Annotated in this window: 118 protein-coding genes and 1 pseudogene (2 of these 119 only partly in view); 80 read left to right on the plus strand and 39 right to left on the minus strand. The window is 72.0% G+C overall.

What is annotated here, in order from left to right:
• Positions 1-552, plus strand: partial view of an ABATE domain-containing protein gene (locus AB5J73_RS14440; protein ID WP_370970222.1) — the 3' portion only. Its footprint begins 3 nt before the window's first position; 552 of the gene's 555 nt are visible here — the last part of the coding sequence; its start codon lies beyond the left edge, outside the window; its stop codon occupies positions 550-552.
• A gap of 99 nt (positions 553-651) precedes the next feature.
• Here the strand turns inward: AB5J73_RS14440 and AB5J73_RS14445 are convergent, their stop codons facing one another.
• The 3 genes from AB5J73_RS14445 to AB5J73_RS14455 are packed head-to-tail and all read right to left on the minus strand — an operon-like array spanning position 652 to position 3,445.
• The gene (locus AB5J73_RS14445; RefSeq protein ID WP_370970223.1) at positions 652-1,527 is read right to left on the minus strand and encodes an oxygenase MpaB family protein; all 876 of its coding nucleotides are present in this window, start codon (positions 1,525-1,527) and stop codon (positions 652-654) included.
• Positions 1,527-2,102 carry a TetR/AcrR family transcriptional regulator gene (locus tag AB5J73_RS14450; RefSeq protein ID WP_370970224.1) on the minus strand — a complete coding sequence of 192 codons (576 nt, stop codon included), beginning with the start codon at positions 2,100-2,102 and terminating at the stop codon, positions 1,527-1,529. Before AB5J73_RS14450 ends, AB5J73_RS14445 begins: the two co-directional genes overlap by 1 nt.
• Positions 2,069-3,445, minus strand: a complete 1,377-nt coding sequence (locus AB5J73_RS14455) for an amidase (protein WP_370970225.1) — start codon at positions 3,443-3,445, stop codon at positions 2,069-2,071. Before AB5J73_RS14455 ends, AB5J73_RS14450 begins: the two co-directional genes overlap by 34 nt.
• A gap of 170 nt (positions 3,446-3,615) precedes the next feature.
• Here AB5J73_RS14455 and AB5J73_RS14460 point away from each other — a divergent pair, with 170 nt between their 5' ends.
• The gene (locus AB5J73_RS14460) at positions 3,616-4,644 is read left to right on the plus strand and encodes a D-cysteine desulfhydrase family protein (RefSeq protein ID WP_370970226.1); all 1,029 of its coding nucleotides are present in this window, start codon (positions 3,616-3,618) and stop codon (positions 4,642-4,644) included.
• A gap of 81 nt (positions 4,645-4,725) precedes the next feature.
• Here AB5J73_RS14460 and AB5J73_RS14465 read toward each other — a convergent pair.
• Both AB5J73_RS14465 and AB5J73_RS14470 read right to left on the minus strand, forming a co-directional pair.
• Positions 4,726-5,289 (minus strand): annotated as a pseudogene (locus tag AB5J73_RS14465) (DUF998 domain-containing protein); the annotation flags it as partial.
• A gap of 35 nt (positions 5,290-5,324) precedes the next feature.
• Positions 5,325-6,110 (minus strand): protein phosphatase 2C domain-containing protein, encoded by a 786-nt coding sequence (locus AB5J73_RS14470; RefSeq protein ID WP_370970227.1) that lies wholly within the window; start codon positions 6,108-6,110, stop codon positions 5,325-5,327.
• Positions 6,111-6,200: 90 nt separating this feature from the next.
• On the opposite strand from AB5J73_RS14470, the gene AB5J73_RS14475 reads away from it, so the two are divergent.
• Positions 6,201-6,410, plus strand: a complete 210-nt coding sequence (locus AB5J73_RS14475) for a sigma factor-like helix-turn-helix DNA-binding protein (RefSeq protein WP_014154112.1) — start codon at positions 6,201-6,203, stop codon at positions 6,408-6,410.
• On the plus strand, positions 6,410-6,937 hold the full coding sequence (locus tag AB5J73_RS14480) for a Clp protease N-terminal domain-containing protein (RefSeq protein WP_370970228.1): 528 nt from the start codon (positions 6,410-6,412) through the stop codon (positions 6,935-6,937). Before AB5J73_RS14475 ends, AB5J73_RS14480 begins: the two co-directional genes overlap by 1 nt.
• Here AB5J73_RS14480 and AB5J73_RS14485 read toward each other — a convergent pair.
• A complete protein-coding gene (locus tag AB5J73_RS14485; protein WP_370970229.1) occupies positions 6,934-7,560 on the minus strand; it encodes a YitT family protein in 627 nt (208 codons plus the stop codon). The two genes, AB5J73_RS14480 and AB5J73_RS14485, sit on opposite strands and share 4 nt — an antisense overlap.
• Before the next feature lie 61 nt (positions 7,561-7,621).
• Here AB5J73_RS14485 and AB5J73_RS14490 point away from each other — a divergent pair, with 61 nt between their 5' ends.
• The gene (locus AB5J73_RS14490) at positions 7,622-9,067 is read left to right on the plus strand and encodes a PLP-dependent aminotransferase family protein (protein WP_370970230.1); all 1,446 of its coding nucleotides are present in this window, start codon (positions 7,622-7,624) and stop codon (positions 9,065-9,067) included.
• A 501-nt stretch (positions 9,068-9,568) separates the two neighbouring features.
• Here the strand turns inward: AB5J73_RS14490 and AB5J73_RS14495 are convergent.
• Together AB5J73_RS14495 and AB5J73_RS14500 are read right to left on the minus strand one after the other, a co-directional pair.
• Positions 9,569-10,921 (minus strand): hypothetical protein, encoded by a 1,353-nt coding sequence (locus tag AB5J73_RS14495; protein ID WP_370970231.1) that lies wholly within the window; start codon positions 10,919-10,921, stop codon positions 9,569-9,571.
• A 359-nt stretch (positions 10,922-11,280) separates the two neighbouring features.
• Positions 11,281-12,447 carry a pyridoxal phosphate-dependent aminotransferase gene (locus AB5J73_RS14500; protein ID WP_370970232.1) on the minus strand — a complete coding sequence of 389 codons (1,167 nt, stop codon included), beginning with the start codon at positions 12,445-12,447 and terminating at the stop codon, positions 11,281-11,283.
• Between the two features lie 29 nt (positions 12,448-12,476).
• Here AB5J73_RS14500 and AB5J73_RS14505 point away from each other — a divergent pair, with 29 nt between their 5' ends.
• Positions 12,477-13,775: a DUF445 domain-containing protein gene (locus AB5J73_RS14505; protein WP_370970233.1), complete on the plus strand. Its 1,299-nt coding sequence runs from the start codon at positions 12,477-12,479 to the stop codon at positions 13,773-13,775.
• 321 nt (positions 13,776-14,096) lie between these two features.
• On the opposite strand, the gene AB5J73_RS14510 is transcribed toward AB5J73_RS14505, so the two are convergent.
• Positions 14,097-14,561: a CGNR zinc finger domain-containing protein gene (locus AB5J73_RS14510; RefSeq protein WP_370970234.1), complete on the minus strand. Its 465-nt coding sequence runs from the start codon at positions 14,559-14,561 to the stop codon at positions 14,097-14,099.
• A gap of 85 nt (positions 14,562-14,646) precedes the next feature.
• Between AB5J73_RS14510 and AB5J73_RS14515 the strand changes: the two genes are divergently transcribed.
• The 3 genes from AB5J73_RS14515 to AB5J73_RS14525 all read left to right on the plus strand — a co-directional run bounded on the left by AB5J73_RS14515 (position 14,647) and on the right by AB5J73_RS14525 (position 16,057).
• On the plus strand, positions 14,647-15,015 hold the full coding sequence (locus AB5J73_RS14515; RefSeq protein ID WP_370970235.1) for a VOC family protein: 369 nt from the start codon (positions 14,647-14,649) through the stop codon (positions 15,013-15,015).
• Between the two features lie 63 nt (positions 15,016-15,078).
• Positions 15,079-15,444, plus strand: coding sequence for a zf-TFIIB domain-containing protein (locus tag AB5J73_RS14520; RefSeq protein WP_370970236.1), 366 nt, complete (start codon positions 15,079-15,081; stop codon positions 15,442-15,444).
• A gap of 1 nt (position 15,445) precedes the next feature.
• Positions 15,446-16,057, plus strand: coding sequence for an AAA family ATPase (locus AB5J73_RS14525; RefSeq protein WP_370970237.1), 612 nt, complete (start codon positions 15,446-15,448; stop codon positions 16,055-16,057).
• 37 nt (positions 16,058-16,094) lie between these two features.
• On the opposite strand, the gene AB5J73_RS14530 is transcribed toward AB5J73_RS14525, so the two are convergent.
• Positions 16,095-17,243 carry a methyltransferase domain-containing protein gene (locus AB5J73_RS14530; RefSeq protein WP_370970238.1) on the minus strand — a complete coding sequence of 383 codons (1,149 nt, stop codon included), beginning with the start codon at positions 17,241-17,243 and terminating at the stop codon, positions 16,095-16,097.
• A 147-nt stretch (positions 17,244-17,390) separates the two neighbouring features.
• On the opposite strand from AB5J73_RS14530, the gene AB5J73_RS14535 reads away from it, so the two are divergent.
• The 6 genes from AB5J73_RS14535 (at position 17,391) to AB5J73_RS14560 (ending at position 21,923) form a co-directional block, all read left to right on the plus strand.
• Positions 17,391-17,816: a helix-turn-helix domain-containing protein gene (locus AB5J73_RS14535; RefSeq protein ID WP_370970240.1), complete on the plus strand. Its 426-nt coding sequence runs from the start codon at positions 17,391-17,393 to the stop codon at positions 17,814-17,816.
• A complete protein-coding gene (locus AB5J73_RS14540; protein WP_370970241.1) occupies positions 17,813-18,502 on the plus strand; it encodes a hypothetical protein in 690 nt (229 codons plus the stop codon). The genes AB5J73_RS14535 and AB5J73_RS14540 overlap by 4 nt, the downstream gene beginning before the upstream one ends.
• Positions 18,503-18,651: 149 nt before the next feature.
• On the plus strand, positions 18,652-18,945 hold the full coding sequence (locus AB5J73_RS14545; RefSeq protein WP_086859002.1) for a DUF2516 family protein: 294 nt from the start codon (positions 18,652-18,654) through the stop codon (positions 18,943-18,945).
• 13 nt (positions 18,946-18,958) lie between these two features.
• The gene (locus AB5J73_RS14550; RefSeq protein WP_370970242.1) at positions 18,959-19,501 is read left to right on the plus strand and encodes a YbaK/EbsC family protein; all 543 of its coding nucleotides are present in this window, start codon (positions 18,959-18,961) and stop codon (positions 19,499-19,501) included.
• Entirely contained in the window at positions 19,498-20,505 is a 1,008-nt protein-coding gene (locus tag AB5J73_RS14555) for an ornithine cyclodeaminase family protein (protein ID WP_370970243.1), read from the plus strand. The genes AB5J73_RS14550 and AB5J73_RS14555 overlap by 4 nt, the downstream gene beginning before the upstream one ends.
• Positions 20,502-21,923, plus strand: a complete 1,422-nt coding sequence (locus tag AB5J73_RS14560; RefSeq protein WP_370970244.1) for an aromatic amino acid lyase — start codon at positions 20,502-20,504, stop codon at positions 21,921-21,923. The genes AB5J73_RS14555 and AB5J73_RS14560 overlap by 4 nt, the downstream gene beginning before the upstream one ends.
• A gap of 19 nt (positions 21,924-21,942) precedes the next feature.
• On the opposite strand, the gene AB5J73_RS14565 is transcribed toward AB5J73_RS14560, so the two are convergent.
• On the minus strand, positions 21,943-22,797 hold the full coding sequence (locus AB5J73_RS14565) for a hypothetical protein (RefSeq protein WP_370970245.1): 855 nt from the start codon (positions 22,795-22,797) through the stop codon (positions 21,943-21,945).
• 42 nt (positions 22,798-22,839) lie between these two features.
• On the minus strand, positions 22,840-23,970 hold the full coding sequence (locus AB5J73_RS14570; protein WP_370970246.1) for a helix-turn-helix domain-containing protein: 1,131 nt from the start codon (positions 23,968-23,970) through the stop codon (positions 22,840-22,842).
• A gap of 190 nt (positions 23,971-24,160) precedes the next feature.
• Here AB5J73_RS14570 and AB5J73_RS14575 point away from each other — a divergent pair, with 190 nt between their 5' ends.
• Positions 24,161-24,718, plus strand: a complete 558-nt coding sequence (locus AB5J73_RS14575; protein ID WP_370970247.1) for a cadmium resistance transporter — start codon at positions 24,161-24,163, stop codon at positions 24,716-24,718.
• Here AB5J73_RS14575 and AB5J73_RS14580 read toward each other — a convergent pair.
• Positions 24,715-25,422 carry an ABC transporter permease gene (locus tag AB5J73_RS14580; RefSeq protein ID WP_370970248.1) on the minus strand — a complete coding sequence of 236 codons (708 nt, stop codon included), beginning with the start codon at positions 25,420-25,422 and terminating at the stop codon, positions 24,715-24,717. The two genes, AB5J73_RS14575 and AB5J73_RS14580, sit on opposite strands and share 4 nt — an antisense overlap.
• A complete protein-coding gene (locus AB5J73_RS14585) occupies positions 25,419-26,111 on the minus strand; it encodes an ABC transporter permease (RefSeq protein ID WP_370970249.1) in 693 nt (230 codons plus the stop codon). The genes AB5J73_RS14580 and AB5J73_RS14585 overlap by 4 nt, the downstream gene beginning before the upstream one ends.
• 138 nt (positions 26,112-26,249) lie before the next feature.
• Between AB5J73_RS14585 and AB5J73_RS14590 the strand changes: the two genes are divergently transcribed.
• Positions 26,250-27,173, plus strand: coding sequence for an ABC transporter substrate-binding protein (locus tag AB5J73_RS14590; protein WP_370970250.1), 924 nt, complete (start codon positions 26,250-26,252; stop codon positions 27,171-27,173).
• Here the strand turns inward: AB5J73_RS14590 and AB5J73_RS14595 are convergent.
• Positions 27,170-27,943, minus strand: a complete 774-nt coding sequence (locus AB5J73_RS14595; RefSeq protein ID WP_370970251.1) for a class I SAM-dependent methyltransferase — start codon at positions 27,941-27,943, stop codon at positions 27,170-27,172. The two genes, AB5J73_RS14590 and AB5J73_RS14595, sit on opposite strands and share 4 nt — an antisense overlap.
• Positions 27,944-27,971: 28 nt before the next feature.
• Positions 27,972-28,442 (minus strand): MarR family transcriptional regulator, encoded by a 471-nt coding sequence (locus tag AB5J73_RS14600; protein ID WP_370970252.1) that lies wholly within the window; start codon positions 28,440-28,442, stop codon positions 27,972-27,974.
• 148 nt (positions 28,443-28,590) lie between these two features.
• On the opposite strand from AB5J73_RS14600, the gene AB5J73_RS14605 reads away from it, so the two are divergent.
• Positions 28,591-29,025 (plus strand): SRPBCC family protein, encoded by a 435-nt coding sequence (locus tag AB5J73_RS14605; RefSeq protein ID WP_370970253.1) that lies wholly within the window; start codon positions 28,591-28,593, stop codon positions 29,023-29,025.
• Between the two features lie 50 nt (positions 29,026-29,075).
• Positions 29,076-30,137, plus strand: a complete 1,062-nt coding sequence (locus tag AB5J73_RS14610; RefSeq protein WP_370970254.1) for an NADP-dependent oxidoreductase — start codon at positions 29,076-29,078, stop codon at positions 30,135-30,137.
• Here AB5J73_RS14610 and AB5J73_RS14615 read toward each other — a convergent pair.
• From AB5J73_RS14615 to AB5J73_RS14625, 3 genes are read right to left on the minus strand one after another with little or no spacing between them, the layout of a single operon-like run.
• Positions 30,134-30,757, minus strand: a complete 624-nt coding sequence (locus tag AB5J73_RS14615) for an HAD family hydrolase (RefSeq protein WP_370970255.1) — start codon at positions 30,755-30,757, stop codon at positions 30,134-30,136. The two genes, AB5J73_RS14610 and AB5J73_RS14615, sit on opposite strands and share 4 nt — an antisense overlap.
• Positions 30,758-30,761: 4 nt before the next feature.
• The gene (locus AB5J73_RS14620; RefSeq protein ID WP_370970256.1) at positions 30,762-31,376 is read right to left on the minus strand and encodes a pyridoxamine 5'-phosphate oxidase family protein; all 615 of its coding nucleotides are present in this window, start codon (positions 31,374-31,376) and stop codon (positions 30,762-30,764) included.
• A 9-nt stretch (positions 31,377-31,385) separates the two neighbouring features.
• On the minus strand, positions 31,386-31,985 hold the full coding sequence (locus tag AB5J73_RS14625) for a TetR/AcrR family transcriptional regulator (RefSeq protein ID WP_370970257.1): 600 nt from the start codon (positions 31,983-31,985) through the stop codon (positions 31,386-31,388).
• 104 nt (positions 31,986-32,089) lie between these two features.
• Here AB5J73_RS14625 and AB5J73_RS14630 point away from each other — a divergent pair, with 104 nt between their 5' ends.
• Positions 32,090-33,139, plus strand: coding sequence for an NAD(P)-dependent alcohol dehydrogenase (locus AB5J73_RS14630; protein ID WP_370970258.1), 1,050 nt, complete (start codon positions 32,090-32,092; stop codon positions 33,137-33,139).
• 20 nt (positions 33,140-33,159) lie between these two features.
• Here AB5J73_RS14630 and purU read toward each other — a convergent pair whose 3' ends face one another.
• From purU to AB5J73_RS14655, 5 genes are all read right to left on the minus strand, one after another.
• The gene (gene purU / locus AB5J73_RS14635; protein WP_370970259.1) at positions 33,160-34,026 is read right to left on the minus strand and encodes a formyltetrahydrofolate deformylase; all 867 of its coding nucleotides are present in this window, start codon (positions 34,024-34,026) and stop codon (positions 33,160-33,162) included.
• 23 nt (positions 34,027-34,049) lie between these two features.
• Positions 34,050-34,667, minus strand: coding sequence for a maleylpyruvate isomerase family mycothiol-dependent enzyme (locus AB5J73_RS14640; RefSeq protein ID WP_370970260.1), 618 nt, complete (start codon positions 34,665-34,667; stop codon positions 34,050-34,052).
• On the minus strand, positions 34,564-35,265 hold the full coding sequence (locus AB5J73_RS14645; RefSeq protein WP_370970261.1) for a DedA family protein: 702 nt from the start codon (positions 35,263-35,265) through the stop codon (positions 34,564-34,566). Before AB5J73_RS14645 ends, AB5J73_RS14640 begins: the two co-directional genes overlap by 104 nt.
• A 149-nt stretch (positions 35,266-35,414) precedes the next feature.
• Positions 35,415-36,215 (minus strand): class I SAM-dependent methyltransferase, encoded by an 801-nt coding sequence (locus tag AB5J73_RS14650; RefSeq protein WP_370970262.1) that lies wholly within the window; start codon positions 36,213-36,215, stop codon positions 35,415-35,417.
• Positions 36,194-36,700, minus strand: a complete 507-nt coding sequence (locus tag AB5J73_RS14655) for a DUF2505 domain-containing protein (protein WP_370970263.1) — start codon at positions 36,698-36,700, stop codon at positions 36,194-36,196. Before AB5J73_RS14655 ends, AB5J73_RS14650 begins: the two co-directional genes overlap by 22 nt.
• 24 nt (positions 36,701-36,724) lie before the next feature.
• On the opposite strand from AB5J73_RS14655, the gene AB5J73_RS14660 reads away from it, so the two are divergent.
• The 7 genes from AB5J73_RS14660 (at position 36,725) to AB5J73_RS14690 (ending at position 43,866) form a co-directional block, all read left to right on the plus strand.
• Positions 36,725-37,780: a UDP-N-acetylmuramate dehydrogenase gene (locus AB5J73_RS14660; protein ID WP_370970265.1), complete on the plus strand. Its 1,056-nt coding sequence runs from the start codon at positions 36,725-36,727 to the stop codon at positions 37,778-37,780.
• Between the two features lie 158 nt (positions 37,781-37,938).
• Complete coding sequence (locus tag AB5J73_RS14665; protein WP_370973154.1) at positions 37,939-39,114, plus strand: Ig-like domain-containing protein; 1,176 nt, start codon at positions 37,939-37,941, stop codon at positions 39,112-39,114.
• Between the two features lie 3 nt (positions 39,115-39,117).
• Positions 39,118-39,933, plus strand: coding sequence for an alpha/beta fold hydrolase (locus AB5J73_RS14670; RefSeq protein WP_370970266.1), 816 nt, complete (start codon positions 39,118-39,120; stop codon positions 39,931-39,933).
• Between the two features lie 22 nt (positions 39,934-39,955).
• A complete protein-coding gene (mshA, locus tag AB5J73_RS14675) occupies positions 39,956-41,260 on the plus strand; it encodes a D-inositol-3-phosphate glycosyltransferase (protein ID WP_370970267.1) in 1,305 nt (434 codons plus the stop codon).
• Positions 41,257-41,769, plus strand: a complete 513-nt coding sequence (locus AB5J73_RS14680) for a YbjN domain-containing protein (protein ID WP_086858975.1) — start codon at positions 41,257-41,259, stop codon at positions 41,767-41,769. The genes mshA and AB5J73_RS14680 overlap by 4 nt, the downstream gene beginning before the upstream one ends.
• A gap of 70 nt (positions 41,770-41,839) precedes the next feature.
• Positions 41,840-42,697 (plus strand): DUF4349 domain-containing protein, encoded by an 858-nt coding sequence (locus tag AB5J73_RS14685; protein ID WP_370970268.1) that lies wholly within the window; start codon positions 41,840-41,842, stop codon positions 42,695-42,697.
• 419 nt (positions 42,698-43,116) lie between these two features.
• Positions 43,117-43,866 carry a phosphoglyceromutase gene (locus tag AB5J73_RS14690; RefSeq protein ID WP_370970269.1) on the plus strand — a complete coding sequence of 250 codons (750 nt, stop codon included), beginning with the start codon at positions 43,117-43,119 and terminating at the stop codon, positions 43,864-43,866.
• A gap of 51 nt (positions 43,867-43,917) precedes the next feature.
• Here the strand turns inward: AB5J73_RS14690 and AB5J73_RS14695 are convergent, their stop codons facing one another.
• Entirely contained in the window at positions 43,918-44,793 is an 876-nt protein-coding gene (locus AB5J73_RS14695; protein ID WP_370970270.1) for a hypothetical protein, read from the minus strand.
• A complete protein-coding gene (locus tag AB5J73_RS14700; protein ID WP_370970271.1) occupies positions 44,790-45,428 on the minus strand; it encodes a DNA-binding response regulator in 639 nt (212 codons plus the stop codon). Before AB5J73_RS14700 ends, AB5J73_RS14695 begins: the two co-directional genes overlap by 4 nt.
• A 67-nt stretch (positions 45,429-45,495) precedes the next feature.
• Here AB5J73_RS14700 and AB5J73_RS14705 point away from each other — a divergent pair, with 67 nt between their 5' ends.
• From AB5J73_RS14705 to proC, 8 genes are all read left to right on the plus strand, one after another.
• Positions 45,496-46,368, plus strand: coding sequence for an oxidoreductase (locus AB5J73_RS14705; protein ID WP_370970272.1), 873 nt, complete (start codon positions 45,496-45,498; stop codon positions 46,366-46,368).
• Between the two features lie 146 nt (positions 46,369-46,514).
• Positions 46,515-47,756, plus strand: a complete 1,242-nt coding sequence (locus tag AB5J73_RS14710) for a sensor histidine kinase (protein ID WP_370970273.1) — start codon at positions 46,515-46,517, stop codon at positions 47,754-47,756.
• Positions 47,753-48,442 (plus strand): response regulator transcription factor, encoded by a 690-nt coding sequence (locus tag AB5J73_RS14715; RefSeq protein WP_091303839.1) that lies wholly within the window; start codon positions 47,753-47,755, stop codon positions 48,440-48,442. The genes AB5J73_RS14710 and AB5J73_RS14715 overlap by 4 nt, the downstream gene beginning before the upstream one ends.
• A 112-nt stretch (positions 48,443-48,554) precedes the next feature.
• Positions 48,555-49,538, plus strand: a complete 984-nt coding sequence (locus tag AB5J73_RS14720) for a Ppx/GppA phosphatase family protein (RefSeq protein ID WP_370970274.1) — start codon at positions 48,555-48,557, stop codon at positions 49,536-49,538.
• A gap of 157 nt (positions 49,539-49,695) precedes the next feature.
• Entirely contained in the window at positions 49,696-51,330 is a 1,635-nt protein-coding gene (locus tag AB5J73_RS14725) for a hypothetical protein (RefSeq protein WP_370970275.1), read from the plus strand.
• A gap of 121 nt (positions 51,331-51,451) precedes the next feature.
• Positions 51,452-52,264 (plus strand): sugar phosphate isomerase/epimerase family protein, encoded by an 813-nt coding sequence (locus AB5J73_RS14730; RefSeq protein WP_370970276.1) that lies wholly within the window; start codon positions 51,452-51,454, stop codon positions 52,262-52,264.
• A 134-nt stretch (positions 52,265-52,398) separates the two neighbouring features.
• Entirely contained in the window at positions 52,399-53,226 is an 828-nt protein-coding gene (locus tag AB5J73_RS14735) for a thioesterase family protein (protein ID WP_086863650.1), read from the plus strand.
• 163 nt (positions 53,227-53,389) lie between these two features.
• Positions 53,390-54,199, plus strand: coding sequence for a pyrroline-5-carboxylate reductase (gene proC, locus AB5J73_RS14740; RefSeq protein ID WP_370970277.1), 810 nt, complete (start codon positions 53,390-53,392; stop codon positions 54,197-54,199).
• On the opposite strand, the gene AB5J73_RS14745 is transcribed toward proC, so the two are convergent.
• Positions 54,187-54,516 carry a winged helix-turn-helix transcriptional regulator gene (locus AB5J73_RS14745; protein WP_370970278.1) on the minus strand — a complete coding sequence of 110 codons (330 nt, stop codon included), beginning with the start codon at positions 54,514-54,516 and terminating at the stop codon, positions 54,187-54,189. The genes proC and AB5J73_RS14745 overlap by 13 nt on opposite strands.
• A gap of 40 nt (positions 54,517-54,556) precedes the next feature.
• On the opposite strand from AB5J73_RS14745, the gene AB5J73_RS14750 reads away from it, so the two are divergent.
• The 5 genes from AB5J73_RS14750 to AB5J73_RS14770 all read left to right on the plus strand — a co-directional run bounded on the left by AB5J73_RS14750 (position 54,557) and on the right by AB5J73_RS14770 (position 58,107).
• A complete protein-coding gene (locus AB5J73_RS14750; protein ID WP_370970279.1) occupies positions 54,557-55,117 on the plus strand; it encodes a carboxymuconolactone decarboxylase family protein in 561 nt (186 codons plus the stop codon).
• A gap of 182 nt (positions 55,118-55,299) precedes the next feature.
• The gene (locus AB5J73_RS14755; protein ID WP_013222402.1) at positions 55,300-55,515 is read left to right on the plus strand and encodes a helix-turn-helix domain-containing protein; all 216 of its coding nucleotides are present in this window, start codon (positions 55,300-55,302) and stop codon (positions 55,513-55,515) included.
• A 154-nt stretch (positions 55,516-55,669) separates the two neighbouring features.
• Complete coding sequence (locus AB5J73_RS14760) at positions 55,670-55,771, plus strand: 30S ribosomal protein bS22 (protein WP_007030867.1); 102 nt, start codon at positions 55,670-55,672, stop codon at positions 55,769-55,771.
• Between the two features lie 258 nt (positions 55,772-56,029).
• Positions 56,030-57,076, plus strand: a complete 1,047-nt coding sequence (locus tag AB5J73_RS14765; protein ID WP_370970280.1) for an NAD-dependent epimerase/dehydratase family protein — start codon at positions 56,030-56,032, stop codon at positions 57,074-57,076.
• Positions 57,077-57,090: 14 nt separating this feature from the next.
• Positions 57,091-58,107: a lysophospholipid acyltransferase family protein gene (locus AB5J73_RS14770; RefSeq protein ID WP_370970281.1), complete on the plus strand. Its 1,017-nt coding sequence runs from the start codon at positions 57,091-57,093 to the stop codon at positions 58,105-58,107.
• A 76-nt stretch (positions 58,108-58,183) separates the two neighbouring features.
• On the opposite strand, the gene AB5J73_RS14775 is transcribed toward AB5J73_RS14770, so the two are convergent.
• From AB5J73_RS14775 to AB5J73_RS14785, 3 genes are all read right to left on the minus strand, one after another.
• Positions 58,184-59,092 (minus strand): HAD family hydrolase, encoded by a 909-nt coding sequence (locus AB5J73_RS14775; protein ID WP_370970282.1) that lies wholly within the window; start codon positions 59,090-59,092, stop codon positions 58,184-58,186.
• A 95-nt stretch (positions 59,093-59,187) separates the two neighbouring features.
• Positions 59,188-60,255, minus strand: a complete 1,068-nt coding sequence (locus AB5J73_RS14780; protein WP_370970283.1) for a DUF5667 domain-containing protein — start codon at positions 60,253-60,255, stop codon at positions 59,188-59,190.
• 111 nt (positions 60,256-60,366) lie between these two features.
• Positions 60,367-61,059 carry a sigma-70 family RNA polymerase sigma factor gene (locus AB5J73_RS14785; protein ID WP_125310261.1) on the minus strand — a complete coding sequence of 231 codons (693 nt, stop codon included), beginning with the start codon at positions 61,057-61,059 and terminating at the stop codon, positions 60,367-60,369.
• 314 nt (positions 61,060-61,373) lie between these two features.
• On the opposite strand from AB5J73_RS14785, the gene AB5J73_RS14790 reads away from it, so the two are divergent.
• The 22 genes from AB5J73_RS14790 (at position 61,374) to AB5J73_RS14895 (ending at position 83,927) form a co-directional block, all read left to right on the plus strand.
• Complete coding sequence (locus AB5J73_RS14790) at positions 61,374-62,885, plus strand: AMP-binding protein (RefSeq protein WP_370970284.1); 1,512 nt, start codon at positions 61,374-61,376, stop codon at positions 62,883-62,885.
• Between the two features lie 24 nt (positions 62,886-62,909).
• Positions 62,910-63,146, plus strand: a complete 237-nt coding sequence (locus AB5J73_RS14795) for a glutaredoxin family protein (protein ID WP_370970285.1) — start codon at positions 62,910-62,912, stop codon at positions 63,144-63,146.
• A 64-nt stretch (positions 63,147-63,210) separates the two neighbouring features.
• Entirely contained in the window at positions 63,211-64,794 is a 1,584-nt protein-coding gene (locus AB5J73_RS14800) for a molybdopterin-dependent oxidoreductase (RefSeq protein WP_370970286.1), read from the plus strand.
• A gap of 330 nt (positions 64,795-65,124) precedes the next feature.
• Positions 65,125-66,039, plus strand: coding sequence for a redox-sensing transcriptional repressor Rex (locus AB5J73_RS14805; RefSeq protein WP_370970287.1), 915 nt, complete (start codon positions 65,125-65,127; stop codon positions 66,037-66,039).
• 73 nt (positions 66,040-66,112) lie between these two features.
• Positions 66,113-67,420: a glutamyl-tRNA reductase gene (locus AB5J73_RS14810; RefSeq protein WP_370970288.1), complete on the plus strand. Its 1,308-nt coding sequence runs from the start codon at positions 66,113-66,115 to the stop codon at positions 67,418-67,420.
• A gap of 2 nt (positions 67,421-67,422) precedes the next feature.
• Positions 67,423-68,370 carry a hydroxymethylbilane synthase gene (gene hemC / locus AB5J73_RS14815; protein ID WP_370970289.1) on the plus strand — a complete coding sequence of 316 codons (948 nt, stop codon included), beginning with the start codon at positions 67,423-67,425 and terminating at the stop codon, positions 68,368-68,370.
• A gap of 83 nt (positions 68,371-68,453) precedes the next feature.
• Entirely contained in the window at positions 68,454-69,986 is a 1,533-nt protein-coding gene (locus tag AB5J73_RS14820) for a uroporphyrinogen-III synthase (RefSeq protein WP_370970290.1), read from the plus strand.
• Positions 69,987-70,280: 294 nt separating this feature from the next.
• Complete coding sequence (hemB, locus tag AB5J73_RS14825) at positions 70,281-71,252, plus strand: porphobilinogen synthase (RefSeq protein ID WP_370970291.1); 972 nt, start codon at positions 70,281-70,283, stop codon at positions 71,250-71,252.
• Positions 71,253-71,270: 18 nt separating this feature from the next.
• A complete protein-coding gene (locus AB5J73_RS14830; protein ID WP_370970292.1) occupies positions 71,271-71,807 on the plus strand; it encodes a hypothetical protein in 537 nt (178 codons plus the stop codon).
• Entirely contained in the window at positions 71,804-72,250 is a 447-nt protein-coding gene (locus AB5J73_RS14835; RefSeq protein ID WP_370970293.1) for a hypothetical protein, read from the plus strand. Before AB5J73_RS14830 ends, AB5J73_RS14835 begins: the two co-directional genes overlap by 4 nt.
• A gap of 13 nt (positions 72,251-72,263) precedes the next feature.
• Positions 72,264-72,602 (plus strand): hypothetical protein, encoded by a 339-nt coding sequence (locus tag AB5J73_RS14840; protein ID WP_370970294.1) that lies wholly within the window; start codon positions 72,264-72,266, stop codon positions 72,600-72,602.
• Positions 72,603-72,664: 62 nt separating this feature from the next.
• On the plus strand, positions 72,665-73,984 hold the full coding sequence (locus AB5J73_RS14845; protein WP_370970295.1) for an efflux RND transporter periplasmic adaptor subunit: 1,320 nt from the start codon (positions 72,665-72,667) through the stop codon (positions 73,982-73,984).
• Complete coding sequence (locus AB5J73_RS14850) at positions 73,981-74,685, plus strand: ABC transporter ATP-binding protein (RefSeq protein ID WP_086859429.1); 705 nt, start codon at positions 73,981-73,983, stop codon at positions 74,683-74,685. The genes AB5J73_RS14845 and AB5J73_RS14850 overlap by 4 nt, the downstream gene beginning before the upstream one ends.
• Positions 74,682-75,887, plus strand: coding sequence for an ABC transporter permease (locus AB5J73_RS14855; protein WP_370970296.1), 1,206 nt, complete (start codon positions 74,682-74,684; stop codon positions 75,885-75,887). Before AB5J73_RS14850 ends, AB5J73_RS14855 begins: the two co-directional genes overlap by 4 nt.
• Before the next feature lie 12 nt (positions 75,888-75,899).
• Complete coding sequence (locus AB5J73_RS14860) at positions 75,900-76,418, plus strand: hypothetical protein (RefSeq protein ID WP_370970297.1); 519 nt, start codon at positions 75,900-75,902, stop codon at positions 76,416-76,418.
• Between the two features lie 19 nt (positions 76,419-76,437).
• Entirely contained in the window at positions 76,438-77,739 is a 1,302-nt protein-coding gene (gene hemL / locus AB5J73_RS14865; RefSeq protein ID WP_370970298.1) for a glutamate-1-semialdehyde 2,1-aminomutase, read from the plus strand.
• Positions 77,736-78,362: a histidine phosphatase family protein gene (locus AB5J73_RS14870; RefSeq protein WP_370970299.1), complete on the plus strand. Its 627-nt coding sequence runs from the start codon at positions 77,736-77,738 to the stop codon at positions 78,360-78,362. Before hemL ends, AB5J73_RS14870 begins: the two co-directional genes overlap by 4 nt.
• A complete protein-coding gene (locus AB5J73_RS14875; protein WP_370970300.1) occupies positions 78,359-78,931 on the plus strand; it encodes a TlpA family protein disulfide reductase in 573 nt (190 codons plus the stop codon). Before AB5J73_RS14870 ends, AB5J73_RS14875 begins: the two co-directional genes overlap by 4 nt.
• Positions 78,932-79,140: 209 nt before the next feature.
• Positions 79,141-79,914: a cytochrome c biogenesis CcdA family protein gene (locus tag AB5J73_RS14880; RefSeq protein WP_370970301.1), complete on the plus strand. Its 774-nt coding sequence runs from the start codon at positions 79,141-79,143 to the stop codon at positions 79,912-79,914.
• On the plus strand, positions 79,911-81,506 hold the full coding sequence (locus AB5J73_RS14885) for a cytochrome c biogenesis protein ResB (protein ID WP_370970302.1): 1,596 nt from the start codon (positions 79,911-79,913) through the stop codon (positions 81,504-81,506). The genes AB5J73_RS14880 and AB5J73_RS14885 overlap by 4 nt, the downstream gene beginning before the upstream one ends.
• Before the next feature lie 4 nt (positions 81,507-81,510).
• Positions 81,511-82,479, plus strand: coding sequence for a c-type cytochrome biogenesis protein CcsB (gene ccsB, locus AB5J73_RS14890; RefSeq protein WP_370970303.1), 969 nt, complete (start codon positions 81,511-81,513; stop codon positions 82,477-82,479).
• 77 nt (positions 82,480-82,556) lie between these two features.
• Complete coding sequence (locus AB5J73_RS14895) at positions 82,557-83,927, plus strand: AAA family ATPase (RefSeq protein ID WP_370970304.1); 1,371 nt, start codon at positions 82,557-82,559, stop codon at positions 83,925-83,927.
• Between the two features lie 163 nt (positions 83,928-84,090).
• Here the strand turns inward: AB5J73_RS14895 and AB5J73_RS14900 are convergent, their stop codons facing one another.
• On the minus strand, positions 84,091-84,273 hold the full coding sequence (locus AB5J73_RS14900; protein ID WP_086865237.1) for a hypothetical protein: 183 nt from the start codon (positions 84,271-84,273) through the stop codon (positions 84,091-84,093).
• 151 nt (positions 84,274-84,424) lie between these two features.
• Positions 84,425-84,637: a BldC family transcriptional regulator gene (locus tag AB5J73_RS14905; RefSeq protein ID WP_003081896.1), complete on the minus strand. Its 213-nt coding sequence runs from the start codon at positions 84,635-84,637 to the stop codon at positions 84,425-84,427.
• Between the two features lie 279 nt (positions 84,638-84,916).
• On the opposite strand from AB5J73_RS14905, the gene AB5J73_RS14910 reads away from it, so the two are divergent.
• From AB5J73_RS14910 to AB5J73_RS14920, 3 genes are read left to right on the plus strand one after another with little or no spacing between them, the layout of a single operon-like run.
• Complete coding sequence (locus AB5J73_RS14910) at positions 84,917-85,390, plus strand: Lrp/AsnC family transcriptional regulator (RefSeq protein ID WP_370970305.1); 474 nt, start codon at positions 84,917-84,919, stop codon at positions 85,388-85,390.
• An 11-nt stretch (positions 85,391-85,401) separates the two neighbouring features.
• Positions 85,402-85,689 (plus strand): DUF4229 domain-containing protein, encoded by a 288-nt coding sequence (locus AB5J73_RS14915; protein ID WP_160696465.1) that lies wholly within the window; start codon positions 85,402-85,404, stop codon positions 85,687-85,689.
• Positions 85,686-86,771: a PLP-dependent cysteine synthase family protein gene (locus AB5J73_RS14920; protein WP_370970306.1), complete on the plus strand. Its 1,086-nt coding sequence runs from the start codon at positions 85,686-85,688 to the stop codon at positions 86,769-86,771. Before AB5J73_RS14915 ends, AB5J73_RS14920 begins: the two co-directional genes overlap by 4 nt.
• Here the strand turns inward: AB5J73_RS14920 and AB5J73_RS14925 are convergent.
• The 5 genes from AB5J73_RS14925 to AB5J73_RS14945 form a co-directional block, all read right to left on the minus strand.
• The gene (locus tag AB5J73_RS14925) at positions 86,768-87,640 is read right to left on the minus strand and encodes a 1,4-dihydroxy-2-naphthoate polyprenyltransferase (protein ID WP_370970307.1); all 873 of its coding nucleotides are present in this window, start codon (positions 87,638-87,640) and stop codon (positions 86,768-86,770) included. The two genes, AB5J73_RS14920 and AB5J73_RS14925, sit on opposite strands and share 4 nt — an antisense overlap.
• Before the next feature lie 23 nt (positions 87,641-87,663).
• Positions 87,664-90,450, minus strand: coding sequence for a BTAD domain-containing putative transcriptional regulator (locus tag AB5J73_RS14930; protein WP_370970308.1), 2,787 nt, complete (start codon positions 90,448-90,450; stop codon positions 87,664-87,666).
• 155 nt (positions 90,451-90,605) lie between these two features.
• Positions 90,606-90,749 carry a hypothetical protein gene (locus tag AB5J73_RS14935; RefSeq protein WP_370970309.1) on the minus strand — a complete coding sequence of 48 codons (144 nt, stop codon included), beginning with the start codon at positions 90,747-90,749 and terminating at the stop codon, positions 90,606-90,608.
• Positions 90,750-90,800: 51 nt separating this feature from the next.
• Positions 90,801-91,925 carry an o-succinylbenzoate--CoA ligase gene (menE, locus tag AB5J73_RS14940; RefSeq protein ID WP_370973156.1) on the minus strand — a complete coding sequence of 375 codons (1,125 nt, stop codon included), beginning with the start codon at positions 91,923-91,925 and terminating at the stop codon, positions 90,801-90,803.
• A 1-nt stretch (position 91,926) separates the two neighbouring features.
• Positions 91,927-92,850, minus strand: coding sequence for a 1,4-dihydroxy-2-naphthoyl-CoA synthase (locus AB5J73_RS14945; protein ID WP_370970310.1), 924 nt, complete (start codon positions 92,848-92,850; stop codon positions 91,927-91,929).
• A gap of 51 nt (positions 92,851-92,901) precedes the next feature.
• Here AB5J73_RS14945 and menD point away from each other — a divergent pair, with 51 nt between their 5' ends.
• From menD to AB5J73_RS14960, 3 genes are all read left to right on the plus strand, one after another.
• Positions 92,902-94,578, plus strand: a complete 1,677-nt coding sequence (gene menD, locus AB5J73_RS14950; RefSeq protein WP_370970311.1) for a 2-succinyl-5-enolpyruvyl-6-hydroxy-3-cyclohexene-1-carboxylic-acid synthase — start codon at positions 92,902-92,904, stop codon at positions 94,576-94,578.
• A gap of 125 nt (positions 94,579-94,703) precedes the next feature.
• Positions 94,704-96,215: a M1 family metallopeptidase gene (locus AB5J73_RS14955; protein ID WP_370970312.1), complete on the plus strand. Its 1,512-nt coding sequence runs from the start codon at positions 94,704-94,706 to the stop codon at positions 96,213-96,215.
• 22 nt (positions 96,216-96,237) lie between these two features.
• A complete protein-coding gene (locus tag AB5J73_RS14960) occupies positions 96,238-96,684 on the plus strand; it encodes a DUF3592 domain-containing protein (RefSeq protein ID WP_370970313.1) in 447 nt (148 codons plus the stop codon).
• 227 nt (positions 96,685-96,911) lie between these two features.
• On the opposite strand, the gene AB5J73_RS14965 is transcribed toward AB5J73_RS14960, so the two are convergent.
• Complete coding sequence (locus AB5J73_RS14965) at positions 96,912-97,748, minus strand: inositol monophosphatase (RefSeq protein WP_370970314.1); 837 nt, start codon at positions 97,746-97,748, stop codon at positions 96,912-96,914.
• Between the two features lie 177 nt (positions 97,749-97,925).
• Between AB5J73_RS14965 and AB5J73_RS14970 the strand changes: the two genes are divergently transcribed.
• Complete coding sequence (locus tag AB5J73_RS14970) at positions 97,926-98,996, plus strand: glycosyltransferase family 4 protein (RefSeq protein ID WP_370970315.1); 1,071 nt, start codon at positions 97,926-97,928, stop codon at positions 98,994-98,996.
• Between the two features lies 1 nt (position 98,997).
• The gene (locus AB5J73_RS14975) at positions 98,998-100,101 is read left to right on the plus strand and encodes a glycosyltransferase (protein WP_086863780.1); all 1,104 of its coding nucleotides are present in this window, start codon (positions 98,998-99,000) and stop codon (positions 100,099-100,101) included.
• Positions 100,102-100,105: 4 nt separating this feature from the next.
• Here AB5J73_RS14975 and AB5J73_RS14980 read toward each other — a convergent pair whose 3' ends face one another.
• On the minus strand, positions 100,106-100,558 hold the full coding sequence (locus AB5J73_RS14980; RefSeq protein WP_370970316.1) for a MarR family winged helix-turn-helix transcriptional regulator: 453 nt from the start codon (positions 100,556-100,558) through the stop codon (positions 100,106-100,108).
• A 53-nt stretch (positions 100,559-100,611) separates the two neighbouring features.
• On the opposite strand from AB5J73_RS14980, the gene AB5J73_RS14985 reads away from it, so the two are divergent.
• The 10 genes from AB5J73_RS14985 to AB5J73_RS15030 all read left to right on the plus strand — a co-directional run.
• Positions 100,612-101,157, plus strand: a complete 546-nt coding sequence (locus AB5J73_RS14985) for a DUF4386 domain-containing protein (RefSeq protein ID WP_370970317.1) — start codon at positions 100,612-100,614, stop codon at positions 101,155-101,157.
• 9 nt (positions 101,158-101,166) lie between these two features.
• Positions 101,167-101,856: a demethylmenaquinone methyltransferase gene (locus AB5J73_RS14990; RefSeq protein WP_370970318.1), complete on the plus strand. Its 690-nt coding sequence runs from the start codon at positions 101,167-101,169 to the stop codon at positions 101,854-101,856.
• A gap of 9 nt (positions 101,857-101,865) precedes the next feature.
• Positions 101,866-103,152 carry a geranylgeranyl reductase family protein gene (locus AB5J73_RS14995; RefSeq protein WP_370970319.1) on the plus strand — a complete coding sequence of 429 codons (1,287 nt, stop codon included), beginning with the start codon at positions 101,866-101,868 and terminating at the stop codon, positions 103,150-103,152.
• 499 nt (positions 103,153-103,651) lie between these two features.
• On the plus strand, positions 103,652-104,071 hold the full coding sequence (locus AB5J73_RS15000; protein WP_086863695.1) for an NADH-quinone oxidoreductase subunit A: 420 nt from the start codon (positions 103,652-103,654) through the stop codon (positions 104,069-104,071).
• 4 nt (positions 104,072-104,075) lie between these two features.
• Positions 104,076-104,624, plus strand: coding sequence for an NADH-quinone oxidoreductase subunit B family protein (locus AB5J73_RS15005; protein ID WP_020643101.1), 549 nt, complete (start codon positions 104,076-104,078; stop codon positions 104,622-104,624).
• Between the two features lie 3 nt (positions 104,625-104,627).
• Positions 104,628-105,377, plus strand: a complete 750-nt coding sequence (locus AB5J73_RS15010; RefSeq protein WP_370970320.1) for an NADH-quinone oxidoreductase subunit C — start codon at positions 104,628-104,630, stop codon at positions 105,375-105,377.
• Positions 105,374-106,705, plus strand: a complete 1,332-nt coding sequence (locus tag AB5J73_RS15015) for an NADH-quinone oxidoreductase subunit D (protein WP_370970321.1) — start codon at positions 105,374-105,376, stop codon at positions 106,703-106,705. Before AB5J73_RS15010 ends, AB5J73_RS15015 begins: the two co-directional genes overlap by 4 nt.
• Complete coding sequence (nuoE, locus tag AB5J73_RS15020; RefSeq protein ID WP_370970322.1) at positions 106,702-107,559, plus strand: NADH-quinone oxidoreductase subunit NuoE; 858 nt, start codon at positions 106,702-106,704, stop codon at positions 107,557-107,559. Before AB5J73_RS15015 ends, nuoE begins: the two co-directional genes overlap by 4 nt.
• Entirely contained in the window at positions 107,559-108,839 is a 1,281-nt protein-coding gene (gene nuoF, locus AB5J73_RS15025) for an NADH-quinone oxidoreductase subunit NuoF (RefSeq protein ID WP_370970323.1), read from the plus strand. The genes nuoE and nuoF overlap by 1 nt, the downstream gene beginning before the upstream one ends.
• Positions 108,836-110,636: the 5' portion of an NADH-quinone oxidoreductase subunit G gene (locus AB5J73_RS15030; RefSeq protein ID WP_370970324.1), read on the plus strand. Its footprint extends 671 nt past the window's final position; the window shows 1,801 of its 2,472 coding nt (coding positions 1-1,801); it begins with the start codon at positions 108,836-108,838; the stop codon falls past the right edge of the window. The genes nuoF and AB5J73_RS15030 overlap by 4 nt, the downstream gene beginning before the upstream one ends.

A 110,636-nucleotide genomic window follows, 5' to 3' on the forward strand; every position in this document is an offset into this window, starting at 1 on the left:
GAATGGGTCTTCGACGGCGGGCGGCCGTGCCTCGACCTCGTCAACACGCTGCGCAGCCGGCACGAGGGCGGTGTGGAGCTGCTGACCGGGCCCGGCGCGCTGGCGGAATGGCTGTCACTGGCGGGTTTCACGGCGGGGCCGGTCCCGGTGACGGCCGGGAACGTGCTGGCCGCGAAGGCGCTGCGGGAGGCGGTCGACCGGGTGCTGCTCCCGGCCGAGGCGCCTTCGGAGATGGACGTCGAGCTGGTGAACAACGCGGCGGCCTCGGCACCGGCCCCGCCACCGCGCCTGGCGTTGGCGGACGGGGTGCTGCGGCGCGAGGTGCCGGCCCCGAAGGACCCGGTGGCAGCGGCCTTCGCGGCCCTGGCGGCGGATGCGATCGACCTGGCGACGAGCGATGCGGAGGTGCGCGTCTGCGCGGCGGACGATTGCGGGCTGCGGTTTTGCGACGCTTCGCCGCGGCGGAACCGGCAGTGGTGCTCGATGTCGCGGTGCGGGAACCGGGCGAAGGCCCGGGCGCACTACGCGCGGGTCAGCGGCCGCGAGGACTGACCGGCACTTTCCCTATGAAAGTGCCGCCGCGCCCGGTCCGCGTGCGCCGGCGGCCGGCGGGGATGAGTGGAACTTTCCCTATGAAAGTGCCGCCGCGCGTCAGGGGGTTGCGCCGGGGCCGTTGCCGCCCACCAGGCGGCGGTACACGCTCGGGTGGGCGCGGAACCAGACGTTCAGCTTGCCGATCCAGCGCATGTGCACCGTCCGCAGGCCGGGCGGGAGCGGGGCCGAGACCGCCCGCACGGCCCGCGCGAAGCGGTCGAAACGGCGCTGGTCACGGGCAGTCCACTCAAGACCGAGCCGGTCCCGGAGCGCGGGCGGCAGCGTGGCCCGGATCAGGAACAGCTGCCCCCGCGCCTGCGCCCGCCGCAGCGGGAGCCAGCACCGGTCCGGGAGCCACCCGACCGGCTTCCGGACCGTCTCGATCGTCTCGAAGAGCTGGTCGATCGCCTCGTTCCCGGCGAACCCCGCCACCATCTCGTCGTAGTAGCGGGAAAACGCCGCCCAGTCCGGCGGCAGATCGCGCTCCCGCACCCCGAGCAGCCGGCCGATGCCGCACATCTGCGCGTAGTACTCGTCAAGCTCCGAAGTGGACAGTGGGCGGCCGAAAAAGCGTTGCGCGTCAACCGGAACCATCACCAGAGTCGCGTGCACCCAGGCGTACGCGAGCGGATCCAGCGCGCTGTACCGGCGACCGTCCGAAAGGGACCCCGTGAACGCGCGGTGCAGCGCACGCAGCCGCGCCGCCTCCACGCGCGCGCCGGAAACCCCGCCGTAGACGTAGATCGACAGCGACGCGCCCGTCCGCATCAGCCGCGTCCACGGGTCCGACGTGTAGTCCGAGTGGTCGCGCACCCCCGCCGCGACGACCGGGTGCGCCACCTGCAGCACCAGCACCTGACCCGCCAGGAGCGCGTCGCGGAAGTCGCCGAAGTACTTCCACGCCGCCGTTCCGCGGACGATCGGCGGGACCATCAAGCCCCGCGGAGCAGCATCATCAGGGGTTCGGCCACCGGGGTGTCCGTCGCGCCCGTCGCCAGGCGGCGCAGCTGGAGCCCGGCGATCAGCGCCACCACCGGGCCGGCCAGCCGAGCCGGGTCGGGCACCCCCAGCGCGGTCAGGATCGTCACGGCCAGTTCGTCGTACGCCGCGAAGCAGCGCGAAGAGGCTTCGTGCAGGCCGGGATCGCGGGCGGACTGGAGGTACAGCTCGTGCGCGCCCAGCTCGTCGGCGCCGAACGGCAGCTGCGCGATCACGTGCTCGACCACCGACGCCGCCTGCTCCACGCTCAGCCCGGCCGCGCGGTAGCCGTCGACGATCGCGCCGAGCTTCGCCGTCTCCTCCTCGACGAACAGCAGCATCGCCTCGCGCAGCAACGCCGTCTGGCTCGGGAAGTGGTAGGTGAGCGTGCCGAGCGAGACGCCGGCGGCGGCCACGATCCGGCGGTTCGTCAGCCCGCCGACCCCGTGCTCGCCGACGACCGTCAGCGCGCCGCGCAGGATGGCTTCCCGGGTGCTTACCAGCTTGTCTCGGGATGCCGCTCCGGCCACCGTTCGACCTCTTCCAGTTGCGCGGCGAGGGAGATCAGCCGCTCCTCGGCGTGCGAGGGGCCGAGCAGCTGCGCGCCCAGTGGCAGCCCGCCCGCCGTCAGCCCGGCCGGGACGTTGACCCCCGGCCAGCCCAGCACGTTCCACGGCCAAGCGTACGGGCAGGCGGCGATCATGGCCTGGTCGGTCTCCCAGCCGGACAGCCCGTCGAACGTCCCGATCGGCGGCGGCGGGGTCGCGGTGGTCGGGGTCAGCAGCACGTCGACGCGGCCGAAGACCGAGCCGATCCGGCGGTGCAGTCCCGGCTCGAGCGCGCGGGCCAGCCGCAGCGCGGGACCGGCCAGCAGGCGGCCGTGGCCGGCGTTGCTGCGCGTGCGCGGGTCGAGCCCGGCGCGGTCGGGCACCCGCAGCGTCCAGTCGCGGACGCCGGTGAGCGAGCGGGGGAGGAACGTCAGGCCGATGAGCCCGTAGTCCGGTTCGACTTCGACGATCTCGTGCCCCAGCCCGGCCAGCGACTCGGCCAGCCGCCGGACCGCGGCGTCGACGACCGGGTCGAGCCGGGTCTTGGTGGCGGTGAACGGGATCCGCGTCGACAGCCCGATCCGCAGCCGGCCGGGCTCGCGGGCCGCGGCGCTCCGGAACGTGGTGCCGGTGCCGGCCGCGGCGTCCAGCAGCAGCGCGGCGTCGCCGACCGTGCGGGCGAGCGGGCCGAGCACGGTCAGGCCGTGGAACAGCTCGCCGTCGGTCGGGATCCGGCCGCGCTGGGTCTTGATGCCGACGAGCCCGGTCCACGCGGCCGGGATGCGCACCGACCCGGCGCCGTCGGAACCGAGCGCGGCCGCGATGGCCCCCGACGCCACCGCGGCCGCGCTCCCGCCTGAAGAACCCCCTGGGGTGTGGCCGGGGTGCCACGGGTTGCGCGTCGCGCCGAAGGCCGGGCCCTCGGTGAACGGCCACTGGCCCAGCTCGGGGGTGTTGGTCTTGCCGATGATGACGGCGCCGGCTTCGCGCAGCAGCGCGACCGCGGGCGCGTCGGTGGTCGCGCACGGGAATTCGCCGGCGCAGCCGAACGACGTGGGCAGTCCGGTGAGGTCGACGTCGTCCTTGATCGCGATCGGCACCCCGAGCAGTGGCGCGCGCTCGCCGGCCCGCAGGCGTCGGTCCGCTTCGGCGGCCTCGGCGTGGGCTTCGCTGTCGCGCAGGTGCCGGAAGGCGTTGAGGGTCGGCTGGCTGGCGTGCGCGCGCCCGAGCGCGGTCGCGGTCAGCTCGGCCGAGGTGACCTCCCCGGCGGCGAGCTGTGCGGCCTGCTCCGCGAGACCGGTGAAGTCCAGGCTGGTCGCGGTCATGGCACCTCCCGGGCACTCTCGTTCGTTCGAACGAACGTTACCGGATACCGACGGTTTCCGGCTACTCCCGAGCGCCCCAATGTGGCGTTGGTTGCGTCTGACGCACCGAACGCCACATTGGGTGCGTTGGACGCACCGAACGCCACATTGGGGCGCTTTAGAGTGGGCGGATGACGTTCGACTTCGCCGGATTCCCCGCCGCCGCACTCGACGCGATCCCTCGGGCCGACCTCGGCGGCTGGCCGACGCCGCTGCACGAAGCGCCCCGGCTCGGCGAAGCACTCGGCCTGCGGAACCTTTGGCTCAAGCGGGACGACGTCCACCCGCTCGGCGCCGGCGGCAACAAGCTCCGCAAGCTCGAATACCACCTCGGCGCCGCGCTCGAAGCGGGCGCCGACACCGTGATCACCTTCGGCGCGCTCCAGACCAACCACGGCCGCCAGACCGCCGCCGCGTGCGCGAAGCTCGGCCTGCGCTGCGAACTCGTGCTCACCGCGAAGGTCCCGCGCGACGGCGACGCCTACGAACGCGGCGGCAACGTCCCGCTCGACAAGCTCTTCGGCGCGACCGTCCACGTTTGCGCCGACGGCGAAGAAACCGGCCGCGTCTACGACCGGCTGGTCGCCGAAGCCGCCGCCGAGGGCCGGAAGGTCGCGACGATCCCGGTCGGCGGCTCGAACGACCTCGGCGCGCTCGGCTACGTCCGCGCCACCCTCGAGCTGGCCCACCAGCTCGAGGACCGCGGGGTCGAGCGGGCCCACCTCGTCGTCCCGCACGCCAGCGGCGGGACCGCGGCCGGGGTGGTGCTGGCCACCGCGTTCCTCGGGAACCTGGGCGTCGGCGTCGCCTGCGTCAGCCACCCGCTCGACGAAGCCACCGAAAACCTGCGCGAGCTCACCGCCGGCGCGGCCAAGCTGCTCGGCGTCGAACCGCCGTCGTTCGGCCACGTCCGGCTGGGCGACTCCACGCTCGGCCCCGGCTACGGCATCCCGACCGACGCGGTCTGGCACGCGCTACGGCTTTTCGGCCGCACCGAGGGGGTCGTGCTCGATCCGGTCTACACCGGCAAGGTGGCCGCCGCGCTGGTCGAATGGGCGGGCCACTTCGCCCCGGACGACCACGTGGTGTTCCTGCACACCGGCGGCATGCCCGGCCTGTACGGCTACGCGCCCGAATTCGCCGCGGCCGTCGAAGGCTGATTCGAGCCGGGTCGCCAGCCGCAGCAGCGTCAGCAGCAGGGCGACGTCGGCGAGCAGCAGCAGCCGCTGCGTGACGCCGATCGGGACGACGTCGGAGACCACGCCGAACGGCTCGACGCCGGCCTCGCTCAGCCGCACGAAGACGAAGCTCAGCGCGAAGAGCGCGAAAGCCGCGGCGGTGACCCGGATCGCCCGGACCAGCGCGACGCGTTCCGGGTGCCCCTTCAGCGGTTCCAGCAGCGAAATCGCGGCGCCGGGCAGGCTGCAGAACGCGACCAGGCACGCGTACAGGTGGATTTCACCGCTCACCGGGTCCGGCGCCGCGGGGTAGCTGGCCGGGAAGATCGCGGCCGCGGCCATGCCGAGCGCCCACAACGCGAGCAGCAGCCGGGTCGTCCGCGACAGCGGGACCCCGGCGACCTGCAGCGCGCCGAGCACCGCGAGCGACCCGATGGCCAGCGACAGCACGCTCGCCGCGAGCATGCCTTCGCCCCGGTCGGTCACCGTGTAGCTGGACAGCGTGTCGTACACCGGGTCGTGCGAGCTGATGATGTGCAGCACCACCGCGGTGAAGAGCCCCCACCCGATCGCGCCCAGCGCGACGAGCCGCCACGGTCTCGTGCGCTTCCCCTGTTCCGTCCCCATGCCGTCCAGGTTCTCGGAGAACGGCACGCGCGTGATCAGGGAAGACCCTGAATTCCCCCGGATGCGAAGTCGACGAGGACGAGCGCCTGGTCGTCGTGGCGTTTTGGCCGCGGCCAGCGCTCGCCGTCCGGGTCCTGCTTCTCCGCGGTCCGGACGGCGTCCAGCACGGCGTCGGGACCGTCCGCGCGGGCGATCGCGAGGACTTCGCGCCAGTCGAACAGCTCGTACTGGTCGATGCCGATGGACACGCCGTCGCTGGCGAGCAGCACGGCTTCGACGTCGGCCCGCGGCCAGCTGCGGCGGACAGCGTGCGCGGCGGCGCCCGGCTCGGCTTCGGCGACCCAGAACCCGTCGTGGGCGTTGCGGCGGCGGCGGACGTCGGCGCCGGTCTGGAGCAGGCCGCGCCGCCGCAGCCGGGCGAGCCGGTCGTCGGAGACGACGTCGACGCCGAAGCCGCCGAACCCGGCCACCGGGCTGTCGGCCAGCACCAGCGCGTCGACGCGGTCTTCGAGCCACCGCACGGCCGCGACCGTGCTGGACGGCGAGTGCCGCGGTTCCAGCCGGTTTTCGGCGGTGACCTCGGCGATCGCGCGGGTCAGCGCCTCGGCCAGATCGGCTTCGGGGGCAGCGCGGAGGGCGTCGCCGAGGTGCCGGGCGAGGCGCTCGGCGTACCAGCCGCCGGGTGGCTGGGCGGGGTCCGATGAAGTGGCGCCGTCGAGGACCAGCACCGCGTTGTCCAGCACGACGACGTGGTCCTCGGTGGGGCGTGGGTGGCCGTCGGCGCCCACCCCGGCCCGCTCGGCGATCGCGATCTCGGGCATCACCCGACTGTACGTCGCCCCTCCCGTGCGTTCGCGCTGAGCGTGTCAACTTCGGTTGACACGCGGCTGATGTCAACGTAGGTTGACAGCATGACGGAAGCGACGGATTTGGCCGCCCGGGCCGGTGATCGCGACCCCCGGGTGGGGCTGCGCGCGGTCGCCGCGCTCCGGCGGCTGCTGGAACAACTGGAGGCCGTGCAGGTCCGCAGTGCGCGGGTGCAGGGCTGGTCGTGGCAGGAAATCGCCGCCGAGCTGGGGGTCAGCCGGCAGGCCGTGCACAAGAAGTACGGGAGGCACTGATGTTCGAACGGTTCACGGCGGACGCGCGGCTCGCGGTCGTCGAAGCGCAGATGACGGCCCGGCAGTCCGGTTCGGTGCAGGTCGAGCCGTCGGACCTGCTGGCGGGGCTGCTCAAGATCGGCGCGCCGCTGCTCGCCGAGCTGGGCATCGCCACCGACGACCTGGCCGCGGAGCTCGCCCGGACCCGGCGCCGCGGCGGGGTCAGCGACGCCGACGCCGAGGCGCTCACCGAGTTCGGCATCGACATCGAGCAGATCGTCGAGCGCATCGAGCAGACCCACGGCGAAGGAGCGCTGGCCGGCCGGCTGGGCCCGGCCAAGCGCGGGCACATCCCCTTCACCGCGCAGTCGAAGAAGACCCTGGAGCTGAGCCTCAAGGAAGCCGTCCGGCTGGGCGACAAGCATCTGGGGCAGGAGCACATCCTGCTCGCGCTGGCCCAGCAGCGCGGCACCGACGACGTCCTCGCCCGGCGCGGCGCCGACTACGTGACGCTGCGCCGGGTCGTCCAGCAGCGCAAAGCCGGTTAAGCGGTGCGCTCGCGCCACACCACGAACGGCAGCAGCGCCTGGGTGAGCGGGCCGATGGCCAGTGCGTAGAGCACGGTGCCCACGCCGACCGTCCCGCCGAGGAAGAAGCCGACGACGACCACGGTGACCTCGATGCCGGTGCGCACCAGCCGGACCGACCGGCCGGTGCGGGCCGCGAGGCCGGTCATCAGGCCGTCGCGGGGGCCGGGGCCGAGCCGGGCGCCGACGTAGGTGGCGGTCGCGACGCCGTTCAGCGCGATGCCGCCGACCAGGAGCGCGATCTGCCAGGTCAGGTCGTGCTGGTCGGGGACCACCGCGCGGACGGCGTCGACCATCACCGAGATGACGACGACGTTCGCGATGGTGCCGATGCCGGGCCGCTGGCGCAGCGGGATCCACAGCAGGAGCACGACCACGGAGATCAGGCCGGTCACCGTGCCGAACGACAGGCCGGTGTGCTTCAAGACGCCTTCGGCGAGTACGCCCCACGGTTCGAGGCCGAGGCCGGCCCGGGTGACGAGGGCGACGCTGGTGCCGTAGAGGGCGAGGCCCGCGAGCAGCTGCACGCTGCGGCGGGCGGGGTCACGGGTGATCCGGACGGGCCGGAGGTCGATCTGAGCCACACATGCACTATCCGCCGCAAGTGGTCTTGTAAACCATAGCCAATTCCAGGATATTGGCCTTATGGAAGCCGCAGTCCCACTGGGTGGACGCATCTCCGGGCCTCGATTGGCTGTCATGCTGGGCTCCTGGCGGCAGGGCTCCCGCCAGGGCGCGGCCGACCTGGCCGCGGCCATCGAGCTGCAGGTGCTCGACGGCCAGCTCCCGCTCGGCACCCGGCTGCCCGCCGAACGGGAGCTGGCCGACGCGCTCGGCGCCAGCCGGACGCTGATCGGCGCGGCACTGGACCGGCTGCGGGAGAACGGGTTCGTCGCGAGCCGGCGCGGCGCGGGCTCGTGGGTCGCCGCGCCCGGACGGCGCCGCCGCGGCCCGCTCGCACCGGCCGGCGGCGGCTCGATCGACTTCACCCACGCGTCCTCGCCGGCGATCGCGGGCACGGCCGCGGCGGTCGACGTGGCCCGCGGCCGGCTCGCCGACCACCTCGGCGACCACGGCTACCAGGAACGCGGGCTGCTCGGCCTGCGGGAGCGGATCGCCCGCCGCTACACCGAACGCGGGCTGCCGACGACACCCGCGCAGGTCATGGTCACCAACGGCGCGCACCACGCGTTCGTGCTGGTCCTGCGCATGCTCGCCGGCCCGGGCGACCGGGTGCTGGTGGAGCAGCCGACGTACCCGAACGCCCTGGAGGCGATCCGCGCCGCGCACGCGATCCCGGTGCCGGTCGCGCTCGACCCGAGCGGCGAGCGCGGCTGGGACATCGCCGGCGTCGACGCGGCGCTGCGGCAGGCGTCGCCGCGGTTCGCCTACCTCGTCGTCGACTTCCAGAACCCGACCGGTCTGCGCCTGGACACCGGCGGCCGCGAACGGCTCGGCGCGGTGCTGAACCGGGCCCGGACCCCGGTCGTCGTGGACGAGACGCTCGTCGAACTGGACCTCGAAGGCGATCCGCTGGACGGGCCACCGCCGCTGGCCGCGTTCGCCGGCGACCTCGCGATCTGCGTGGGGTCGGCGTCGAAGACGCACTGGGGCGGCCTGCGGCTCGGCTGGATCCGCGCGTCGGAGGACCTGCTCGGCCGGCTGGTTTCCGCCCGCTACGCGGTCGACCTGGGCTCACCGGTGTTCGAGCAGCTCGTGCTGACCGAGCTGCTCGACGACGAGAGCGCGCTCACCCGCCGCCGCGCGGAACTGCGCGGCTACCGCGACGCGCTGGCCGGCGCGGTGCACCAGCACCTCCCCGACTGGACGTTCACGCTCCCGAAGGGCGGCCTGTCGCTGTGGTCCCGGATGCCGGAGCCGGTGAGCTCGCGCCTCGCGGTCGCGGCGGCGAGCCACGGCGTCCAGGTGGCGCCGGGCTCGCGCTTCGGCGTCCACGGCGGCTTGGAGCGGTGGATCCGGCTGCCGTTTTCGCTGCCGCCGGAAACGATGGAGCAGGCGGTCCGCCGCCTGAGCACGGCGGAGGCGTCGGTCCGCGGTACGCCCGAGTCGCTGGCCGCGCCGATCGCCTGAAAACGAAGAACCGGTGCGCTGGATGCGAGCCTGCTCCCAGGGATGGGCGGCGTTCATGTGCATCCAGCGCACCGGTTCTCGGTTCACACCCCCGCTCGCGGACGTGACCCCGCTCGCGGGTAACCGCTGGCTTCCCGGCACAGCCCCTCGACGTGCCGGGAAGCCCGCGGCTCAGACGTGCTCTCGGTACTGCGAGTCCTCGCTCGGCGCGGTGAGCAAGGGCTCCCGGAGCGCGTCCGGTGTGGGTCCCGGCGCCGCGGGGGCAGCGCGGCGCCGGGACCGGGATCCGACCCGGCCGGGCGCGGTCGGCCGGTCGGAAAGACTGTGGTTTCGCATGGTTTTGCACCCCTGGGGTACGTCGGGCGCGGTGGCGCGCCACGAGACGTGAAAGAGTCACGTGTTGCGTACTGGAGCAGGGGATTCGTCACGCATCAACGGCGTGGACGTGCGTCGAGTTGATCTTGATCTGGACGCAGGTGTCCCCGGCTGCCCGGTTCGGGGTCAGTCGGGGGAGGTGGTGGGCAGGGCGGCTTCCCTGCCCGCGCCGTCGACGTCGTGGTCGAGGCTGGCGCCGATGAGCTTCAGCTGGGTGGTGGTGACGTCGTCGGTGTGGACGGCGAACGCGTGGCGCGCCCCACCGGGACCGTCGTGGCCGGGCGCCGCGGTGGGAGCCGGCGCGCTCGGGGCGGTGGTGCCGCCGGGCAGGCCGGGGGTGGAGTCGCCGCCACCGTCACGGGCCTGCACGCCGGAGCCGCGCGGCTGGTCCTGCTTTGCCTGCTGCGGCAGTTCGCGCTTCACGACGACGAAGTGCACGACGGCCGTACCCCGGCCGGTTTCCTGCGGCACGGCTTCGGCGGGAGCGGCCGGGACGGTGGTGGCCGGTGCCTCGGTCGTCGCGACGACGGTGGTCGTCACCGGGACGGTGACGGTCACGCCGCCCGAGTTCGAGCCGGCGTTGAGGATCGGGCCGAGGACGTCGTCGAGCGGCAGCAGGACGGGCGCGTCGGGGTTGTCCGCGGGCGGCTGGGTGAGTGGGGCGAGAACGGTGTGGGAGAGCGTGTCCGTGACGACGCCGACCGTGTTCGTGACCGTGGTGAGGGTGCCGCCGACGACGTTGAGGACGCCACCGACCAAGCCGCCGAGGAGGCCGGCTTGGGGTTCTTGCGCGGTCTGGGTCTCGGTGGCCGGAGCCCCGGTGGTCTGGGTGCTCAGGGTGCTCAGGGTGTGCTGGGTTTCCGCCGCGGGCTGCTCGGCGGCGGTGGTCTCTCCGGCAGGCTGGGTCTTCGCGGCCGGCTCGCTCTCGGCCGGCTTTGTCTCGGCCGGCGTTTCGGCTGCGGAGGTCTCGACCGGTGCGGTCTCGGTCGGCTCGCTGCCGGGCTGCGCATCGGCGGCCTGGGTTTCGTCGGTCTCGGTTTCGTCGGCCTGCTGCGCGCAGGTGGCGGCGCCCGTTTCGCGGTGGCTCTTGCGGTGGTGCCTGCCGTGCGAGAAGGGCTTGCCGGCGTGGTCCACAGTGGAGGCGACGGGAGCCTGCGGGCAGGTCGCCTGCTCGGCGGCGCCGGCGGTGCTCCCGGAGAGGGCGGCGGTGAGCAGCCACCCGGCCAGCGTCAGGCCCCCGGCGACGAGGATCTTGGCGGCGGGCCGCTGCAGCGAGGCCGCCCAGGGTCGCGGCGCACGCCCGCGCGCGCGAGGGGATTCCGCGCTGGTCGCGAGGAGTGCGCCCTGGTCGCGGCGCGCTTCGGCGCCTGCGAGGTGCGTGTGGCCGGCGCGGCGGGAAGCCGTCGCGCGGTGCGCTTCACCCGCTGTGAACGCGGACCGGGCGGCGGCACCGTGGCGCGCGTTCGCCGTGCTGCTCACCGCCACCACCACCGTCCGCGCCTGAAGTCTGTTCTCGCTGGGGTCTTTCTCCGGCCAGGTCGCAGTTCCCCCGGGGCTGCACTCTTTCTAGCACCGCTCGGGAGTCTTTCATCTCTCCCGCGTTCGATCCAGCCCGTAAGGCGGAACGGCCCTACCGGGCAAGGTATCTGCGGCCGACAAGTTGATCACTCTCAGTGCCGTTCGGGTGTTCTCGTGCGGCCATTCGGAGGAGTGCCGCAATTTGCCCGTCCGGGCGTTGACCTGATGTTTCCGCGAATGCGCTCGCCTTCGGTATCACTTCGGAAACGGTGCGTGCCCGAGCCCGGCGGCTTCCGCGATGTGGGACACACCGCAAGTCGTCAGACCAGTTTGCGCAATCGGGTGATGGCTTCGTCGATGACTTCGTTGCGCTTGCAGAACGCGAAACGCAGGAGGTGTTTCCACTCTTCCGGGTGATCGGTGAACACCTTCACGGGGACGGCGGCGACTCCGACGCGGCCCGGCAGTTCCCACGCGAGGTCGGCGGCGTCGGTGAAGCCCAGCGGCCGGACGTCGACGCAGACGAAGTACGTGCCCGCCGTCGGGCGGACCGCGAAACCGGCGTCCGCGAGGCCCGCCGAGAGCCGGTCGCGCTTCTCGGCCAGGGAATCGCGCAGGCCGTCGACCCAGGGGAGCTCGTGGTCGAGCGCGTGCGCCACCGCCGGCTGCAGCGGGCCGCCGGAGACGAACGTGATGAACTGCTTCGCCGCCTTCACCGCCGCGACCAGCTCCGGGGTCGAGCAGACCCAGCCGATCTTCCAGCCGGTGCAGTTGAACGTCTTGCCCGCGCTCGAGATGCTCACCGTCCGCGGCCGCATGCCGGGCAGCGTGACCAGCGGGATGTGCTCCGCGTCGTCGAAGACCAGGTGCTCGTAGACCTCGTCGCAGATCGCGATCAGGTCGTGCTCCACGCACAGCGCGGCCAGCGCCTCCAGCTCGGCGCGCGTGAACACCGTGCCGGTCGGGTTGTGCGGCGAGTTCACCAGGATCGCCCTGGTCCGGGGCGTGACGGCGGCGCGCAGGCCGTCGACGTCGAGGCCGAAGCGCCCGTCCTCGCCCTCGACCAGCCCGACGACCCGGCGTTCGGCGCCCGCCATCGCGACCGCGGCGGCGTAGGAGTCGTAGTAGGGCTCGATGACGATGACCTCGTCGCCGGCCTCGGTCAGCGCCAGCAGCGTCGCGGTGATGGCCTCGGTCGCGCCCGCGGTGACCAGGATCTCGGTGTCCGGGTCGTACTCGGTGCCGTAGCGCTGCCGGTGCCGCGCGATCGCGGCCCGCAGCTCCGGGCGCCCGGGCCCCGGCGGGTACTGGTTCGCGCCGCCGAACAGCGCGTTCTTGGCGGCGTCGAGCATGCCGGCCGGGCCGTCGGTGTCCGGAAAGCCCTGGCCGAGGTTGACGGCGTCGTGCTTGACGGCCAGCGCGGTCATCTCGGCGAAGATGGTCGAGGTGAACGGCCGGAGGCGGGGGACGAGAGCAGGTTCGCGCACGATCAGCCATCCTCACGGACAATGGCGATGTGGAGCAACTGACCCCCGCCAAGGTGACACCCGCCGACCCGCCGGGCGGCGCAGCCGGTGAAGCGGAAAAGCGGCGCGCGCTGCGCAAGATGAAGCTGGTCGCGCTGTCGTTCCTGCTCGGCGCCACCCTCGTGTTCCTGCTGACCAGCTGGGCGCAGTCCGCGGGCTGGCCGGGCTGGGTCGGCTACGTGCGCGCCGCCGCCGAAGCCGGCATGGTCGGCGCGCTGGCCGACTGGTTCGCCGTCACGGCGCTGTTCCGGCACCCGCTCGGGCTGAAGATCCCGCACACGGCGATCATCCCGAACAAGAAGGACGCCCTCGGCACCAGCCTCGGCGACTTCGTCGGGTCGAACTTCCTGTCCGAGGAGGTCGTGCGCGACAAGCTCAAGCGCGTCGAGCTCGCGCGGCGGCTCGGCGGGTGGCTGGCCCAGGAGGAGAACGCCGAGCGCGTGACGTCCGAGCTGGCCACGGTGGTCCGGGCGGCCGTCCGCGTGCTCCGCGACGAAGACGTCCAGGCGATCATGGAGCAGGCGGTCGCGCGGCGGATCATCGACAAGCCGTGGGGCCCGCCGCTGGGCAAGATCCTGCAGGGCGTCTTCGCCGACGGCGCGCACCACAAGCTCGTGGACCTGATGTGCGACCGCGCGTACGAGTGGGTCCGCGACAACCACACGACGATGCTGCGCGTGGTGTCGGACCGGGCGCCGAGCTGGTCGCCGAAGTTCGTCGACGAGATGCTCGCCGACAAGGTCTACGGCGAGGTGCTGTCGTTCGCGTGGGCGGTGAAGACCGACGTCAACCACCCGATGCGGCTGGCGCTGGACAAGTTCCTCGGCGAGTTCGCCCAGGACCTGCAGACCGACCCGGACGTGATGGCCCGCGCCGAGCAGGTCAAGGGCCAGATCGTGCACCACGAGGAGGTCCAGCGCCTGATCGGCTCGGCGTGGAGCACGGCGAAGGAGATGCTCCTGACGGCGGCCGAGGACCCGTCGAGCGAGCTGCGCCGCCGCGTCCGCCTCGGCCTGATGTCCCTGGGCTCCCGGCTGGTGTCGGACGACCAGCTGCGCGCGAAGGCCGACGGCTGGGTCGAGGGCGCCGCGGCGTACCTGGTGAAGAACTACTCGCGGGAGATCACGACGATCATCACCGACACGGTCGAGCGGTGGGACGCCGAGGAGACGTCGCAGAAGATCGAGCTCCAGGTGGGCCGCGACCTGCAGTTCATCCGGATCAACGGCACGGTGGTGGGCGCGCTGGCCGGGCTGGTCATCTACGCGGTCGCGGAGCTGCTGTTCTGACGGGTGGGGGCTATACCACACCTGGGGGAGCTTCAGACCAGTTGTCCACAGGAAGCTGAGTTATCCCCCGGGTTATCCACAGGTTTTCACGGTGATGGCCTAATGGCTGTCCACAACGTGTGGGGGGTGGGGCGGCGGGGGCGTGGATATGTGGTGCCGTGGGGTGCAGTTGTCCACAGCCGTTCGAGGGTCCGCCGCTCGGATGAGACCTCGGCGCGGGGGTGCCGATGGCATGAACGACTCGTTCATGCCGGCTGGCGAGGTGAACGACCCTCTCACGACGTGCGGGCCTGACGTCCCGGGTGACAGCGGCGCGCGGGGTCAGCCGGCCGCGGCGGTGCGGGCTCGCCAGCCCCGGGCCTTCTCGCGGTTGCCGCACACCCGCATCGAGCACCACGTGCGGGAGCGGTTGCGGGACTCGTCGTAGAACGCCCACAGGCACGTGTCCGCCGGGCAGATCTTCAGCCGGATCCAGTCGCCTCGGACGACCAGGCGGGCGCAGGCCGCGAACACCGCGCCGACCGCGTCCTCCGCGACCAGGGCCGGGCCGTCGTCGGTCAGGGAAATCCTGGTGCCGACGTCGAGGCTGCCGCCCGGGAGGCGGGGGTCGCCGATCGCCGCGCGCAGGGCGTCGCGTGCCGCGCGGGCTTCGGGGGCCGGGTTCGCCCGCAGCGCGCGCCCGGCTGCCCACTCGCGCCACTGCCCGGGATCTTCGAGCAGGTCAGTGCCCTCTTCGACGTTGACCGTGTTGAGGAACTCCACCACGAGGGAGGCGTCGGTGTGCACGTACCGAGTGTACGGCGGCCGGTGGTTGCCCCCGCGTCGGATAACCCCCATAATTCCGACAACGGTTACTCGAAGGGAGCGGCGCATGAGTGCGGTACCGACGCTGGGTGTGGTGGCCCTCGACTGCCCGGACCCGGTCGCGCTGGCCGGGTTCTACCGGGCGGTGCTGGAGTGGGACGCGCCCGAAGTCGCCGAAGACGGACACTGGGTGACGCTCAAGAACCCGCTCGGCGGCGCGGGGATCGCGTTCCAGCGGGTGCCCGACCACCGCCCGCCGTCGTGGCCGTCGGCGGAGCGCCCGCAGCAGCTGCACCTCGACCTGAACGTCACCGACCTGGAAGCCGCGCACGAGCGCGTGCTCGGGCTCGGCGCGAAACTGCTGGACGACGAGCCGAAGACGTTCCGCGTCTACGCCGACCCGGCCGGGCACCCGTTCTGCCTCTGCGCGTGCTGAGGGACAGCGGGGCCGAACATGCGTAGGCTCTGATGTGTGATTTGTCCGAAGTGCCAGAACCAGATGCGGACCGTCGACAAGAACGGCATCCACATCGACCAGTGCGACGGCTGCCGCGGGATCTTCCTGGACCGCGGTGAGCTCGAGGCGATCGTCGGTGCGGAAAGCTCGTTCTACGGCCAGCAGCCGCAGCAGTACCAGCCCGGGCCGACGGCGCACTACGGCCGTCCCGACTCGCCGCGCCCCTACCGCGGCGGCCACCCGGATTCGCCCAAGGCCTACCGGGGTGGTTACTCGGATTCGCCGCGGCCGCACCGCGGGGGCTACTCGGACTCCCCACGGCCGCACCGCGGGGGTTACTCGGATTCGCCGCGCCCGTACGGGCACGGTCACCGCAAGCGCAGCTTCCTCGAGAACCTCTTCGACTGAGGTGGGGCTCGACCTGCGGATCTGCCCGGCGTGCGGCGACCGGGCCGACCGCCCGGTCGTCTCCGGCACGACGCTGGCGTGCGCGCGCTGCGGGCACACGTGGCCGTTCCGGAAGCTGCCGCTGTTCGCGCTGACCGGCCCGAGCGGCGCGGGCAAGTCGACGCTCGGGCCGCTGCTGGCGTCCCGGTTCGCCGGCGACGTCGTCGTGCTGGAGCAGGACGTCCTCTGGACGGGCGCGCTCCGCGACGACGTCCCGGCGTTCCGCGCGGCCTGGCTCCGGATGGCGGCGATGCTGCACCAGAACGGCCGCCCGGTCGTGCTCTGCGGCACCGTCGCGCCCCCGGAGTTCGAGCCGCTGCCGGAGCGCGCGTTCTTCAGCGACATCCACTACCTGGCGCTGGTGGGCTCGCCTTCGTCGCTGCGGGCCCGGTTGCGGGCGCGCCCGGCCTGGCGGGAGTGGGACGAGCCGCGGATCGAGGAGATGCTGGAGTTCACCGCCTGGCTCCAGGAGTCGGCCGAGGAGCTGGGGGTGGAGCTGCTCGACACGACGGAGGTCTCCGCGGAGTCCGCCGCCGACCACGTCGAGAAGTGGATCCGGGCCCGGCTGCCCTGACCGACGCCGCACTTTCACGTGAAAGTGCGGCGTCGGGTCAGCCGAGGGGCCAGGTGCGGCCGCCCGGTTCGTCGAGCCAGAACTCCTGGCGCGCGCCGGTGACCGTCACGCCGAAGCGGTCGCGGTCCGGCTTGTCGAGCTCGCACCAGTCGACGTAGGCCGCCTCGGCGAGTTCCCACAGGGCGCGCGGGCCGCCCTGGGCCACTTCGTCCGCGCCGGCGCGCTTGCGGTGGCGGACCCACGAGCCGTCCGGGTGGACCAGCGCCACGCCCGGTGTTTCCTCGTCGCCGCCGTCGCGCACCGCGCGGACGCCCGGCAGGGCCAGGCCGGCGAAGAACTCGAACTGCCTGCGGGGCTGCAGGACCGCCGACATCGGCAGCCGCGTCTGCTCCCAGTCCTCGCGCGCGGGCATCGGGAGCGGGTCGGCGTGGGGCAGCCGGTGCGCGCGCAGCGGCATGAACCGGCCGTCGCGCGCCAGGACGCGGCCCTGGCCCGAGCCGTCCTCGCCCGCGACGAGCCGGATCAGCCCGGCGCCGAGCGGCCGGTTCAACGTCGTCACGACCAGACCGCCCGGTTTCGTCTGCGCCAGCCACGGGAGCGGGATCGAGGACACCGACGCCGTGCACAGCACGCGGTCGAAGAGCGTGCCGGCCGGGAAGCCGAGCGCGCCGTCGCCGACCGCGCACGCCGGGTGGTAGCCCGCCGCGGCCAGGTGCTCGCGCGCCGCCGCGACGATCACCGGGTCGATGTCCACTGTGGACACCTGGCCGGCGCCGCAGCGGTGGCTCAGCAGGGCCGCGTTGTAGCCGGTCCCGGTGCCGATCTCGAGCACGCGGTCGCCGTCCCGCACCCGCAGCTCCTCCAGCATGATCGCCATGATCGACGGCATGCTCGACGAGCTCGTCGGGGTGCCCGCCACCGGGCCGTCGCGGCGGGCGCGGGCCCAGCGATCGGGGTCGTCGTCCAGCTGCGTCACCAGTACGTCGCGCGAGTAGGCGGCCTCCAGCCAGCCCGGGTCGGTGTGGTCGACCGCCGCCCACAGGCCGCCCGCCGGCGCGAAGAAGCGGGGCAGGAAGACGTGGCGGGGGACGGCCCGGAAGGCGGCGATCCACTCCGGGGCGTGCAGGACGTCCTCGTCGAGCAGGTGCTCGACGAGGCGTCGCCGCAGCCGGGCCGAGCGCGTCATGCGACCACGTTAGCGGTGCGCGTCACACCCGATGGTTGCAAGCAGAGTGCTTGCAATAGCTAGCACCGGCGCGTACCGTCGAAGGTGTCGCGAGGAGGTGACCGGATGGCAGAAACCGGTGGGACCCAGCCAGGATCCGGCGGTCCCATGGAGAAGGTCGCGGACATCGCTTCCGACATAGGCGAGTACATCCGCCAGCAGCGCAACACCGCGAAGATTTCGTTGCGCCAGCTGTCGAAGCTCGCCGGCGTGTCCAACCCGTACCTGAGTCAGATCGAGCGCGGGGTCCGCAAACCCAGCGCGGAGATCCTGCAGCAGATCGCCAAGGGCCTGCGCATTTCGGCGGAAGCGCTGTACGTGCAGGCCGGGATCCTCGATCTGCCGACGGGTGGTCCGGTGGGCGACGCGATTCGCGCCGACGCCGAGCTGACCGAACGGCAGAAGCAGGTCCTGCTCGACGTCTACGAGTCCTTCCGCCGGGAGAACGCCGCGGCACGGCCGGCCGCCGAGCCGTCTCCCACCGCAGACACCCCAGACACCGCACCAGCCGCAGACACCAAGGAGTCAGCATGACCACCCCCAAGACCGAAGACGTCAAGAAGGCCGTCAACACCGCCCTCGACCAGGTCCGCACCCCGCTGCTCGCCGCGCTCGGCGCCGGCAACCTGGCCACGCACGCCGTCACCGACGCCGTCGCGAAGGCCAAGGAGAACGTGACCAAGGGCAGCGAGACCGCCCGCAAGAACCTGCAGGAGCTGCCGACCGACGTCGAGAGCCTCCGCGAGAAGCTGGACCCGGCCGAGCTGCGCAAGGTCATCGACGAGTACACCGAGGCCGCGCTCAAGCTGTACAACAAGCTGGCCGAGTCGGGCGAGCAGGCGTGGGACAAGTTCGCCGCGCAGCCGCAGGTCAAGAAGGCCATCGAGCAGCTCGAGGAGGCCGTGGCCACCGCGCAGGGCCAGGTCGAGGGCGTCACCAGCGAGGTCCGCGAGCGCGTCGACGGCGTGCTGGGCACCTTCACCAAGCGCACCCGCTCGGTGGGCGAGAAGACCGCCCGCAAGGTGACCGAGGTCGCCGGCGAGGCCGCCGACGCCATCGAGGAGCTGGGTGACGACGTCGCCCACGAGACCCGTTCGGCCAGCCGCAAGGTGGCGAACAAGACCGCTCCGAAGACGGCCGCCCCGGCCCGCCGCACCACCACCGGCACCACCACGAGCGCCGCCGCGAAGAAGCCGGCCGCGCCGAAGACCGACAAGTAACCGATCCGCGCGAGGCGACCGGTTCCGCTGTGACTGCCGCCGGATCGGTTGCCGACGGCCCGGCAACGCGGTCGTGAACACCCGGCCCCGCCCCCGTACCCCGGTGGCGGGGCCGGGGTCGTTCGGGCGGTTTGCCGTAAGCTGTGGCTGTGCTAGTCGCCATCTGGATCCTCCAAGTCGTCCACTGGGGCAGCGCGCTGGTCGGCCTCTTCGCCTTCGTGCACGCGCTGCTGCAACGTGCCGACGCGTACTCCGCGGCCGACCGCAAGACCAAGCCGATCTGGATGCTGATCACGGGCGCCGCGACGCTCGCCATGGCGCTGTTCGACGTGATGGGCCCGGGCATGATCTTCTGGGTGCCCGCGATGGCCGCCGTCCTGGTCTACATCGTGGACGTCCGCCCCAAGCTGATCGAGGTCCAGCGCGGCGGCTCGAGCTGGTAGCTACGCTGGCGGGGTGACCTGGACGATCGCCGGGAGCCTCACCGTCGTTCCCGCACCCACCCGCACCGACCTGCTCGCCGAGCCCGTGGCCAAAGCGCTGGCCGCGCTGGCCGACCCGGACGCCGTCGGCGTCGCGGAGATCGACCCGTCGCTGGCCGACACCGCCGCGTTCTGCGAGGCCTACGGCTCGCCGCTCGAGGCGTCCGCGAACTGCGTCGTCGTCGCCGGCAAGCGGGCGGGCGAAGTCCGCTTCGCGGCCGCGCTCGTGCTCGCGACGACCCGCGCCGACGTCAACGGCGTGATCAAGCGCCGCCTCGACGTCCGCAAGGCGTCGTTCGCGCCGATGGACGAAGCCGTCGACCTGACCGGGATGGAGTACGGCGGCATCACGCCCGTCGGCCTGCCCGCCGAGTGGCCCGTCCTGCTCGACAAGCGCGTCGCGGACGCGCCCGAGCTGGTCATCGGCAGCGGGATCCGCGGCAGCAAGCTGCTGATCTCCGGCGCCGCGCTGGCCGCGCTGCCCGGGGCCGAGGTCATCGAGGACCTCGCCCGGTGACGTCCGTCTGGCTCCGGTACCTGACCGGTGCCGACATCGACTCGCTCGGCATCACCGACGCGGACATCGTCGGCGCGGTCGAGGCCGTGCTCGCCGACCACGGCCGCGGCCAGGTCGTCTTCGAGCCGCGCACGCACCTCGTGCCGGACAACGGCGGCAAGGGCCACTTCAACATCCTCCGCGGCCACCTGTCGTCGAAGCAGGTCAGCGGCGTGAAGGTCGTCGGTGACTTCGTGGGGAACTTCGAACGGGGCCTCCCTTCCGAAATGGCGTTGATCCTGCTGCTGGACCCGGACACGGGCATGCCGCGGGCCATCGTCGACGGCACGATGATCACCGAAGCCCGCACCGGCGCGATGACCGCCGTCGGTGCGAAGTACCTGGCGCGCCCGGGTTCCCGGGTGCTCGGGCACATCGGCGCCCGCGGTACCGCCTGGTGGAACGTCGTGCTCCTCGACTCGCTGTTCGACTTCGCCGAGATCCGCGTGACCAGCAAGCGCCCGGAGTCCCGTGAGGACTTCGGCCGCCGGCTGTCCGAACGGCTCGGCAAGGACGTCCGCGTCTGCGCCACGGCCGAGGAGACCCTGGACGGCGCGGACATCCAGGTCGAGGCCTCCCGGCTGGTCGAACCCGAAGCGCTGGTGCGCCGCGAGTTCCTCCGGCCGGGCACCTTCCTGGTGCCCTACGGCACGATCAGCGCGCTGGAGCTCACGCTGCTCGACGACATCGACAAGGTCGTGGTCGACGACTGGCGCGAATCGCGGTCCGGCAACCCGCGGTTCGGCGCCCTGCGCCCGCAGCTCAACGCCGGCCTGCTCACCGCGGACGGGGTCCACGCCGAGATCGGCGACGTCGTGGCCGGGAAGAAGCCGGGCCGCGAGCACGACGCCGAACGGATCCTGTTCTGGCACCGCGGACTGTCCACAACGGACGTCGCGGTGGCGGACATGATCCTCACCCGTGCCGAGGCTTCCGGCGTCGGCACCATGCTGCCGTACCGATGATCGTCACCGACAGCGGTTTCGCCGACGGTGAACGGTTGGTTCTGGACAAACCGCTGGTGGAAGAGCTGCGACGGCGCCGGGACGAGGTCTTGACGGCGCTCGACGGCGACGTCCCGGTCTACGGCGTCAACACCGGGATGGGCCGCTTGGCGGGGGTCGCGCTCGACGCGCGGCAGCAGGCCGAGCACCAGCGGAACCTGCTGATCGGCCGGGCGGTCGGCGGGCCGCCGTGGCTGCCGCCCGCGGACGTGCGCGCGCTGCTCGTGGTGCGGCTGCGGGACTTCCTGCAGCCGTGGTCGGGGGTGAGCGCGGAGCTGGTGCAGTTCCTCGTGGACCGGCTCAACGACGGGTTCACGCCCGCCGTCCCGCGGTCCGGGCTCGGCAGTTCGGGCGAGATCATCCCGCTGGCGCACGCCTTCCAGACGTTCCTCGGCATCGGCACGGTCCTGGAGGACGGCGCCGAGGTCCCGGCCGCGGCCGCGCTCGCTTCGCGGGGCGCGGCGCCGTACGTGCTCGGGCCGAAGGAAGGTGCTTCGCTGCTTCAGGGTTCTCCGCTGGCGGTGGTGCACGCGCAGCGCGGCTGGACCGACGCGCGGCAGCTCATCCGCCTGCAGACGCTCACCGAAGCGATGGCGATCGACGTCCTCGGCGCCCCGCGCGAGGTGTTCTCCCCGGTCATGGCGGGCGGCGACGACCACCTGCGGTCCGTGCTGGTTTCCCTGGGCGGCCTGGCCGGCCCGGGCCCGGTGCGGGCGGGGGTGGTGCAGGCGCCGCTGTCGGTGCGGGTCGCGCCGCGGGCGCTGGCCCACGCTTCGCGCGTCAACGCGGACCTGGAGTCGGCTTTGCTGCGCTGGCGGACGATGCCCGGCGATTCCCCGTCGTTCGTCGACGGCGCGTTCCTCCCCGGCACCGGCTACCACGCGGTGGACCTGGGCCTCCGCATGGACGCGGTGACGGCGGCACTCGTTCACCTCGGCGAGGTTTCGGTGCAGCGCCAGCACCGGTTGCTGGACGAGCGGTTCAGCGGGTTGCCGGCGCAGCTGACCCGGGACCCGGGACCGCAGGCGGGGTTGGTGCCGCTGCACAAGCGAGCGGCCGGCGAGCTGCACGGCCTGAGGCGGCTGGCTTCGCCGGCGACGCTCGGTTCTGTGGACACGTCGGCCGGGCAGGAGGACGTCCAGGCGTTCGCGTGGGCGGCGGGCGAGCAACTGCGGTCGGCGGCCGCGCACCTCTACGCGATCACGGCTTGTGAGCTGGTCACGGCGTCTCAGGCGCGGTGGCTGGCGACCGACGGGGTGCCGGGGCTCGCCGAGGCCTACGAGTGGGTGCGGTCGGTGGTGCCGGTGGTCGAGGAGGATCGGGCGCTGGGCCCGGAAGTGCGGCGGTTGATCGAGGAACTGCCGGACGCGCTGGGGTGACCCTCGGGCCCGGCCGGGTTCACGCCTCGGGGAGAGCCGCGACGTAGGCGGTGGCGAAGCCGCGGACCGTGCTTTCCGGCACGGCGCCCGCGAGCGCCGCGACGGCCAGCCTGACGCCGGGCGCGTCCCGGCCGCCGAACTGTTCGCGCAGGTAAGCCAATCCGGCAGCCGTGACCGCGCCGACCCGGTCGTCGGCCAGCAGTTGTTCGAAGCGGAGTGCCACATCGGACGGGCGGGTGCCTGCCATGAGCCGGTAGACGTCGCCCGCGTCCTTGGCGTGCAGGCGACCGGGGTTCGTCGCGCTGTCGGCGAGCCGGTCGTGGAGCTTGTGGCTCTTCGCCACGAACAGCGCCGCGGGTCCCGCGACGTGCACGGCGACTTCGCGGTCGTCCGTCTCCTCCAGCGCGGTGATGACCATGAGCCGCCGATCGACGACGGCGGTTTCCAGCCCGGGTACCGCCCGGGCGGCCATCTTGTCGTGCGGATCGATGTGGACACTGCGCCGACCGGTCTCGGCGAGCGTCGTACCGATGAGCAGGTCCAGCTCCACCGGCACGCTCTTCCCGGCTATCTCCCGGTAGGTGGACCAAAGACCGGCGTGGTGGCAGTTCAGCCGTTCGAAACCGGCTTCGAGCAGCGCTTTTTGGCTCAGTGGCTCGTCGGCGAGCAGCGCCGGGTCCAACCCGAGGTCGCCGTCGGAGGTGTAGGCGCCCACGCTGATCGGCACGTCCGCGGTGAGGAGGTGAACAGCCTGCGCCCCGACCACCGTGACGGCGTCGCGGTGTGCCTCGAGGGCGATCAGCCCGTCGAGCAGTACCCGCCGGGCGACGGGCGCCACCTCGTCGATGCTGACGCCGTCGGGAACCTCCGACAACTGAAGTCTCACATTCGTTTCGGAGTGGGGAGATCCGCGTGGCTACGCGAGAGAACCCTTGTGCCACGGCAGCCGCCAGGAGCCGGTGTCGGCGGCCAGGGACTTCAGGACGGCTTCGGCCTCGGCGGGCATCCGCCCGGGGCCTCCCAACCCGTCGATCACCAGCTGGGTCGGGGCGACGTGGGGAACGCCGTCGACCAGCCGGGCCCGGCTGAACACGATGTCGTCGTGAGCGCGCAGGAACAGCACGTCCGCGTCGCCTTCCGCCCGCAGCAGCCCGAGCTTCCCGGCCCAGGCGTCCGGCGCGTGCGGTCCGGCGTCGACGTAGAACATCAGTTGCCCGCCGGTGGTCGAGGGGGCGATCGCACGGGCGGCGAACGGACCGGTGACGGCGATGCCGGAAGTCCGGGGTCCCAGCTCGCGCAGGGCTCGCAGCACGGCCTCCGGCCCGGTGGGGGAAACCATGCCGACGAACGGGTTGTGCCGGAGCAGGCTGTACGTTTCGGCGCGAGCGCGGAGGAGTCCTTCCCAATCGGTCCGCACGATCGTGCGCCCGTCGCGGCCGATCAGCAGCTGATCCTCCAGCTGTCCCAGCAGCCGCGACACCCAAGGCAGGCTGGCTCCGGTCTCCTCCGCGATTTCCGTTGCCCGGTAGGGCGGCTCGAAATCGGTGAGGAACCGGACGATCCGGCCGGCGCGAGGCCCAGCGAGGGTCACAGTCTTCACACCCGCGGCGCTCTGCCGGGGCGCCTTGGCCGCGCCTCGGGTGAAGATCCTGATGGACGGCACGCTCACCGACCAGTCGACGTTGCCGGTCAGATCGAGGTAGCCGGCTCCTCGCGCGCGCAGCTCGTCCTGCGTGCGCGGGGAAAGCCAAGGCGCCACGACGAGAAGGTTGGGCGGGCTGCTCGTCTGGCCGAGGATCTCCTGGATGAGGCCGACATCCCGCTGCGCCGATCTCGGTGTCATGCTTCGGTGCGCGGACACCAGGACCTCGGTGAGGCGGTCGCGGTCGGGTGGGGTGATCGTCAGGCGGGCGTCGAAGAAGGAGCGTTGTGACCCGGCCCCGGGCGCTGTGGTTTCGGCGACCTGCCAGTCGTCGCCCAAGAGCGATCGCAGAGCCCGCACGGCCTGTTCGACCAGGTCGTTCTCGCTGCCGTCCCACTCGTTCACCAGGTGAGTGTGGCACGCGGGCGAGTGGGTGACCAATAAAACTTGCCCGATATGGAAAACTTTACCCGTTCGGTAAAGTGGACACCACGGGTAAAGTTGCTCGAAAGAGTTACTTGCCTGGTTCGGGCAAGTAGCTGCTTCGCGCAACTTCGTGGGCGGAATCCGCCTTCTGTTCGCTGGGAGGGCGAGGGTGGACGTCGGGCTGATCGGGCGTGCGGCCGGGATGTTCGCCGTCACCAACCTCGACGACCTCGTGCTCCTCGCCGTCTTCTTCGGGCAAGCTGCCGGGCGCCGGGGCCAGGTGAAGGTCGTCGCCGGGCAGTTCCTCGGCTTCGCCGCGATCCTCGCCGTCTCCGTCGCCGGGGCGCTCGGGGCCGGGCTGCTGCCCGATGGTGCCGTCCGGTGGCTCGGCGTGCTCCCGATCCTGCTCGGCCTTCGCGCCGCTTGGCAGGCGTTCCACACCGGCGACGACGAACCCGTGCCGGCCGCCGGGGTGCTCGGGATCGCTCTCGTCTGCTTCGCCAACGGCGGTGACAACGTCGGGGTCTACGTTCCCGCCTTCGCCGCGAGCGGGAGCCTGGCCTCCTACGTCGTCGTCTTCCTCGTGGGGGTCGCCGTCTGGTGTGTGGCCGGGCGGTTCCTCGCGACCCGGCCCGCCGTCGCGCGGGTTCTCGCCCGCCGGGGGCACCTCGTGCTGCCCGTGGTGCTGGTCGGGCTCGGGGTGCTGATCCTCGCCGGGGCGTTCTAGCGGCGGGCGTTCTGCAGGGCCAGGCCGCGCGGGGTCGCCAGGCGCGTGATCAGCGCGAACGCGCCGTCGCACAGCAGGGCCAGCAGCACCGCCGCCAGGCCGCCCGCGAAGATCTGGCCGTAGCCCTGGGCGCCCAGTGCGAAGCCGTCCACGATGTAGCGGCCCAGGCCGCCGCCGTCGTTGACGATCGCGCCGATCGCCACCGTCGCGATCAGCTGGAGGAACGACACCCGTGCGCCCGCCAGGATCACCGGGGAGGCCAGGGGGAGCTCCAGCTTGAGCATGATCTGCCACTCGCGGTGGCCCGTGCCGCGGGCGGCGTCGACCGTCTCCTGCTCCAGGGACACCACGCCCGCGTACGTGTTGGTGAACAGCGGCGGCATCGCCAGCGCCACCAGCGCCAGCAGGAGCGGCCAGAACGTCGTGTCCAGCTCCCAGCGGCTCGCCAGGAACCAGAACAGGATGATCAGCCCGAAGCTCGGGATCGCGCGGCCGATGTTGACCGCGCTGCTCGCCAGGAACGCGCCGCGGCGGTAGTGGGCCAGCCACAGCGCCAGCGGGATCGTCAGCAGCGCCGCGATCGCCAGTGCCAGCAGGGAAAACCTGAGGTGCTCCAGGGTCCGGTACGGGACGCCGGCCTTGTCCGTCCAGCTCCAGCGGTTCGGGTCCGCGAGCCACGCGTTCAGCTGGTCGAAGAAGCTCATCGCGCCTTCCGGGTCCAGGGCGCCAGCACCCGCTCGCTAAGCCACAGCAGGAGGTCCACGACCACCGCCAGCACCACCGACAGCCCCACGCCGACGATGATCTCCGTCGGGTTCGGCGTCGCCGTCTGGATGCCGTGGCGGATGAAGTAGCCCAGGCCGCCGAGGCCCAGCATCGACGTCACCGTGACCAGGCCGATGGTCGTCACGGCCGCGACCCGCAGTCCGGCGATCACCACCGGCAGCGCGAGCGGCAGCTCGATCTGCCACAGCAGCCTGCCGCGCGTGTAGCCCATGCCGATCGCGGCTTCGCGGACTTCGTTCGGCACCTGGTCGACGCCGGTGACGATGTTGCGGACGAGGATCAGCAGCGTGTACGTCGCGAGCGGGATCACCGCCGACACGAACGACAGCCCGAAGAACGGCACCAGCACGGCGAACGCGCCCAGGCTCGGGATGACGTACAACGCGCCCGCCGCGCTCAGGATGAACCCGTACGACCAGCGGAAGCGCAGGGACAGCAGTGCCAGCCCGATCGAGACGACCAGTCCGGCGCCGAGCGCGACACCGGTCAGCGAGATGTGTTCGACCAGGCGCTGGACGATGTCGTCGGCGTTGCGGTCCACCCACTTCCACTGGAAGATCGGCGGTCCGCTGTCGGCGGCCAGCGGCGTCACCGCGCTCACGTGCACCCGGCGACCTTACCCCGATCGGGCCGCTCGAATTCCGAACGCTGGGAATTCGGGCGGTTTTCTCCCAACATGTGGATAGTTGTCGGTGGGCGAGGCTAGGGTCCTTTCGTCTGTTCGAGTGACGAGGGAGTGGGATTCGTGCGCTGGTTCCGGAACGCGTCCGTGGTGGCGGTGGCCGTCGCGGCGACGCTCGGTTTGGCCGCCTGTGGTGGTGGCAGCGACAGCGGTGACAAGCCCGCCGCGCAGAGCAAGGGCGGGGCGCCGATCGTCGTCGCGTCGTTCAACTTCACCGACAGCCAGATCCTCGCCGAGATCTACGCGCAGGCGCTGGAGGCCAAGGGCTACCCGGTGACGAAGAAGCTGAACCTGGGCTCGCGGGAGCTGATCTACCCGTCCCTGAAGTCCGGCGAACTCCAGTTCATCCCCGAGTACCAGGGTGCGGCGATCACCACCGGCTTCGGCAAGGAGGCGGGCAAGACCGCGCAGGAGGAGCACGACCAGCTGGCCAAGCTGTTTGAGCCCAGCGGCGTCGGGCTGCTGAACTTCGCCGCCGCCGAGGACAAGAACACCTACATCGTCAAGTCGGACCTGGCCAAGGACAAGGGCATCGCGTCCATCAGCGACCTGAAGAAGCTCGACAAGGTCGTCATGGCGGGCCCGCCGGAGTGCGAGAAGCGCCTCCCGTGCTTCCTCGGCTTCAAGGAGACCTACCAGCTGGCGAACGCGACCTTCCAGACCATCCAGGAAGCCGGGCCGCGGGTCGAGCAGCTCAAGTCCGGCGCGGTGACGGTCATCCCGGTCGACTCGGTCAGCCCGCTGACCGGCGACCCGAACTACACGGTGCTCAAGGACGACCTGAACATCGTCCCGACCGAGAACGTCGTGCCGGCGGTGAACAAGAAGGTGCTCGACGAGCGCGGCGCCGACTTCGCGACCGCCGTCAACGCGGTGAGCGCGAAGCTGACCACCGACGTCATGCGTGACCTGAACAAGCGCGTCGACTCCGACGGCGAGAAGGCCGAGGACGTCGCGAAGGACTGGCTGGCGCAGGCCGGTCTCTAAGCGGTCCCGCGCACGACCCAGGCGCTCGCCCAGAGGGGGAGCGAGCCGTCCGGGTTCGTGGGCAGGCGGCTGCGCAGGAGTTCGCGGATCTGGTCCCGGCGGGCCTCGGGGAGCGTCGCGAGGTACGCCGGGGCCGGGCCCTGTGCGCCGAGGAACGGCTGCCAGTAGTCGTCGAAGTCGCGGAACACCGTCGGGATCTTGATCTCGCCGACGGACACCCCGGTGAAGCCCGCTTCGAGCCACAGCCTGCCGAGGGGTTCCGGGCGGCACAGCGGGAAGCGGCGACCTTCGTCCAGGTCGGCGACCGGGTCGAGCTCGGCGGCCGCCTCCCAGAAGCGGCGGATCAGCTCCATGCCCTCCGCGAGGTCCCACAGGTACGCCGCGGCCAGCCCGCCCGGCGCGGTCACCCGGGCGATCTCGGCCGCCGCGCGGGCCGGGTCCGGGACGAAGTTCAGGACCAGCCCCGAAACCACCACGTCGAAGCGGGCGTCCGGGAACGGGAGCGACTGCGCGTCGGCGACCGAGAACGACGCCCGCGGGTCGGTCACGCTCGCGCGGGCCGTCTTCAAGAAGCCTTCGGACGGGTCGGCCCCGACGACCTCCGCCGGATCGGCCGCCGTCAGCACCGCCGACGTCAGCGCGCCGGTGCCGCAGCCGACGTCGAGCCAGCGGCGGCTCGCCGGGACGTCGAGCTGCCGGACGAACGTCTCCGCGATCCGGCGGCTCCAGCGTCCGATGTAGGCCTCGTAAGCGTCGCCTGACTGCCACATGCCCCGAGTACAGCACAAAAGGTGCTGGTCAGCCCTTCGCGAGGTCGCCCGTCGCGGCGTGGCCCGCCGACGTCGCGCGCTGCAGGAAGCCGGCGATCAGCGCCAGTTCCGCTTCGCTGTAGCCGGCGCAGAGCTCGTCCATCGCCGTGTTCATCCCCGCGTACAGCCGGAACAGCTCCGCGTTGCGGCCGCGCACCGCGCGCACCGCCACCGAGCGGCGGTCGGCCGCCTCCGGGTCGCGTTCGCGGACGATCCAGCCGCCCTTCTGCAGCCGGTCGAGGATGCCGGTCACGGTCGCCGGGTGCAGGCCGGCCCGCCGGGCCACGGCACTCGGGCTCAGCGGACCGTGCCGGGCGATCAGCTCCAGGCAGTCCAGGTCGACGTCCTTGAGCGCGAGGTGGGCGCTGACCTGGTGGTTCAGCAGCGAAAGCTGGTTGCGCAGCTCCCGCAGCGACTCCTTCACCGCCACGGTCGACCGGCGGTGCGCTCCCGAACTCATATGATCCTCGTATCAGTTGGCTCACCGCAGCCTAACCGGAGCGCGGACTTCGCCGCTCACTCCCTGAGACGTCCCGGGCCGCGCGCAGGAGGTGCGCGTCACGGTGGAATCGTGGAGCCTGTTCGCGAAGCTCGCCAGAAGGAGTGAGATGGGAAAGGTCACGGCCACCGCGGAGCGCACGATCGACGCTCCGGCCGACAAGGTGCGCGCCCTCGTCGCCGACTACGCCGAAACGCGCCCGAAGCTGCTCACCGAGCACTACCGCGACTACGAGGTCACCGAAGGCGGTGTCGGCGCCGGGACCAAGGCGGGCTGGAAGCTGCAGGCGACGTCCAAGCGCGTGCGCGACGTCGAGGCCACGGTCAGCGAGCCGAAGCCCGGCACCCTGGTCGAGACCGACGCGAACTCCAGCATGGTCACCACCTGGACGGTTTCCGAGGCCGGGGAAAAGAGCCTGGTTCGGATCGAGACCTCCTGGGACGGCGCCGGCGGCATCGGCGGCTTCTTCGAGAAGACCTTCGCGCCCGGTGGGCTCAAGAAGATCTACGACGGCGTGCTGGGCAAGCTCGCCGAGATCGTGTAGCGCGTCACAATCGGAATGTGCGCCCCGGTTAGCTCGTTGACCCGGGTGGAATGCGGGGCGTCGGCCCCGTTTCAACGACTTCGAGGAGTTCGACGGTGAACGCACCCACCCAGGCGACCGAGATCCGGCTCGCTTCCCGCCCGCACGGCGTCCCCACGCACGACAACTTCGACATCGTGGACACCGGGATCCCCGCCGCGGGCGAGGGCCAGATCCTGGTGCGCAACCTGATCATGAGCGTCGACCCGGCCATGCGCGGCCGCATGCGGGACGTGAAGTCCTACGCGCCGCCGTTCGAGGTCGGCGAGGTCATGTACGGCGGGGCGGTCGGCGAGGTCGTCGAGTCGAACGTCGACGACGTGAAGCCGGGTGACCACGTGCTCCACCAGTCCGGCTGGCGCACGCACGCCGTGCTCGACGCCAAGCGCTTCGTCAAGGTGGACGGCGACGCCGCGCCGCTGTCGACCTACCTCGGCGTGCTCGGCATGCCGGGTCTCACCGCGTACGCGGGCCTGCTGGAGTCGGCCGAGTTCAAGCCGGGCGACACGGTGTTCGTCTCCGGCGCGGCCGGCGCGGTCGGCTCGCTCGTCGGGCAGCTCGCGAAGCTCAAGGGCGCCAAGCGTGTCATCGGCTCGGCGGGTTCGGCCGAGAAGGTCCGCCACCTGATCGACGACCTCGGCTTCGACGCGGCCTTCAACTACAAGGACGGCCCGGTCGCCGAGCAGCTGCACGCCGCCGCGCCCGAGGGCATCGACGTCTACTTCGACAACGTCGGCGGCGAGCACCTCGAAGCCGCGATCGACGCGATCACCCTGCACGGCCGGATCGCCGTCTGCGGGATGATCTCCCAGTACAACGCCACCGAGGCGACCCCCGCGCCGCGCAACCTCGCGCAGATCATCGCCAAGCGGATCACCATCCGCGGCCTGCTGGTGCTGGACCACTGGGGCCTGCAGCAGCAGTTCGTCTCCGAGATCGCGCCGCTGGTCCAGTCCGGCCAGATCAAGTACTCCGAGACCTTCGTGGACGGCATCCGCAACGCGCCGGACGCGTTCCTCGGCCTGCTGTCCGGGGCCAACACCGGCAAGATGCTGGTCCGCATCGCCGACTAGAGCAGTTCGGCCAGCTCCGGGAGGGTCGGCGCGGTGTAGGTGGGCGCGGGCGAGCCGGGCAGCGGGTGGACGCCGGGACGGGTGAGCAACGCCGTCTCGAGACCCGCCGCCTGGGCGCCCGCGATGTCCCAGTCGTGCGCCGCGATCAGCACCGCCCGTTCCCCGGGGTAGGCGGCCACGACCTGGCGGTACGGCTCGGGCGCGGGCTTGAGCCTGCCGACCTGCTCGGCCGAGAAGATCCGGTCGAGCAGCGGGGCCAGCCCGGCGTTCTGCAGCTGCGCCTCGGCCGTCGCGAGCGGTGAGTTCGTCAGCGCGACGACGGTGTGGCCCTTTTCCCGCAGCTTCGCCAGGCCCGGTTCGACGTCCGGGTGGGCGGGCAGCGCGCGGATGCCCGCGGCGACCTCGGCGAGGTCCACCTCCCGCCCGTGCCGGGCGGCGACCTCGATCGCGGCGTCGCCGGCGATGCCCGCGAAGTCGCGGTAGCCGCCGGTCGCCGTCACGGTCAGGACGGTGTGGATGGCCAGCCCGAACCACTCGCGCCGCAGCTCGGGGCCGCCGATGGTGGCGTCCATCGCCGCCAGGTCGAGCAGGGTCTCGTTGACGTCGAAGACGCACAGCATGGGTTCAGTATTGCTGGTTGAGCGCCCGTTCGTTGAGGTCCGCGTCCAGCTCTTCCGCCGAGATCGGGAGCGCCATCTGGTCGCGCAGGATCGTGCCGAGCGAAGGCAGCGCCGAACGGTCCGGCCAGGTCGCCGGATCCCACAGCGACGACCGCAGGAACGCCTTCGCGCAGTGCATGTACAGCTGCTCGACCTCGACGACCACCGCGAGCTTCGGCCGCTTGCCCTGCACCACCAGGTCGTCGAAGAACGGCGCGTCCGACACCAGCTTCGCGCGGCCGTTGACCCGGAGCGTCTCGTTCATCCCCGGCACCAGGAACAGCAGGCCGGCGTGCGGGTTGTCGACGATGTTCCGGAAGCTGTCGATCAGCTTGTTGCCCGGGCGGTCGGCGAGCACGAGCGTCCGCTCGTCGAGCACCAGGACCGAGCCCGCCGGGTCACCTCGCGGCGAGACGTCGCAGCTGCCGTCCGGCGCCGACGTCGCCAGCAGCACGAACGGCGAGTGCTCGATCAGCGTGCGCGCGTGCTCGTCGATCCGGTCGATGATCTTCTTCTGCGTCCGCTCGGCGACCTCGCCGACGACTTCCCGCAAGGCCTCGTGTGAGTCGATGATCCCCATGCGCCCAAGCTAGCGCCTACCACCGACAGTCCGGCCCGCGATCGCGATCCGTGCGGCCTCCGTGGACTTCTTCACGACCAGGTCCACCGAATACCCGTGCTTCACGAAGACGCCGTCGAGCTGGAACGTGCCGTAGCCGTGTGCCTGGGTGAACAGCTGCTCCATCAGCTCGAGCGCCGTCGCCGGGTCCGGCGCGACGGTCAGGCAGCGCATCAGGAACTCGTCGGTCAGGCGCCGGGTCTGCTCGTGCAGCTCGAGGTGCTCCGGACCGTGCAGGCCGTCGGCGTAGATGACGTTCATGCCGGCCCGGCGCTCGATCAGGTAGCGCGTGTACGCGCCCGCCGCCGCGGCCAGGGCGTCGACCGGATCCGAGTGCTCCGCGGCCGCCGAAGCGACGCGTTCGGCGAGCTGGCACGCGATGTTCGCCGCGACCTCGGCGAGCAGGCTCTCCCGGGTGGGGAAGTGGCGGTAGGGCGCGCCGGGGCTGACCTTCGCCCGCCGTGCGACCTCCGCGACGGAGAAGCCGGCGAGGCCCTGCTCCGCGATGAGGTCCAGTGACACGCGCACGAGCTCGCCGCGGAGGTCGCCGTGGTGGTACTTGCCGCCCATGACCTGGATCACATCTCTCGTCCGAAATATGTAAGACCCCTCTTACGTAGAACATGTAAGAGACCTCTTACAGGGTCCAACGGTACTTGAACACGGAGGGTTCCATGAGCACGACCACGAACGCCATCGCCGCTCCGGCGCCCGGCGCGCCGCTGGCGCCGACCACGATCGAGCGCCGTGACCTGCGTCCCGACGACGTCCTGATCGACATCGCCTACGCCGGTATCTGCCACAGCGACATCCACCAGGCCAAGGAGGACTGGGGCCAGGCGATCTTCCCGATGGTCCCGGGCCACGAGATCGCCGGCGTGGTCGCCGCGGTCGGCTCGGCCGTCACGAAGTACCAGGTCGGCGACCGGGTGGGCGTCGGCTGCATGGTCGACTCCTGCGGTGAGTGCGAATACTGCCGGGCCGGCACCGAGCAGTTCTGCGTCAAGGGCAACGTCCAGACCTACAACGGCGTCGGCTTCGACGGCGAGAACACCTACGGCGGCTACAGCAACCAGATCGTCGTGAAGGACGCCTTCGTCTGCCGCATCCCGGAGGGCATCGACCTCGACGTCGCCGCGCCGCTGCTGTGCGCGGGCATCACCACCTACTCGCCGCTGCACCACTGGGGCGCCGGCCCCGGCAAGAAGGTCGCCGTGATCGGCCTCGGCGGGCTCGGCCACATGGCCGTCAAGATCGCCGCCGCCATGGGCGCCGAGGTGACCGTGCTGAGCCAGAGCCTGAAGAAGCAGGAAGACGGCCTGAAGCTCGGTGCGACCGACTACTACGCGACCAGCGACGAAGCGACGTTCGACGTCCTCAGGGGCAAGTTCGACGTCATCCTCAACACCGTGTCGGCCAAGCTGCCGGTCGACGCCTACCTCGGCCTGCTGCGGGTCGGCGGGGCGATGGTGAACGTCGGCGCGCCCGGCGAGCCGCTGAACTACAACGCGTTCTCGCTGCTGGGCGGCAACAAGGTGCTGGCCGGCTCGATGATCGGCGGCATCGCCGAGACCCAGGAGATGCTGGACTTCTGCGCGAAGCACGGCATCGGCGCGGAGATCGAGACGATCTCGGCCGACCGGGTCAACGAGGCCTACGAGCGCGTCGAGAACTCCGACGTGCGCTACCGGTTCGTCATCGACGCCAAGACGATCGGCGCCTGACGCGTCGCACGGCAACCGCGTCAGAACACCACGGTGCGGTTGCCGTGCACCAGCACCCGGTTCTCCAGGTGCCAGCGCAGACCACGGGCCAGCGTCACCTTCTCGATGTCCCGGCCCTTGCGGACCATGTCCTCGACCGAGTCGCCGTGGTCGACCCGGATGACGTCCTGGTCGATGATCGGGCCCGCGTCGAGGTCCGCCGTCACGTAGTGGCAGGTCGCGCCGACCAGCTTCACCCCGCGGGTGTGGGCCTGGTGGTACGGCTTCGCGCCGATGAACGACGGCAGGAAGCTGTGGTGGATGTTGATCGCGCGGCCGGCCCAGTCGCGGCAGAGGTCCGCGGGCAGGATCTGCATGAACCGGGCGAGCACCACCGCGTGCGGGTTGTGCTCGTCGACCAGCTTCCGCACCTGCTCGAACGCGGCTTCCTTGCCACCGGCCGGGAACGGCACGTGGTGGAACGGGATGCCGTGCGCGCGGGTGATGTCCGCGAGCGACTCGTGGTTGCCGATCACCGCGGCGATGTCGACGTCCAGCTCGCCGGACGCGACCCGGCCGAGCAGGTCGTAGAGGCAGTGCCCGGCCTTCGAGACGAGCACCACCGCGCGGCGCCGCTCGCCGGTGTCGCTGACCTGCCAGCTCGACTCGGCGGACAGGTCCGCGGCCACCGCGCCGAAGCGGGTGCGCAGCTCGTCGGCGTCGAAGGGCAGCGAGTCGGCTCGGACGACCTGGCGGGTGAAGAACCAGCCGGTGTCCGGGTCGGTGTGGTAGGCCGCTTCGACGATCCAGCCGCCGTGTTCGGCGAGGAACCCGGAGATCCGGGCGATGATGCCGGTGCGGTCGGGGCAGCCGAAGGTGATGACGTAGCGGCGTTCGGGAGCGGTCACGACGGCATTCTCCCCCGCGCAGGTCAGGGCGCCGCGAGCGGTGCGAGGTCACCCGTGACGGCGGCCCGGTGCGGACGGCCCCACAGGGCGCGGTAGACGTCGTCGGCGGCGCCGTCGACCTCGGCGACCGGCTCGCCGAGGGTCCACGTGCGCTCCGGCGTCGTGACGCGGACATCGGCTTTCTTGCCGAGGCGCGGGGTCAGGTAGGTGAGGAACTCGTCGATGCCGTCGTTCGCGAACGCGGGGGAGAAGCGCGTCTCCGGGGCTTCGCCGAGGGCGGATTCGGCGTCGAGGCGGTGGATCGCCGTCTCGTGGGCCATCCGGCGCGTCCAGTCGCCGACTGTCACCTCGAAGCCCGGGTACGGCGAGAACGCCGGGGTTTCCGGGGCGCGGCCGAGCGCTTCGCGCAGGGCCAGGCGCTGGCCGTCCCACCAGCCGAGCACGTCCTCCCAGTCCGCCGGTGGCGCGGGTTTCCGCGGCTGGTTCACGGCCAGGCCGATGGCGAAGCAGTGCACGAACGCGACGTGCGTCACCAGGTCATGGACAGTCCACTTCGGACAGTTCGGCACCGGCGCCGCCGGACCGGCTTTCAGCGCCGCCCGCTTCAGCGCGTCGGCGTGGACGTCGATCGCTTCGAGCATGGGCCGACCGTAGCCGTCGCCCGGCCTCGATGGCGAAAACCAGGCCCAGGCCGAGGCTGAACGACAGCAGCAGGCCCTTGCCCGGCTCGTCGGCGAAGGCGGCGCCGCCGGCGAGGCCGATCAGCACGCTGTACACCGCCCAGATCGCGGCGCCGGCGAAGTCGAGCGCGACGAACCTCGGCAGCGGGTAGCCGAGGCTGCCGTTCGCGAGCGAGCTGGCCACGCGCCCGCCGGGCAGGTAGCGGGCGGCGATGATGAGCAACCCGCCGTGGCGCCGCACCTGGTCGCGCGCCCACGCGTAGCGGCGTTGCCCCTCGGGGCCGCGTTGCAGCCGCGCGATCGCCCGCGGCCCGGCGGACCGCCCGACGGCGTAGCCGAGGCAGTCACCCGCCCACGCCCCGCCGGCCGCGACGGCGGCGAGCAGGGTCAGCTGCGCGGGATCCGGCCCGAGCAGCACCGCGACCGTGACGACGGTCGTCTCGCTGGGCATGAACGGCAGCAGCGCGTCCAACCCGGACACGGCGAAGACGACCACCCACAGCCACGGCGAGCCGAGCGCGCCGCGCAGCAGCTCGGTGACCTGCCCCAGGAGTTCCACGGCTCAATGGTGATCACCGCAGGTCACTTCGGGGTGACGCAGCGGGGGTGCCCCGGTGAACAAGCGCCCCAATGTGGCGTTCGGTGCGTCCAGCGCACCGAACGCCACATTGGGTGCGTCTGACGCAACCAACGCCACATTGGGGCGCTTCAGGCGGGGGCGACCGAAGCCCAGGGGACCGTCAGTTCGCCGAGCCGGACTCGGGACGGTGGGCCCAGCACCGGCCAGCCGCGGGCGGTCAGCAGCCGGACCGTCTCCAGCCAGCGCGAGCGGGCGCCGAACGCCTGGTGCGGCGCCGCCGTGGCCCAGCAGGTGTCCAGCGCCGACAGCAGCGCGTGGACCCGCTCGCCCGGCACGTTCCGGTGGATCAGCGCCTTCGGCAGCCGCTCGGCCACCGTCGACGGGCGGTCCAGCCCCGCCAGCCGCATCGAGAGCGTCAGGGACACCGGGCCGGCCGCCGCCACCAGCACCCACGTCGACAGCCGCCCGATCTCGTCGCACGTGCCTTCGACCAGCAGGCCGCCCGGCGCCATCGAGTCCAGCACCAGGCCCCACGCGCCCGCGACCTCGTCCTCCGCGTACTGCCGCAGCACGTTGAACGCCCGGACCAGCACCGGCCGCGTCCCGGCCAGCTCGAACCCGCCGCGGCGGAAGTCCAGCAGGGGCGGTGCGGCGGCGGGCAACGCCGCGGCGACCCGCACCGGATCCAGTTCCAGGCCCAGCACCCGGACGTCCGGCCGGACCCGGCGCAGCCAGCGGGCCAGCTCGACCGTCGTCACCGGGGAAGCGCCGTAGCCGAGGTCGACGACCAGCGGCGACCCGGCCGCGCGCAGCAACCGGGTCGTGGCCGGCGCCGACGCGATCCACCGGTCGACCCGGCGCAGGCGGTTCGGGTTGGTCGTGCCGCGGGTCGGCGCGCCGACCGGGCTCAGGCGGCCCCGGCCAGCCACTTCGCGGTGAATTCGGCCTCGCGCTCCAGCAGTTTCGTGACCTGCTCGGCGATCACGCTCTCCAGCTTCCCGCCGAACAGCGGGATCCGGACCGTCACCTCGCCGCTGGTCCGCAGCACCGTCTTGCCGTCGCCGGCCAGCACCGCCGTCCGCGCGACGATCTCGCCCGGGACCCCGCCGACCTCGACCGAGGCCTGGCCCTGGTGGCCGGTGCCGTCGTTGCTGACGCGCCAGGTCTGCGTGCGGGTCACCAGCAGGTCGCCCTTGTGCAGCGTCCGCACCGCCTGCGGGAGCTTGTCCGCGCTGATCCCCTGCCGCAGTTCGTACCGCAGGTTCGTGCCGGAAACCTCGTACGCCAGCAGTGCCGCGTCGTGCCCGCCGAGCTCCGCCAGCCGGGCCCGCAGCGCGTCCTCGCCGGCCACCGCGGCGTAGACGGCGGCGACGTCGGCGGCGAACTCAGCGCGGTGCTCGATCCGGGAACCCATGAGCCGGACAGTACCGTCAGGCGGGTGAACACCGCCCCGACTCCCGCGCTCCCGCAGCTCTCGGCGTACACCACCCTGCGCCTCGGCGGCCCCGCCCGCCGGTTCGTCAGCGCCGTGACCAGCGAAGACCTCGTCGAGGCCGTCCGCGAAGCCGACGCGGCGGGCGAGCCGGTGCTGCTGCTCGGCGGCGGCTCCAACCTCGTCGTCGCCGACGCGGGGTTCGACGGCACGCTGGTGGCGGTGGCGAACACGGGCTGGCGGCCGGACGGCGACGTCGTCGAGGTCCAGGCCGGCCAGAACTGGGACGCCTTCGTCGCCGCGCTGGTCGAGGCCGGGCTGGGCGGGCTCGAGTGCCTCTCGGGCATCCCGGGCAGCGTCGGCGCGACACCGATCCAGAACGTCGGCGCGTACGGCTGCGAGGTCGCGGAGTCCCTGGTCAGCCTCGACCTCTACGACCGCGTGACGCGCGAAGTGCGCACGCTCAAGGCCGACGAACTCGGCTTCGCCTACCGCACCAGCGTCCTCAAGGGCACCGACACCGGCGTCGTCCTCTCGGTCCGCTTCGAGGTCCGCGAAGACGGCCTCTCCGCGCCCATCCGCTACGCCGAGCTGGCGCGCACCCTCGGCGTCGGGATCGGCGCCCGCGTCCCGGCCGCCGAAGCGCGTGAAGCCGTGCTCGGCCTGCGTCGCGGCAAGGGCATGGTGCTCGACCCGGCCGACCACGACACGTGGAGCGCGGGCTCGTTCTTCACCAACCCGATCGTCCCGTCCGCCGAAGCGACGGCGGTCCTCGAGCGGATCACGGCGGTCGTCGGCTCGGAAGTGCCGCAGTACCCGGCCGACGGCGGCACCAAGCTGTCGGCGGCCTGGCTGATCGAGCGCGCCGGCTTCGCCAAGGGGTACCCCGGACCGGGGAACCGCGTCTCGCTCTCGACGAAGCACACCCTCGCGTTGACCAACCGCGGCGGCGCGACGACCGAAGACCTGTTGGCGCTGGCCAGGGAGGTCCGCGACGGCGTGCACCGGCGGTTCGGCGTCACGCTGCACCCGGAACCGCTCTTGATCAACTGCGGCATTTGAGCCGAACCGGGCAACCTGTACGTGTGTAGGACGTCTTTGTCGACAAGGCGGTAGCCACCTGATCGGATGGTCTTTACCTTTCGACAGGTAACGTCGGGCGGGTGACCAGCGCTAAGGGCTTGGACCCGCTGGTCGGCGGGGGAACTCGGGAGGTTTCGGTGATCGAACGGCGCACGGTCTTCAAGGCCGCACTCGCGGCTGGGGCCGCACTGGTCGCCGCGGCGTGTTCGAGCACGAACGACGGCACCGCGCTGCCCACGGGGGCGGCGGGCGCGGACGGGGAGAGCGCCCAGCCCGTGGCGAAGATCACGGCCGAGCCCGCGGCCGACGCGAAGGACGTCTCGGTCCTCAAGCCCGTCGTGATCAAGGTCGCCGACGGCAAGCTCACCGAGTGCAAGGTGACCGCGGACGGCGGCAAGGCCGTCAAGGGCGACACCGCACCCGACGGGCTCACCTGGACCAGCTCCGAGCCGCTCGGCTACGGCAAGACCTACACCTACGCGGCCAAGGCCACCGGCAACGACGGCAAGCCTGCCGAGTTCACCGGCACGTTCACCACGGTCAGCCCGGCCAAGCAGGTCCGCGCCACGCTCAACCCCTCGGACAACCAGACGGTCGGCGTGGCCATGCCGATCAGCGTCAAGTTCGCGTCGCCGGTCAAGGACCGCAAGGCCGTCGAGAAGGCCCTGTCCGTGAAGACGGACAAGGACGTCGAAGGCGCCTGGGGCTGGCTGTCCGACAGTCAGGTCGACTACCGGCCGAAGGAGTACTGGCCGCAGAACATCACCGTGAGCGTCGAGGCGAAGCTCTACGGCGTCGAGCTCGGTGGCGGCGCGTACGGCAAGGCCGACGTCACCACGAAGTTCAAGATCGGCCGCAACCAGGTCGTCAAGATCAACACCCCCGAGCACCAGATGCACGTCTACCGCGGCGGCTCGCAGGTCAAGAGCTACCCGTGCGCGAACGGCCTGGACGCCGAGGTCGACCGCAACACCCCGAACGGCACCTACATGGTGATGAGCAAGGAGCCGTCGGCGATCTTCGACAACGCGCGCTACGGCTACACGAACGTCAACAAGAAGTGGGCCTGCCGGTTCTCCAACCACGGCGAGTTCATCCACGAGAACCAGGACAACGCGGCCAACATCGGGAAGACCAACAACTCCCACGGCTGCGTCAACCTGCTGGAAGCCGACGCCAAGGACTACTTCGACTCGGCGCTGGTCGGCGACCCGGTCGAGATCACCGGTTCGAAGCTGGGCGCGCCGATGAACTCCGACGTCAAGGACTGGAACTACAGCTGGGCGGCCTGGCAAGGGCTGGGTGCGAAGTAACCCGTGCGCACCGAAGTCGTCGGGCACGGCGGGGTCCGGCTCGGCCTGCGGGTCGAGGGAGCCGAAAGCAGCAAGCCGATCGTGTTCGTGCACGGCTGGGCCCAGTCGGCGGGCTGCTGGGCGGCCCAGCTCGCCGATCCCGCGCTGACCGAGCGGTTCCGGCTGGTCGCGGTGGACCTGCGCGGCCACGGCGCCTCCGACGTCCCCGTGTCTGGGTACGACGACCCGCGCGTCTGGGCCGACGACCTCGCCGCGGTGCTCGACTTCGCCGGCCCGGACGCGATCGTCGTCGCCTGGTCCTACGGCGGCCTGGTGCTGGTGGACCACATCCGGGTGCACGGCACCGCACGACTGGGCGGCATCGTGCTCGTCGGGGCCATCACCGAGATCGGCCGCGACCGGCCGGGCGGGCGCGTCGGCCCGCTGATGCGCGACCACATGCGGGCGATGCTTTCGGACGATCCGGACACCGCGGTCCCGGCGCTCACGGAGTTCTGCCGCGGGATGGCCGCCGGGCCGGTGCCCGGCGCGCAGGCGCAGGCCATGCTCGGCGCGTCTCTGAGCGTGCCGCCCGCAATTCGTTCGGCGCTCTTCCGCCGGGACATCGGCAGCGAAGAAGTGCTGGTCACGGTGGACAAACCGGCTCTGGTCGCGCACGGAACGGCCGACCGCGTGATCGAACCCTCGGTAGCCGAGCACGCACTCGGGAAGATTCCGGGTGCCGTCGGGCGTTGGTTCGCTGACGGGGGGCATGCGCCCTTCGCCGAGTCCGCGGCCGAGTTCGACGCGGTGCTGCGGCAATTCGCCGAGGAATGCTGAAGTACGCAGGAGACGTGACCAGGTGACCAGCTCCATCCGGGGGTTCCGGGCTGCGCCGCGCCGGATCGCGGTGCTGTCCGTCCACACTTCGCCGCTCGAGCAGCCGGGTACCGGCGACGCCGGCGGGATGAACGTCTACGTCAGCCAGACCGCGATCGAGATGGCCCGCCGCGGCGTCGAGGTCGAGGTCTTCACCCGCGCGACGTCGTCCGACCAGCCGCCGGTGGCCGAGCTGGCGCCCGGGGTGACCGTGCGGCACGTGCAGGCCGGGCCGTTCGAGCCGCTGGGCCGCGACGAGCTGCCGGCGCAGCTCTGCGCGTTCACCTCCGGCGTGCTGCGGACCGAGGCCTTCCACGAGCCCGGCCACTACGACCTCATCCACTCGCACTACTGGCTCTCCGGCCAGGTCGGCTGGCTCGCCCGCGACCGCTGGTCCGTGCCGCTGGTGCACACCGCGCACACGCTGGCGAAGGTGAAGAACGCCGCGCTCGCCGATGGCGACAAGCCCGAGCCGCGCACCCGCGTGATCGGCGAGGAGCAGGTGGTCGCCGAGGCCGACCGGCTGGTGGCCAACACCGCCGTCGAGGCGCGCCAGCTCATCGACCTCTACGACGCCGAGCCGCACGCGGTGCACGCCGTGCCGCCGGGCGTCGACCTCGAACGCTTCACGCCGGGGTCCCGGCACGCGGCCCGCGTCGTCCTCGGCCTGGCCGACGACGACGTCGTGCTCGCTTTCGCCGGCCGCATCCAGCCGCTGAAGGCGCCGGACGTGCTGCTGCACGCCGCGGCCGCGATGCTGCGGCGCCGTCCGGAGCTGGCTTCGCGGCTGGTCGTGCTCGTCGTCGGCGGGCCGTCCGGGAGTGGGCTGGAGCAGCCGCAGGCGCTGCGCGAACTGGCGGCTTCGCTGGGCATCGAGGCGCAGGTGCGGTTCCTGCCGCCGCAGCCGGGCGAGGCGCTGGCCCGGGTCTTCCGCGCCGCCGACGTCGTCGCGGTGCCCAGCTACAACGAGTCGTTCGGCCTGGTCGCGCTGGAGGCGCAGGCCTGCGGGACGCCGGTGGTCGCGGCCGAGGTCGGCGGGCTTCCGGTGGCGGTGCCGCACGGCGTGTCCGGTCTGCTGGTGCCGGGGCACGGCGCGGACGAGTGGGCGGACGCGCTGGCCGCGGTCGCGCTGCGCCCGGACCGGCGCGCCGAACTCGGTGCCAACGCCGTCGTGCACGCGCGGCGGTTCTCCTGGCGCCGCACCACGGACGCGCTGCTCGACATCTATGCTCAGGCCACCAGCGCGTTCCGGCAGGCGCTGGAACTGCGCGCGGAGGTGGCGGTGTGAGCCTGGACCAGCTGATCCAGTCTACTTTGGACTCGGCCGAGCTCAAGTACGACAAACGCGGTCCCGGCAAGTACTTCGTCACCCTGCCGGGGACGAAGAAGCTGCAGACGAACGCGTGGCTGGTCGACGGCGACCACGCGTTTTCGGTGGAGGCCTTCGTCTGCCGCCGTCCCGACGAGTCCCATGAGGACGTTTACCGGTTCCTGTTGCAGCGCAACGCGAAGCTGTACGGCGTCCACTACACAGTGGACAGTCTCGGGGACATCTACCTGGTCGGCCGGTTCGGCAAGGAAACGATGTCGGCCGACGAGCTCGACAAGGTGCTCGGCCAGGTCCTCGAAGCCGCCGACGGCGACTTCAACACGCTGCTGGAGATCGGCTTCGCGACGTCGATCAAGCGCGAGTGGGACTGGCGCGTCTCCCGCGGCGAGTCGCTGGCCAACCTCCAGGCGTTCAAGCACCTCGTCGCCCCCGAGCGGCCGCACGAACCGGGCTTGACCGAGTCGTGACCCAAGCCGTGCAACGGCCCTGAACCGGACATCCGTCTCACCGCCAGTCGAAACTGGAGGGAGAAGCAGGATGCGGACTCGATGGAGAGCGGCGCTCGCGATCACGGCGGCGGCGCTGGCGCTGGCCGGCTGCTCGGCGGGGGAGAACGGCGCATCGTCCACGGCGGACAGTGCCGGGGTTGCGCCCGCCGTGCCGAAGCAGGGGACGGCCGGCAAGCCGGAGTCGAAGGTGACCCCGCCGCAGGCCGGCGCCACCGACCGGAAGCTGTCCCGCAGCGCGCGGCTGGAGCTGACCGCGACCAAGGTCGTCGACGTCGTCGCGCAGGCCCGCGGGATCGCGCAGGGTGCGGGCGGCTACACCGGGCAGGAGAGCACGGGCGAGGACTACGCGACGCTCAGCCTCGCGGTGCCGGCGGACAAGCTCGACGGCGCGCTCGACCAGCTCTCGCACCTGGGCACGAGCCTGGTGAAGCGCGAGCTGAACACCCAGGACGTGACCGAGCAGGTCGTCGACGTCGACGCGCGGCTGCAGACGCAGCGAGCCTCGGTGGAGCGGATCCGCGCGCTGCTCGCGAGGGCGACTTCGGTGTCGGAGATCGCTTCGGTCGAAAGCGAGCTGACCAGCCGCGAGTCGGCGCTCGAATCGCTGGAGCAGCAGCGGAATTCGCTCGCGGGCAGCGTCGCGATGGCGACGGTGGCGATGAGCATCCGCAGCGTGGCGGCGCCCCCGCCGCCCGCGGAGGACCACAGCGGCTTCCTCGGCGGACTGGCCGGCGGCTGGGACGCGTTCTTGGCGTTCGGCGGGGGCGTGCTGACGGTGCTGGGCGCGATCGCGCCGTTCCTGCTGGTCGTGGGCCCGCTGGCATGGGCGGGCTGGTGGCTGAACCGGCGCCGCCGAGCGGCCCGGCCGGAGCCGACCGAGGTGTGAAGCGGGCAGGCGGGACGGCTCGAGGGAGGGGGGAGTCGCGATCTCGAGCCGCCCCGCTGAAGTTCCCGCCGATCAGGACCCGGTGACGAGGGGGGTGCCAACGGGGCCGGCGGGCCGCGGCTCGGCAGGGGGGAGACGAGCCGCGGTCAAAGCCCGATACCGGCCGGGGAGTGCGTGGAATCCGGCCGCTCGGGACGTAGTCAACCTGTCAGATCTCGACGTGTAATCACAAGACTACTCACTAGTCCGTTCGAGTGAATTTACCGGTGAGCGATAACGGTGTGCAGTTTGTTGCCCGGATTTTGCGCGCTGTTGGCACTTGGACTTGTCGAAGAGTGAGGTGTTACTCCGAAGTAACACACTCTGTGTAGGTCGAGGTCACTGGTGGAATCACGGACCGGTTCTGGCAGGCTGACAGCATGGCTGAACTCGGGACGTTGGTGCTGCTCCGCCACGGGCAGAGCACGTGGAACGCGGAAAACCTGTTCACCGGCTGGGTGGACGTGCCGCTTTCGGAGCAGGGTGAAGGCGAAGCCCGCCAGGGCGGGCAGCTGCTGGCCGACGCCGGCCTGCTGCCGGACGTGGTGCACACCTCGCTGCTGCGCCGCGCGATCGCCACCGCGAACATCGCGCTGGACGCCGCCGACCGGCACTGGATCCCGGTCAAGCGCGACTGGCGGCTCAACGAGCGCCACTACGGCGCGCTGCAGGGCAAGGACAAGAAGCAGACCCTCGCGGAGTTCGGCGAGGAGCAGTTCATGCTCTGGCGCCGCTCCTACGACACCCCGCCGCCCGCGATCGACCCGAAGGACGAGTGGAGCCAGGCCGGCGACGCCCGGTACGCGAACCTCGGCGACGACGCGCCGCTGACCGAGTGCCTCAAGGACGTCGTCGAGCGGCTGCTGCCGTACTGGGAGTCCGCGATCGTGCCGGACCTGCGCGCGGGCAAGACCGTGCTGGTCGCCGCGCACGGCAACTCGCTGCGCGCGCTCGTCAAGCACCTCGACGGGATCTCCGACGCCGACATCGCCGGCCTGAACATCCCCACCGGCATCCCGCTGCGCTACGACCTCGGCGACGACCTCAAGCCGCTGAAGCCGGGCGGCGAGTACCTCGACCCCGAGGCTGCCAAGGAAGCCGCTGCCGCGGTCGCCAACCAGGGCCGCTGACCCGAGTTCGTGAAGGCCGCCTTGAGGCACTCAAGGCGGCCTTCACGGCTTTCAGGCGGCGGTGATCGGGCGGACGGCGGTCGCCTTCCAGGTGGGGCCTTCGCGAACCAGGTCCAGCTCGGTGGTGAACGGGCGGTCGGTGGTGCCGGTGGCCGCGGTCACCTTGAGCGTGGTGAAGAACAACACGGTCGCGCGGCCGCCGGTCAGCACCGTGACCCCGGCCACCGGGTCCGGGCCGAGCGCCACCTTCGTGCCGCTTCGCCGGATCGCGTCGACGTAGGTGGCCTTCTTCGCGCGGTAGTCGCTCAGCAACGGCTCGGCCGCGACTGCTTCGGCTCGCGTGTAGCTGCCTTCCGGGTCGCCGCTGTCGGTCGTGAACAGCGCGCCCGCGGCCCCACGCGCCCCGGCCAGCGCCGAGTCGCGCAGGCCCGGCAGGCTGCCGTCGACCGGGTGCGGTGCGGGGGACGGCTGCGCCGGGTTCACCGCGATGTCCGAGAGCCGCCAGCGCCCGCTCTCCTCGAGCGCGGTGAACGCCACCGTCGCCAGGCCCTTCGTAGTGCCGCTGACCTGCTCCAGCACCGCCAGTTCGCGGACCTTCCCGCCGGACAGCTCCAGCGCCGCGGCCCGCGCCACGGTCGTGGTCAGGCGCACCGGCTGCGGGCTCTTCTTGACCTGCTCGAACAACGCCGTGAGCTGGGCCTTCGCCGCCCCGGTCACGTTCGCGGCGACGGCCTGGTCGAACGCCGCCGGGTTCGCCGAGTCGTAGCTGAACACCGCTTCGGCCGCGGTCTTCACGGCGGCGAGCGCGGTGGCCGTGCCGGGCGCGTTGACCACCGCGAGGTTGCCCGTCAGCGGCGTCGCGGTGCCGGAGATCGCCGACGAGCACGCCGAAGTCGTCAGGACGAGCGCGAGGAGCAACCGCTTCACAGGAGTCCGGCTTCGCGAGCCCGTGCCCCGGCCTGGAACCGCGAGGACGCGCCGAGGAGCTCCATCAGCTCCGCCACCCGCCGCCGGTAGGTCCGCAGGCCGACGCCCAGCGCGCGGGCCGCCGTCTCGTCCTTGCAGCCGGACGCGAGCTGCTCGAGGATTTCGCGCGCGCCCAGCTCGGTGAACCGGGCCTGGTAGGACGCGAGGTCGGTGGCGCCGGCCCAGGCTGCTTCGAACAGCGACTGGATGCCCTGGACCAGCTCCGGGCTGCTGACGACGGTGTAGCTGCGGACACCGCCGACGTCGTCGCCCGCCACGATCGCGATCCGGCGGTCCAGCAGGATCGTCTCGTTGACCTCGCGCTCGGTGATCCGGATGCGCGCGCCGTGCGTGGCCATGAACCGCAGGTGCTCCGCCAGCGCCGGGTCGAACAGCACGCCGGGCAGGTACATCTTGCGCACGTTCATCGCCCGCACCGACTGCTCGCGCTCGGCCGCCGTCGGGTGCGCCACCGACCACGTGTGCAGGTCGCGGGCCGCGCACGAGATCTCGGTCGCGGTCGCGAAGAGGTGCGCCGTCCGCTCGAACAGTTCGGCCTCGCCCCGCACCACGACGACATCCGTCACTTTCTCCACGCATTCCAGTGTGGCAGCAAACTGCCAAACCCGGTGGTCACGCGCACCGCGCCGGAAGGCTGGAGCCATGACCACGAACACCACCACCCCGGCCGCCGCGGCGGGCACCTGGCAGCTCGGCTCCTTCGAAGTCAACCGGCTCGGCTTCGGCGCGATGCGCCTGATGTCCACTTCGGACGGTGGCATCCGCGCCCGCGAGACGTCGATCGCCGTGCTGCGGCGCGCCGTCGAGCTCGGCGTCAACCACATTGACACCGCTGTCTTCTACTTCGCCGGCCCGCGCTCGGCGAACGAGCTGATCAACCGCGCCCTCGCGCCCTACGACGGCCTCACGATCACCACCAAGGTCGGCCCGGGCCGCGACTTCACCGGCGCGTTCTACACCGCGCGGCCGGACCAGCTGCGCGCCCAGGTCGAAGAGAACCTCCGCGAGCTGGGCCTCGACCACCTCGACGTCGCCAACTACCGGATCGGCGAGGGCCTCGACCGCGGGGAGGGCTCCCTCGCCGACGGGTTCGGCGCGCTCGCCGAGCTGCGGCAGGAGGGTCTGATCCGCGAACTGGGCATCTCCAACGTCGGGGCGGCGCACCTCACCGAGGCCCTCGAGATCGCGCCGGTCGTCTGCGTCCAGAACCAGTACGGCCTCACCGCCCGCCGGGAGGACGACGAGATCGTCCGGATGTGCGCCGAGCGCGGGATCGCCTTCGTGCCGTTCTTCGCCGTCGCCAGCGGGCAGGGGGAGGACCGGCGGGTCGCCGAGGTCGCGCGCCGGCACGACGCCACCCCGGCGCAGGTGCGGCTCGCGTGGACCCTGCACCAGGGCCCGCACGTGCTCGCCATCCCCGGCACCGGCGACGTCGCGCACCTCGAGCAGAACGTCGCGGCGGCCGCGCTGGAGCTCACCGAGGACGATCTGAAGACCCTCGACGGGAACGGGTGAATTCACCCGGTATGTCTCGCCGGGGAATCGATCGGGTGAACGCCGCCTGAAGCCCCGGCGAACATGTCCTCCGCAGGTGTCGCGGTGCTCACGACAAGGCGGACAACGCTAGGCCGAAGGGCCACTTCTCAGCTTACGATCGGCCCGTGACCACGCCTGTTTCACTCGCACTGGCCATCGGAGCCCTGGTGGCCGGTGCGGTGGTCGGTTACCTCGTCGCGCGGGCGCGAACCCGCCGCGAAGAGGCCCGGCCGCCGGGCCCGACCGTAGCCGAGCTCCTCGAACGGCTGGTCCGGTCGTCCCACAACGGCGTCGTCGTGCTCAACCGGTTCGGCGACATGGTGCTGCACAACCCGCGCGCGTACGAGCTGGGCCTGGTGAAGGTCAACCAGGCCGACCCGCGGGCCCGCGTGGCCGCTGAGCAGGTCGCCGAGACCGACGAGCCGGTGGAGATCGACCTTTCGCCGCTGGAAGCGCGCGGCCGCCAGCCGGAAGCGGTGCTCGGCCAGGTCCGGCCGCTCGGCGACGGCTTCACGGTCGTCGAGGCCGTCGACCACTCCGAGGCCATCCGCCTGGAGGCCGTGCGCCGCGACTTCGTCGCCAACGTCAGCCACGAGCTCAAGACCCCGGTCGGCGCGATCGCGCTGCTCACCGAGGCCGTGCTCGACGCCGCCGAGGACGTCGAAGAGGTCCGCCGCTTCGGCGGCAAGATCCTCCGCGAGTCCACCCGGCTCGGCCAGCTCGTCACCGAGCTGATCGCGCTGTCGCGGCTGCAGGGCGCCGAACGGCTGCCCGACCTCAACGTCGTCGAGGTCGACGCGGTCGTCCGCGAGGCGCTCGGCCGCACCACGCTCTCGGCCGAGTCGGCCGACATCCGGATCACCACCGACACCCCCAGCGGCCTGCTCATCGAGGGCGACCGGACGCTGCTGGTCACCGCGCTGTCGAACCTGCTGGAGAACGCGGTCGCGTACTCGCCGGCCGGCAGCCCGGTGTCGATCTCCCGGCGGCTGGCCGACGGGATGGTCGAGATCGCCGTCACCGACCGCGGCATCGGCATCGCCGAAGAGGAGCAGCAGCGGGTCTTCGAGCGGTTCTACCGCGCCGACAAGGCCCGCTCGCGCGCCACCGGCGGCACCGGGCTGGGCCTGGCGATCGTCAAGCACGTCGCGGCCAACCACGGCGGCTCGGTCGGGCTGTGGAGCCGGCCGGGCACCGGCTCGACGTTCACCCTGCGCATCCCCGCGCACGTCCGCCCCGAACCGGCCCCGGAGCCGGCCAAGGGCTCGAAGACCTCGCCGGCACCGCGGCAGGAGAAGACCCCCGAGCGCACCCCGAGGCTCGTGGTTACCGGGCAGGACAGCCCAGATCATGGAGGAAACCTGTGACCAGGGTTCTCATCGTCGAGGACGAGGAGTCGTTCGCCGACCCCCTCGCCTTCCTGCTGCGCAAGGAAGGGTTCACCGCGGCCGTCGCCGGCACCGGCCAGGCCGCGCTGGAGGAGTTCGACCGCAACGGCGCCGACATCGTGCTGCTCGACCTGATGCTGCCCGGGATGAGCGGCACCGACGTCTGCAAGCAGCTGCGCCAGCGCTCGGCCGTGCCGGTGATCATGGTGACCGCGCGCGACAGCGAGATCGACAAGGTCGTCGGCCTGGAACTGGGCGCGGACGACTACGTCACCAAGCCGTACTCGGCGCGCGAGCTGATCGCGCGGGTGCGGGCGGTGCTGCGCCGCGGCGGCGAGCCGGGCTCGGACGGCGAGCTGGCCCCGCTGGTGCTCTCGGCCGGCCCGGTCCGGATGGACGTCGAGCGGCACGTGGTGACGGTCGACGGCGCCGAGGTTTCGCTCCCGCTCAAGGAGTTCGACCTGCTGGAGTACCTGCTGCGCAACGTCGGCCGGGTGCTGACCCGCGGGCAGCTGATCGACCGGGTGTGGGGCGCGGACTACGTCGGCGACACGAAGACGCTCGACGTCCACGTGAAGCGGCTGCGGTCGAAGATCGAACCGGACCCGGGTTCGCCGCGGCACCTGGTGACGGTTCGCGGTCTGGGCTACAAGTTCGAGACGTAAGTCCCTTTCGGGCGGGTTCGTCCCGGCGGGAGGCGCGCCGGGACGAAGCCGCACCGAGTGTTTTCGGTTACAAGTTCGAGACCTGGCCCCGGGGCCGGTACCCTGGACCCCCGTGCGCCTAGGGGTACTCGACGTCGGTTCCAACACCGTCCACCTGCTCGTGGTCGACGCCCACCGTGGCGCCCACCCGACGCCGATGCATTCCGAGAAGTCCGTGCTGCGGCTGGCCGAGCAGATCACCCCCGGCGGGGAGCTCACCAAGGCCGGGGCCGACGAGCTGGTGACCGCCGTCGAATCCGCCAAGGACGCCGCCGCGCGGCTGGGCTGCGAAGAGCTGATGGCCTTCGCCACTTCCGCGGTCCGCGAAGCGAAGAACTCCGCCAAGGTGCTGGCCCGCGTGGCCGACAAGACCGGCGTCGAGCTGCAGGTCCTCTCCGGGGTCGACGAGGCCCGGCACACGTTCCTCGCCGTCCGCCGGTGGTACGGCTGGTCCGCCGGGCAGTTGCTCGTGCTCGACATCGGCGGCGGCTCGCTGGAGGTCGCGATGGGCCGCGACGAGGAACCCGTGCTGGCCGAATCGCTGCCGCTGGGGGCCGGGCGCACCACGCGCACCCGCTTCAAGCACGACCCGCCGACGCGCTCCGAGCTCGTCGCGACGTCGGCGTGGCTGGACGACCAGCTCACCGAGCTCGCGCGGAAGGTCACCAAATGGGGTGAACCGGACCGCGTCGTGGCGACGTCGAAGACCTTCCGGTCACTCGCCCGGCTGACCGGCGCGGCCCCCTCGGCGGCGGGCCCCCGCGTGCGACGTACGCTCACGGACACCGCGTTGCGCCAGCTCCTGGCCTTCATTTCGCGGATGTCCTCGGCCGATCTGGCCCACCTCGAGGGCGTCAGCTCGAGCCGATCGCACCAGCTGGTGGCGGGCGCGCTCGTCGCGCAGGCCGCGATGCGGGCGCTCGGTGTGCCGGAACTCGAGATTTGCCCGTGGGCTCTGCGAGAGGGTGTGATCCTGCGGCGGCTGGACCATTCCAACGGCGCGGATGAGACTGGAGCCGCCCTCGCGGGGCGCTTGACCGCACAGGAGGACCGGTGAAAGCACCCGGCTGGACTTCCCGGACGGAGAACGGGCACGGTGGAGAGGTGACGGACATGCAGAGGTCGGTGTACAGCGCGCGCTGCGCCGCCGGAATGCCGTCGGGTACCTCCCCGCGAGGTGCCGAGGACCCGGAGCGCGCAGGGGAATACCAGGTATGACGGACCAGACCGGAGGCGACCAGCCGCAGAAGACCGTGGCTGAGCTGCTCGCCCAGCACGGCGCCCAGGTCGACGGCGGACGCCGCCGCCGCCGGCGCGCGGCCGATGACGACGACGAACCCGGCACTCCCGAAGCCCCGCCGGGCGCGACCGGCTCGCACCGGCGCCCGGGCGTGAGCGACACCGGGCCGCAGGCGATCATCGACCGCGTGGCCTCGGAGGGCGCCCCGCCACCGCCGGCCCCCGGCCGGCCGGGCGGACGCCGCCGCGCCGAACCGCCACCCCCGCCGCCGCCCGCGCCCCGGGCGGTCCCGCAGGACTCCCAGCCGCTGCCCCGGCCGGTCCCGCCGCCCCCCGCGCGGCCCGCGCCCGGTGGTGCCGAGTCCGGCCAGTACCAGCGTCCGGTGCCGCAGGAGTCGGGCCAGTTCGCCCGGCCCCCGCAGGAGTCCGGCCAGTTCACGCGTCCGGCTCCGCAAGAGCCGCCGGCCCCGCCCGCGGCGCCGCGGCCGCAGGAGTCCGCGCAGCTGCCCGTGCCGCCACGCGCGCCCCGGCGCCAGCCGCCGCCGTCGCAGCAGCTGCCGGTCCCGCCGCCCGCCGCCGAAGAGACCCGCGGGGCCGTCCCGCCGGTCCGGCGCCGGCCGGGCCCGCCGCAGCCGTCCCAGCAGCTGCCCACCCCGCCGCAGCCGTCGCAGCAGCTCCCGACGCCCCCGCCGGCCGGCGGCCCGCTGTCGGCGCGGCTGGACGGGCTCAACGGCACCCCGGACGCCGATGTCGACGTCCCGCCCGGCCCGATGGCCAGCGGCACCTTCGCCACGCCGCCCGCCGCGCCGGGCCGGCCGCGCCGCGCTCCGGCCCGCCGTCCGCAGCCCCAGCAGGAGGCGTACACCGAGCAGTTCTCGGCGGTGCCCGACGACGAGCCGCCCGGGCCGCCGAAGAAGGGCGACGAGCCCTCCTCGCCCGCGGGCCTCGCGAACTGGCGCAAGCGCCGGCAGAAGGAGCAGATGGAGGACACCGAGATCGGCGTGATGCCCGCGGTGCCCACCGACGCTCCCGGCGACGGCTACCCCGAGGACGACTTCGAGCCCGAAGGGTTCGCCCCCGAAAGCAGCGGCTACCAGGCCGCCTACGACGCGGGGCCGCCGACCGGCGCGTACCCGCCGCCGATGCCGTTCGCACCCGGCGACCGCGCCTCGCGCGCGCCGATCCCGGACGACCTCGAGCCGTACGAGCGCGAGTTCGCCGACGGCTACCCGGCGGACGGCCCGGACTTCGAGCAGGACGACTACGGCTACGAGCAGGCCGACGGCTACGAAGACGACGAGTACGACGACGTGCCCGAGCCCGCCGCGGAACCCGCGGCCGCGGCTTCGCCGGGCAAGGCGTGGCTCGCGCTGGCCGGCCAGCTGGCGATGGGCGTGGTCGGCGGTGCGGCCGTCTGGCTCGGCTTCAACTGGCTGTGGGTGAACATCCCGGCCGCCGCGCTGGTCGCGGCGCTGCTGGTCGTCGTCGCGCTGGTCTGGATCGTGCGGAAGATCCGCCGCGCCGAAGACCTGCAGACCACCGTGCTGGCCGTGCTGGTCGGCCTGGTGGTGACGGTGTCCCCGGCCGCGTTGCTCCTCGTCGGCCGCTGACGTGAGCTGAAGGGGACTTTCCTCGCATGTGACGCGACGAAAGTCCCCTTCAGCGCGTCTGGTGAGACGAAAGTCCCCTTCAGCGCGCGCCGCCGACCCGCACCCTCGGTCACGAGGCAGGATGGCGCGCGTGACAGACGAGAAGCCGGTGCCGGTCGGCCTGAGCACGGCGTCGGTGTGGCCGCTCAAAGCCGGCGCGGCCTTCGAGCTGGCCGCCGAGCTCGGCTACGACGGCGTCGAGGTGATGGTCTGGGCCGACCCGGTCAGCCAGGACGTCTCGGCGCTGCGGCGCTGGTCGCGCCGCACCGGGGTGCCCGTGCTGTCGATCCACTCGCCGTCGCTGCTGATCACGCAGCGGATCTGGTCGCCGGACCCGGTAGTCCGGCTGCGGATGTCGGTCGACGCCGCGCTCGAACTCGGGGCCCGCACGGTGGTGGTGCACCCGCCGTTCCGCTGGCAACGCCGCTACGGCGACGCGTTCGGTGATCTCGTCGACGAGCTGGAAGAGTCGAGCGGCGTCGAAATCGCCGTGGAAAACATGTTCAAGGTGCGTCCGCCCGGCGGTTCGCGCACTTCCCGCGTGTCGGCATTCCGGCCGTCGATCGATCCCACGGACGTCGGGTTCCGGCACTACACGCTCGACCTGTCCCACACAGCGGCAGCCGGAATGGACGCGCTCGCGCTCGCGCAGCGGATGGGTGAGGGGCTCACGCACGTCCACTTGGCGGACGGCACCGGCGTCCCGAAGGACGAACACCTGGTACCCGGACGGGGTGGCCAGCCTTGCGCCGAACTCCTCGAGAAGCTGGTCAGCAGCGGTTTCGCCGGCCAGATCGTGCTGGAGATCAACACGCGGCACGCGGTCACCGCGGCCCAGCGGGTGCGCGATCTGGCGGAGGCGCTTTTGTTCGCGCGTTTCCACCTCGGGCAATGAACGAGCACGTTCCGACAGGACACGACTACTCCCGACTCCATTTCCGCCGGTGCAACCCGTAAAGTTCGGACCGTGAACCCGTCGCCCGCGTTGATCGTCCCCTTCCCGGATTCCCCGATCGGCGCGGAGCGTTCGTGAGCGGAACGGACGGCACCGCCGCGTCCTTCGACACGGCGAGTGCGGCGCGGTCGCTGGGGGACGGCACCTTCACCGCGGTGCTGCGCGCGGAATGGGCCATCGGCTCGCACCCGCACGGGGGTTTCCTGCTGGCCCTGCTGGCCAAGGCGGCGATCGCCGCGCTGCACGAACGCGGGGAGCCGCACGCGGAGCCCCTGGTCGTCAGCGCGGAGTTCCTGCACGCGCCGGCCCTGGGCCCGGTGCTGCTGCGCACGGACGTCCGCAAGGTCGGCCGCCGCGCGACGGTCGTCGAGGTCCGGCTGGAGCAGCGCGGCCGCAGCTGCGTCGAGGCCAGGGTGACGACCGGCCGGCTCCCGATGCGCCGCCCGGAGTGGACGGACGTCCCGGCGATGCCCGCCGAGCCCCCGCCCGGCGCGCTCGCGATGGCCGAGAGCACGGAGGGCCCGTTCAACCTGGCCAAGGGCTGCGAGGTCCGCCTGGACCCGGCGACCGCGGGCTACCTGGCCGGCCGCACGGGCGAGCCGCCCCGGATGCGGCTGTGGGTGCGGCCGCGGCACAGCCTGGTCGACCCGTACTTCACGCTGCTGGCGTCGGACGTCAACCCGCCGGTGGTGATGAACCTGGGCCGCATCGGCTGGGCCCCGACGGTCCAGCTGACGGCCCTGCTGCGCACGCGGCCGGCCCCGGGCTGGCTGCGGGTGGTGGTGGAGTCCCGGTCGGTGCACGAGTCGTGGTTCGACTCGGACGCGACGGTGGTGGACTCCCAGGGTCGGCTGGTGTGCCAGGCCCGTCAGCTCGGCCTCGCCCCGGCCCCCGGCGGCTGACCCGCGAGTCGCCGTTCGGACACGCGCGCGGCGGGGTCTTGAATGAGTCATTCAGGTCGTCGGAGGTCCTGAACGAGTCATTCAAGACCTTGCGGACCGCGCCGGGGACCGGCCGCTTGCCCCGGCACCGAGGGGCCGCGTCGCGTTTGGCACGCTTGACCGCATGACGGTCATCGCGGTGCTGGGTGCGGGCAAGATCGGCGAGGCGTTGCTCTCGGGGCTGCTGCACGGCGGCCACGAGCCGGGCGACCTGCTCTTCACCGAGCGGTACCCGGCGCGCGTCGAAGAGCTCACCACCCGCTACGGCATCCGCGGTGTCGAGGTCGAAGACGCGGCGAAGCAGGCCGACATCCTGGTCGTCGCCGTGAAGCCGCAGGACATCGACCCCGTGCTCGACGAGCTGGCGCCGCTGCTCGGGCCGTCGTCGCTCGTCGTCTCGCTGTGCGCCGGGCTGCCGACGTCGCTGTACGAGCGGCGCCTCGCCGACGGCGTGCCGGTCGTGCGGGTCATGCCCAACACGCCGATGCTGGTCAACGAGGCCATGAGCGCCATCTCCGCCGGCCGGTACGCGACCGCGGAGCACCTCGCCGTGGTGCGGGACCTGCTCTCGCACGTCGGGCAGGTCGTCGAGGTGCCCGAAGGCCAGCAGGACGCCGTCACGGCGTTGTCGGGGTCCGGGCCGGCCTACTTCTTCTTCCTGGTCGAGGCCATGATCGACGCCGGGATCCTGCTGGGCCTGCCGCGTGCGCTCGCCGGGCAGCTGATCATCCAGTCGGCGGTCGGCGCGGCGAAGATGCTCGCCGAGTCCGAGGAGCACCCGGTGCTGCTGCGCGAGGCCGTGACCTCGCCCGCGGGCACGACCATCAACGCCATCCGCGAGCTGGAGAAGCACGGCGTGCGCGCGGCGCTGCTGGCCGCCATCGAAGCCGCGAAGGACCGCTCGGTCGAGCTGGGCAAGGCTCACGAAGGCTGACGCGGCCGCCAGTCCGCCGCCCACGCGTCGAGCCGGACGAGCGTCCCGAACAGCGAACGGCCCTGCTCGGTGAGCGCGTAGCCGTCGCCGCCGTGGTCGGCCAGGTCCGCCTCGGCCAGCTCGCGCAGCCGGGTCGCCAGCACACTCGACGACACCCCGTCGCAGCGCTGCTGGAGCTCGCGGAACGTCGGTTCCGCGCCGTCGCGCAGTTCCCAGAGGATGCGCAGCGTCCAGCGCCGGCCGAGCAGGTCGAGCAGCGCCATCACCGGGCGCCCGGTCGTCGAGCCGCGGACGGGGCGGCCCGGGAGTGGGGTCATCTGCTTTCCTTTCCGAAGCGCCGATGTTAGCGTGCCCGACATGCCTCTGAAATCGAAGCAGCCGCGGATCGCTCCCCTCGAACCGCCCTTCGACGCCGGCGTCGAGGACGTCGTGCGGGAGCTCGGGCCGCCCATCGGGCTGTTTCGCGTGTGGGCCCGCCGCCCGGCGCTGGCCAGGGGGGTCGCCGGCTGGGGGCGGTACTACTTCTCCCGGGAGTCGGCGCTGACCGTCCGGCAGCGCGAGCTGGTCATCGACCGGACGACGGCGTTGTGCGGCGCCGGCTACGAGTGGGGCGTGCACATCGCGAACTTCGCGGAGAAAGCCGGTCTCGACGCCGCGCAGGTCCGGTCGCTGGCCGGCGGCGGACCGGCCGACGGGTGCTGGAACGCGGCGGACCGCGCGGTGCTGGCCGCCGTCGACGAGCTGCACGCGACCGCCGACCTCGCCGACGCGACCTGGGCCGGCCTGGTCGACGCCGCCGGCGAGGACGGCGCGCTCGACGTGCTGCTGGTCTGCGGCTGGTACCACGCCGTTTCGTTCACCGTCCGGGCGCTCCGGCTGCCCTTCGAACCGGGCACGATGGGTCCGGATTCGCCGTAATGGGCGATTCGCCGGGGCTTGCACGCGCGGGTGCTTGTGCGTTAGCGCAGGTAGGAGCCCATCTCGGTGACAGGCGTCGCATTAGTCCCACCAGTCCCGCTACTCTCGATAGAGCACGTGCGTGTCGATACCACAGGTGGGGAAGCCTCGTGGCGCGACACGTGTCGAAGGACGCGGTAAACATGTCGCCGAACAAGAAGGAGGATCTGCCGGCAGTCGGGCAGGTCCAGTTCCTGACGGTCGCCGAGGTGGCCACGCTGATGCGGGTCTCCAAGATGACCGTCTACCGTCTCGTGCACTCGGGTGAGCTGCCCGCCGTCAGGGTCGGGAAGTCCTTCCGGGTGCCGGAAAAAGCAGTGCACGAGTACCTCCAGGGCGCTTACTACGACGTGGGTTGAGCCACGCCGCGGCCGGCGGCACGTCACCTACGACGTGCCCGCCGACCGGCCCGCACCGAGTGGCGGGTAACCTGGAAAACCGCTCGTGCCTGTGCGCTCCACCCGTTGGACGCTGCGCCGGGCAGCGTGACCGACGACGACCTAAGGAGCGCCCATGGGCTCTGTGATCAAGAAGCGCCGCAAGCGCATGTCGAAGAAGAAGCACCGCAAGCTGCTTCGCCGTACGCGCGTCCAGCGTCGTAAGGCCGGCAAGTAAATCCTGCCCCAGCGTGACCGTGGCCCGTCCAGTGTCTGGACGGGCCACGTCCATGTGGTGGGCCGGTTCCCCCCGTTCGAGTGAGGCCTTCGTCGCTTTCCGGGGGAACTGCGGTTAATAGCACGTAAGACACCCCGGAGCTACCACTGAAGAGCGGTAACATCTCAAGGGTGTCCGCGCGATGCTTCCAGTGAGTGCAGGCCCGCGCACTTCGGGTGATCGTCCACCACCACCACGCCCCAGGCCGCAGGGAGTCGCATGCCGTCGAACATCGTGCTCGTCACCGGGGTCGCCGGCGAACTGGGCGGGAAACTGCTCGCCCGGCTGGGCAACAACCCCGATTTCGAGCGGGTCATCGGTGTCGACACGGTTCCCCCGGACAAGACCGTCCTGCAGCGCATGGGCCGCGCCGAGTTCGTCCGCGCGGACATCCGGAACCCGCTGATCGCCAAGGTGATCAGCACCGCCAAGGTCGACACGGTGGTGCACGCGTCCTGCACCGCGCACCCGGCCGGGCCGGGCCGCCGCACCGCGATCAAGGAAGTCAACGTCATCGGCACGATGCGGCTGCTCGCCGCGTGCCAGCGCTCGCCCCTGGTCCGCAAGCTGGTGGTGAAGTCGACGGCGGCGGTCTACGGCGCCGGCGCCCGCTCGCAGGCGGTGTTCACCGAGGACTCCGAGCTCATCCCGACGTCGACCAGCGGGTACGCGAAGGACGCCGTCGAGATGGAGGGCTACGTGCGCGGCCTCGTGCGCCGCCGCCCCGACATCACCACGACGCTGTTCCGCTTCGCCAACATCATCGGGCCGTCCACCGACACCGTGCTTTCGCGCTACTTCGCGCTGCCGGTGGTGCCGACGGTCTTCGGGTACGACGCCCGGATCCAGCTGCTGCACTCGTCGGACGCGCTGTCCGTGCTCGAACGCGCGACCCTGACCGACCGGCCCGGCGTGTTCAACGTCGGTTCCGAGGGGGTACTCACCCTGTCACAGGCGATCCGGCGAGCGGGCCGGGTCGAGCTCCCGATGCCGCGGAGCGTGGTGCCGTCGGTCGGCAAGGTCCTGCGCGGCGCGCGCGTGGTGGACTTCTCCGCCGACCAGGTCCGGCTGCTGAACTTCGGCCGGGTCGTCGACATCACGAAGCTGAAGAACGAGTTCGGGTACACCCCGCGGTGGACCACGCGAGAGGCGTTCGACGACTACATCGTCGGACGCGGCCTGAGGCCGGTGCTCGACGGCGGCAAGCTGGCCGGCCTGGCCGGCAAGGTGCTCATCGCCGCGGCGACGGGGCAGGCCAACCGGTGAGCAGACCGCACGACTTGGACGAGTTGGGAAGCGAGGCGGAGACGGTGGGCGGTGCCGAGGCGCAGGTCATCCCGCTGCACGGACCGGGCCGGGAAAAGCCGGAAACCGAGCGCGACCTCCGCGCGGGCGAGGCCGTGCGGGAGGACGCGCCGGTCGTCGCCTTCCCGGGCGCGGACCGGCCGGCCGCCGAGGAGCCCCTTTCGGCCGCCGCGCGTTCGGCGCTCGGCTTCATCCGCGACCGGCTGACCGGCGACTACACCGTCGACGAGTTCGGCTTCGACGCCGAGCTGACCGACGCCGTGTTCCTGCCGCCGCTGCGCGCGCTGTACAAGAACTGGTTCCGCGTCGAGACCCACGGCGTCGAAAACCTCCCGGCTTCGGGCGGCGCGCTGCTGGTGTCCAACCACTCGGGCACGTTGCCGCTCGACTCGCTGATGACGGCGGTCGCGGTCCACGACGAGACCGACGGCCGCCACCTGCGCGGCCTCGGCGCCGACCTGGTGTTCCAGGTGCCGCTGGTGGGGTCGTTCGCCCGCAAGTCCGGCCAGACGCTGGCCTGCAACGCGGACGCGGAACGCCTGCTGCGCAAGGGCGAGCTGGTCGGCGTGTGGCCGGAGGGCTTCAAGGGCGTCGGCAAGCCGTTCTCCTCCCGCTACAAGCTGCAGCGCTTCGGCCGCGGCGGCTTCGTGTCGGCCGCGGTGCGCGCCGGCGTGCCGATCATCCCGGTGTCGGTGATCGGCGCCGAGGAGATCTACCCGAAGCTCGGCGACATCAAGGTGCTGGCCCGGATGCTGGGCCTGCCGTACTTCCCGGTGACGCCGTTCTTCCCGCACTTCGGCCTGCTGGGCGCGATCCCGCTGCCGACGAAGTGGAGCATCGAGTTCGGCGAGCCGATCCGCACCGACGAGTTCGAGCCCGACGCGGTGGAGGACCCGATGCTGGTGTTCCAGCTGACGGACCAGGTCCGCGAGTCGATCCAGCAGACCCTGTACCAGCGCCTTTCCCAGCGGAAGTCGGTCTTCCGCGGCTGACCGTCCGAAGCACCCCAATGTGGCGTTCGGTGCGTCCAACGCACCGAACGCCACATTGGGGTGCTCGGGGCCGGGGTCAGCGGCGGCGGTAGGCCATCCCGGCCGCCACCGCGCCGGCCAGAGCGCCCGCGCCCAGCACCGACGGCACGCCGATCTTCGCCGCCTTGCGGCCGGTGCGGAAGTCGCGGATCTCCCAGCCGCGGGCGCGGGCCACGTCGCGCAGGCCGCCGTCCGGGTTGACCGCCACCGCCGTGCCCACCGCGGACAGCATCGGGATGTCGTTGGCCGAGTCCGAATACGCCGTGCAGCGCTTGAGGTTCAGCCCCTCGCGGGACGCCAGCGCCCGCACCGCGTGGGCCTTCGCGCGGCCGTGCAGGAGGTCGCCCACCAGCCGTCCGGTGTACACGCCGTCACGGGTTTCGGCGACCGTGCCCAGTGCGCCGGTCAGGCCCAGCCGGCGGGAGATGATCGCCGCCAGCTCGATCGGGGTCGCCGTCACCAGCCAGACGCGCTGGCCCGCGTCCAGGTGCATCTGGGCCAGCGCGCGCGTGCCGGACCAGATCTTGTCCGCCATCAGCTCGTCGTAGATCTCTTCGCTGATCGACGTCAGCTCCGCCACCGTGCGGCCGGCCACAAAGGACAGTGCGCGCTCGCGGTGGGTCTTGATGTCTTCCTTGTTCTCGCGGCCGCCGAGCCGGAACTTGATCTGGCCCCAGACGAAACCGGCCAGGTCGGCGGAGGTGAAGAACTTGCGCGCCGCGAGCCCGCGGGCGAAGTAGAAGATCGACGCGCCCATCATCATCGTGTTGTCGACGTCGAAGAACGCGGCCGCGGTCAGGTCCGGCGGTGCGGGCGGGGCGGGGGGTTCGGCGACCACACGGGCGTGCGCGGCCTCGGCCGACGCCTCGCCCGCGAGCGTGGCGAGCCGTTCCAGCTCCTGACTCTTATCCCTGCCACGCCAAGCTGACACGCACACCGCCTCCACGTCTGCCCACGTCTGGCGACGTCCCTGCGAACGTCCGGGTCCTTCGCACAGCGTAGCGAGCCGCCCACCGCCTCGTCGCAGGTGTGGCCCGGACCTCAGCCGATCACGATCGGCGGCAGACCCGGCAGCAACGGCGGGATCGAAACCAGCGGCGGCGAGGACGTCGTCGGGGTGGTCGACGGCGGCCGGGTGGTCGTCGGCGGCTGGCCGTACACCGGCGGTGGCGTCACGCCGCCGGTCGGCGCCGGGATGCCCGGGGTGGCCGCCGCGTCCGAAGGCGGCAGCTGCGTTCCCGTCACCAGCGGCGCGGTGCTTTCCCCCGGCGACGACGAACTCGGCCCGGGTGACGGCCGCTCGCCCGCGGCCGGGGCCGGCCGGGCGGTGCACTCGCCGGTCGCCGGGAGCAGCCCCAGTTCGTCGGACGTGCCGGTGGTGATCTCGTAGCAGTTCAGCCGCGCCACCAGCCCGCTCGTGCGCTCCTGGACCTTGCCCAGCAGGTCGCGGACGTCGCCGAAGACCGGCACCGCGGCCGCCGGTTGGGGCTGGGCCGCCAGCCGCGCCGCCTGGTTGCGCGCCCAGAGCCGGACGTCGGCCAGCGCCTGCGCCCCGCCGCTGTCGCTCGTCGCCACCGCGGACAGCTGGGCGACGCCCGCCTTCAGGTCGGCGGCGAAGTCGTCGTACGCGGTCTGGTAGTCGGCCTGGCTCGCGCCTTCTTCGGCCAGCTCGCCGAGCTCGGTGATCCGGTTGGTGGCGAACTCCAGGTGCTTCTGCGCCTTCGCCTGGTCGCCGAAGGTCAGGCCCAGCGCCGTCGACTCCCCGGCGCGCTTCACGCTGTACAGCGCGTCACCGGGCAGCGCGCTCCGGGACAGCACGAGCGTCAGGCCCGACAGCACCAGGACCAGGAAGAGCGCGGCGGCCACCAGGTCGGCGGTCCGCGGCCGCCACCTCCGACGCGGGGTGGCCGCCGCCGTCTCCAGGCGGCCCGCGATCTCCGCGCGGATCCGCTGCCGGGTGGCCAGGTCCGGGGCCCCGGCCGCACCGAGGTCGCGCAGGGCGCCGACGAGGGCCAGCTCGTCGGCGAACTCGCCGTCCCGGCGTACCGGGGACGGCTCCAGGGCACGCGCGAACCGGTCGCTCTCGGCTCGCTCACGCGCAAACCTCACTGCGCTGCTCCATCTCGGCCATGGCCGGCCTGACACCGGTCTGGCAGGAGTAACGATCCAGAAGCCGCCAGGGTTACCGGTTCCGGTCGACGGACCGGAAAGTTCGCGGGATCAGCGCAATCCGGTGGGCAGAAGTTGTGCCAATCGGCGTACCGCGCGGTGCTGGAGCGCCTTGATCGCACCCTCGTTGCGGTTCATGATCTCGGCCGTCTCGGCCACCGACAGGCCCTGCAGGAACCGCAGGATGATGCATTCCCGCTGGTCGTCGCCCAGTTCCGCGACGCAGCGCAGCAGCTCGGCGCGGGTCGCGCGGGTGATGGCCTCCTGCTCGGGGCCCGCCTGCGCGGTCGCGCCGACGCTGAACGGCGCCGAGCCCGGCTCGGTCACCTCGTCGGTGACCACTTCGAGCTTGAACCGGCTCGACTTCACGTGGTCGAGCACGAGGTTGCGGGCGATGGTGACGAACCAGGCGCCGACGTCACGCCCCTGGTAGCTCACCGACGTGATCCGGCGCAGCGCGCGCAGGAACGTCTCGCTGGTGACGTCCTCGGCCAGGTCGCGGTCGCCGAGCCGGAACAGCACGTACCGGTAGACGACGTCGACGTAGCGGTCGTAGAGCCGGCCGAAGGCGGACGAGTCGCCGTCCTGCGCGGCGCGCACGAGCTCCCACGCCTCGGCCTTCGCGGCTTCGGCGCGCTCGTCGTCGGACGCCTGCCTGCTCACCGGCACGGCCGACGAACGGCCGAAGACGCGCTCGGCGAACATGAAGACGGGCCCGCGGCTCACGGCGGTCGGCACGGTCATCGGGCGGCACCTCCGGCGGCGAAGCTGGCCTCGCGGGCCACTGAACCCCCGGAACCCGGACGAGCAGGGGCCTGCCGGCTCGCGTGCCCCACGACTTCGTGGGCAAGCAAGTTCGTCACGGCGACTCCCTCTCTCCGGTCGCGGCGGTGATCAACACCACCCCGCGACGCAGTGCAGCATACGTGTAGTTACCGCGAAGTAGGTAGTGGCTCCGGGGTTGCGAAGAAGCGACGCTCGCGGTCAGCACCCATGACGTCGCTCCGAATGACAGACTTGCAACGCTTTGGCCGGGATCGGAGAAAGGCGGGCCGCGGGTGAGTGCTCCAGAGGGGACGACATCGGGGGTCGGCGGGCTGCTCTCGCGGGCCGCGGCGACCTGGCCGGACCACCCGGCCGTGCGCGAAACCGGCTCCGGCCGCGGCCTGACCCACCAGCAGCTCGAAGCCGCCGCCCAGGTCCAGGCCCAGGCCCTCGCGGACGCGGGGGTCGCGCCCGGCGACCCGGTCGCACTGCGGCTGCCGACCTCCGTCGATTTCGCGGTCGCGTTCTTCGGCGCGCTGCGCGCCGGGGCGGTCGTCGTGCCGCTGTCGCCGCAGGTGCCCGGCCCGGAGCTCGAGAAGCTGCTCGAGCACAGCGGTGCCAAGGTTGTCATCCAGCGGGACGCCGAAGCGGAACTGCCGGCCGGGGTGAGCGGTCTCACTCCGCGAAGCGACCCGGATGGAGTAGTCGAATTCGTCGACGCGGGCCGCGCGGGCGAGGACATCGCCGTCGTTTCGTACACCTCGGGCACCACCGGGCCGCCGCGCGGCGTGATGCTGTCGCACCGCGCGCTGCTGGCGAACCTGGAGCAGCTCGGCCGCGTCGAGGGCGTCCTGGACCACGACGACCGCGTGCTGCTCACCATCCCGCTCTTCCACGTCTACGGCCTGGGGCCCGGCCTGCTGCACGCCGTCGCCGTCGGCGCGACCGCCGTCCTGTCCGAGCGCTTCGAAGCGCAGCGCACCCTGGACGACTGCGCGGAGCACGGCGTCACCACGATCACCGGCGTCCCGACCATGTACGCCGAGTTCGCCGCGCTCGGCGCCGACGAGCTGCGCCGCGGCCTGGCCACCGTGCGCCGGATGACGTCCGGCGCCGCGCCGCTGCACCCGAAGGTGCTGACCGCCATCCGCGAGGGCGCCGGGGTCGACGTCTACGAGGGCTACGGCCTCACCGAATGCGCGCCGGTGGTGACGTCGACGCTGGTCACGGGCTACCCGAAGCCGGGCTCGGTCGGCCGTCCGCTGCCCGGGATCGAGCTGCGGCTGGTCGACAGCGACGGCACCGACCAGGCCGTGCCGCTCGACCCGGACGACGTCGACGACGTCTTCGAGGCCGAGGGCGAGACCGGGCTGGTGTCGATCCGCGGCGCGAACCTCTTCTCCGGGTACTGGCCCGACGGCGAGCACGGGCCGGATGACGAGGGCTGGTTCCGCACCGGCGACGTCGGCTACCTCGACGTCGACGGCGACCTGCACCTGGTCGACCGGGCCAACGACCTGATCATCGTCAACGGCTTCAACGTCTTCCCGCGCGAGGTCGAGGAGGTCATCGGGCAGCTGCCCGAGGTGGCCGAGGCCGCCGTCGTCGGGGTCGTGGACGAGCGAAGCGGCGAAGCGGTGAAGGCGTTCGTGGTGCCGGCGGCCGGGGCGGCGCTGTCCGAGCAGCAGGTCGTCGACCACTGCGCGGGCCACCTGGCCGGGTACAAGGTGCCGCACCTGGTGGAGTTCGCCGAGTCGCTGCCGCACTCGGCCACCGGGAAGCTGCGCCGCCTGCGGCTGCGGTAGGAAGGCTGGGATATGAAGGACGTCATGGCGCACGAAGTGACGGTCATGGGCCGGGACGGCTGCCACCTCTGCGAGGTCGCGGAGACCGAGGTCGCGCGGATCTGCGGGGAGCTCGGCGTCGCGTGGCGGGCCGAGGACGTCGACACGGACCCGGAGTGGCGCGCGGAGTACGGCGACCGCGTCCCGGTGATCCTGGTCGACGGCGCCGAGCACGGCTACTGGCGCGTCGAAGAGGACCGGCTGCGGCGCGCGCTCGCTTGAGCCGTAACACGTCCGTAAGCCGTTCCGGGCAGCCTCTCGGCGCTCGCGCTCCGAAGATGGAGGCGTGAGCACTCTGCAGGACGCGCCCCCGGCGGCACGCCGGCTTTCGCTGCCGGTCGCGACCCTGATCGGGATCCTCGCGCTGGCCGCCGCCCTCGGCGTGGGGCACCTGGTCGCGGCCTTCGTCGGCTACACGGCGTCGCCGTTCATCGCGGTGGCCAACTACGTCGTCGACCACAGCCCGACCGGGATCGTGAAGTGGGCCGAGCGGACGCTGGGCACCTGGGACAAGCCGGTGCTGAAGCTCGGGCTCGCCGTGGTGCTGGTCCTGTTCGCGCTGCTCGCCGGGCAGCTTTCGCGCCGGACCCCGCGCGCCGGGCAGATCCTGGTCTTCGTCCTCGGCGCCGCCGGCGTCGCCGCCGTCTACGTGCGCTCGGACCTCGGGCAGGTGGCGCTGCTCGCGCCGGTCGCCGCCCTGGTCGCCGGGCTCGCGGTGTTCACCTGGCTGCACCGGATCGCACTTTCACGTGAAAGTGACCACCAGGGGGCCGCACTTTCACGTGAAAGTGCGGCTTGCGGAGCTTCGCGGCGGAAGTTCCTGCGCGCCGGGGTCGGCGTCGTCGCGGGCTCGGGGGTCGCGGCGGTGGTCGGCCAGGTGGCCGGGACCAGCTCGGGCGCCGAGGACTCGCGGGCCGCCGTCGGGCCGCTGGTGCCGGCGCGGACGGTGCCGCCGCTGCCCGCGGACGCGGACTTCGCGAAGCTCGGCTCGCCGCCCTTCATCACGCCGAACGGCGACTTCTACCGCATCGACACCGCGCTGGTCGTCCCGCAGATCCGGACCGAGGACTGGAGCCTGCGCATCCACGGGATGGTCGACCGCGAGGTGACGTTCTCCTACGCCGACATCCGCAGCCGGCCGCTGGTCGAGCGCCGGGTGACGCTGACGTGCGTGTCCAACGAGGTCGGCGGCCCGCTGATCTCGAACGCCAGCTGGATCGGCGTCGACCTGGTGGACCTGCTCGACCAGGCGGGCGTGCAGGCGGGCGCGGAGCAGATGTTCGCCACCAGCGTCGACGGCTGGACCTGCGGCACCCCGGCGAACGCCGCCCTCGATCCCCAGCGCGGCGCGATGCTGGCGATCGGCATGAACGGCGAGCCGCTCCCGGTCGAGCACGGCTTCCCGGCGCGGATCGTGATCCCCGGGCTGTACGGGTACGTGTCGGCGACCAAGTGGGTCGAGTCGCTGGAGTTCACGAAGTGGAGCGACCGGCAGGCGTACTGGCTCAGCCGCGGGTGGGGCGAGCAGGCGCCGATCAAGACGGAGTCCCGCATCGACACCCCGACGGGCTTCGCGCGGGTGCCCGCGGGCAAGGTCCGGCTGGCGGGGACGGCGTGGGCCCAGCACACCGGCATCGCGAAGGTGGAGGTCCGGCTGGACCAGGGCAGTTGGCTCCCGGCGACGCTGTCGGCCGAGGTGAGCAAGGACACCTGGCGGATGTGGTGGATCGAGCTCGACGTGCCGCCGGGGACGCACCAGGCGTTCGTCCGGGCGACGGACCAGGACGGGTACACGCAGACGGAGAACCGCGCGGACCCGGTCCCGGACGGCGCCACGGGCTGGCACTCGGTGAGCCTGGACGCGAGCTGACGGCCGGTCCGAACGCCGTGAACGACTCGTTCATGGCGTCGGACGCGGTGAACGACTCGTTCATGGCGTCGGACCGGCGGACGGTGGAGTGCCGGAAGTGCCTGGCGGGCAAGGATTCTGACGCCGTGTCGTGATCCGCGGGGGTGTCCCGGCCGTCGGGAACCGCCTCCGACCAGTGACTTTGTGCGTGCGTTCACAAGTGGTCTACCGTAGGACCATCGCCCCCGGGCGGTCCGGCATCGAACCGGACTCCGAGTCCTGGGTCAAGACACAGTTCGGCACGGCCGTGGCGATGGCCGCCGGGTGCACAGCGGGCAGGAGAAGACGGGCGTGGTGACACAGCGGGGGAGGCGCGACGCGGCGGACTCCCCGGGCCGGGCCCCGCGACGGCCCCGCCGCTCGACCGCCCCGGACGCCGACAACGCCCCCACCGCCGAGATGCCCGCCGTACCCGCCGACGCCGACGGCCGCAACGGGGATGCCCCCGAGGCCGTCCGGGCGAAGTCGATCCCCGAAGCGGCCGTCGCGCGGCTCGCCGTCTACCTGCGCGTGCTGTCCGGTATGCGTGACCAGGGCGCCACGACGGTGTCCAGCGAAGAGCTGTCCCAAGCCGCGGGCGTCAATTCCGCGAAATTGCGCAAAGACCTCTCCTACCTCGGCTCCTACGGCACCCGGGGCGTCGGCTACGAAGTCAGCGTCCTGGTGAGCCAGATCGAGCGCATCCTCGGCCTGACCCGGCAGCACAAGGTGGCCGTGGTCGGCATCGGCAACCTGGGCCACGCGCTGGCGAACTACGGCGGCTTCCCGGGGCGCGGTTTCCCGGTCGAAGCGCTGTTCGACCTGGACGCGGACCTGATCGGCGTGCCGGTCGGCGGGCTGCCGGTGTCGCACATGGACGACATCCCGCGGATCTGCGCCGAGCGCGGCATCTCCATCGGCGTGATCGCCACCCCGCCCACCGCGGCGCAGTCGGTGTGTGACCGCCTGGTCGCGGGCGGTGTCCAGTGCATCCTCAACTTCGCCCCGGTGGTGCTGCAGGTTCCTGCTCACATCGAGGTCCGCAAAGTGGATTTGGCCGTCGAGCTGCAGATACTCTCGTTCCACGTAGCCCGCCGCGCGGACGACGCCGCCGGTGATCAGGGCAATTCCGGATTACGCGGTCCCGGTGCGCCGTCCGAGAATGGGAACGGCAGGCGGAACGGTTCGGGTCCGGACGGCGGACGGGAAATGGTGGTGCGCTCATGAGCGAGCTCGCGAGTGAATCGATCAACACAGCGCTTGCCGCTCAGGCCACGCCGAGCGTGAGCGAGGTGTGCGCATGAGCGTCTTGGCGGTCGGTCTTTCGCATCGCAGTGCGGAGCTGAGCACGCTCGAGCGCGTCGCGATCCCCGCGCCGGAGGTCGGCAAGGTCCTCGACGAGCTGCAGCAGGCCCAGCACGTCAGCGAGGTCATGCTCGTCTCGACGTGCAACCGCATCGAGGTCTACGCCGTCGTCGAGACCTTCCACGGCGGCCTCAACGACGTCTCCGACGTGCTCGCCCGCCAGGCCGGGATGGAACCCGCCGAGCTCTACGACAGCCTGTACGTCCACTACGCCGGCGCCGCCGTCGAGCACCTGTTCTCGGTCACCTCGGGCCTCGACTCGATGGTCGTCGGCGAGACGCAGATCCTCGGCCAGATCCGGTCCGCGTACGCCACCGCGCGCGAGTCCGGCACGGTCGGCCGCACGCTCCACGAGCTGATCCAGACGACCCTGCGCGTCGGCAAGCGCGTCCACACCGAGACCGGGCTGGACCAGCTCGGCGCGTCGGTCGTGTCCGAGGCGCTGGCCGCGGCCGGGGACATCGCCGGCAAGCACGCCGTCATCGTCGGCGCCGGCTCGATGGGCGCGCTGAGCGCGTCGCAGCTGCGCAAGGCCGGGATCGGCGAGATCACCGTGGCCAACCGCACCGACGCCCGCGCCCGCCGGCTCGCCGCGAACGTCACCGAGCAGGGCGTGCCCGCCCGCGCGGTGCCGCTGTCCGGCGTCGCCGACGCGGTCCGCGACGCCGACGTCGTCATCTGCTGCACCGGCGCGCAGGACGCCGTCTTCACGCCGGAGCACGTGCTGCCCCGCGGCGGCCGCGCCCTGGTCGTCTGCGACCTCGGCCTGCCCCGCGACGTCGACCCGGCCGTCGGCGAGCTGGCCGGTGTCCGCGTGGTCGACCTCGCCACCATCCAGCGCCGGATGCGCGAAGCCGGCACCCCGACCACCGAGCGCCAGACCGCCAAGGCGACCGGGATCGTCCTCGACGAGGTGCGCGACTACCTCGCCGGGCAGCGCAGCGCCGAGGTGACCCCGACCGTGACCGCGTTGCGCAAGCGCGCGGCCGAGGTCGTCGACGCCGAGCTGCTCCGGCTGGACAACCGGCTCCCCGAGCTCGACGCCGGGGTCCGCGAAGAGGTCGGCCGCACGGTGCGCCGGGTGGTCGACAAGCTGCTCCACGCGCCGACGGTGCGGGTCAAGCAGCTGGCCGCCGAGACGGCCGACACCGACTACGCGAACGCGTTGCGAGAACTGTTCTGCCTCGACCCGCAGGCACCGGCCGCCGTGGCGAGCCCGAAGCCCCCACCAGAGAAGAAGTAGTAGTGACCAGAGTCATTCGCATGGGCACGCGCGGCTCCAAGCTCGCGCTCGCCCAGACCGGGACCGTCGCCGACGCCCTGCGCGCCACCGGCGCCGAGGTCGAGATCGTCAAGGTGACCACGCCCGGTGACCAGTCGTCCGCGCCGATTCCCACGATCGGGGTCGGCGTCTTCACGTCGGCGCTGCGGGAAGCGTTGCTGCGCAACGAGGTCGACGTCATCGTCCACTCCTACAAGGACCTGCCGACCGCGCCGGAGGCGGGCATCACGCTCGCCGCCGTGCCGCCGCGCGAGGACCCGCGGGACGCGCTCATCGCGCGCGACGGGCTCACGCTGGGCGAGCTGCTGCCCGGGTCCACAGTGGGCACCGGCTCGCCGCGGCGCACCGCTCAGCTGCGTGCGCTGGGCCTCGGTTTGGAAATCGTGCCGATTCGCGGCAATATCGACACTCGCATGCGCAAGGTGACCGACGGCGAGCTCGACGCCGTGGTGCTCGCGCGTGCCGGACTGGCCAGGGTCGGACTGGCCGAGGCGATCACCGAGACCCTCGACCCGATCCAGATGCTGCCCGCGCCCGCACAGGGCGCGCTGGCGGTGGAGTGCCGGTCCGCCGACGTGGACCTGGAGCACCTGCTCGCATCCACATTGGACGACGAGGGCACGCGGGCCGCGGTGACGGCCGAGCGGGCCCTGCTGGCCGCGCTCGAGGCGGGGTGCAGCGCGCCGGTGGGCGCGCTCGCCGAGATCGTCGAAGATCTCGACGCCGAGGGCAAGGTCGTGGAACGGATCTCGCTGCGCGGCACCGCCGCGGCCGAGGGCGAGAACGGCGCGGTGGACATGGTCCGGGCTTCCGCGCTGGCCGACAAGGACCAGGCCGCCCAGCTGGGCAAGGACCTGGCCGCCGAGCTGCTGGACCTCGGAGCCGGAGCCCTCTCCGGTCCCGCTCAGTAGCGCTCTCGCGAGCGCTTCTCAAGACGTAGGAGACCTGCGTCCGTGCGACCCAGCACGGCCGCCGCAAGAGGAGAAACGCACAGATGACCCCCGCGCGAAAGACCACCGGGCGCGTAGCGTTCGTGGGCTCCGGGCCCGGCGACGCCGGCCTGCTCACGGTCCGTGCCCAGGAGCTGCTGACCAAGGCCGAGGTCGTGGTGACCGACCCCGACGTGCCCCAGGCCGTGCTGGCCATGGCCGCCGAGGGCGCCGAGGTCCGGCCCGCCGTCGGCGAGGCCGCCGAGGTCGCCAAGGACCTGACCGCCGAAGCGAAGGCCGGCCGGCTGGTGCTGCGGCTGGTCGCGGGCGACCCGCTGACCACCCCGGCCGTGGTGGCCGAGGTCCAGGCGGTCGCGCGCACGAGCGCCGTGTTCGACGTCATCCCGGGTGTTTCCCCGGGCGCGGCCGTCCCGGCGTACGCGGGCGTCGCGCTGGGCGGCACGCACGTCGAGGTCGACGTCCGCGGCGACGTCGACTGGGCGGCACTGGCCGCCGCGCCCGGCCCGCTGGTGCTGCACGCGACGTCGGCGCACCTGGCCGAGGCCGCGTCGGCGCTGACCGGCAACGGCGTCCCGGCGTCGACCCCGGTCGCGGTCACCGCGAACGGCACCATCAACACCCAGCGCACCCTCGACACCACGCTCGAGAAGGTCGCCAACGACGCGGGCGAGCTCGTCGGCCCGCTGATCGTCACGATCGGCCAGGCCGCCGGGCACCGCTCGAAGCTGTCGTGGTGGGAATCGCGCGCGCTCTACGGCTGGAAGGTCCTGGTGCCGCGCACCAAGGAGCAGGCCGGCGAGATGGCCGAGCGCCTGCGCGGCCACGGCGCGACGTCGCACGAGGTGCCCACGATTTCGGTCGAGCCGCCCCGCAGCCCGGCGCAGATGGAGCGCTCGGTCAAGGGCCTGGTCGACGGCCGCTACCAGTGGATCGTCTTCACCTCCACCAACGCGGTCCGCGCGGTGTGGGAGAAGTTCGAGGAGTTCGGGCTCGACGCTCGCGCGTTCTCCGGCGTGAAGATCGCCTGCGTCGGCGAATCGACCGCGGCGAAGGTGCGCTCGTTCGGCATCATCCCGGAGCTGGTCCCGTCGGGCGAGCAGTCGTCCGAGGGCCTGCTGGCCGAGTTCCCGCCGTACGACGACGTCCTCGACCCGGTCGACCGCGTGCTGCTGCCGCGGGCGGACATCGCCACCGAGACCCTGTCGGCCGGCCTGCGCGAGCGGGGCTGGGAGATCGACGACGTAACGGCCTACCGGACCGTCCGGGCGGCGCCGCCGCCCGCCGAGACCCGCGAGATGATCAAGACCGGCGGTTTCGACGCGGTCTGCTTCACCTCGTCTTCGACCGTGCGCAACCTGGTCGGCATCGCCGGCAAGCCGCACACCCGCACGCTGGTCGCGTGCATCGGCCCGAAGACCGCGGAGACCGCCGTGGAGTTCGGGCTCCGGGTCGACGTCCAGCCGGAGAAGGCCGACGTGCCGCACCTGGTGGACGCGCTGGCCGAGCACGCGGCGCGGCTTCGCGCCGAGGGTGCGCTGCCGCCGCCGCGCAAGGCGAAGCGGGCCCGCCGCTCCTGAGGTTCGTTGGTCCGTGAAGGCCACCTTGAGGGACTCAGAGTCCTCAAGGTGGCCTTCACGGCTTTCCGTGGCAGCGCGCCGTTTCCGGCCCGGCCCCTGCGCCCCGATGTGGCGTTCGGTGCGTCAGACGCACCGAACGCCACATTGGGTGCGCTGGACGCAACCAACGCCACATTGGGGCGCTTCGGCCGAGCCAGTCGGCGGGAAGTGCGTTCACCGACGGGAGACGGCCGCCCGGCGGTCCGGGCACCCTTGCGGAAGGGTGGGCGCGACCAGCGGAGTAACCTGGCTGGAGTGTTCCCCGAGCATCGTCCCCGCAGGCTTCGCACCACCCCGGCCATGCGCAGGCTGGTGGGCGAAACGACGCTGCGGCCACGCCAGCTGATCCTCCCGATGTTCGTCGCCGAGGGCCTCGACGCGCCGCGGCCGATCTCGAGCATGCCGGGCGTCGTCCAGCACACCCGTGACACGCTGCGGAAGGCCGCCGTCGACGCGGTCAACGCCGGGGTCGGTGGGCTGATGCTGTTCGGCATCCCGAAGACCCGGGACGCCGAAGGCTCCGGGGCCGTCGACGAACACGGCATCCTCAACGTCGCGCTGCGCGACCTGCGCCACGAGCTCGGTGACGCCACCGTGCTGATGGCCGACACCTGCCTCGACGAGTTCACCGACCACGGCCACTGCGGTGTCCTGGACGCCGACGGCGGGGTCGACAACGACGCCACCCTGCGGCTGTACGCCGAGATGGCCGTCGCGCAGGCCGAAGCCGGGGCGCACGTGCTCGGGCCGTCCGGGATGATGGACGGCCAGATCGGCGTCATCCGCCGCGCGCTCGACGAGGTCGGGCACAGCGACAAGGCGATCCTCGCCTACTCCGCGAAGTACGCCAGCGCGTTCTACGGCCCCTTCCGCGAGGCCGTCGATTCGCAGCTCAAGGGCGACCGCAAGACCTACCAGCAGGACCCGGGCAACGGCCGCGAGGCGCTGCGCGAGATCGAGCTGGACCTCGCCGAGGGCGCGGACATGGTCATGGTCAAGCCGGCGCTGGCCTACCTGGACGTGATCAAGGCGGCGGCGGACATCTCGCCGGTGCCGGTGGCGGCGTACAACATCTCGGGCGAGTACGCGATGGTCGAAGCCGCCGCGGCGAACGGCTGGCTGGACCGCGAACGGACCGTGCTCGAGGTGCTCACGTCGATCCGGCGGGCGGGCGCGGACATGATCCTGACCTACTGGGCCGCGGAAGCCGCTGCCTGGCTGGACTGACCCGTTAGAGTCCACGCCGTGGAAGACAAAGAGGACCTCACCGGTCTGACCGACGACGAACGCCGCAAGAAGGGCCGCTCGCCGGATCCGGTGCTGCCGGGGCAGCAGGCGCCCAAGGCGACCCCGCCGCGTCCGGTGGCCGTGTCGTTCTGGCTGTGGCTCGCCGGTGGCGTGGTGCTCATCCTCAGCTACGTCCAGCTGCTGAGCAGCAAGTCGGCCGTCATCGACCAGTTCGTGAAGGCGACCACCGACCCGAAGTACACGCCGCAGATGATCGCGGACGGCGTCACGACGCTGCTGTGGTACCTGCTCGGCGGCGCGGTCGTGTTCACGCTGCTGTTCCTGCTCTTCGCGTACAAGGCCCGCGAAGGCACGCGCTCGGCCCGGACGGTGCTGACCATCCTGCCGATCGTGATGCTGCTGCTGATCATGACGATCGCGCCGATCATCAACTACCTGACCCTGGTCTCGGTGCTGCTGTTCGTGATCGCGCTGGTCCTGATGTACCTGCCGTCGGTGGCGGGCTACTTCCCGAAGGCCGGCCGCAAGCCGTGAGCGACCGGCTCTACGCCGAGTCCGGCGTGAGCTGGGGCGCCGTCGCGTGGGGCCCGGTGTTCGCGGTGTTCGGCGCGCTGTTCGAGCTGGTGACCGGCGGCCCGGTGCACGTCGTGGGCTGGCTGCTGGTCGGCGCCGGGCTGTGCGCGATCACCGCGCCGTGGGTGTACGCGCGGCGGCGGTTCCTTTCGCTCGAGGTGACGACGGAGCAGCTGCGCCAGGGCCGCGAGAAGGTCCCGGCGGACCAGCTCGCCTCGGTGACCGACGTCGGCGCCCCGGTCGGCGCGCGCGTGCTCGGTGGGGGCTGGTCGGTGCCGCGGAAGTACGACTCGCTCCCGGTGGAGCTCACGGATGGCACGGTGGTCCTGGCGTGGGCGAAGGACGTCGAAGCCCTGCAGGGCGCGCTCGACCGGCTCGTCCGGGCGACGCCGGGGGAAGCATGAGAAAATCGCCGCTGTGATCGACCTTCCGCAGCCCACCGGGGCCGAGCTCTGGCCGCCGGAAGAAGCCGGCCCGCAGGCGCGGCTGAACAAGCCGTGGCGGCTGCTCGTCGCCGTCGTGGAAGTCGTGCTGGCCGTTGCCGCCGGGTGGGGGGCCTACGCCTGCTGGCACGCGGGGGTGGCCACCGTCGTCACCCGGACCGACGACGGCGCGGTGCTCGAATCGCACCGGTACTTCGGCGGGTCGCTCGCCGCCGGCATCGGGCTCGGCACGGTGGCCGCGTTGCTGCTGGTCGACGCGGTGCGTCAGCTGCTGCTCGCGGTGCGTGCCCGGCAGCTCAAGCGCAAGGACTGATACACAGCTCCCGCACAGGGAACCCCCAGTCAATTGCTAAGCGGCGGTCCCAAGGTTGCCGCATGACGCGCGTGCGTGCCTCGAAGGCATGGGTGATCAACGGTGCTCTGGTCGTACTGCTGGCCGGGGCGGGTTTCGGGATATACCAGGCATTCAGCCCCGAACCGAGCACGGCGCAGGCGCAGTCGCGCAGCACCCCGGTGCGCCGCGCGACGGTCACCGAGACGATCTCCGCCGCCGGGACGCTCGCCAGCAGCTACACCGGCGCCGCGAACTTCGCCACGGCCGGCAAGGTCACCTCGATCGACGTGAAGGTCGGGGACGTCGTGAGCGCGGGCCAGAAGCTCGCGACGGTCGACAGCACGCAGGCGGCGAAACAGCTCCAGGTCGCGAAGGCGAACCTCGCGGTCGCGCAGGACAGCCTGGACGCCGCCGAAGACGCCGAGGACACCCCGGCGACCGGGCAGAACAGCCAGAACGGCCAGAACAGCACGCAATCGGCGGCGAACAGCGTCACCTCGGCGCAGGCCAAGCTCGACCAGGCCCAGCTGGACGTCCAGACCGCGCAGGAGACCCTCGACAACACGACGCTGTACGCGCCCGGCGCCGGCACGGTCACCGCCGTCAACGGCACCGTCGGGCAGCAGTCCGCCAGCGGCTCGGCGAGCAGCAGCACCAGTTCCCAGTCGTCGAGCAGCGGCAGCGGTCAGGGCGGCCAGGGTTCGTCGAACAGCACCGCGTCGAGCAGCTCGAGCTCCGGCAGCAGCGGCTTCATCACCATCACGAACATGACCGGCCTGGTCGTGAACACCTCGGTCGCCGAGATCGACGTCAGCAAGGTCAAGGCCGGCCAGAAGGCCACGGTGACGCTCAACGCGCTGCCGGACAAGCCGGTCCAGGCCACCGTGTCGAGCGTCAACCTGACCCCGACCACGAGCGGAAGCGTCGTCTCCTACGGCGCCCAGCTCGCGCTGACCGACCCGCCGGACGGGCTGCGGCCCGGCCAGTCCGCGAGCGTCGTGATCACCGTCGCCTCCGCCGACAACGCGCTGAGCGTGCCGGCCGCGGCCGTGACGACCGCCGGCGGCACCAACGTCGTCACCGTGCAGGAGAACGGCCAGAACGTGACGCGCCAGGTGCAGGTCGGCATCCGCGGCGAGTCGACCGTGCAGATCACCTCCGGGCTGACCGAGGGCGAGAACGTCGTGCTCACCGGGGCTTCGACCGGCACCACGGGCACCGGCCGGACCGGCACCGGGACCGGCGGCACCGGCGGGTTCCCCGGTGGCGGGACCGGCGGGTTCCCGGGCGGCGGCCAGCGCGGCACGGGCACGGGGGGCACGGGCACGGGCGCCGGCGGTGGATTCGGCGGCCGCGGGTGAAGCCGGTGATCGCGGTCTCCGCGCTGCGCAAGACCTACGGCGCCGGCGAAACGGCGGTGCACGCGCTGCGCGGCGTCGAACTCACCGTCTGGCCGGGCGAGTACGTCGCCATCATGGGGGCTTCCGGCTCGGGGAAGTCGACGCTGCTGAACATGCTCGGCTGCCTCGACGTCCCGACGTCCGGCCAGTACCTGCTCGACGGCTTCGGTGTCGGCAAGCTGAACGAACGGCAATTGGCGTTGCTGCGCAACCGGAAGATCGGTTTCATCTTCCAGTCGTTCAACCTCGTGCCGCGGACGTCCGCTTTGTCCAATGTAGAGCTTCCGCTCGTCTACAGTGGACTGAAACGGTCGGAACGGCGGCGGCGCGCGCTGGCGGCGCTGGAGATGGTCGGCCTGTCCGACCGGGCCAAGCACCTGCCCAGCGAGCTGTCCGGCGGGCAGATCCAGCGCGTCGCCGTGGCGCGGGCGCTGGTCACCGGCCCGGCGATGCTGCTGGCCGACGAGCCGACCGGCAACCTCGACCGGCGCAGCACCGAAGACGTCCTCGGCGTGTTCGACCGGCTCAACCGGCTCGGCCGCACCATCGTCGTCATCACGCACGAGGACGAGGTCGCCGCGCACGCGCACCGCGTCGTGCGGGTCGACGACGGGCTCATCGTGTCGGACGAAGTGACCCGCGCGGTCGGAGCGGTCTCGTGAACATCCTCGAAATCCTGCGCTTCGCCGTCCGCGGGCTCACCGCGAACAAGCTGCGCTCGGCGCTCACCACGCTCGGCATCACCATCGGCGTCGCCGCGGTGATCCTGCTCATCGCGGTCGGCAACGGCGCGTCCGCGGCCATCGCGGCCAGCATCCAGGGCCTCGGCACCAACGTGGTCAACGTCTCCCCGGCGCGCGGCGGCGGGCAGGGCGCGTCGGCGCGGCCGCTGACCGTCCAGGACGCCCACGCGCTCGTCGACCCGGTCGGCGCGCCCGACGTCAAGGCCGCGTCGCCGGTGGTGAACACCACGGCGACCGCGACCTACGGGCAGACGTCGTACGACATCTCCACCGTCGCCGGCACCGAACCGGCGTACTTCACGACCACCAACCGCGAACTCGCCCAGGGCCAGCTGTTCACCGCCGAAGACGTCACGGCCGCACGGAAGGTCGTGGTGCTCGGCCCGACGACCGCGGAGTCGATCTTCGGCACCGCTTCGGCCGCGGTCGGCAAGAACGTCCTGCTGAACAGCATCCAGTTCACCGTGGTCGGGGTGCTGCAGGCGAAGGGCAGCACCGGGCTGCAGAACGCCGACGACGTCGCCATCGCGCCGATCTCGGCCGTCCAGAACTCCCTGGCCGGGTACGGCAGCCTCAGCCAGATCGCCGTCCAGGCCACCAGCGCGGACTCCGTCTCGCTGGCCCAGTCGGAGATCACCGCGATCCTCAACGCGCGCCACGGCATCCGGCTCGGCGGCACCGCCGACTACCAGATCCAGAACTCCGAGCAGCTCCTGGCGACCCGGACGTCGGCGACCGAGACGTTCACCGTGCTGCTGGCGGCGGTCGCGGCGATCTCGCTGCTGGTCGGCGGCATCGGTGTCACGAACATCATGCTCGTCACGGTGACCGAGCGGATCCGCGAGATCGGCATCCGCAAGGCCATCGGCGCCCCGCGCGCCGCCATCCTCGGCCAGTTCCTCGCCGAAGCGACCATGCTCAGCCTGTTCGGCGGCCTGCTCGGCGTCGCGATCGGGGTGATCGGCAGCCGGTTCACCATCTCCGGGATCAAGCCCGTCGTGGTGCCCTCGTCGATCCTGCTCGCCTTCGCGGTGTCCGCCCTGATCGGGCTGTTCTTCGGCAGCTTCCCGGCGAACCGGGCCGCCAAGCTGCGGCCCATCGACGCCCTGCGTCACGAATAAGGAGAACTCCGCATGTCTTCCTCCACCACGAACCCGTCGAGCGCGGAGGAGATCGTCGCCACCCCGGCGGTCGACGGTGACCTGAACGCCGAGATGCGCCGGGCGGCCAAGCCGTTCTCCCGCACGACGCTGGTGCTGGCCGGGCTCGTCGTCCTCGCGATCGCGTTCGGCGGCGGCGCCTGGACGCACGCGGCGTTCGGCTCGTCGTCCTCCTCGACGCCCACCCGCCCGGCCGGCGGCACCCAGGGCGGCCAGCAGGCCGGCACCGGGCAGCAGGGCGGCGGCTTCCGCGGGGCCGGCGGCCGCGGCACCACCGGCACGGTCGACCGCGTCGAGGGCACCACGGTGTACGTCAAGACCGCGCAGGGCACCGACGTCAAGGTGTCCACATCGGACTCGACCACGGTCGGGGTGACCCAGCCGGGCAAGCTGGCCGACCTCAAGCCGGGTTCGACCGTCGTCGTCCAGGGCCAGGCGGGCGAAGACGGCACGGTGACCGCGCAGGCCATCACCCAGGAGGCGGCCCGCTGACGTTTGGGAGACTGGCGGGGTGAGCACTGGAACCGAGCAGTCCAAGGCATGGTTCGAACGGGCGAAGGCGGCCATCCCGGGCGGGGTGAATTCGCCGGTCCGGGCGTTCAACTCCGTCGGCGGCACCCCGCGGTTCATGGTCCGCGGCGAGGGCCCGCACCTGTGGGACGCCGACGGCAACCGCTACGTCGACCTGGTCTCCTCGTGGGGCCCGATGATCCTTGGTCACGCGCACCCGGCGGTCGTCGAGGCGGCGCGCGCGGCGGCGACGTCCGGCCTGTCGTTCGGCACCCCGACGATCGGTGAGGTCGAGCTGGCCGAGGAGATCATCGGCCGGGTCGGGCCCGTCGAACAGGTGCGCCTGGTCAACTCGGGCACCGAAGCCACGATGAGCGCGATCCGGCTGGCCCGCGGGTTCACCGGCCGCTCGAAGATCGTGAAGTTCGCCGGATGTTACCACGGTCACGTCGACGCGCTGCTCGCGCAGGCCGGCTCCGGCGTCGCCACGCTGGGGCTGCCGACGTCGCCGGGCGTCACCGGCGCCCAGGCCGGGGACACGCTGGTGCTGCCCTACAACGACCTCGACGCCGTCCGGAAGTCCTTTGCGGACAACCCCGGCGAGATCGCCGCGGTGATCACCGAGGCCGCGGCCGGCAACATGGGTGCGGTCGCGCCGGACGAAGGCTTCAACGCGGGCCTGCGCGACATCGCCCACGAGCACGGCGCGCTGCTGGTCATGGACGAGGTGATGACCGGGTTCCGCGTCTCGCGCGCGGGCTGGTTCGGCCTCGAAGGCGTGGCCGGCGACCTCTACACGTTCGGCAAGGTGATGTCCGGCGGCCTGCCGGCGGCGGCCTTCGGTGGCCGCGCGGACGTGATGGCCAAGCTCGCCCCGGGCGGGCCGGTCTACCAGGCCGGGACGCTGTCCGGGAACCCGGTCGCGGTCGCCACGGGCCTCGCGACGCTGCGCGCGGCCGACGACGCCGTGTACGCGGCTCTCGACGCCAACGCGAAGCGCCTCGGCTCGCTCTTCGAAGCGGCGCTGGCCGAAGCCGGGGTCGCGCACCACGTCCAGTACGCGGGCAACCTGGTGAGCGTGTTCTTCGGCGACCGGCCGGTCCGCGACTACGCCGGCGCGCAGGCGTCCGAAACGTGGCGGTTCCCGCCGTTCTTCCACGCGCTGCTCGACGGCGGCGTGTACGCGCCCCCGAGCGCGTACGAGGCCTGGTTCGTCAACGCGGCCATGGACGACGAAGCGTTCTCGGTGATCGAAGCGGCCCTGCCCGCGGCGGCGCGCGCGGCGGCCGGAGCCGTCCAGTGACCACCGTCGTCCACCTGCTGCGCCACGGGGAAGTGCACAACCCCGAGAAGATCCTGTACGGCCGGCTGCCGGGCTACCGGCTGTCCGAGCGCGGGCAGCGCCAGGCCCTGACGGTCGCCGAGGCCGTCGCGGGCCACGACCTGGTGCACGTCGTCGCGTCGCCGCTGCAGCGCGCGCAGGAGACGGCGGGCCCGATCGCCGCGGCGCACCGGCTCGACATCGCGACCGACGCGGACCTGATCGAGGCGGGCAACCAGTTCGAGGGCCTGCACGTGGCGGTCGGCGACGGCGCGCTGCGGGAGCCGAAGCACTGGCCGAAGCTGGTCAACCCGTTCAAGCCGTCGTGGGGCGAGCCGTACCTCGAGATCGCGCACCGGATGCTCGGCGCGGTCCACCGCGCCCGCGAGGCGGCGGACGGGCACGAAGCCCTCTGCGTGTCGCACCAGCTGCCGATCTGGACGCTCCGGCGGTTCCTCGAGGGCAAGAAGCTGTGGCACGACCCCCGCCGCCGCCAGTGCTCGCTGGCGTCGCTGACGTCGCTGGTCTTCGACGGCGACGCGCTGCGGGAGATCGTCTACAGCGAGCCGGCCGGCACGACCGACCCGAAGGTGACCGGGGCATGAAACGGCTGGTCATCGGGGTCGTGGCGGTGCTGGCGCTGGCCGGCTGCAGCGCGGGCAAGGACGCCGTCGTGCAGGGGAGCAGCTTCAGCTTCGTCTCCCCGGGCGGCCAGGTCGACATCACCTACGACGTCGCCCAGCGCCAGACCGCGCCGGTCCTGGCGGGCGACGACCTGATGCACGAGGGCAAGCAGCTGTCGCTGGCGGACTTCCCCGGCAAGGTCGTGGTGCTCAACCTGTGGGGCCAGTGGTGCGGGCCGTGCCGCACGGAGGTGCCGGAGCTGGAGTCGCTCGCGAAGCAGGCGCCGGGCGTACAGGTGGTGGGCATCGACGTCCGCGACCCGGCCCGCGAGGTGGCCCAGGACTTCGTCCGCGACCGGCAGCTGACGTACCCGTCGATCTACGACCCGGACGGCCGGGTGCTGCTCAAGCTGAGCGGCTACCCGCGCAACATCATCCCGTCGACGATCGTCCTGGACAAGCAGCACCGCGTGGCGGCGGTCTTCCTGCGGCCGGTGCTGGCCCAGGACCTCCTCCCGGTGACCCGGCGCCTGGAGTCCGAGCCCGCCTGACCCGCGGCACCGCAAGCGCCCCAATGTGGCGTTGGTTGCGTCCAACGCACCGAACGCCACATTGGGTGCGTCTGACGCACCGAACGCCACATTGGGGTGCTCCGGCTCGGGGCGGACGGGCGGGACCAAGGTCCTGAACTGCTGTGACCGAGGTCCTGTGAAGCGGCCCCGGAGTTCTCACCCGGACCTCACTGCCTACCCTCAACGGGGTGAACTCCGTTACCGAGCTGGCGATCTCCGGACCGCTGCTGCTCGCCGCGGGCGTCGCGCTGCTGGCCGGAACCATCTCGTTCGCGTCGCCGTGCGTGGTGCCGCTCGTGCCGGGGTACCTCGCGTACCTCGCCGCGCTCGTCGGTGCGGACGCGCCCGCGGTCAGTGCCGATGAGGAGCGCAAGAAGGGCCGCTGGGCCGTCCTGGGCGCCGCGCTGCTGTTCGTGCTCGGGTTCACCGTCGTCTTCGTCGCCACGCTGGGCACGCTCGTCTGGATCGCGGACACGCTCGTCCTCAACCAGGACCTCCTCCAGCGCATCGGCGGGGTCCTGACCATCGCCATGGCGCTGGTGTTCCTCGGCTGGATCCCCGGCCTGCAGCGCGAGGTCCGCTCGCACCACGTCCCGCGCGGCGGCGTCTGGGGAGCTCCGCTGCTCGGCGCGATCTTCGGGCTCGGCTGGACGCCCTGCATCGGCCCGACGCTGTCGGCCGTCACCACGCTGGCCAGTGCCACCGGCGGGGCCGAAGCCCGCGGCTACCTGCTGATCGCCGTCTACTGCCTCGGCCTCGGGCTGCCGTTCCTGCTGATCGCGCTCGGCGCCCGCTGGGCCGTGCGCGCCACCGACTGGGTGCGCCGCCACGGCCGCCAGGTGCAGATCTTCGGCGGCGTGCTGCTGCTGATCGTCGGCGTCCTGCTGGTCACCGGGGTGTGGGGAGATCTGATGGGCTGGCTCCGCAACGAGCTCGCGGGCAGCCTGGAGCTGCCGCTGTGACGACCACCGAGGCACCGCCCGCCGCCCCGAAGGGCCCGACGCCCGCGAAGCGCACCTTCGCCTTCGTGCGCAACACCTGGCGCGGCCTGACGTCGATGCGCACCGCGCTCGTCCTGCTGTTCCTGCTCGCGCTGGCCGCCCTGCCGGGTGCGCTCCTGCCGCAGCGGAAGCTCAACGCCCCGAAGGTCGACGAGTACATCGGCGCGCACGGCTGGTGGGGCACCCTGCTCGACAAGCTCGAGTTCTACGACGTCTACTCCAGCATCTGGTTCTCGGCCATCTACCTGCTGCTGATGATCTCGCTGGTCGGCTGCCTGACCCCGCGCAGCTTCGAGTACGTCAGGGCGATGCGCGCCAAGCCGGTGCTGACCCCGCGCAACCTGGCCCGGATGCCGCACTACCGGCTCGGCCGCGGCAAGGCCGACGTCACCGCCGAAGTCGCCGCCGTCCACAAGCACCTCTCGGGCTGGCGCCGGATCGAGCGCGAGGAAGCCGACGGCGTCCGCACGATCTCCGCCGAACGCGGGTTCCTGCGCGAGACCGGCAACCTCGTCTTCCACTTCAGCATGCTCGGCCTCATCGTGTTCTTCGCGCTGGGCAAGATGTTCGGCTACGAGGGCCAGGTCATCGTCCAGGCCGACGGGGACAGCTTCTGCAACTCCGGCATCTACAACTACGACTCCTTCAACGCCGGCCTGCGCGTCGACGGCACCGACCTCGACCCGTTCTGCGTGAAGGTCAACGACTTCACCGTGCGCTACACCCCGGCCGGTGAGCCGGAGTACTACCACGCGAACATCCAGTACCAGTCCGGCGAAGACCTCGAAACGAACACCTGGCGCCCCTACGGCCTCGAGGTCAACTCGCCGCTGCGGACCGCGGGTGACCGCGTCTACCTGCTCGGCCAGGGCTACTCGCCGCAGTTCACCGTCACCTTCCCCAACGGCGACAAGCGCACCCAGAACACCCAGTGGCGCACGGTCGACCCGACCACGATGCTCGCCGAGGGCGCGACGAAGTTCGACCAGCCGGGCGTCACCGACGAGGTGCAGCGGCGGACCCGCCAGCTCGCCATCACCGGCCTCTTCGCGCCGACGGCGTTCCTGCACGGCAACGTCCTGACGTCGTCCGCGCCGGAGCTGAATGACCCGTCCGTGGCCGTCGACATCATGCGCGGCGACCTCGGCCTCGATGCCGGGCGCGGCCAGTCGGTGTTCGAGATCGACCAGTCGCTCGTGGACGACGGCAGGCTGAAGAAGGTCGCCCGCGAGAACCTCAAGGTCGGCCAGGAGATCAAGCTCGACGACGGCACGAAGGTCCGCTTCGACGGCGTCAACCACTGGGTTTCCCTGCAGGTGTCCCACGACCCGACGCAGGGGTTCGTGCTCGGCTTCGCCATCGCGATGTTCCTCGGCCTCGGCGCGTCACTGCTGGTCAAGCGGCGACGGCTGTGGGTGCGGGTGAAGCCGGGGACCGAGGACCACCCGGGTACCGTGATCGAGGTCGCCGGGCTGGCCCGCACCGACCAGGCCGGCTACGGCGAAGAGTTCCACCGGATCAGCGAACGCCTGATCAGTGGGCAGAAGGGCTGAGGCAATGCCGATCAACGAGACGCTGTCGCAGTACAGCGACTGGCTGTACACCACCGCCGCGGCGATCTACGTCGTCGCGCTGATGATGACGCTGATCGAGCAGGGCTTCGGCGCCAAGGGCCGGCTCGCCATGGAGCGCGCCCAGCGCCGTTCGCGCGAGCTCGTCGGGGCCGGCGGCCCGCCGGTCGAGGAGCTCCCGGCCGCGCAGCGCGAGGTCGGCCGCCCCGAGCGGATCGGCCGCATGGGCGCGTCGCTGCTCGTGCTCGGCGCGGTGCTGCAGCTCTCGGCGATCGTGCTGCGCGGGCTCGCCGTGCACCGCGCGCCGTGGGGCAACATGTACGAGTACGGCATGGCGGTCACCTTCATCACGGTGGTCACGTGGATCCTCGTGATGTGGAAGTTCCCGGTCCGCCACCTGACCGGCTTCCTGCTGCTGCCCGTCGTGATCCTGATGTTCATCAACGGCACGCTGCTGTACACGATCGCGGCGCCGGTGCAGCCCGCGCTGCAGTCGTACTGGCTGGTCATCCACGTCTCCGCGGCCATCATCGGCTCCGGCGTCTTCCTGGTTCCGGGTGTCGCCAGCGTGCTGTACCTGTTCCGCTCGGCCTACGAGAAGGACGAGACGAAGTTCGCCCGGTTCGCCTCGAAGCTGCCCGCGGCCGACGTCCTCGACCGGATCGCCTACCGGACGACGATCTTCGCCTTCCCGGTGTTCACCTTCGGCGTGCTCTGCGGCGCCGTGTGGGCCGAGTCGGCGTGGGGCCGGTTCTGGGGCTGGGACCCCAAGGAGACCGTCGCGTTCATCGCCTGGGTGGTCTACGCGGCCTACCTGCACTCGCGGGCGACGGCGGGCTGGCGCGGCGCCCGGGCCGCGGCCATCAACATCGTCGGGTTCGCCGCGATCATCTTCAACCTGTTCTTCGTGAACCTCGTCACCGCGGGCCTGCACTCCTACGCCGGGGTGGGCTGAGCGTCCCGCGAGGACTCCGACTACCGTCGTGACCGGGGGAGAGCGATGTCGGGGCGAGTGCGCGGAGGTTTACACCGGTGACCGGACCCAGCGAAGAATCGGCTCCTGGCCACCCCGAACAGGCCGACCCGGCCGCTGCCCCGCAGCACCCGGGCCTGTTCGCCGACGACCGGACGGACTCCCACCCGCACCCGGAGACGTCCGGGGCCTACGACGTGCAGCCCACGCAGGCGGTCCCGCCGCCCAACCCGGCGGTGTCCGGCCCGCACCAGGTCAACCCGGCCGTTTCGGGCCCGCACCAGGTGAACCCGGCGGTGTCCGGGCCGCACCAGGTGCCCCCGGGGCCGCAGTACGGCTACGACCAGAACCTGCCGCCGCTGCAGCCGCAGTACGGCGACCCGGCGCAGCAGTACGCCCAGGCGCAGGCCCAGTACCCGCAGCAGCCCCAGCAGCCTTCGGGCCTGCCGCAGCCCCAGGGCGGGCGGCACGCGGCGCCGCCGCAGCAGCCGGGCCACGGCCACGACCTGTCGACGGCGCACCTGGTCAAGCAGGTCAAGCGGCCCCCGCAGTCCGGCTGGCGCAAGGCGCTCTACGTGGGCAGCGGCAAGCTGGTCAACCCGGGGGAGAGCCCGGCGGACACCCGCCGCCGCGAGCTCATCGCGCGGGTCAACCAGCCCCTGCGCGGCTGCTACAAGATCGCGATGCTGTCGCTGAAGGGCGGCGTCGGCAAGACCACGGTGACGACGACGCTGGGTGCGACGTTCGCTTCGCTGCGCGGTGACCGGGTCGTCGCCGTCGACGCCAACCCGGACCGCGGCACGCTCTCGCAGAAGCTCCCGCTGGAGACCACCGCGACGGTCCGCCACCTGCTGCGCGACGCGGCCCGCATCACGCGCTACAGCGACGTCCGGTCCTACACGTCCCAGGGCTCCAGCCGGCTGGAAATCCTCGCCAGCGAGCAGGACCCGGCCGTGTCGGAGGCCTTCTCCGAGGACGACTACCGGCGCACGGTCAACCTGCTGGAGCACTTCTACAACATCGTGCTCACCGACTGCGGCACCGGCCTGATGCACTCGGCGATGAAGGGTGTCCTGGACGTCGCGGACGCGCTGGTGGTGGTCTCGTCCGGCTCGGTCGACGGCGCCCGCAGCGCCTCGGCGACGCTGGACTGGCTCGAGGCCCACGGCTACGGCGAGCTGGTCAAGCGCTCGGTCGCGGTGATCAACTCGGTCCGCCCCAAGGGCGGCTCGGTCGACCTCGACAAGCTTTCGGCCCACTTCGGCGCGAAGGTCCGGGCGGTCTGCAAGGTGCCCTTCGACCCGCACCTGGAGGAAGGCGCGGAGATCGAGCTGGACCGCCTCACCGGCGACACCCGGCTGGCACTGCTGGAACTGGCGGCCACCGTCGCCGACGGTTTCGCGACCCCGCTCTCGCAGGGCTACCGGTAGGCCAGGCCCGCCGCGCCGATGCCGGGGGTACGCGAAGGTCGCGAATGACTCATTCGGGACCGCCAAGGTCGCGAATGAGTCATTCGCGACGCTGGAACTCGCCGCGCAGCCGGGGCGACGAGGCGCGAGTCAGCGGGAAGTAAAGCCGTGAAGCTCGGGCGGCTCAGCCCTCTTCGTCCCGGCGCTTGCGCTGCTGTTCGGCCAGCTGGCGCAGGAAGTCGGGGTCGTCGTCCGGGGCGAGCGGGGCGCGGCGCGGGGTCGAGGGCACCATCCGCTGGCCGGCGAACGACCGCCACAGGAGCAGGGCGACGACCAGCGCGCCGACCGCCGCGAGCAGAGCGAGCATGCCGGATCCTTCCGTGTGGGTCCCCCGAGGTTAGCCTCTTCGGCCGGGTTTCGGCTCCTGCCGCGTCAGGCGGGTGACGCGGCGAACGAAAAGGGGCCGCGCGGGACGGGGTGGTTCCCCGTACCCGACACGGCCCCGCGCCGGAGCTGGTTCAGGCGTTGCGCGCCGGTTCGCTGGCGTCGGTGGTCAGCTCGGCCAGGAGCTCGTTCACCTCGGACTCCCGGAACCGCCGGTGTCCGCCCGGGGTCCGGATGGAGCCGATGCGGCCCGCCGTCGCCCACCGCGTCACCGTCTTGGGGTCCACCCGGAACAGCGCTGCCACCTCGCCTGGGGTGAGCAGGCGTCCGCCCATCGTCGCGGTCATTTTCCGCCTCCTTAACGAACTCACTGCTATACCGGAGGCATCCGGGCCCTTCTGCCCGTCGCGCCGGGGTAGCCAACACGGCAATCGTTGCACTTCACCCGTCGGGTACTCGAACGGTTGTCCAAGAGTAAAGAGCCCTTAAAGGTCAAAACGGACAGTTTGTTTACGGTCTGCAACTATCATTTCGTGACGTGAAGTGCGGGAACGCCGTTCCAGCGGGTCACCGGCCGCGAGGTGTGGTGCCAATGGGGGATTGTCCAACCGCATAGAGTGATCCCCGTGGATCAGTTGGACCGGAAGATCATCGCGGCGTTGCGCATCAACGGACGGGCCACCTACGCCGACCTCGGGCGGGCCGTCGGCCTGTCCGCGTCATCGGTGCACGAGCGGGTCGGCAAGCTGGAAGCCGCCGGCGTGATCACCGGCTACCACGCGGTCGTGGACCCGAGCTCGGTCGGGCTCGGCGTCACCGCCCTCGTCGGCATCCATCCCACCGACACCGCGACCGAGGACGACGTCGCCCAAGCGCTCGGCGAGCTCGACGAGGTCGAGAGCTGCTACGCCGTGGCGGGCGACGAGGCGTTCGTCGTCAAGGTGCGCGTGCCGACCGTCGACGAGCTGGAGCGGACCCTGGCCCGGCTCCGCCGCATCCCCGGCGTCGGGCGGACGAACACCACGGTCGTGCTCTCGACGCGGTTCGAGGGCCGCCCGAACAACGCGGGCCTGCAGAAGGACCGGTCGGGCGGGGCGTAGCCTGCGTTGGTGTGAGCGACGAGAAGGCCGGAAACCTGCCGCGTGACCTGACGCTGTACCTGCTGGCGCGGTTCGTGCTGGTCGGGGCGATCGCCTGGGGCCTGTCCCTGGCCGGCGTGCCGCTGCTGGTGGCACTGCTCATCGGCCTGGTCGTCGGCCTCCCGCTGGGCCTGCTGCTGTTCCGCGGCCTCAACGCCCGGGTGACGGCCGGCCTGGCGAAGCGCAACGAGAAGCGTGCCCGGGCCCGTGCCCAGCTGCGCGCCCAGCTCCGCGGCGACTCAGCCGGGCAGCCGGAGTGAGCCGCCCGCACAGCCGCAGCTGGGTCCGCGAGGCCGTCCGCATCATCGAGGCCGACGCCAACCGCAGCGCCGACACGCACCTGCACGTCTTCCCGCTGCCCCCGGAGTGGGGCATCGACCTCTACCTCAAGGACGAGTCCGTCCACCCGACCGGCTCGCTCAAGCACCGCCTGGCCCGGTCGCTGCTCCTCTACGGGCTCGTCAACGGCCACATCGGGCCGGACACCGTGCTCGTCGAGGCGTCCAGCGGTTCGACCGCGGTGTCCGAGGCCTACTTCGCCCGCATGCTCGGGCTGCGCTTCGTCACCGTCGTGCCGCGCAAGACGTCGAGGGAGAAGATCGCCCTCATCGAGTTCTACGGCGGCGAGTGCCACTACGTCGACGAAGCCCCGGCGATGTACCCGGAGGCCGAGCGGCTCGCGGCCGAGTGCGGCGGGCACTACCTCGACCAGTTCACCTACGCCGAGCGCGCGACCGACTGGCGCGGCAACAACAACATCGCCGAGTCGGTGTTCGCGCAGATGCGCTCGGAGCGCCACCCGGTGCCCAGCTGGATCGTCGTCGGCGCGGGCACCGGCGGCACGAGCGCGACCTTCGGCCGGTACGTCCGCTACAAGCGGCACACCACGAAGATCTGCGTGGTCGACCCGGAGAACTCGTCGTTCTACGGCGCCTGGGAAACCGGCGCGCTCGACTACGCCACCGGCATGCCGTCGCGGATCGAAGGCATCGGGCGCCCGCGCTGCGAGCCGTCGTTCGTGCCGGGCGTCATCGACGAGATGTTCCGGATCCCCGACGCGGGTTCGCTGGCGGCCATCCGCCTGCTGCGCGAGCGCACCGGCCACTGGGCGGGCGGCTCGACCGGCACCAACCTCTACGGCGCGTTCCGGCTGATCTCCCGCATGGTCGAGGACGGCCAGGCGGGCAGCGTCGTGACGCTGCTCTGCGACGGCGGCGAGCGGTACGCGCACACGTACTACAACGACGACTGGCTGGCCCAGCAGGGGCTCGACCTGGCGCCGCACACGGCGTTGTTCGAGGAGTTCCTGACGACCGGGAAGTTCTTCGTCCCGGAGGGCTAGAGGTTCACGGTGATCGCCGTGACCACCGCCCACAGGAGCATCGCCAAGCCGGTGTCCCGCAGCGCGGGGATCAGCTCGCGCCCGGTCTTCCCGCCGTGGACGGCGCCCACCGCGGGCAGCAGCAGGGCGATGCTGATCACGGGCAGGAAGGCCAGCGGGTGGCCGGTGACCGCCAGGACCACGCTGAGCACGTAGGGCACCGCGATCAGCACCAGGTACAGCCGCCGCGTGCCGCCGTCGCCGAGGCGGGTGGCCAACGTGCGCTTGCCGGACTCGATGTCCGTCGGGATGTCCCGCAGGTTGTTGGCCGTCAGGACCGCCGTCGAGAACGAGCCGACCGCGACCGCGCACGCCAGCGCGGCCCAGCTGACCCGGCCCGCCTGGACGTAGACCGTGCCGAGCACGCCGGCCAGCCCGAAGAAGACGAACACGGCGATCTCGCCGAAGCCGTAGTAGCCGTAGGGCTTCTTGCCGCCGGTGTAGAACCACGCGCCGAGGATGCACAGCGCGCCCATCACCAGCAGCCACCAGTGCCCGCTGGTGACCACCAGCACCAGCCCCAGCACCCCGGCCAGCCCCAGCGAAACCAGTGCGGCGGTCAGCACGGCCTTCGGCGCGGCGACCCCCGAGCCGACCAGGCGCAGCGGCCCGACGCGGTTCTCGTCCGTGCCGCGGATGCCGTCGGAGTAGTCGTTGGCGTAGTTGACGCCGACGATCAGCGAGAGGGAGACCAGCAGCGCCAGCACCGAACGCCACCAGGAAAACGCGTCCAGCGCGATCGCCGCGCCGACCCCCGCCACCACCGGCGCCACCGCGTTCGGCAGCGTCCGGGGCCGGGCCCCCTCGATCCACTCGCTCATTGAAGCCATGGCGCCATTCAACGCCATGTCGATCAGTGCCCGGCGGGAACCCGGGCCGCCGCGTGCTCGCCGTCCATCGCGCCGAGCTGCCGCCGGACGCGGTCGGCGTCGCGGGGCCGGTCCTGCTGCCGGTACAGCTCGAGCGCTTCCCGCCACGCCGTGCGGGCCTGGTCCGGCCGGCCGAGGGCGGCGAGGGGCCCGCCGAGGCGGTCCAGGGTGTCGGCCACCTGGAAGGTGTTGCCGCGGTCGCGGTACAGCGTGAGCGCGCGCCGGAAGTACTCGACAGCGGGCTCGTGGTGGCCGCTCCGGGACTCGATGTAGCCGAGGCTGTCCAAGGTGTCCGCCTCGGCGTGCGCGTCGCCGTGGCGGCGATGCAGGGCCAGCGCGGCCTCGCAGTGGCTCCGCGCGGTCTCGTGGTCGCCGACCTGGGCGGCCAGCCAGCCCACCTGGTTGAGCTCGCGCGCCTCCCACACCGGCTTGCCGAGGGTGCGGAAGAGCGCCAGCGCGCGGGTGGCGTGGTCCAGCGCCCGCCGGTCGTCGCCGCGCAGCTGCCAGACCCAGGAAAGCCCGTGCTGGGCGAGGCCCTGTTCGTCCCGCTCGTCGGTGCGCCCGGCGAGCGAGACGGCTTCCTGCAGGTGCTCGACGGCTTCGTCGTGCCGGCCGAGGTTCGCCTGGACGTCGGCGAGCAGCCGGTGCGCGCGGCACGTCGCGACCGGATCGGCCAGGTGCGCGGTGGAGTCCAGTGCGGTCCGCCACACCGCGAGCCGGTCGGGCAGCATGCCCCGCCGGTTCTGGAAGGTGTGCAGGCCCCACGCGAGCTGCCACACCACGTCGTGCCACCCGGCGGCCGCGGCGGCGTGCTGGGCCGCCAGGAGGTTGGCGTGCTCGCTGTCGAACCAGTCCAGCGCGGCCGAGTCGTCGCGCAGCGGGTGCGGTCCGGCGCCGGGGGCGGGCTCGGCGAGCGGGACCGCCTGGCGGTGCGGGTCCAGGTGGTGGTCGGCGGCGTGGGACGTGTGGAGGTAGCAGTCGAGCACGCGCCGCAAGGCCGCTTCCCGCTCGGCCGGGCGGAGCTCCTGCTCGGCGGTCACCGCGGCGTAGTCGCGGATCAGGTCGTGCATGGTGAAGCGCCCGCCCGGCCGCCGGCTGAGCAGCGACACCTCCTCCAGCGTGGTCAGCACCTTCGCGGTCCGCTGCGGGGACGAACCGGCGAGCGCGGCCGCGGCCGGCAGCCCGATGTCGGGCCCGGGTGCGGTGCCGAGCAGGGCGAACACCGTCCGCTGCTCGCTCGTGAGGGCCCGCAGCGACCACGAAAGGACCGCGGGCAGGCTGACGGTCGGATCTTCGTGGTCGAAGGCGTCGAGGCCGGTGTCCCGCAGTTCGGTGGCGAACTCCGCGAGCGGGATCCGCGGGCGCGTCTGCGCGTGGCGGCCCACGATCGCCAGCGCCAGCGGGTAGCGCCCGCACAGCCCGATCAGCTCCTCGACCGCGTCCGGTTCGGCCGCCAGGCGGGCCGGGCCCAGGCGCCCGGTCAGCAGTGCCCGGGCTTCGCCGTGGCTGAGGATGTCCAACTGGAGGTGCCGGGCGCCGTGGCGCGTGATCAACGGCGCCAGGTGGCGGCGGCTGGTCACGACGGTCGTGCACGTGGCGCTGCCCGGCAGCAGCGGGATCACCTGGTCCGCGTCGGCCGCGTTGTCCAGCACCACCAGCATCCGCTTGCCGTCGACGAGCTTCCGGTACAACGCGGTCCGGGCTTCCGGGTCGCTCGGGATCCGGCCGGGGGCGACGCCCAGCGCGCCGAGGAACCCCCGCACCACGACCGACGGTTCCAGCGGGGCACTCGCGGAGGAGAAGCCGTGCAGGTCGGCGAACAGCCGGCCGTCCGGGAACCGGTCGCGGTGGGCGGCCGCCCAGTGCAGCACCAGCCAGGTCTTGCCGACCCCGCCGGCGCCGGCGAGCGCGGAGATCTGCACCACGGGCCCTTCGTCCGCGTCGCGGGTGAGCGCGGCGAGTTCGTCCTCGCGGCCGATGAACGACGGCGGCGCCGCGGGGAACCGGTCCGGGACCGCGCCGGTGTCCGGGGCGGCGCCGGTCAGCTCCGGATCACCGCGCAGGATCCGCTGGTGCAGCTCCCGCAGCGGCGGGCTCGGATCGGCGCCCAGCTCCTCGGCGAGCCGGTGCCGGAGCTGCTCGAAGTGCTCGAGGGCCTCGGCTTGCCGGCCGCTGCGGTACCGCGCCAGCAGGACCTGACCGGCGAGCCGCTCGTCCAGCGGGTGTTCGCGGGTCCACGCCGTCAGGTCGGCGAGCAGCTCGGCGTGCCGTCCCCGGCGCAGCCGCACGTCGGTGTGGTCGAGCCGCGCCGACCACTGTTCGGCGCGCAGGGCCCGGCGCAGGTCACCGGCCCACGGCGTGTCCAGGTCGGCGAGGGCGTCACCGCGCCAGAGCGCGAGCGCCCGCTCGAACAGCGCCTCGGCCTCGTCGTCTTCGGCTTCGCGCGCCTCGGCTACGAGCCGCCGGAACCGGTGCAGGTCCACGGCGTCGGGGTCGACGCGCGGGAGGTAGCCGCCGGGGAGCCGCCGGATCTCCAGCCCCGCGCCGGCCGGTGAGTGCCGCAGGCGGGACAGGTAGCTGTGCAACGACTCCCGCGCGCGCAACGGCGGGTGGTCCGCCCACACCCGGTCGATCAGCCGGTCGACCGGCACCAGGTGGTTCGCGTCGGCCAGCAGCGCCGCCAGCACGGCCCGCTGCCGCGCGGGCCCGAGCTCGACCGGCTCGCCGTCCACCCGGGCTTCGATCGTGCCCAGCAACCGGAACTCCACCACCGCGCCTCCCCTCGCCCCCGCATTCGACCAGCTCGTTCAAGCGGTCTGCAAGGTACGCGCAAGGTGCCGGGGGCACGGTGGGGGAACACCGGGCGTCCGGCCGGGGCCCGTGCCATCGAGGGGTTGGCACGGTTCCCGCCGGGCGGACCGGGGGCTCAGTCGGTCGGCGGCAGCTGCCAGGTGAGCTGGCCGCTGTTGGGGTCCACGGCGGGGCCGTCGGCCAGCGCCGTGCCCACCGGAAGGAGAACCCCCAGAGCGACGGCGGTGCTGATCAGAGCGGTGCGAAGCCAGCGCGTCATGGTGGGTAGCCAAGCGTGCGCACGCCGTGAATGTCAACGAAGTGCCACCATTCAGCCGCGCAAACCCGACTGGAGTCGGGTCTTCACCGCCGCCCGGTCGATCTTGCCCGGTCCGCGCAGGGGCAGTTCGGTGCCGAACTCGATGCGCTTCGGCGCCGACGCCGGGCCCAGCTCCGCGCGGACCGCCGCGCGCAGCTCGCCCGGGTCACCCGCCGGGACGACCAGCGCCACCACCGCCTCGCCCCATTCCGGGTCGGGCAGGCCGACGACGCAGGCGTCCCGCACGCCGGGCTGCGCGCACAGGACGCGTTCGATCGCGTTCGCCGACACCTTCACCCCGCCGGTGTTGATCATGTCGTCCGCGCGCCCCAGCACCTCCAGGCGGCCGTCTTCGTGGCGGACACCGCGGTCGGAGGTGGTGAACCAGCCGTCGGAGAACGCGTCGGCGGTCAGGTCCGGGCGGAGCCGGTAGCCGTGGGCGAGGACGTCGCCGGCGATGCGGATCCGGCCGTCGGCGAGGTCGATCCGGACGCCGTCGAGCGGGAAGCCGTCGTAGACGCAGCCGCTCGCGGTCTCGCTCATCCCGTAGGCGGGCACGATCCGGACCCCGGCGTCGGCCGCGCGTTCGCGCAGGGCGGGGGTGGTCGCGGCGGCGCCGAGCACGATCGCGTCGAACGTCTTCGCCGCGGCCAGTCCCGCGCCGCCGTCGTCGAGCAGCCGGACCAGCTGGGTCGGCACCAGGGCCGTGTAGCGGGGGCCGCCGGTCAGCGTCGCCGCCGCGGCCGCGAAGTCGTCCGGGCGGAAGCCGGTACCGGTCAGGAACGCGGGCTCGGTGCCCGCGAGCAGGGAGCGGACCAGCACCTGCAGCCCGCCGATGTACTGCGCGGGGGTCGCGAGGAGCCAGTGGCCGGGGCCGCCGAGGCGGGCGTGCGTGGCCTCGGCGGACGCGGTCAGCGCGCGGGCCGAGAGCAGCACGCCCTTCGGGGCGCCGGTCGAGCCGGACGTGGCGATGACCACGGCGGTGCCCGGCTCGGCGGGCTGGTCCGGCGCCATCGCGTCCCGCAGCGCGGGGTCGGTGAACGGCAGCACCGCCGGGCCGCCGTCCAGGGCGGCCGCGACGGCCCGCTTCACCGCCTCGAGCGACTCGGGGGAGCCGTCGAGGCCGATCGGGAGCAGCTCAGTAGTAATAGGGGACGTCCTTGAAGTCGGGGTCGCGCTTCTGGAGGAAGGCGTCGCGGCCTTCGACGGCTTCGTCCTGCATGTAGGCCAGGCGGGTGGTCTCGCCGGCGAACAGCTGCTGGCCGACCATGCCGTCGTCGGTGAGGTTGAACGCGTACTTGAGCATCCGCTGCGCCGTCGGCGACTTGCCGACGATGGTCCACGCCCAGTCCAGCGCCTCTTTTTCGAGGTCGGCGTGCGGGACGACGGCGTTGACCGCACCCATGTGGTGCATCTGCTCGGCGGAGTACTCGCGGCCGAGGAAGAAGATTTCGCGGGCGAACTTCTGGCCGACCATCTTCGCCAGGTAGGCCGAGCCGTAGCCGGCGTCGAACGAGCCGACGTCGGCGTCGGTCTGCTTGAACTTGGCGTGCTCGGCCGAGGCGAGGGTGAGATCGCACACGACGTGCAGGGAGTGCCCGCCGCCCGCGGCCCAGCCCGGCACGACCGCGATCACCGGTTTCGGCAGGAACCGGATCAGCCGCTGGACCTCGAGGATGTGCAGCCGGCCGGCCTGGGCGGGGTCGACCGTGTCGGAGGTCTCGCCGCTGGCGTACTGATAGCCGGAGCGTCCGCGAATACGCTGGTCACCACCGGAGCAGAACGCCCACCCGCCGTCCTTGGGCGAGGGGCCGTTGCCGGTGAGCAGGACGCACCCGACGTCCGAGCTCATCCGGGCGTGGTCCAGCGCCCGGTAGAGCTCGTCGACGGTGTGCGGCCGGAAGGCGTTGCGGACCTCCGGGCGGTCGAACGCGACGCGCACCACGCGTTTGCCGCCGCGGTTCTCAGCGGATCGGTGGTAGGTGATGTCGGTGAAGGCGAAACCTTCGACCTCGGTCCACGCGGCCGGATCGAACAGCTCGGAAACTCGGGCGTCATCCACGTTTGGGAGAATAGGACCTGTGGACATCTCTGATCTGCTTGGAGCCTGCCGGTGAACCCTTCCACCGCGCAGGCCAGGGTGATCGTCGACGAACTCGTCCGCAACACCGTTTCGCACGTCGTCCTCTGCCCGGGCTCCCGCAACGCGCCGCTGTCGATCGCGCTGTACGACGCGGCGGCGGCCGGGAAGCTCCAGCTCCACGTCCGCATCGACGAGCGCGGGGCCGCGTTCCTCGCGCTCGGCATCGCCGCGCGCACCGGCCGCCCGGTGGCCGTGCTCTGCACGTCCGGGACCGCGGCCGCGAACTTCCACCCGGCCGTCCTGGAGGCCGACCGGGCGGGTGTCCCGTTGATCGTGCTGACCGCCGACCGGCCGCCCGAGCTGCGGGCCGCGGGTGCGTCGCAGGTCATCGACCAGCACCAGCTCTACGGCGACGCCATCCGGTACTTCGACGAGCTGGCCGTCGCCGAGCGGCGGGCCGGGCAGAACTCGTACTGGCGCAGCCAGATCTGCCGCGCCTGGAACGCCGCCTACGGCGAGTGGCGCTGCGGGCCGGTGCACCTGAACATCCCGTTCCGCGAGCCGCTCGTGCCCGACGTGGACGACGACGGCGAGTGGTACGAGTCGCTCGACGGCCGTCCTGACGGGTCCCGCTGGACCGAGCTGCCGGACTTCGGCGCGCTGCCCTCCTTCGTGGTGCCTTCGGCGCGCCACGGCCTGGTGATCGCGTGCGACACCGGCGTCCAGGCGGCCAGCGAGTGGGCCGAGCAGCACGGCTGGCCGGTGATCTCGGAGACCGGCGGGATCGGGCTGTCCGGCGGCACGGCGATCTCGTCCGGCGCGTGGCTGCTGGGCGTCGAGGAGTTCATCTCGCGGCACAAGCCGGAGCAGGTGCTCTGCCTCGGGCGGCCGACGGTGTTCCGCCAGATCCAGAAGGTGCTGTCGGACGCCTCGGTCGAGGTCCTGCTGGTCCGGCCGGACTCGGACTGGCCGGCGCCGGCGCACAACGTCCGGCAGGTCGGGCAGTGGTTCGACGAGCCGACCAAGCCCGCCGACCCGGAGTGGCTGGCGAGCTGGCGCCGCGCCGACGCGGCGGCCGCGTCCGCCGTCGCCGCGACGCTGGCCGAAGAGCCGTGGCCCAGCGGGCTGCGCGTGGCGACCGAGCTGGTGGACGTGCTGCCGCCGGACTCGCTGCTGGTCGTGGGCTCGTCCAACCCGACCCGGGACGTGGCGCTGGCCGGGCGGCTGCGCCCGGACGTCCTCGTGCACCGCAACCGCGGCGTCGCGGGCATCGACGGCACGGTGTCGACGGCGATCGGGGCCGCGTACGTCCACCGCGGCCCGTCGTACGCGCTGCTGGGCGACCTGACGTTCCTGCACGACGCGTCGGGCCTGCTGACCGGCCCGGCCGAGCAGCGCCCGGACCTGACGATCGTGGTGCTGAACGACGACGGCGGCGGCATCTTCTCGCTGTTGGAGCAGGGCGCACCGGAGCACGCGGCGAGCTTCGAGCGCGTCTTCGGCACCCCGCACGGCGCCGACCTGGGCGCGCTGTGCGCCGGCTACCGCGTCCCGCACGTCGTGGCGGAGACGCTGACGGAGTTCCGGGCCGCGCTGGCGCCGGCCCCGGGGCTGCGGGTCGTCGAGGTGCGGGTGGACCGCTCGCGCCACCGCGACCTGCACGCCCGGCTGCGCTCCGCGGTCAGCGCGGCCGTGTCCTCGGCCTGACGGCGTTGGTCAACCGCTTTCCGGGTGGGATCCCAGCAGGCAAGATCCTCCCTTCGGCTGTTCCTGGGTGCTTCCTGGCTGGCTACGTTCGAGCGCGCTGAACCTCACCCGTTGGAGGGATTCGAATGCGTGCAAGAACTCGCACCGGCCTCGGTGTGCTCGCGGCCGGGGTCGCCTCGGTGCTGCTCGCCGGTACCGCCAGTGCGGCCCCGGCGCCGGGTGCACCCGGCGCCGGTGACTCGTACTACCCGAACGCCGGCAACGGCGGCACGGACGTGCTGCACTACGACATCCGCCTGAGCTACCAGCCCGCGACCGACGTGCTGGCCGGCACCACCACGCTGCTGCTCACCGCGACGCAGGACCTCTCGCGGTTCGACCTCGACTTCGCGCTGAAGGCGTCGAGCGTGCGCGTGAACAACCGCCCGGCGCAGTTCACGAACCAGACCGGCAACGGCGAGCTCGTCGTCACCCCGGCGCAGCCGCTGCTCAAGGGCCAGACCGCGACCGTCGTCGTCGCCTACTCGGACACGCCGTCGACGGAGAAGGTGGACGGCCTCAACGCGTGGAAGAAGGGGTCGTTCGGCGCGCTCGGCATCGACGAGCCGCAGAGCTCGGCCTGGTGGTTCCCGGCCAACGACCACCCGACCGACAAGGCGACCTACGACGTCACGATCGAAGCCCCGGACGACAACGTTGCCATCTCCAACGGCTCGCTCGTGCGCACGACGAAGAGCCGCGCCGGCTGGACCCGCTGGCAGTGGCGCAGCACCAAGCCGCAGGCCACCTACCTGACGTCGTTCATCGTCGGCAAGTACGAGCTGGTCCAGTCCACGACGCCGGACGGCAAGCCGTTCGTCACGGCGTACGGCGCCGACCTCGGCGACTCGCTGTACGCGGCGAAGGCGAGCGTCGAGCGGACGCCGGAGATCAACGAGTTCCTGGCCACCCAGTTCGGCCCGTACCCGTTCGAGGCGGAGGGCGGCGTCGTCACCAGCGGCATCACGTTCTCCCTGGAGAACCAGACCCGGCCGACCTACGGTGCCCGCAACTTCCGCGCGGGCTCGAACACGACGCTGATCGCGCACGAGAACGCGCACCAGTGGTTCGGCGACAACGTCTCCCTCGGCCGCTGGAGCGACATCTGGCTGAACGAGGGCTTCGCGTCCTACGCGGAGTGGCTGTGGTCGGAGCACGAGGGCGAGGGCACGGTCGCCGAGCTGGCGCAGTACACCTACGACTCCAACGCGGCCGACGCCGACCTGTGGAAGCTCGTCCCGGCCGACCCGGGCGCGGACAACCAGTTCGACAACGCCGTGTACGACCGCGGCGCGCTGACGCTGCAGGCGCTGCGGACCGCGGTCGGCGACGAGGCGTTCTTCAAGATCCTGCAGACGTGGCAGGTGCAGAAGGGCGGCAAGGACGGCCGGATCCTGGAGTTCATCGCGCTGGCGGAGAAGATCTCGGGCAAGCCGCTGCACGACCTGTTCCAGACCTGGCTGTACACGGCGGGCAAGCCCGCGGTGGGCCCGAACGGCGCGGCGGCGGTTTCCCGCTTCGCTGCCCCGGCGAAGCCCAAGTCGTTCGACCAGATCCAGGCGAACCACCGGTTCCTCGCCACGGAACACGCGCACTGAGCAAGACCGCTACGCTCGCGGCGTGAGCACGAGAGGTGAGCGGGCGAGGCGCGTCGGGTGGTGGGCCACCCTCGGCGTCGCCTCGCTCCTCACCGTGATGTGCGTCTGCTTGCTCTTCGCGGCGATCCGCAACGACGGCGCGATCTCCGCCCAGCTCGGCACCGCCACGGCGACGGTCGACTCGGTGGCGTTCGACCGCACGATCATCCACTTCGAAACCCCGGACGGCATCGTCCACAGCCCGGCGAACGGCGTCCTCTACCCGGACGGCCTGGCGGCGGGCCAGCTGGTCCGCATCGAGTACGACGCGTCCGACCCGGAACTGGCCAGGGTGGCCGGCCGCTCGGCGACGTTGACGCTGCTGCCGCTGGGGAGCTTCGTGTTCTTCACGTGGCTGGTGGCGGGGCCGCTGCTGTGGTGGATCCGCCGGGTGGACAAGCGAGCCGTCCCGGCCCCGGCAGCCGCCTGACCGACCGCTTTCACGTGAAAGCGGCGGCGGGCACGTAGCCGAAGGTCGCGAATGACTCATTCGCGACCTCCGACGTCCCGAATGAGTCATTCGCGACCTTCCCAGCCACTCGCAGCGGCGGCCTGACCGACCGGCGTGGCTGGGCCGACGCCCCGAACGACCCGTTCACGACCTCCGCCGCCGACCGCCCGACCGGGCCCTGAGCGCACTTTCACGTGAAAGTGCGCTCAGCCCGCGTGGGCCGTCTCCTGCCACCAGCCCAGCACCTCGTCGGCCACCCCCGGGGCCGCCACCAGGAGCCCGTCCGTCGGCAGGGCTGTGTCCTCGCCGTGCCGGTCCAGCACCACCGCGCCCGCCTCGATCGCCATCGCCACGGAGCCGGCCACGTCCCACTCGTGGTAGCTGTGCAGCACCGCCGCCGCCGCGTGGCCCAGCGCGACCTGGGCGATCGACAGCGCCGCCGAGCCCAGCACCCGGACCCCCGCGTGCGCCGCCGCGGCGCGCTCGATGAAGCCGCCCATGCCCGGCCACGGGCCCCGGCGGGCGAACTCCGTGCAGACCAGCGCGCCCGCCGTCACGCAGCGGTCGGTGAGGCGGACCGGTTTGCCGTTCGCGCGGGCCCCTCGTCCGCGCGCCGCGGCGTAGATCTGGGCGCGGTACGGGTCCGCGACCACCCCCACCACCGGTCCCGCCTCGTCCACCAGCGCCAGGCTGTACGCGCACCACGGCACCCCGGCCACGTAGTTCGCCGTCCCGTCCACCGAGTCGACCACCCAGCGGTACTCGGCGACGTCCGCGCCGTGGTCCGCGCCGAACTCGTGGCCGACCACCGGGATGCCGGGGAACTCCGCGGTCAGCACGCGCCGCGTGTGCCGCTCCAGGATGCGGTCGGTGTCGGTGACCCAGTCGAAGGGCGAGTCCAGCGTCGACGGGTGGGCGCCGCGGCCGGCGGTCGCGGTGATCACGTCGGTGGCGTCGTTGGCCAGCCGTCCGGCCACTTCGAGCGCCCTCGACAGCAGGCCGGGCTCGACGGGCCGCGGCGGCCGGGAGGACAAGAGGGTCATGCCTGCTTAGTCTGGGCCCCCGTGGTTTCCAGGACACGACCTTGAGATGACATGTCGTAGCCGATCTGTTCCGGCAGCGTTGGCCGCCGTGTCACGCGGTCGCCAGCATCGGGTGCGATCGTCCAAGACGTGCGAGTCGCCATAGTCACCGAAAGTTTCCTGCCCCAGGTGAACGGCGTGACCAACTCCGTCCTGCGGGTCGTCGAGCACCTGCGCGAACGCGCCCACGACGTGCTGATCATCGCCCCCGGCCCGGGCCCGGACTCCTACCGCGGCGCCCCGGTCGTCCGGATCCCCGCGCTGGACTTCCCCGGCGTGAACTCCCTGCCGATCGGCGTGCCGACGCGGACGGTGCTCAACGCCCTCAGCGCGTTCGGCCCGGACGTCGTGCACCTCGCCTCGCCGTTCGTCGTCGGCGCGAGAGGGCTCGCGGCGGCGCGACGGCTGCGCGTGCCGTCGATCGCCGTCTACCAGACCGACATCGCCGGGTTCGCCGCCGCGTACGGCTTCGGCATCGCCGCGCGCGCCGCCTGGCGGTGGGTGCGGCGGCTGCACTCGCGCGCCGACCGGACCCTCGCGCCGTCCAGTGACTCGGTCGCCCAGCTGGAGCTGCACGGCGTCCCGCGGGTGCACCGGTGGGCGCGGGGTGTCGACATCGACCGCTTCTCGCCGTCGCACGCCGACCCGGCGCTGCGGGCGGAACTGGCCCCGGACGGCGAGCTGCTCGTCGGGTTCGTCGGCAGGCTGGCGCCGGAAAAGGAAGTCGACCGGCTGGCCGCGCTGGCCGGGGCGCCGGGGATCCGCGTGGTCGTCGTCGGCGACGGCCCCGAACTCGAAAACCTCCGGGAGCAGCTGCCCGGCGCCGCCTTCCTCGGCGCGAAGTACGGCGACGAGCTCTCCAAGGCGTACGCGAGCTTCGACGTCTTCGTCCACACCGGACCGCACGAGACGTTCTGCCAGGCGGTGCAGGAGGCGATGGCGTCCGGGCTGCCCGTGCTCGCCCCGGACGCGGGCGGCCCCAAGGACCTCGTCCTGCCCGGCCGCACCGGCTACCTGCTGCCCGCCGGCCGCGCGGAGTTCGGCCCGGCGCTGGTCGAGAAGGTCGACGCCCTGCGCGACGCGGCCCTGCGGGAGCGGCTGGGCGAGAAGGCGCGCAAGGTGGTGCTCGGCCGGACCTGGCCGGCCGTCTGCCACGAGCTCGTGGGGCACTACGAAGCCGTGCGGGGCCGGGCCGTCCGCGCGGCCTGACATGCACATCGTCCAGCTCGCGAACTTCTACGGGCCGCGCTCGGGCGGGCTCCGGACCGCGCTGCACCACCTGGGCGCCGGCTACGTCGCGAGCGGCCACCGGGTGACGCTCGTGGTGCCCGGCACCCGGTACGCCGACGAAGTCCTGCCCACGGGCGTGCGGCGGTTTTCCTTGCCGGCGCCCAAGATCCCGGGCACCGGCGGGTACCGCGCGGTCGACCCGCACCGCGTCCGCGCGGTGCTGCGAAGACTCGAACCGGACCGGCTGGAGGTGTCGGACCGGCTGACGCTGCGCGGGATGGGTGGCTGGGCGCGGCGCCACGGCGTCCCCAGCACGGTCATCTCGCACGAGCGCCTCGACCGGCTGCTGGAGCAGTTCCTGCTGCCGGAGCCGGTGGCGCGCCGCGTCGCCGACGTCGCGAACCGGCGGATGGCCGAGAGCTACGACACGGTCGTCTGCACGACGGCGTTCGCCCGGGCGGAGTTCGACCGGATCGCCGCCCCGAACGTCCACCGGGTACCGCTCGGCGTCGACCTGGCGACGTTCCGGCCGGCCATGCGCGACGACGGCTGGCGCACCGATCTCGCCGGGGGAGCGGACGCCCTGCTCGTCCACTGTGGACGGCTGTCGCCGGAGAAGCACGTGGAGCGCAGCGTGGACACCGTCGCTTCGCTGACCGAGGCCGGCGTGAAGGTGCGGCTGGTGGTGGCGGGCGACGGCCCCCGCCGCCGGGCGCTGGAACGCCGGGCGCGCGGCCTGCCGGTGACGTTCCTGGGGTTCCTGTCCGGCCGCGGCGACGTCGCACGCCTGCTGGCCAGCGCGGACGTCTCGCTGGCGCCCGGCCCGCACGAGACGTTCGGGCTCGCGGCGCTGGAGGCGCTGGCGTCCGGGACGCCGGTGGTGGTGTCGGCGTCCTCGGCGCTGCGGGAGATCGTCGGCCCGGGGTGCGGCGCGGCGGTCGACGACCACGCGCCCGCGTTCGCCTCCGCCGTGACGAACCTGCTCGACAGCCCCGAAGACCTGCGCCGCGCGGCGGCCCGCGCCCGGGCGGAGCAGTTCACCTGGCCCGCCGCGGTGGCCGGGATGCTGGCCGCCTTCCGCTGACCCCTCACGGACGCGCGTAGCCGGGGTGGACGCCCGGGGTGAGGTCCTGGTCGGCGGCGATCTTGGTCAGGAGGGCGTGCAGGGTCGCGCGCTCGTCGTCCGACAACGCCGCGGTGAGCGTGCGGTCGTGGGCGGCCGCGGCCTGGGCGACGCGGCCCATGAACGCCCGGCCGTCCTCGCTGAGCTCCAGCGCGTAGAGCCGCCGGTCTTCCGGGTTGCGGTGGCGCTCGATCAGGCCGCGCTTCTCCAGGCCGTCGACCAGCGCGACCAGCCTGGTGGGCGGGGTGCCGAGCTGGGCCGCGATCGCCTGCTGGCTCTGCCCCGGCCGCGTCGCGACCAGCCGCAGCAGCCCGACCTGCGGCGGCGTCAGGTCCAGCTCGCCGATCCGCTCGGTGAACCGCTGCGCCGCGTGCGCGCCCACCTGGGCCAGCAGGAACGCGCTGCCGAAACCGTTCATGACCGGAACCGTAGCCGTTGACAATCGATTACACCAGTGTAATCGTTTATACCATGAAACGAATCGCAGTCATCGCCTACGGCCTGTTCACCGTCGCCGGGGGAGTCCTCGGCGCCACCGGCACCCGCCCGGATTCGTCCGCGGCCGAGATCGCCGCCTACGACGCCGCCCACCAGGGGCTCGTCCAGTTGCTGGCCCTCGTCGTCTTCGGCGCCGGGCTGTCCCTCGCGACCTGGACGGCGGCCGCGAGACCACCGAAGCTCGGCTACGCCGGCGGCTTGCTCGCGTCCGGCTCGCTCCTGCTGAGCGGCCTCGCCACCTGGACGGCCGCGCAGAACCCGGACTTCGGCCGCCCGTTCACGTCGCTGGCCTTCGCGGCAGGCGCCTTCGGGTTCGCCGTGCCCCTCGCGCTGCTCATCGCGGACGTGGCGCGCTCCGAGCGGAAGTGGCTCGCGGTCACCGGCTACGTCGTCGCCGCGCTGGCCGGGCTCTCGGCGTTCGGCATGCTGACCGAGGTGCTCTACCCGTTGGTCCCGGTGGCGCGCTTCGGCGGGCTCGTCTGGCTGGTGCTCGCAACCTTCGTCAAGCCCCGCGACTAATCTCAAGTCATGTCACGCGCAAGCCTGGACAAGGACCCGCACGAAGTCGCCGCGATGTTCGACGGCGTCGCGTCCGGGTACGACCGGGCGAACTCGTTCATGACCTTCGGCTTCGACCGGCGCTGGCGCACCACCACCGCCCGCGTGCTCGACGCCCGCCGCGGCGAGAAGGTCCTGGACCTGGCCGCCGGCACCGGGGTGTCCACCGTCGAGTACGCCCGCGGTGGCGCCTGGTGCCTGGCCGCGGACTTCTCGTTCGGCATGCTGCGCGCCGGGCTGCACCGCAAGGTCCCGATGGTCGCGGCCGACGCGCTCAACCTGCCGTTCGCCGACGAGAGCTTCGACGCCGTGACGATCTCGCTGGCGCTGCGCAACTTCGTCGACACGAAGGCGGCGCTCACCGAGATCGCCCGGGTGGTCAAGCCCGGCGGCCGGCTGGTGATCTGCGAGGTCTCGACGCCGCCGTTCGCCCCGATCCGGTTCATCCACCGGCGGTTCATGCTGAAGCTGCTCACGTGGGTCGGCAAGCGGACGTCGTCCAACCCCGAGGCGTACTCCTACCTGGCCGAATCGATGCTGGCCTGGCCGGACCAGCGCACGCTCGGCGAGATCATCGCGAGCGCGGGCTGGGCCGACGTCGAGTGGTTGAACCTCACATTCGGCGTCGTGGCGATCCACCGCGCGCGCAAGCCTGCCTAAACTCGCGGTATGAGCCGTCGTAGCCCTGACCAGGACGCCGAAGTCATCGTCGTCGGCGCCGGACCGGCCGGGTCCACCGTCGCGACCTACCTCGCCCGGTCGGGCGTCGACGTCCTGCTGCTGGAGAAGACCGAGTTCCCGCGCGAGAAGGTCTGCGGCGACGGCCTGACCCCGCGCGGTGTCAAGCAGCTCATCGACCTGGGCATCGACACCAGCGAGGACGCCGGCTGGGTGCACAGCCGCGGCCTGCGGATCCTCACCGGCGACCTGACGCTGGAGCTCGACTGGCCGGACCTCACGAGCTACCCGCCGTACGGCGTTTCCCGCACCCGCCACGACTTCGACGACCTGCTGGCGAAGCTCGCGGTGAAGGCGGGCGCGCGGCTCTACGAGCGCACGACCGTCACGAGCGCGATCACGAACGCGAGCGGGCGCGTGGTCGGCGTCGAGGCGAAGGTCGGTCCGGAGAGGACGCCGGTGCACTACCGCGCGCCGCTCGTCCTGGCCTGCGACGGCGTCTCCGCGCGGCTCGCGCTGAGCGTCGGCATCCAGAAGAACGAGAAGCGCCCGATGGGCGTGGCGGTGCGCCAGTACTACAAGAGCCCGCGCCACGACGACCCGTTCATCGAGGGCCACCTCGAGCTGTGGGACAAGTCCGACCCGCGCGACCCGAAGCTGCTGCCGGGCTACGGCTGGGCGTTCCCGCTCGGCGACGGCACGGTGAACGTCGGCCTCGGCATGCTCTCGACGTCGGCGTCGTTCCGGAACACCGACTACCGCGCGCTGCTGCGCCAGTGGCTCGACGGGACGCCGGAGGAGTGGGGCTACCGCGAGGAGAACGCGATCGGCAAGGTCGGCGGCGCCGGCCTCCCGATGGGCTTCAACCGCACCCCGCACTACCGCGACGGCCTCCTGCTGCTCGGCGACGCGGGCGGCATGGTCAGCCCGTTCAACGGCGAGGGCATCTCGGCGGCGATGGAGTCGGCCCAGATCGCGGCGGAGGTCGTCGTGCAAGCGCTTGCGCGGCGCGAAGGCCCTTCCCGCGAGCGGGCGCTGGAGGCGTACCCGCGCGCGGTCCGTGAGCTGATGGGCGGCTACTACCAGCTGGGGAACGTGTTCGCGAAGATCATCGGCAAACCGAAGATCATGCACGCCTGCACCAAGTACGGGCTCCGCATCAACAAGCTGCTGCCGCTGGTCTACAAGGGCCTGTCCGGCTGCTACGACGCCAAGGGCGGCGACGGCGTCGACCGCCTGATCTCGGCCCTCGCGAAGGCTGCTCCCTCCCCGCGCTGACCCCGGCCAACCCCGCACTTTCACGTGAAAGTGCGGCCCCCAGGTCGGCACTTTCACGTGAAAGTGCCGACCTTTGCGCGCGCGGACACTCGGGTGGACTAACAAGTTGGCCGTGCGGTCAGTGGGATAGCTCACACCGCGATGTCTGTTTTGTCCGGTCGGGGAACGATCTTGCGACACCTTCGCGCAGGTCGCGCGGCCGCCGTCATCACCTCGTGACAACGATGGCGCCGAAACTTAGGGCACCCTTATAACACGGGGGCCTAGGGACAAGAGTGTGAGTCGCGTCCTAGACTCCCCCCATGCTTTGTGAATCGCTTCACATCCACGACGAGTGGCTTGTGAACTATTTCACAAGCACCTTGAGGTCCAGCCACGGGCCGTAAGGAGACCCTGACCCTCGGCGGTGTGACCCAGGTCCCTTAGGGTGCCGACGAGGCCAAGCGGTTCCCCACCACAAGCACAACCGCATCGGCGCGGAAAGGATGGCGAAGACCCCGTGCTGACGTTGCTGACCCGAACCGACACGGTGCAGCTGGCGCAAGAGGCTCCCAGTCTGAAGCCCTACCTGCCCATCGTGATCCTGTTCGTCCTGGCGCTCGGCTTCGCCGTGCTGTCGGTGCTGCTGGGCCCGCTCGTCGGCCCCAGCCGGTACAACAAGGCGAAGCTCGAGGCGTACGAGTGCGGCATCGAGCCGTCCCCGCAGCCGCTCGTCGGCGGTGGCCGGATGCCGGTCGCGTACTACATCACCGCGATGCTGTTCATCCTGTTCGACATCGAGATGGTCTTCCTCTACCCGTTCGCCGTGCAGGCGGACGCGCTGGGCACGTTCGGCCTGGTGGAGATCCTGCTGTTCATCGCGACGGTCGGCTTCGCGTACGCCTACGTGTGGCGGCGCGGCGGCCTGGATTGGAACTAGACCCATGGGCCTCGAAGAGAAACTCCCCAACGGCATCCTGCTGGCCAGTCTCGAAGGTCTCGTCAACTGGTCGCGGAAGAACTCGATGTGGCCGGCCACCTTCGGGCTCGCCTGCTGCGCGATCGAGATGATGACGGTCGGCGGTTCCCGCTACGACATCGCCCGCTTCGGCATGGAGCGCTTCAGCGCGACGCCGCGGCAGGCCGACCTGATGATCGTCGCCGGCCGGGTCACGCAGAAGATGGCGCCGGTCCTGCGCCAGATCTACGACCAGATGGCCGAGCCCAAGTGGGTGCTCGCCATGGGTGTCTGCGCCTCCTCCGGCGGCATGTTCAACAACTACGCCGTGGTCCAGGGCGTCGACCACATCGTGCCGGTCGACATGTACCTGCCCGGCTGCCCGCCGCGGCCGGAGATGCTGCTGGACGCGATCCTCAAGCTGCACGCCAAGATCCAGGACGAGCCGATCAACGCCCGCCGCGCCGCCATCCGCGCCGCCAGCGGGGCCCGCACCGAGCTCGTCGCGTCGTCGATCAAGTACGCGAAGAAGTAAGCGATGACTGAAACTCCTGAGACCGGCGGCGAGCAGTCCAGCGCCGACCGTCCCGAAGGCGGCCTCGAACCCCGGGGCGTCCGGCCCGCCGAACCCGTCGTCACCGGCCGCGAACGCCAGGGCATGTTCGGCGTCCACGGCACCGGCGACACCTCCGGCTACGGCGGCGTCCGGCTCCCGGCCTACAGCCCCGCGCCGGCCGAGCGCCCGTACGGCGGCTGGTTCGACCAGTTCGCCGACGAGTTCTACGCCGCCCTGTCGGACAACAAGATCCCCGCCGAAGCGATCCTGCAGACGACGGTCGACCGCGGCGAGATCACCTTCTACGTCGCCCGCGAGCAGCTGCCCGCGATCGCCAAGGTGCTGCGCGACGACGGCGGTCTCCGCTTCGAACTGCTGTCCTCGGTGTCCGGTGTGGACTACGGCGTCGACGTTCCGCAGCGGCTGCACGCGGTCTACCACTTCACGTCGCTGACCTACCGCCGCCGGATCCGCCTCGAGGTCACCCTCGACGTCGACGACGCGCACGTGCCGTCGCTGGTCGGGCTCTACCCGACCGCCGACTGGCAGGAGCGCGAGGCCTGGGACATGTTCGGCATCGTCTTCGACGGCCACCCGGCGCTCACCCGGATCCTCATGCCGGACGACTGGGACGGCCACCCCCAGCGCAAGGACTACCCGCTCGGCGGGATCCCGGTCGAATACAAGGGCGCGGAGATCCCGCCGCCGGACCAGCGGAGGTCGTACTCGTGACCATCAACGACGAAACCACCGAAGTCCCCGAAGCCGACTCCCGCGACACCACCGAGGGCCGCGTCTACTCGGTCTCCGGCGGCGACTGGGACGACGTCATCGCCGACGCGGCGCACGACGAGCGCATGGTCATCAACATGGGCCCGCAGCACCCGTCGACGCACGGCGTGCTCCGGCTCGTGCTGGAGATGGAGGGCGAGACCGTCACGCAGCTGCGGTCGGTCATCGGCTACCTCCACACCGGCATCGAGAAGAACTGCGAGTACCGGACCTGGACCCAGGGCGTCACCTTCGTGACGCGCATGGACTACCTGGCCCCGCTTTCGACGGAGATGGCCTACTGCCTCGGCGTCGAGAAGCTGCTGCAGATCGAAGCCCCGCGCCGCGCGCAGCTGCTGCGCGTGATGCTGCTGGAGATCAACCGGATCGGCTCGCACCTCGTCTACATCGCGACCGGCGGCATGGAGCTCGGCGCCACCACCGCGATGACGCTCGGCTTCCGCGAGCGCGAAGAGGTGCTGCACCTGCTGGAGCACCTGACCGGCCTGCGGATGAACCACGCGTTCATCCGCCCCGGCGGCCTCGCGCAGGACATGCCGGCCGACTACCACGAGAAGGTCACCGACTTCGTCAAGACGATGAAGAAGCGCCTTCCGCTGTACGACAAGCTGTTCACCGGGCAGCCGATCTGGCGCAACCGGCTCAAGGGCGTGGGCTACCTGCCGGTCGACGCGTGCCTCGCGCTCGGCGTCACCGGCCCGGTGCTGCGGTCCGCCGGCCTCCCGTGGGACCTGCGCAAGACCGAGCCGTACTCCTGCTACGACGAGTTCGACTTCGACGTGCCCGTGGACAACGGCGCCGACTGCTGGTCGCGCTACCTGATCCGGGTGCACGAGATGCACGAGAGCCTCAAGATCATCGAGCAGTGCCTCGAGAAGCTCGAGCCGGGCCCGGTCATGGTCGAGGACAAGAAGGTCGCCTGGCCCGCGCAGCTGTCGATCGGCAGCGACGGCATGGGCAACTCGCTCGAGCACGTCAAGAAGATCATGGGCCAGTCGATGGAGTCCCTGATCCACCACTTCAAGCTGGTGACCGAGGGCTTCAAGGTGCCGGCCGGCCAGGTCTACACCTCGGTCGAGTCGCCGCGCGGCGAGCTGAGCGCGCACCTGGTCTCCGACGGCGGCACGCGGCCGCTGCGGGTCCACGTGCGCGAACCGAGCTTCGTGAACCTGCAGTCGATGCCCGCAATGGCCGAAGGCGGCCTGGTCGCGGACGTGATCGCCGCGATCGCCTCGATCGACCCCGTCATGGGGGGAGTGGACCGATGAGCACAGCAGTTCCCGAACCCGGCCCGAAGGACGCCGTGACGACGCACGCCGCGGCCGGGCCGGACGTCGACGTGGTCGCCATCGCGCCGGACCCCGATGTCGCAGCCGGGATCATCACCGAGACGCCGCTCGAGGACGTCTTCGACGCCGGCACCACGGCCCAGGCGCAGGAGATCATCTCCCGCTACCCGATGTCCCGCTCGGCGCTGCTGCCGATGCTGCACCTCGTGCAGTCCGTGCAGGGCTACGTCAGCCAGGAGGGCATCGCGTTCTGCGCGAAGCAGCTCGACCTGTCCGACGCCGAGGTCAGCGCGGTCGCGACGTTCTACACGATGTACAAGCGCAAGCCGTGCGGCGAGCACCTCGTGAGCGTCTGCACCAACACGCTGTGCGCGGCCATGGGCGGCGACGCGATCTACAAGCGGCTCCAGACGCACCTCGGGTCGGAGGAAGAACCGCTGGGGCACAACGAGACCGCGGGCACGCCGAACGAGCCGGGCTCGATCACCCTCGAGCACGCCGAGTGCCTCGCGGCCTGCGACCTCGCGCCGGTCATCCAGGTCAACTACGAGTACTTCGACAACCAGACCGAGGACAAGGCGGTCGCGCTGGTCGACGCGCTGCAGGCGGGCAAGAAGCCGGCGCCGACGCGCGGCGCGCCGCTGTCCACGTTCAAGGGCGCCGAGCTGCAGCTGGCCGGGTTCTTCCCGGAGGACGAGGCGGCCTACCGCCGGGACGTCGACGGACCGTCGCAGGCCGTCGAGACGTTGCGGGGCGCGAAGCTCGCGCAGGACCGTGGCTGGGTCGCCCCGGTGGCTTCCGATGTCCCACTCCCAGAAGTGGAGAAGAAGTAATGGCCGACCCCATCACTCCGGTCCTCACGAAGCGCTGGCTGTCGCCGAACTCCTGGCAGATCGGGACGTACGAGGCGCTCGAGGGCTACACCGCCGTCCGCAAGGCACTGGCCGGGACGCCCGAGCAGCTCGTCCAGGTGGTCAAGGACTCCGGCCTGCGCGGCCGCGGCGGCGCGGGCTTCCCGGCCGGCATCAAGTGGTCCTTCATGCCGCCGAACTTCGACAAGCCGCACTACCTGGTGATCAACGCCGACGAGGGCGAACCGGGGACCTGCAAGGACATCCCGCTGATGATGGCGGACCCGCACTCGCTGATCGAGGGCTGCATCATCGCCTCGTACGCGATGCGGTCCAACCACTGCTTCATCTACGTCCGCGGCGAGGCGCTGCACTGCATCCGCCGCCTCAACGCGGCCGTGCGCGAAGCCGAAGCGGCGGGCTACCTCGGCGAGAACATCCTCGGCTCGGGCTTCGACCTCAAGATCACCGTGCACGCCGGTGCGGGCGCGTACATCTGCGGCGAGGAGACGGCGCTGCTCGACTCGCTGGAAGGCCGTCGCGGCCAGCCGCGGCTCAAGCCGCCGTTCCCGGCCGCCGCGGGGCTCTACGCCGCGCCGACCACGGTCAACAACGTCGAGACCATCGCGAGTGCACCCTTCATCATCAACGGCGGTTCGAGCTGGTTCCGCGAGATGGGCCGCGAGAAGTCGCCCGGCCCGAAGATCTACTCGATCTCCGGCCACGTCGAGAAGCCCGGCCAGTACGAGTGCCCGCTCGGCACCACGCTGCGCGAGCTGCTCGACATGGCGGGCGGCATGAAGGACGGCATCCCGCTCAAGTTCTGGACCCCGGGCGGCTCGTCCACCCCGATGTTCACCGCGGAGCACCTCGACGTTCCGCTGGACTTCGAAGGCGCGGCGGAAGCCGGGTCGATGCTGGGCACGACCGCCGTGCAGGTCTTCAACGAGACGGTGTCGGTGCCCTGGGCCGTGATGAAGTGGACGCAGTTCTACGAGCACGAGTCCTGCGGCAAGTGCACGCCGTGCCGCGAAGGCACGTACTGGCTGGCGCAGATCCTCGAGCGCATGGTCGAGGGCCACGGCACCGAGGAGGACATCGACACCCTCCTCGACGTCTGCGACAACATCCTCGGCCGGTCGTTCTGCGCCCTCGGCGACGGCGCGGTGTCGCCGATCCAGAGCGGCATCAAGTACTTCCGCGACGAATTCCTGGCTCTGTGTGAGAGCAACAAGCGCGAACTGGTGGGAGCGCAGGCATGACGATCGCCCCCGACAAGCCCGACACGGCCGCGACGCCGGTCCCCGAAGGCCACGTCAAGCTGGTCATCGACGGCGAAGAGGTCATCGCCCCCAAGGGCGAGCTCCTCATCCGCACGGCCGAGCGCCTCGGCACGGTCATCCCGCGGTTCTGCGACCACCCGCTCCTCGACCCGGCGGGCGCCTGCCGCCAGTGCCTGGTCGAGGTCGAGATGGGCGGCCGGCCGATGCCGAAGCCGCAGGCGTCCTGCACGATGACCGTCGCCGACGGCATGGTCGTCAAGACGCAGCTGACGTCGCCGGTCGCGGACAAGGCCCAGCAGGGCGTGATGGAGCTGCTGCTCATCAACCACCCGCTGGACTGCCCGATCTGCGACAAGGGCGGTGAGTGCCCGCTGCAGAACCAGGCGCTGGCGCACGGCCGCGCGGAGTCGCGGTTCGTCGACACCAAGCGGACGTTCCCGAAGCCCCTGCCGATCTCGACGCAGGTGCTGCTGGACCGCGAGCGCTGCGTGCTCTGCCAGCGCTGCACCCGGTTCTCCCGCGAGATCGCCGGCGACCCGTTCATCGAGCTCCTCGAACGCGGCGCCCACCAGCAGATCGGCACCGCGGAGACGGCGGACGTCCTGGACCTGGCCTCGCGGACGACGTCCGGCCAGCCGTTCCAGAGCTACTTCTCCGGCAACGTCATCCAGATCTGCCCGGTCGGGGCCCTCACGAGCGCGGCCTACCGGTTCCGCTCCCGGCCGTTCGACCTCGTGTCCGCGCCGAGCGTGTGCGAGCACTGCTCGTCCGGCTGCGCCGAGCGCACCGACTTCCGGCGCGGCAAGGTCCAGCGCAAGCTGGCCGGCGACGACCCCGAGGTCAACGAAGAGTGGATCTGCGACAAGGGCCGCTTCGCCTTCCGCTACACCTCGGCCGACGACCGCATCCGCCGTCCGCTGGTCCGCAACCGCGAAACCGGTGAGCTGGAAGAGGCCTCCTGGACCGACGCGCTGCGCATCGCGGCCGCCGGCCTCACCGAAGCCCGCGCGGGAGGCGGCGTCGGCGTCCTGACCGGCGGCCGGCTGACCGTCGAGGACGCCTACGCGTACTCGAAGTTCGCCCGGGTCGCCCTGCACACCAACGACGTCGACTTCCGCGCCCGCCCGCACTCGGCCGAGGAGCTCGCGTTCCTCACCTCCCGCGTCGTCGGCGTGACGGCGGAGTCCGGCGTCACCTTCGGGGAGATCGAGCGGGCCCGCACGGTCCTGTGCGTCGCCTTCGAGCCCGAGGACGAAGCGCCGATCGTGTTCCTGCGGCTGCGCAAGGCGGCCCGCAAGAACCGCACCCGCGTCGTCCACTTGGGACAGTGGACGACCTCGTCGGTGCGCAAGACGTTCGGCGAGCTGCTCGCCTGCGTCCCCGGCCAGGAGGCCGCGGCCATCGACGGCATCGCCAAGCACGCGCCGGACCTCGACGAGGCCCTCCGCGGCGACGGCTCGGTCGTCCTGGTCGGCGAGCGCGCCGCCCAGGTGCCCGGCCTCTTCTCCGCGCTGCAGGACCTGGTGGAGCGCACCGGTGTCCGGCTCGCGTGGATCCCGCGCCGGGCCGGCGACCGCGGTGCGCTGCAGGCCGGCTGCGTCCCGACGCTGCTGCCGGGCGGCCGCCGCGTCACCGACGACGCCGCTCGCGTCGCCGTCGAAAACGCTTGGGGCGTGCCGGTTCCGGCCACGCCGGGCCGCGACACCACCGGCATCCTCAAGGCCGCTTCGGGCCGCGAGCTCGGCGGCCTGGTCGTCGGCGGCGTCGACCCGTACG

The sequence above is a fragment of the Amycolatopsis sp. cg9 genome (assembly GCF_041346945.1).
Classification (GTDB): domain Bacteria; phylum Actinomycetota; class Actinomycetes; order Mycobacteriales; family Pseudonocardiaceae; genus Amycolatopsis.

Excerpts from the sequence above, each read along its gene's own strand:
- nuoF (WP_370970323.1), top strand. The coding sequence starts at position 107,559 with ATGGCCGACCCCATCACTCCGGTCCTCACGAAGCGCTGGCTGTCGCCG.
- AB5J73_RS14480 (WP_370970228.1), top strand. The coding sequence starts at position 6,410 with ATGTTCGAACGGTTCACGGCGGACGCGCGGCTCGCGGTCGTCGAAGCG.
- AB5J73_RS14795 (WP_370970285.1), top strand. The coding sequence starts at position 62,910 with ATGGCGCACGAAGTGACGGTCATGGGCCGGGACGGCTGCCACCTCTGC.
- AB5J73_RS14875 (WP_370970300.1), top strand. The coding sequence starts at position 78,359 with ATGAAACGGCTGGTCATCGGGGTCGTGGCGGTGCTGGCGCTGGCCGGC.
- AB5J73_RS14470 (WP_370970227.1), bottom strand. The coding sequence starts at position 6,110 with ATGCCCGAGATCGCGATCGCCGAGCGGGCCGGGGTGGGCGCCGACGGC.
- AB5J73_RS14755 (WP_013222402.1), top strand. The coding sequence starts at position 55,300 with ATGTCGCCGAACAAGAAGGAGGATCTGCCGGCAGTCGGGCAGGTCCAG.
- AB5J73_RS14445 (WP_370970223.1), bottom strand. The coding sequence starts at position 1,527 with ATGGTCCCGCCGATCGTCCGCGGAACGGCGGCGTGGAAGTACTTCGGC.
- AB5J73_RS14685 (WP_370970268.1), top strand. The coding sequence starts at position 41,840 with ATGCGGACTCGATGGAGAGCGGCGCTCGCGATCACGGCGGCGGCGCTG.
- AB5J73_RS14535 (WP_370970240.1), top strand. The coding sequence starts at position 17,391 with ATGGAGAAGGTCGCGGACATCGCTTCCGACATAGGCGAGTACATCCGC.
- AB5J73_RS14845 (WP_370970295.1), top strand. The coding sequence starts at position 72,665 with ATGACGCGCGTGCGTGCCTCGAAGGCATGGGTGATCAACGGTGCTCTG.
- AB5J73_RS14905 (WP_003081896.1), bottom strand. The coding sequence starts at position 84,637 with ATGACCGCGACGATGGGCGGACGCCTGCTCACCCCAGGCGAGGTGGCA.
- AB5J73_RS14810 (WP_370970288.1), top strand. The coding sequence starts at position 66,113 with ATGAGCGTCTTGGCGGTCGGTCTTTCGCATCGCAGTGCGGAGCTGAGC.
- AB5J73_RS14955 (WP_370970312.1), top strand. The coding sequence starts at position 94,704 with ATGCGTGCAAGAACTCGCACCGGCCTCGGTGTGCTCGCGGCCGGGGTC.
- AB5J73_RS14860 (WP_370970297.1), top strand. The coding sequence starts at position 75,900 with ATGTCTTCCTCCACCACGAACCCGTCGAGCGCGGAGGAGATCGTCGCC.
- AB5J73_RS14690 (WP_370970269.1), top strand. The coding sequence starts at position 43,117 with ATGGCTGAACTCGGGACGTTGGTGCTGCTCCGCCACGGGCAGAGCACG.
- AB5J73_RS14615 (WP_370970255.1), bottom strand. The coding sequence starts at position 30,757 with ATGCTGTGCGTCTTCGACGTCAACGAGACCCTGCTCGACCTGGCGGCG.
- AB5J73_RS14985 (WP_370970317.1), top strand. The coding sequence starts at position 100,612 with ATGAAACGAATCGCAGTCATCGCCTACGGCCTGTTCACCGTCGCCGGG.
- AB5J73_RS15005 (WP_020643101.1), top strand. The coding sequence starts at position 104,076 with ATGGGCCTCGAAGAGAAACTCCCCAACGGCATCCTGCTGGCCAGTCTC.
- AB5J73_RS14750 (WP_370970279.1), top strand. The coding sequence starts at position 54,557 with ATGCCTCTGAAATCGAAGCAGCCGCGGATCGCTCCCCTCGAACCGCCC.
- AB5J73_RS14705 (WP_370970272.1), top strand. The coding sequence starts at position 45,496 with ATGACCACGAACACCACCACCCCGGCCGCCGCGGCGGGCACCTGGCAG.
- AB5J73_RS15010 (WP_370970320.1), top strand. The coding sequence starts at position 104,628 with ATGACTGAAACTCCTGAGACCGGCGGCGAGCAGTCCAGCGCCGACCGT.
- AB5J73_RS14630 (WP_370970258.1), top strand. The coding sequence starts at position 32,090 with ATGAGCACGACCACGAACGCCATCGCCGCTCCGGCGCCCGGCGCGCCG.
- AB5J73_RS14760 (WP_007030867.1), top strand. The coding sequence starts at position 55,670 with ATGGGCTCTGTGATCAAGAAGCGCCGCAAGCGCATGTCGAAGAAGAAG.
- AB5J73_RS14900 (WP_086865237.1), bottom strand. The coding sequence starts at position 84,273 with ATGCTCGCTCTGCTCGCGGCGGTCGGCGCGCTGGTCGTCGCCCTGCTC.
- proC (WP_370970277.1), top strand. The coding sequence starts at position 53,390 with ATGACGGTCATCGCGGTGCTGGGTGCGGGCAAGATCGGCGAGGCGTTG.
- AB5J73_RS14455 (WP_370970225.1), bottom strand. The coding sequence starts at position 3,445 with ATGACCGCGACCAGCCTGGACTTCACCGGTCTCGCGGAGCAGGCCGCA.
- AB5J73_RS14560 (WP_370970244.1), top strand. The coding sequence starts at position 20,502 with ATGATCGTCACCGACAGCGGTTTCGCCGACGGTGAACGGTTGGTTCTG.
- AB5J73_RS14765 (WP_370970280.1), top strand. The coding sequence starts at position 56,030 with ATGCCGTCGAACATCGTGCTCGTCACCGGGGTCGCCGGCGAACTGGGC.
- AB5J73_RS14975 (WP_086863780.1), top strand. The coding sequence starts at position 98,998 with ATGCACATCGTCCAGCTCGCGAACTTCTACGGGCCGCGCTCGGGCGGG.
- AB5J73_RS14935 (WP_370970309.1), bottom strand. The coding sequence starts at position 90,749 with ATGACGCGCTGGCTTCGCACCGCTCTGATCAGCACCGCCGTCGCTCTG.
- AB5J73_RS14605 (WP_370970253.1), top strand. The coding sequence starts at position 28,591 with ATGGGAAAGGTCACGGCCACCGCGGAGCGCACGATCGACGCTCCGGCC.
- AB5J73_RS14965 (WP_370970314.1), bottom strand. The coding sequence starts at position 97,748 with ATGACCCTCTTGTCCTCCCGGCCGCCGCGGCCCGTCGAGCCCGGCCTG.
- AB5J73_RS14725 (WP_370970275.1), top strand. The coding sequence starts at position 49,696 with ATGACGGACCAGACCGGAGGCGACCAGCCGCAGAAGACCGTGGCTGAG.
- AB5J73_RS14600 (WP_370970252.1), bottom strand. The coding sequence starts at position 28,442 with ATGAGTTCGGGAGCGCACCGCCGGTCGACCGTGGCGGTGAAGGAGTCG.
- AB5J73_RS14475 (WP_014154112.1), top strand. The coding sequence starts at position 6,201 with ATGACGGAAGCGACGGATTTGGCCGCCCGGGCCGGTGATCGCGACCCC.
- AB5J73_RS14595 (WP_370970251.1), bottom strand. The coding sequence starts at position 27,943 with ATGTGGCAGTCAGGCGACGCTTACGAGGCCTACATCGGACGCTGGAGC.
- AB5J73_RS14620 (WP_370970256.1), bottom strand. The coding sequence starts at position 31,376 with ATGGGGATCATCGACTCACACGAGGCCTTGCGGGAAGTCGTCGGCGAG.
- AB5J73_RS14515 (WP_370970235.1), top strand. The coding sequence starts at position 14,647 with ATGAGTGCGGTACCGACGCTGGGTGTGGTGGCCCTCGACTGCCCGGAC.
- nuoE (WP_370970322.1), top strand. The coding sequence starts at position 106,702 with ATGAGCACAGCAGTTCCCGAACCCGGCCCGAAGGACGCCGTGACGACG.
- AB5J73_RS14745 (WP_370970278.1), bottom strand. The coding sequence starts at position 54,516 with ATGACCCCACTCCCGGGCCGCCCCGTCCGCGGCTCGACGACCGGGCGC.
- AB5J73_RS14580 (WP_370970248.1), bottom strand. The coding sequence starts at position 25,422 with ATGAGCTTCTTCGACCAGCTGAACGCGTGGCTCGCGGACCCGAACCGC.
- AB5J73_RS14490 (WP_370970230.1), top strand. The coding sequence starts at position 7,622 with ATGGAAGCCGCAGTCCCACTGGGTGGACGCATCTCCGGGCCTCGATTG.
- AB5J73_RS14610 (WP_370970254.1), top strand. The coding sequence starts at position 29,076 with ATGCGGGGCGTCGGCCCCGTTTCAACGACTTCGAGGAGTTCGACGGTG.
- AB5J73_RS14785 (WP_125310261.1), bottom strand. The coding sequence starts at position 61,059 with ATGACCGTGCCGACCGCCGTGAGCCGCGGGCCCGTCTTCATGTTCGCC.
- AB5J73_RS14820 (WP_370970290.1), top strand. The coding sequence starts at position 68,454 with ATGACCCCCGCGCGAAAGACCACCGGGCGCGTAGCGTTCGTGGGCTCC.
- AB5J73_RS14925 (WP_370970307.1), bottom strand. The coding sequence starts at position 87,640 with ATGGCTTCAATGAGCGAGTGGATCGAGGGGGCCCGGCCCCGGACGCTG.
- AB5J73_RS14625 (WP_370970257.1), bottom strand. The coding sequence starts at position 31,985 with ATGGGCGGCAAGTACCACCACGGCGACCTCCGCGGCGAGCTCGTGCGC.
- AB5J73_RS14640 (WP_370970260.1), bottom strand. The coding sequence starts at position 34,667 with ATGCTCGAAGCGATCGACGTCCACGCCGACGCGCTGAAGCGGGCGGCG.
- AB5J73_RS14460 (WP_370970226.1), top strand. The coding sequence starts at position 3,616 with ATGACGTTCGACTTCGCCGGATTCCCCGCCGCCGCACTCGACGCGATC.
- AB5J73_RS14990 (WP_370970318.1), top strand. The coding sequence starts at position 101,167 with ATGTCACGCGCAAGCCTGGACAAGGACCCGCACGAAGTCGCCGCGATG.
- AB5J73_RS14655 (WP_370970263.1), bottom strand. The coding sequence starts at position 36,700 with ATGGGTTCCCGGATCGAGCACCGCGCTGAGTTCGCCGCCGACGTCGCC.
- AB5J73_RS14995 (WP_370970319.1), top strand. The coding sequence starts at position 101,866 with ATGAGCCGTCGTAGCCCTGACCAGGACGCCGAAGTCATCGTCGTCGGC.
- AB5J73_RS14730 (WP_370970276.1), top strand. The coding sequence starts at position 51,452 with ATGGCGCGCGTGACAGACGAGAAGCCGGTGCCGGTCGGCCTGAGCACG.
- AB5J73_RS14540 (WP_370970241.1), top strand. The coding sequence starts at position 17,813 with ATGACCACCCCCAAGACCGAAGACGTCAAGAAGGCCGTCAACACCGCC.
- ccsB (WP_370970303.1), top strand. The coding sequence starts at position 81,511 with ATGCCGATCAACGAGACGCTGTCGCAGTACAGCGACTGGCTGTACACC.
- AB5J73_RS14520 (WP_370970236.1), top strand. The coding sequence starts at position 15,079 with ATGCGGACCGTCGACAAGAACGGCATCCACATCGACCAGTGCGACGGC.
- AB5J73_RS14530 (WP_370970238.1), bottom strand. The coding sequence starts at position 17,243 with ATGACGCGCTCGGCCCGGCTGCGGCGACGCCTCGTCGAGCACCTGCTC.
- AB5J73_RS14980 (WP_370970316.1), bottom strand. The coding sequence starts at position 100,558 with ATGAACGGTTTCGGCAGCGCGTTCCTGCTGGCCCAGGTGGGCGCGCAC.